Source organism: Arthrobacter russicus (genome assembly GCF_031454135.1).
In the GTDB taxonomy this organism is placed as follows: Bacteria; Actinomycetota; Actinomycetes; order Actinomycetales; family Micrococcaceae; genus Renibacterium; species Renibacterium russicum.
Window position 1 is genome coordinate 1,364,935 of the sequence record NZ_JAVDQF010000001.1, and the last position, 112,276, is coordinate 1,477,210.

A 112,276-nucleotide genomic window follows, 5' to 3' on the forward strand; every position below is an offset into this window, starting at 1 on the left:
AGATCGCGGTGCGTCCGACTTCGGTGCTCGCGCCGACCAGCCAGACATCGTTCGACGGGCTCTGGCAGGAAGCGGCGGCTAGCCCGCGCAGGTCGCCGTCGGTCGCCGAGTAGCTCTGCACCGCTGCGGCGTTGGTATGCTGCCCGGCCACCGGATCGGCGCGCAGCACCGATGCACCGCCGACCGCCTGGCCGGCCAGCACCCCGGATTTGCCCGGACTCGGCGGCGCACCGGGCGCCGGCGTCGGGACGGAGTCGGGTTGTTGCGAAATCCGGGCCAACGGTGCGGCCCCCGGATCGGCGCTCAATGGCGCCAAAAAGCTGGTAGGCAGAACTGCCTGCTGGTTCCCGGTGGCGATGCCGGTGACCTGGGTCCTCGCGCTCGTCGACGCCGGGGAGAACTGCGGATCGGTCCCCGCGGCTGCGCTCTGCAGCAATTGCGCCGGGCCAGGGCAATTCGCCACGGTCTGCCCGGCCGGCAGCTTCGCGTTCTGCGGTTCGATCCGGGCGGTGGCCGGCTGGCCCGGGAAAACCGTGCCCGCCGCGACCACGGCTGCGGCCAGCACCGCGATGCCCAGTCCCGAGGCGATGCCCGCCGCGACGCGCAGCGCCGATCTCGGTGCTGCGGCCCGCTCGGCCCGTCGGCTCGACGCCGGCTTGCCGGCGGCCGGACGCTTCGGTTTGGCTGGCTTGGCCGTCTTGGCTGGCTTGGCTGACGTCACCGGGGTTTCGGCCGCCGCCGTTGCCTCGGGCTGCTCCGCCGCAATTTTCGCTGCCGCCCCGGGTTCGGCCGGCAGTTCTGCAGCGGCCGGCGGCGGTGCCGCAGCGGCGTCGGGCTCCGGGCCGGTAGCCGGGGTTCCCGGCTCGCCCTCAGGAACCTCGGCCCCGGATTTCGACTGCTCAGGCTCGTTCATCATGATCCCCCTGGAAGGTGCGCTCGGCACCGGGCTTTGCCGCTACGGCCGCGTCCGCAATCTGCGATTCAGACGTCTCGGCGTTTCGGATTCCGGCAGTACTGGTCGGCGCAGCCCCGGGCGGGCCGGCAACCGGCAGACCGGCTCCGCTGCGGCGCGCGTTGGCCGCGGCCAACGCCGTGGAACGGGAGAGCCGCGAGCGTCCTCCGGGCAGCGGAATCGCCAGCAAGGCGGTCAGCGCGAGCAAGACGATCTGCACCGTGGCCCACCAAGCCGCCCAAGGTTGCACATAACGGATTTCCAAGCGGCCGCCTTCCGGCGGCAGGGCGAACGCCTGGGCCCAGCTTCCGGATCCTTGCGGAGCCGGCGCGGTCTGCAGCTTCCGGCCGTCCAACCAGGCGCTCCAACCCGCATCGGCGCGCTCCGCCATGATCAGCAGACGGCCCTGCGGCCCGGCTCCGATGCTGGTATCCGTCCCGGCTGGTTCCGAGGCCACGAAGCCCAGCGTGGTGCCCTTGCCGTCGTCGATCCGGATTCGGGCGATGGTCTCCGTCGCGGCAGCGGCACCGGAAACCTGCGGGGTGACCCGCCACAACCAACCCTGCTCAGTCGGACCCACTGCGGCCAGCCCCGGAACGGCGTCGATCTGGCTCGCCAACAACTCGGCCTGGGTGTCGCTTTTGTGCAACACGATGAAGCCGACGCCGAGGTTGGTCAGCATGCTCCCGGGGTCGACTCCGGTACCGGCCACGATCGCGGCTACCGCATTGCGCACCGTGGCGTTGATCGGATCGTCGTCCGCGATTTTCTCCGCGCCGGGCAGCCCGCTGATCCCCTGCGCCGCGGCAATCGCGGACAACGAGTCGAGCGAGGTCCCGGCACCACGCACCAGCGCCGCATCGACGGAGCCGTCCGGCTTGGTGTCGATGACCAGCGTCCGGCTGCGGTCCGAACCCAGACCGCGGTCCGTGGCAGTAGCCGGCAAGGTCCGGACCGTGCTGCTCCTGACGTCGGTGCCGGTGGTCAAATTCTGCGAGGTCCACAGGCCCAGCGAGACGATCGGCGCGATCGCCAGGAGCAGGCTGAGCACGCTGGCGGCAACCTGCGGCAGGCTCCGGCCTTGCACTGCGCTGCCGTCTTCTTTGCCGTGCCAGCGCTGCACCGCGTCCAAAGCGATCACTGCCGAACCCAGCAGCGCGAAAACGAAGACCGAGACCGCAGGTCCGCTGAACGGGGTGACCAGGGCGGCAGCACTGGTGGCGGTCCCGATCTGGCCGACCAGGTAGCCGAGCAACAAGGCGAGCACGCCGACCATCCAGAACACCCGCACCGTGCGGCTGCGCCGATTCGGCCAGAGCAAACCGGCGAGTGCGAGGAGCAGCAGCGGAGCCCCGACGAGCAGCGCCACCAGCCAGGCCCAGGGCAGCCCGGTGCCGAGCCAAGCGGCACCCGGAACCGCGGTCTCCGAGCCGATCAGGATCGGTTGGCCCAAAGCCTGCTGCCAGCTGGGCGCATTGTTGAAGGCCAGTGGCACCCCGGGGTCGGCCAGGATCGCTCGCGGCCGGTCCAAGGTGGAAATGATGAATGGCACGAAAAGCGCGGCGGTAGGCAGCAGGGTCCACCAGAGCGTACGCGCCCGGCGTCCGCCGAAGACCATCAGCGCAAGCACCAGCAGCAGCGCCAGCGGCAGCAGACTGGGTGCGCTGGCAGTCAAGATCGCCAAGCCCAGGCCCGAGGCGGCAGCCGCAGTCCAGGAAATCCGCCCGGCGCTGCCCGGCTTGCCGGTCGGCAATGCCGCGGTGAGTGCCGGGTCGCTGCCCCGGCGCGACTGGGCCGCACCCATCGAACGGATGAAACCCAGGAACACCCAGGGAATGAGCAGGTGCGCGATCATCGCGCCGAGCCGGCCCTGGCCCAAGCTCAGCAGGAAAACCGGTGCCGCGGCCCAAACCAGTGCGGCCAGCAACCGCGGCCACCGGCTCCGGACCAGCGCCCCGGTGCAGAACCAGGCGCCCAAGCCGGCCAGCGGCAGGGCCAGCAGCACCAGCCACACCACGGCCGCCGAGCCATTGCCCAAGCCCAGCACGGCGAGCAGCCAGAGCACCAGGTCGAAGGGATCGCCGTGCCCCGGCCAGCCGCCGCCCAGACCGATCCACCAGCTGACCGCATTGTGCCAAATGTCCTGGATCGTGGTCGACAGCGGCAGCAGCCCGCCGCCGCTGAGCGCCTCGGCGCCGATCAATCGGGACATCGAAACCAGCGAAACCGCGCCGAGCAGCACCACCGCCACCACGGCTCCGGTGCCGATCCACAACCGGCGCGAGGTGCTGATCGCGGCGAAATCGTCGTCGGCGTCCCCGCTGGGCACATATTCGCCGCCCGCGTCGACCAAGTCGTCATCCGGGATTTCACCGGCACCGGTCAAGGCTTCGAGCAGCGCGCGCCGGTAACTGCGCACGTCCCGCCCGTCGACCTGCAGTTTCTGGATCACCGATCGGGATACCCGACGGGTCCGGTTTGCGGAACGCCGCGAGCGGATGATCGCTCCGGGCCGGGCGAGCGCGCCCAGGCTGGCTACGAATTGCCGACCGCCGTGCCCCGGGTCCTTGAACAGCAATCCCGCGAAAAGGCGGTAGAACCCGCCGAGCAAGGCCCCGATCCAGAGCAGCGGGACCTTCCACCAGACGGCGTGCTTGAGCCGCAGGTGGATTTCGGCCTTTCGCGCCGCGCTGTCCGTGCCCAGGCCGTCCGGACGGTCCCGGACGTGCCCGACCACAGCGCTGGGCACCACCACGACCCGGTGCCCGGCAAGCCGGTTGCGCCAGCAGAGATCCACATCGTCGCCGGTGCCGGGGAACGCCGGGTCGAAACCGCCGAGCGCATTCCAGACGTCGCGCCGAACCAGCATTCCTGCGGAATTGACCGCGAAGACATCGCTTTTGGCGTCGTATTGGCCCTGGTCCTGCTCGTCCAAGTCGATCATGGTGAGCCGTTCGCCCCACCGGCTGGTGCTCAATCCGACGTCGACCAGGCTCCGGCGGTCGTTCCAATCGACCTGTTTGCAGCCGGCGATGGTCACCGACGGTGCGCGCTCGACGGCGTGCAGCAACTCGGCGAGTGCTGTCGGTTCCGGAGCCGAATCGTCATGCAGGAACCAGAGGAATTCGGTTTCGGTGCTGGTGTCCTCGGTGCTGTCCCGCGCAGTGGCTCCGGCGAGTGCCGCCCGGACCGCGGCGCCGAAGCCGCCCCGGGCTTCGATCCGCAGCACATTCTGCGCGCCGAGCGAGCCGCTCAGCAGCGCCAGGGAATTGTCCCCGGAATCGGTGTCGACGCCGATGACCCGGTCAGGCATCCTGGTCTGCGCCTGGATTGCGGCAAGAGTCCTGGGTAAATACGTCGAGCCGTCGTGGCTGACCACGACGGCTGTGACGCGCATAGCTTCAGAAATCAGACTGCTCGCTTCCGTAACCGGCGCCGCTCGCGTTCCGAGAGGCCGCCCCAGATGCCGAACCGCTCATCATTGGAAAGAGCGTACTCGAGGCATTGCGAGCGGACGTTGCAGGAGCCGCAAACTTTTTTCGCGTCGCGGGTGGAGCCGCCTTTTTCCGGGAAGAAAGCCTCCGGATCGGTTTGTGCGCACAAAGCATCGGCTTGCCAGCCCAATTCGCCTTCATCGGACGGATCTGCCAAAGGCATGCCGGGCAATCCGATCCAGACGGCTTGGTCGGCATGGCCGGTGAGCTCGACGCTGCCCGGCTTCTCCGGGGCACCGATTCGCAACTCGGTGCCGTCTTCCAATGCCTCATGCGCGGCGAGGAATGCGGTGGCTTGGTCTTCGATGGACTCCGCTTCGGCGCTGCGATACCGCTCAGCAGCTTGCGGATCCGCCGGATCCACGTACCAGTCTCCGGGGACTCCACGGGAGCGGTAAAGCGATGCCGCTTGCGCCTGCAGCGCCGATTCGTCCTCGAAGGCTCCGGATCGCCCATTCGGAGTTGTATTGCTACGCTCCGCTTGCCCCATGATGGTCCTCCTGGTTTCGCCACGGCTGTGTTGCTTTGGTGTTGCTTTTGGTATTTGCTTCTGTGCTGACTGCTGAAGTTCTCCACCGTGGCTTTCGTAGTCTAATTACAACCGTGTAATACGCTGCCCGTCAAGCGGAACCGGGAATTTTATCCATACCCAGCGCATTTTCCCAGCCACGCCACGCCCGGGATTTTCTCGAACTGGCGGCGTGTTGGCCGATGTGCGTGAATTGGTCCGGGTGCATGGGCCGCGGACCGAGCGGCAAAGGCCCGAACGCTTGCGAAAGGCACTGCGATGACCGCGATCGATTCCCTGCTCCACTCCCTGCGCACGGTTGATCCGGGAGCGCCCCGCCTGACCTGGTACGGCCCCGACGGCGAAAGGATCGAACTCTCCGGAAAAGTTCTGGACAATTGGGTCGCCAAATCGGCGAATTTCCTGACCGAGGAATTCGACGTCGTAGCAGGCGCTTTGATCGCCCTGCAATTGCCGGCGCATTGGAAATCCCTGTGCATTTGCTTGGCGGGGTTGGCCTGCGCCGCGACGGTGCGGTTCGTTGCCGAACCCGATTCCGGCTTGGCCGATTCCGCATCAGTCTGGTTCGCAGCCGAAACATCCGGGCTGGCCGCAGCCGCCCGGCGGACCGATGCCGTCGCGGTCGCCCTTCCGGCGCTGGCCATGGCCTGGCCGGGCGCACTGCCGGATGATGCCGAAGTGCACGACTACGCGGCCGAAGTCCGGATGTTCGCCGACGCCTTCGTTCGGTTCGACGACCCGGAGCCCGACGGCATCGCCATGGCGGGTCTGGATCGGAGCGTCGATTACGCCCGGATCGCCGGGCTCGCCGAGGGCTGGGACGCGGCTTCCCGGGTGGCGCTCGATGCGGGCGAGGGACTGTCCCGGGTGGCTTTCGCGGCTTTGGGGATTTGGCAGGCCGGCGGCTCCGTGGTGCTCTTCTCGGATGCCGCGCTGGCCAGCGAAAAACTGCTGCAGGCCGAGGGGGTCACTCGGCGCGGTTAGTCCGTTCCGGGGTCTGCGCAACCGGGCTGTCCGCGGCCGGCGCCGCAGTGTGGGCTTCGATCAGTTCCCGGTCGTTGGCGAACTCGGGATCGGCGTCCAGTTCCGCGGTGAACACCCAGAACCGGTAGGCGAAGAACCGGAAAATGGTGCCCAGGATCAGGCCGACCACGCTTCCGGCGATGAACAGGCCGACTTTGCTCTCGACGCCCAGCCAATACTTCGCCACGAAAACGCAGCCCGCGGCGATCAACAGTCCGATGCCGTTCATGATCGCGAACAGCACGGCCTCCCGGACTACGTTGGCTTGTTTGCGATGCCGGAAGGTCCAATACCGGTTGGCCACCCAGGAGAAGATGCTCGCCACGATCGTGGCGATGGCCTTGGCCCATACCTCGCTGCCGTGCATCGGGCCGGCCATCAGCCAGATGTAGATGACGGTGTCGATCACGAATGCGACTCCGCCGACGACGCCGAACTTGGCGACCTCACGCCAGAAGAGGCCCACCAGGCCACGCAGGCGATGCATAATCGATGGAAACATGACCCTCCACGGTCTTGAAAACCGGCCCGATTTCTGGGCCAACCGTCTATTTTACTCCTTCCCCGGGCCCTCCCCGCCCAGCCACCAGGAAACTTCCCAGGATGGTCCGCGGCTTCGCGCCGCAGCAAGGCGGGCCGCACCGGGAATCGGCTGTGAACCGGCTGCGCATATCCCGCCCCGACGCGCCGGGGGACGCTCTGCACACGCACACTCGCTACTCTTGACCTTGTGACTTTTCCAGTGATTGGTGTGGTGGGCGGTGGCCAGTTGGCCCGCATGATGGTGCCGGCGGCGCTCGAATTGGGGCTCGGGCTGCGGGTCCTGGCCGAAGCCGCCGACGTTTCCACGGCGGACGCCGCCCGGCATTCGACGGTGGGCGACTACCGCGATCTGGCCATGCTCCGGGATTTCGCGCGCAGTGTGGACGTCCTCACCTTCGACCACGAGCACGTGCCGGCGGCGCACCTGGAAACCCTGATGGCCGAGGGCGTGAACGTGCAGCCGACGCCGTCCGCCCTGCGGCACGCCCAGGACAAATTGGTCATGCGGGCTGCGATCGACCGGCTGGGACTGCCGAACCCCGCCTGGGCGGCCGTGCGGTCCGTGCCGGAGATCGTCGAATTCGGCGAAACGGTCGGTTGGCCGGTGGTTTTGAAAACCCCGCGTGGCGGTTATGACGGCAAAGGGGTCCGGATCCTTTCCGGACCCGAGGAAGCCACCGCGGCCGCCGCTTGGTTCGCCGCGATGAACCCCTTGCTGGTAGAAGCCAAGGTCGATTTCAGCCGGGAGCTTTCCGCCATGGTGGCCCGTCGGCCCAGCGGTGAGGCAGTGGCCTGGCCGGTCGTCGAATCGATCCAAATCGACGGGGTGTGCGACGAAGTGATCGCACCGGCGCCGCAGTTGGCTGCCGACGTCGCGGCGGCCGCGCGGGACGCTGCCTTGCGGATCGCCGACGAGCTCGGCGTGACCGGGGCGATGGCTGTGGAGATCTTCGAGACTCCCGGCATCGGGGCCGGATTTTTGATCAACGAGCTCGCCATGCGTCCGCACAATTCCGGGCACTGGAGCATGGACGGTGCGCTGACCGGCCAGTTCGAACAGCATTTGCGCGCAGTAGCCGATCTTCCGCTGGGCGATCCCCGTCCGCTTGCGCCGTTCACGGTGATGAAGAACATCCTCGGCGGGCCGAACCAGGAGCTTTACCGGGCCTACCCGGCAGCTTTGGCCGCACAACCCGGGATCAAGGTGCACAACTACGGCAAATCGGTCCGGCCGGGTCGCAAGATCGCACATGTCAACGGCTTGGCCCGGGACGGGGAGTCCTTGGCCGCGCTGCGCGCCAGAGTGGCCGAGGCCGCTTCGATCATCCGGAACGGGGCCCCGGGCCCGGCGGCAGAGCAACCGACCACGAACGAGGCGGCAACACGATGACTCAGATTCCTTCCGACGACAACGCCGCACTGGTCGGCCTGGTCATGGGTTCGGACTCGGACTGGCCGGTGATGCAGGCCGCAGCCGAGATCCTCGACGAGTTCGGCATCCCGTTCGAGGCGGACGTCGTCTCAGCGCACCGGATGCCGCTGGAAATGGTCGAATACGGCCGGACCGCTGCGCAACGCGGGCTGCGTGCGGTGATCGCCGGGGCCGGCGGCGCCGCGCATCTGCCCGGCATGCTCGCCTCGGTGACCACCCTGCCGGTGATCGGCGTGCCGGTGCCGCTGAAGACCTTGGACGGCATGGATTCGCTGCTGTCGATCGTGCAGATGCCTGCCGGAGTCCCGGTGGCGACGGTTTCGATCGGCGGCGCCCGCAACGCCGGTTTGCTCGCCGTGCGGATCCTCGCGAGCGGCTCCGATGCACTCGCCGAGCGGTTGCGCCGGGCCCTGGCCGACTTCGCGGCCGGGCTCAATGAAGCGGCCGGCGCCAAAGGCGCGGCACTCCGGGAACAGGCCAGGCTCGACTACCCCGGAACCGCCGCCGGAGCGTTGCAGGGCCCGGTATGAGTTTCTCCTCGCGCGCTACCGACAAGACCTCGAAACGGCCCCCGGTCCTGACGAATCCGCTCCGTTACCCGCAATCGGCGAATGCGCCGATGCGCGCCAAACGCGCCTTCCTGTTGTTGGTGCTGAGTCTTTTCATCCCGGGCAGCGCCCAACTGGTGGCTGGAAACCGCAATCTCGGCCGGAGTGCGCTCCGGGTCACCTTCACGGTCTGGGCTTTGCTGATCATCGGCGTCGTGCTCTCCTTCGCCAATCGGGAATTGGTCTTGAGCATCCTGACCAATCCGATCGCTTCGCTGCTCCTGATCCTGGTCCTGGTGCTGTTGGCCATCGGCTGGGCCTTTATTTTCGTCAATACGCTGCGGATCATCCGTCCGGTGCTGCTGGCCCCGGGCATGCGGATCATCGTGGCCGCCTCCGTGGTCGTGCTGATGGCGGTCACGTCCGGGACCCTCGGCTACTCGGCCTGGTTGGTCAACTCCGGCCGCAACGCGCTGGGCAGCATTTTCACGGCATCCGGTCCGGACATGGCCCCGGTGGACGGGCGCTACAACTTCCTGGTGATGGGCGGAGACGCCGGAGCAGACCGTACCGGGCGCCGGCCGGACAGCATCATCGTGCTCAGCATCGATGCGCAGACCGGGAAGACCGTGACCATCTCGATCCCGCGGAATCTGCAGAACGCCCAGTTCAGCCCGAACTCGCCGATGCGCAAGATCTATCCGCAGGGCTACAACTGCGGAGACAACTGCATCATCAATTTCCTCTACAGCGATGTCACGGAAAACTACCAGAATCTCTACCCCGGCGAATCGGACCCCGGGGCCCAAGCGATGATGGACGCCGCCGGCGGCACTCTGGGCTTGACCGTCCAGGGCTACGTGCTCATCGACATGGCCGGATTCTCGCAATTGATCGACGCGCTCGGCGGCGTCAAAGTCAACGCCGGAGGCTGGGTGCCGATCAGCGGCGCGGCCACCGACGAACAAGGCGGGCATCTGCCTCCGGAAGGCTGGATCGCGCCGGGTGAGCAGACCCTCAACGGCGAACAGGCGCTTTGGTACGCCCGCTCCCGGGAGTGGGTCACCGACTATGCCAGGAGCCAGCGCCAGCAATGCATCCAGCAGGCGGTGCTGAAACAGATGAACCCGGCCACGGTGCTGACCAAATTCAACGACATCGCGAATGCCGGTGCGAAAGTCATCGAATCCGACATCCCGCAGCAGCAATTGGGCAGTTTCATCAATCTGGCGTTGAAGGCCAAAGGTTTCCCGCTCGACCGGCTGACCATCGGCCCGCCGGATTTCAGCGAAGACTTCCCGACCTATCCGGATTTCCCGTCGCTGCAGCAAAGGGTCAAGGACCTGATCGCCGGCAAAGCGCCCGAATCCGCGAGTACCGATGTGAATGCGCCGCCGGCGCAGCCCGCGCCGCCGGGGGCTCCGGCGCAACCCAATCCGCCGGCCGCACCGAACACCCCGGCGGCACCGAGCACCCCGGCACCGACGCTGACTCAGGACTACTTGCAGCGGCTGGCCGAGCGGGGGGCCACCGATACCCTGGTCCAGTTGCTCGCCAACAACGGCAGCTGCACTCCGGGCTAAGGTACCAGCATGTACAAATTGCAGAATGTGCTCCGGCCCTATGCCTGGGGCTCGACGACGGCGATCGCCGAGTTGCTCGGCCGCGCGCCGTCCGGCTCTCCGGAGGCCGAACTGTGGCTGGGCGCCCACCCGGGGGCTCCGTCGCAGGCCCAGACCCCGGACGGCGAGGTGCCGCTGGACCGGCTGATCGCGGCCGACCCGCAGAACACGCTCGGCAGCGCATCCCGCCGCCAATTCGGCGACCGGCTCCCATTCCTGATGAAACTGCTCGCCGCCGGACAGGCGCTGTCCTTGCAGGTGCATCCGAGCCTGGCCCAGGCGAAGGCCGGATTCGCCGCGGAAAACGCAGCCGGCATCCCGCAAGACTCCCCGTACCGCAACTACCGGGACGACAACCACAAGCCCGAAATGATCTTCGCGCTGACCCCGTTCGACGCGCTCTGCGGATTCCGGCCCGCGGCCGAATCCGCGGCGAGCTTCGAGACATTGGCCAACTCGGCGCGGTCGGCCGGCATCGGGAACTCCGCTCCCGACCCGCTGCTGCTGGAGATCGCGGCAACCCTGCGCGACGGCACCGAAACCCAGGCCCTGCACGCCGCATTCGAACGGCTGATTTCCGCGGCGCCGGACGTCCTGGAGTCTCTGGCCCTGGTCCAGCGGCAGCTCGGTGCGCTGGCCCCGGAATCGCTCGGACCCGCGCTGCGTACCGTCCGCCGGCTCGGTGCGGATTATCCAGGCGACCCGGGCGCACTGATTTCGCTCCTGCTGAATCTGGTCCACCTGGAACCGGGCGAGTGTTTCGCGATGCCGGCCGGCAATGTACACGCGTACTTGGACGGGCTGGGCGTCGAAGTGATGGCCGCTTCGGACAATGTGTTGCGCGGCGGGCTGACCCCGAAGCACATCGACATTCCGGAACTGCTGCGCACGGTGGACTTCCGGGCTTTGCCGGTGCCGCGCGTCACGGCGGGCGGCACCGAATGGGGGCAACAGGTCTTCGCCCCGGGCTTCGGTGAATTCCAGCTCCAGCGCATCGAGCTGGCGCCCGGCAGCGAACCGGCGGTTCTGGCCCAGCACGGACCGCTGTTGGTGCTGCTCGTTTCCGGCTCCGCGCTGCTCGATTCGCCGCGCGGCGATCTGGCCCTGCTCCGCGGCGAGAGTGCCTTCGTGCCCGCAGCCGAAGCGCCCGCGGTGCTGCATTCGACCGAAGGGTGCCTGGCCTTCGCGGTCACCACGGGAACCGCCGGCGACGACGTCCCGGGATAGTCTGGACCGGATGGATTTCTTCGTACAGAGCCCGGCATGGGCCGAATTTCAACGTGGCCTGGGGAAAACCGTGCACGAACAGCGCGGCGACGGCTGGCGATTCCTCGCGGTCGAGGAAAGCAATCCGGCCGGCAAGGTCCTGTACCTGCCCTACGGTCCGGTCGCTGCGGATCTCGCCGCTTTGGATTCGGCCCTGGCCGAGATCCGGCCGCTCGCCAAAAGCCGCGGTGCGGTGTTCATCCGCCTCGAACCGGCGAGCTTGGCGCTGAGCGCCGAGGCCGCGCGACGCGCCTTGGCCGAGCGCGGCATGGTGCCGGCACCGGCCAACCAGCAACCGGAGCTCACCCGGATCCTCGACCTGGGTCCGGATCTGGCCCCGACGCTTGCGCAGATGAAACCGACGAACCGCAACCTGTACCGGAACATCGGGAAAAAAGGCGTCGCTTTCCGGGCGACGCAGGACCCGGCCGAGATTTCGGTGCTGCTGGGCTTCCTGCACCGGACCGCGGAACGGAACGGATTCAAACCGCAGAGCGACGACTATCTCCACCGGGTGGCGACGACGCTGATGCCAATGGGCGCGGTGACCCTCTACCTCGCCGAACTCGAAGGCAGGCCGATCGCCGCAGCACTGGTTTACGATTCCGCGGACACCCGGGTCTATGCGCACGCCGCGATGGACGACGAGTACCGGAAGCTCAGCGCAGGAATCCCTTTGGTAGTGACCTTGATCGCGGAGGCCCAGGCCAAGGGCCTGGCCCACGTCGACCTCTCCGGCGTCGCGCCGGAAGGGCAACCCGAACACAAATGGGCCGGATTCACGTCCTTCAAGAACTCGTTCGGCGGTCGGCTCGTGGAGTTTCCGGGCACCTGGGACCTGCCGGTGAACCCGCTGCGCTACGCGGCTTACCAGCTGGCCCGGAAAGCCCGGGGGAAAGTCCGCTCGCTCCGCGGCTGACCGCTCCCCGCGAATCCAGGCCCGTCCGATCGGCCCTTTCAGTGGGCTCAGACGTCTCTGCCCGCTGAATCACCGAATTGGACGGGCCTGGGCGCCTAGCTGCGGGCGTAGGTTTCCCATTTGCTCGCGTGGTGCTCGGCGTCGACGAACCGGACGGTCCCGGACTTCGAGCGCATCACGATCGACTGGGTGACCACGCGGTCCTTGGTGTAACGCACCCCGCGCAGCAAATCGCCGTCCGTGATGCCAGTGGCAGCGAAGTAGCAATTGTCGCTGGTGACCAGATCATTCGTGGAGAGCACCCGGTCCAGATCATGGCCGGCATCGAGCGCTTTCTGCTTTTCGTCGTCGCTGGTCGGCCAGAGCCGGCCCTGGATGACGCCGCCGAGCGCCTTGATCGCGCAGGCCGCCACAATGCCCTCCGGAGTGCCGCCGACGCCCATCAAGGCGTCCACGCCGGTGCCGGAACGGGCCGCCGCGATCGCGCCGGCCACATCGCCGTCCATGATGAACCGGGTCCGCGCTCCGGCATCGCGGATCTCTTCCACCAGGGGCTTGTGCCGGTCCCGGTCCAGAATCATCACGTTGAGCTGGTTGACTTTGACGCCTTTTGCCTTGGCGATCAGGTGCAGGTTCTGCTTGACCGGCAAGCGCAAATCGACCATGTCCGCGGCTTCCGGACCGGTCACCAGTTTCTCCATGTAGAACACCGCGGACGGGTCGAACATGGTGCCGCGTTCGGCGACCGCGAGCACGGCGAGCGCATTGTTGATGCCGAGGGCGGTCAGCCGGGTCCCGTCGATCGGATCGACCGCGACGTCGACCTCCGGGCCGGTGCCGTCTCCGACGCGCTCGCCGTTGAAGAGCATCGGGGCTTCGTCCTTCTCGCCTTCGCCGATCACCACGACGCCGTTGAAATGCACGGTGTGCAGGAAGGAACGCATCGCATCGACGGCTGCGCCGTCGGCCAGGTTCTTGTCGCCGAAGCCGACCCAATGGCCGCCGGCGATGGCTGCGGCTTCGGTCACCCGGACCAGCTCGAGCGCGAGGTTCCGGTCCGGTTCGTCGTCACCCACAGCCAATGAGCGTGAAAGCGTCGAATACTGGGCTTCTTCGGGCAGAACAGTCACAGTTCATCCTCATCATTGAGCGGGTTCGTTGTACCCATCATATTTTGCCGAGACGCCCACGGCTAACTACTGTGACGAGCGATACGTTCGGCTGGCCGGCGCAGCGGCGCTCTGCGGGGAGCCGGTCCGCGGCCGCCCGGTCCCGCCAAGTGGTGTTCCGGGGCACTGATGCGCGACTATAGAGGAATGACTGAAGCAGGCCAGCAGGGCGCCGCCCCGGGAACGCAAGGGGACGCTGCCGGAACCGCCCCCGGCGCAGCCGGCCCGGCCGAGCCGGAGGATTTCAAACCGGTGCTCAAGCCGGCCACCGCCAAACGCGCCAATGCCACCGTGATCGGCATGCTGATGGCGGTCGGCGTGAGTCTGGGCCTGGCCCTGATCCTGCCGCTGATGAGCGCCCACCCCAGCGGCCCGCTGTACCAGACCAATGTCGATGTCCCGGCCGCCGCCGGCCAAGCCCAGGGCGTCGCGGGCTTCAGGCCCGCTGCACCCGCGCTCCCGGACGGTTGGACCGCCAATTACGCCCGATGGACCGCGGCCGGCAGCGACGGGGTCGGCTTCTGGGAAGTCGGCTATGTCACGCCGAGCCAGAAATTCATCACGGTGACCGAAACCGCGCAGGCGAATCCCACCTGGCTCGCCGGGCGGACGGACAATGCCCCGGTCACCGGGGACCGGACGCTCTCCGGGCTGACTTGGCAGCTGCGGGACAAGCCCGGAACCTCAATGTCCTTGATCCTGAACCCCACCGCGACCGCCGGCAGCAGCACCGTGGTGCTGCGCGGCGAACAGACCGGACTGAACGAACTCGACGTCGTCGCCAATGCCGTGGCCGCTGCCCGCAGCGCCGCGGTCCCCGGCGCGTCCCTCCCCGAAGGCGGCAAATGAGCACCGTGATCACCCCCCAGGAAGCCTGGCAGAAACTGCAGGCCGGCAATGAACGCTTCGTCCACGGCGAATCGCAACATCCCAACCAGGATGCCTTGCACCGGGAATCCCTGGTGAACCAGCAGAGCCCGTTCGCGGTGATTTTCGGTTGTTCGGATTCCCGGCTCGCTGCGGAGATCATCTTCGACCTCGGCTTGGGCGACGCCTTCGTGGTGCGTACTGCCGGGCAGGTCATCGACCTTTCCGTCCTCGGTTCGATCGAATACAGCATCTCGGTGCTCGGCGTGCCGCTCATCGTGGTACTCGGCCACGACAACTGCGGGGCGATCACCGCCACCAAAGAAGCCGTGGATTCCGGCGACATGCCGGGCGGCTTCCTGCGGAATCTGGTGGAACGGATCACCCCTTCGGTGCTGGCTTCACGGCGCGATGGCGGGCAGGACGTGAACGACTTCATGGTGGAGCACATCAAACAGACCGCACTGCGTCTGGTGGAGGCCTCCCGGACAGTTTCCTCCGCGGTGGAGCGGCACGAGGTTTCGATCGTGGGGCTGGCCTACCACTTGGACGAAGGCCGGGCCGAGCTGGTGAACAGCATCGGGGCACTCTGAATCCGGTTCCACCGCCCCGATTCCGAGTTCGCCGGACCGACCGATATTCTGGTCTCATGACTGAGACGTCCGCTGCCACCGGCACACCAGAATTCCGCATTGAACATGACACGATGGGTGAGGTCCGGGTTCCGGCCGACGCCCTGTACGGCGCCCAAACCCAGCGTGCCGTGGAGAATTTCCCGATCTCCGGCAACACGCTGGAACGGGCGCACATCGAGGCTCTGGCCCGGATCAAAAAGGCCGCCGCCACGGCGAACGCCGAGTTGGGCGTGCTCGACGGCGAGCTGGCCCAGGCGATCGAAGGCGCTGCCGACGAAGTGATTTCGGGAAAGTACGACGGCGACTTCCCGATCGACGTGTTCCAGACCGGTTCCGGGACTTCTTCGAATATGAACACCAACGAGGTGCTTGCCGCATTGGCGAACCGGGCGCTGGAAGCTGCCGGCAGCGAAAAGCGGGTCCATCCGAACGACCACGTCAACGCTTCGCAGTCATCCAACGACGTTTTCCCGACCTCCGTGCACGTCGCAGCCACCTCGGCTCTGACCAATGACCTGATTCCCGCGTTGGAACACCTGGCCGCATCACTGGGCCGCAAGGCCGAAGAGTTCGCCACCGTGGTGAAGTCCGGCCGCACGCACTTGATGGACGCCACCCCGGTCACCCTGGGCCAGGAATTCGGCGGTTACGCCGCCCAGGTGCGCTACGGCGTCGAGCGCATCCAATCCTCGCTGCCCCGGGTTGCCGAAGTCCCGTTGGGCGGCACCGCCGTCGGTACCGGGATCAACACTCCCGCGGGTTTCCCGCAGCGCGTGATCGCACTGCTCGCTGCCGATTCCGGCTTGCCGTTGACCGAGGCCCGCGACCACTTCGAGGCGCAAGCGAACCGGGACGGCTTGATCGAGGCTTCGGGCCAGTTGCGCAACATCGCCTATTCGCTGATGAAAATCAACAACGACTTGCGCTGGCTGGGTTCGGGCCCGAACACCGGCCTGGGCGAAATCGCGATTCCCGATCTGCAGCCCGGCTCTTCGATCATGCCCGGCAAGGTCAACCCGGTGATCTGCGAGGCCGCGATCATGGTCTGCGCGCAAGTGATCGGCAATGACACCACGATTGCCCTGTCCTCCACCAACGGCGCCTTCGAACTCAACGTCGGCATCCCGGTGATGGCCGCGAATCTGCTGCAATCGATCCGTTTGCTGACCAACACCACCCGGGTCATGGCGGACAAGATGATCGACGGCATCACCGCGAATGTGGAGCGCGCCCGCTTCCTGGCAGAAGCCTCGCCGTCGATCGTGACCCCGTTGAACAAGTTCATCGGCTACGAAAATGCCGCCAAGATCGCAAAGAAGGCGGTCGCCGAAGGCCTCACCGTCCGCGAGGCCGTGGTCGCACTCGGTTATCTGGAGCGCGGCGAGCTGACCGAAGCACAGCTGGACCAGGCGCTCGACGTGCTGTCGATGACCCGTCCGCCGCAGTAATCCGTCAGCAGACTCGACTGGGTCGCAGTTTTTGCGGGTATGCAGCGCATACATCCGCAAAAAACTGCGACCCAGTGGTTTGAGCAACCGAACTCACTCGGGACCAATTTGCACAATGGTTGCCTGAGTGCAATTATTTACTTTGTGAGTAATAGTGCAATAATTCCCGACGACGATGCCCCCGGCCTCCGCGAGCGCAAACGCGCCGCACGCTGGGAGGCCATCGTCAACACCGCCCGGGATCTGACCGAAGCGCACGGCCTGGCCGGTTACACGGTGGAGCAGCTGTGCGAACGGGTCGGCATTTCCCGGCGTACTTTCTTCAACTACTTCGCTTCCAAAGAGGACGCGGTCCTGGGCCGGAACGACGACGGCATCCCGAGCGATCTGCTCGAAGAATTCCTGGCCCGGGGCTCGACGACGCCTGGCCGGATTTCCGCCACGCTCATGGAAGACACCGTCACGCTGTTCGGCGAAATGGCGTCCCGGATGACCTTCAACGCCGCCCAGTACCGCCAACTGGTCGGCATCATCGACCGGGAACCGCATCTGCAGGCCAAGCTGTTCGGCGAGACCGCGCAACGCAAAGGCGTCTTCAAAGGACTGCTGGCGCAGCGGGAAAACTGCGACCCCGACGATCCGCGGATCGTGATGGCCGCGGTGCTGATCGGCGGAGCTGCCCGGCAAACCACCCAGATCTACTTCAACGCGGACAACTCGAGATCCTTCGAGGCCATCCTGCGCGACTTCATCCATGCAGTACCAGAACTCATCGAGACATCCCGTCCCGGAATCGGAGCACAATCATGAGCACCGTTGCCACCGCAACCCCGCAGCCCCTCTTGCTGACCAAGCGGAGAATTTGGATCATCTTCTCGGCCCTGATCGCCGGGATGCTGCTGTCCAGTTTGGACCAGACCATCGTCTCCACCGCGATGCCGACCATCGTCGGCAAACTCGGCGGCGTGGAGAACCAAGCCTGGATCACCACCGCCTATCTGCTGGCCACCACGATCGTCATGCCGATCTACGGCAAATTCGGCGACGTCTTGGGCCGGCGCAACCTGTTCCTGATCGCCATCGCCCTCTTCACCCTGGCCTCCGTGGGCGCCGCCTTCGCCAGCAACTTCTGGATGTTCGTGGTCTTCCGCGCGCTTCAGGGTCTGGGCGGCGGCGGTTTGATGATCCTCTCGCAAGCGATCATCGCGGATATCGTCCCGGCGAAAGAGCGCGGCAAATACATGGGACCGCTCGGCGCGATCTTCGGCTTGGCCGCAGTGGCCGGGCCATTGCTGGGTGGCTTCTTCGTCGACAACCTGACCTGGGAATGGGCCTTCTACATCAACATCCCGATCGGCATCGCGGCGTTCATCGTAGCCTTCTTCACGCTGACCTTGCCGAGCAAAAAGGCCGAGAAGAAGATCGACATCCTGGGCGTGGTGCTGCTTTCCCTGGCCACTACTTCGCTGATCTTCTTCACCGATTTCATCGGCAAACCGGATCAGGGATGGGGCTCGGGCTGGACCTGGCTCTTCGGCACCGCATTGCTCGCCGCCGCCACCGCCTTCGTGTTCACCGAGCTGAAGGCGGAAGACCCGATCATCCCGATGAGCTTGTTCCGGAACCGGATCTTCATCAACTCGACGGCAATCGGCTTCACCCTGGGTTTGGGCATGTTCTCCGCACTGGCCTTCGTCCCGACCTTCCTGCAGATGTCTTCCGGGACCTCGGCCGCCGCCTCCGGCCTGCTGATGCTGCCGATGATGGTGGGCGTGATCGGCACTTCGATCTACTCCGGCATCGCGATCACCAAAACCGGCAAATACAAGATCTTCCCGATCATCGGCACCATTCTGACCATCGGCGCAATGCTCTGGATGACCACCTTGGCCGCCTCGACCCCGATCTGGGTGATCTGCGTGCAGTTGTTCTTCTTCGGCGCCGGCCTCGGCATGATCATGCAGGTGATCGTGCTGGTGGTGCAGAACGCGGTTCCGGCGAACGAGATCGGCACCGCGACCAGCACCAACAACTACTTCCGGGAAGTCGGCGCCTCGTTGGGCGTCGCGGTCTTCGGCACGCTGTTCGCCTCTCGGCTCGCGGAGTCGCTCAAATCGGTGTTCGGCAGCTTCGGCGCCTCGGCGGAACAGGCCTCCTCGGCTTCGGCCAGCATCGATCCGGCGACGCTCAACGCGCTCCCCGGCCCAGTCAAAGAAGCCGTGGTCAACGCCTATGCGGATTCTTTGGCCCCGGTGTTCTGGTACTTGATCCCGTTCCTGGTGATCGCCTTGATCCTGGCGCTGACCCTGAAGCAGATTCCATTGTCCGACACCTCCGGGATGGTGGCCCGCGGCGAAGCCGTCGGCGGCGAAGAAGCGGAACGGTTGGAAGCCGAGCGATTGGCGGCACAACAGCATCCGGAGGCCGGGGCGGACCCGGAACACCGAACCAGCAAGCTCTGACCCGCTGGTTTCCGGACCGAGCCGGTGTGCTGCTCTTTGGGGGCAGCACACCGGCTTTTCCGTGCCGGAAGCGTCAGTTTTTGACGAACCAGGCTGCGCCGTCCGGCGCTTGGGCCAATTGCACCGCCCGCAAATGCGCGGCATTGAGCTCCGGCAAGTCGTCCAGCGCGAACCAGCGCACGTCCGATGACTCGTCATCGTTCACCCGGGCCTCACCGCTGAGGTAACGGCAACGGAAGCTCTGGTTCAAGAACGTGCAGACGTCGCCGTTGGCAAAAACCACCGGTCCGACCACATTGGTGGAGACCAGCCGCTCCACTTCGACCAGCACCCCGGTCTCCTCCAGGACTTCCCGGGCCGCGCCCACCGCGGGTTCCTCACCCGGGTCTAGCATCCCGGTGATGATGGTCCACGCGCCGTTGTCCGCCCGTCGGCCCAGCAGCACCCGGCCGGCGTCGTCGAGCACTACCGCTCCGACGCCGGGCAACCACAAGGGGTCGTGGCCGATCTTCTGACGCAAGGACAGGATGAAATCTGGGATTGGCATGCTGCCAGTCTCTCAGGCCGGCAGCAAGAGCGCGAGCAGCGTTCCGGCCAGCATGAACGGCCCGAACGGAATCGCCGAATCCAAGCTGCCCCGACGGCTCAGCAGCAAGCCGAGCCCGGCCAAACCGCCGAGCAGGAAGGTCAGCACGGTGCCGTAGAAAAGATGCGGCCAGCTCAGATAGGCCAGATAGAACCCCAGCACTACCGCGAGTTTCACATCGCCCAAGCCCATTCCTGCGGGGTGCAGCAAGCGCAGCAGCAAATACCCGGAGCCGAGCAGCAGGCCGCCGAGCAGCGTGCGCAATGCGGTTCCGGGATCACCGCGCAGCAAGCTGGCGGCAGTCAGCAGCAGCAACCCGATCAGCGCGGACGGGTAGACGATCCGGTTGGGCAGCAGATGCGACCGGAGATCGATAATGCTCAGCGGAACCGTGATCGCCAACAAGTATCCGCAGGCCAGCAGCACCAGCGCGAAGCTCAGCGGCCAAGCCGTGAGCGCACCGAGGTTTTGCAGCATCTTCGGATGTTACTGGATTGTTCGGTGCAATGGTTCCGGGGCGGCGTAAGCTGTGGATATGTGGCAGCAGGAAAGTTCGGTCAGTGCAGATGCCTTCCGAGCGCTGTGCCGCTCATCCCCTTGGAAGTGGCAGAGCCTGCGGTTCCAAGTACGCCCGGCGGCCGCCGAAGCCCGCTTCGTGACTGCCTGGTTGCGCCGGCCGCTCGCCCTGCGGGTCGAAGCCGCCGACGGCACGCTGCTGCACAGCACCGCCGCGCTGAACGACTCGAAGGATTCGCTGTTCACCTCGGGTTCGCGCAAGCCTTGGCTGCTCCCGGCGTATCTGGTCACCCCCGGGTACGACGACGACGGCCTGGTCCGGCGGCGTCCGGAAGCCGCATACGGCGAGCCCGGTTTCGGTCCGGATCCGGCCTCCGCCGCCCGGTTCTCGGCTTGGTTGGACCCGGTGGAACTGGCCGGCAAGGCCCCGGTGCCCTTGGATTTCCCGTTTTCCAATGTGACCGAGCCGGAAGCGATCGCGATCGTGGACCATGAAGGCCGCCAGGCCCTCGAAACGGTTCTGCGGCCGAATCCGACCTACACGCCGTTTCATCCCGATGCGCCGATCTTGTTCCCGGGCCGCACCGCGGTGCGGATCGACGCCGGCACCGGCATTTGCGTGGCCAGCCAGTCGTTGGACGGCGAAACGGCCGGCCAGGGCCATTGGCTCAAGATCCTGGCCGTGGACGAGTACATGTTGGATGACCTGTTCACCCAGGAATCCTCGGTTTTGACCGATGTCCGGGAGCATATCGAATGGCAGCTCCCGCAGGCTCAGTAAGCCGACTGCGCACTTTCAGTATCGCCTGGCGCCCGGATGCGGTTTACTGGTCGAATGAGTCCCTGGACAGCTTTCACCGTGGTTTTCACCGCCGTCACTTCGGGCCTGCTCGGTGGCGTGTATTTGGCGTTCTCCTTCATGGTGCTGCCCGCACTGAGCCGGTTGCAGCCGGCGAGGGCGGCCGCGGCGATGAATCAGATCAACGTCGCGGCGGAACGCCGCGGCTTCCTCCTGCCGTTCCTGCTCAATCCGATCGCCGCAGTGGTGGTGCTGGTGGTGTTCTTGCCCCAGTTGCACCTGCTCGCCAACCATTGGCTCAGTCTCGGGGCGGTCTTCGCCTTGATCAGCCTGATCCTGACGCTCGCGCACAACGTGCCGTGGAACCGCCGCCTGGCCACCGATCCGGAGTGCTGGCCGGCCTTCCGCCACGCCTGGTCGGCGTCGAACCTGGCCCGAGGCCTCTTGAACACGGCGAGCGCGATCCTGCTCACCGTCGGGCTCCTCAACTGAGCGCCGAGCGTGCACTTGTGGCGAGTATCGACTGGGCCAACCCGCCACAAGTGCACGCTCGACGAAAGGAATCAGATCTCGGCGCCCTCGAGCAGTTCAGTCACCAGTGCCGCGATCGGTGAACGCTCGGAGCGGGTCAGCGTGATGTGCCCGAAGAGCGGATGCCCCTTCAGGGTCTCCACCACCGCCGCGATGCCGTCGTGCCGGCCCACCCGGAGATTGTCCCGCTGCGCCACGTCGTGGGTCAGCACGATCTTCGAGTTCTGGCCGATCCGGCTCATCACGGTCAGCAGCACGTTCTTCTCCAGCGACTGCGCTTCGTCGACGATCACGAAAGCGTCGTGCAGCGAGCGGCCGCGGATGTGCGTCAACGGCAGCACCTCGAGCATGCCCCGGTCCATCACTTCCTCGACCACTTCTTGGGAGACCAGGGCGCCCAGCGTATCGAAGACCGCTTGGGCCCAGGGACCCATCTTCTCCTGCTCGCTGCCGGGCAGATAGCCGAGTTCCTGGCCGCCGACCGCGAACAACGGGCGGAAGACCACTACTTTGCGGTGCTCCCGGCGCTCCAACACCGCTTCCAGGCCGGCGCAGAGCGCCAGTGCGGACTTGCCGGTGCCGGCCCGGCCGCCCAGCGAAACGATGCCGACCTCAGGATCCATCAACAGGTCGATGGCCAGCCGCTGCTCCGCGGAACGCCCGTGCAGGCCGAAGACGTCGCGGTCGCCCCGGACCAGCCGCACTTGCTTGTCCGCGCCCACCCGGCCCAGCGCCGAACCCCGGTTGGAGAGCAGGATCAGTCCGGTGTTGCTGGGCATCTCGGCCGCCGCCGGCACGAAGACCGGCTCATGCCCGTAGAGCGCGGAGATCTCGTCGTCCAGCACATCCACTTCGGCAACGCCAGTCCAGCCGGAATCCTTGACCAGTTCGTTCCGGTACTCGTCGGCCTGCAGGCCCATCGCCGAGGCCTTCACCCGCATCGGCAGGTCTTTGGACACCACCGTGACGTCGTGGCCCTCATTCGAAAGGTTCTTCGCCACCGCGAGGATCCGGGCGTCGTTGTCGCCGCTGCGGAACCCGGCAGGCAGCACCTCGGTGGAAATGTGGTTCAGCTCGACCCGCAGCGATCCGCCCTCTTCCCCGAGTGGGATCGACTTGTTCAAGCCGCTGTGCTCAACCCGAAGGTCATCGAGCAGACGCAGCGCTTTTCGGGCGAAGTAGCCCAACTCCGGGTCGTGCCGCTTGCCCTCCAGCTCACTGATCACCACGATCGGCAAAATCACTTCGTGCTCGGCGAACCGCATGATCGCGCGCGGATCGGAAAGCAGCACCGAGGTGTCCAGCACATAGGAACGGCCGGCAGCGATGGACTTCGCTCGGCCGGCCGTGGTTTTCCCAGTACTGGTTTCAGTTTTGCGTTTCGTGCCGCCCCGCTTGCTGCGAGGGGTATCTTGCTTTGCTGCGCCTTCAGCTTCCTCCGGCAGGTTCCCGGCCAGCGCATTTTCAGTCAGTGCCACAGGACTCCAGACCCCGGGTACATGCCCGGTTGCTTCTCACGTGGGGCGGTCCGGCCATGAGGCTTGGCACAGGACCAGCCTCCAAGGTGTTCGGAGCGAAGAATCGCGCAGTCACTGGCCCTCCCGACCGGCGCTCTGGGTGAGTGCCGATGAGACAAAATCTACGCCTGCAACGACGCCCACGCGGTACCCGGCAAACGGCGTGTCGGTTAACTCGGTGTGAACAGTTGCGCCGCCACGATCAGTAGCCGTAACGGCGGTGCCGCCCGGCGTAATCGCGCAGGGCACGCAGGAAGTCGACTTTGCGGAACGCCGGCCAGAGCACCTCGCAGAAATACATTTCGCTGTAAGCGCTCTGCCAGATCAGGAATCCGGAGAGCCGTTGCTCACCGGAGGTCCGGATGAACAAATCAGGATCGGGCTGGCCGGAGGTGTACAGGTAGCTGGAGATGTCCTCGGCGTCGAGTTCTTCCGCCAGCACCCCGATGTCTTTGCCCTCGGCGACCGCATCGCGCAGCAAACCGCGGACCGCGTCCACGATCTCCCGGCGGCCGCCGTAGCCTACCGCGAGGTTGATGTGCAGCTTCTCGCTGGCCGGCCGGTGCTGGGTCAACCGGATCAGCCGCTCGGCCAGATAATCCGGCAACAGCTCCGGAGCGCCCATCGCGCTGACGCTGATCGACTCGTCCGAATCCAGATGGTCCATCAGCCTGGCGATGATGCCGAGCAATTCGTCGAGTTCCGCCTTGGAGCGATTGACGTTTTCAGTGGAAAGCATGTAGATCGTGACGGTTTTGACGCCGAAGTCCCGGCACCAGCCCAGGAACTCGTGGATCTTTTCCACCCCGGCCTGATGGCCGTGGCCGGAGGAAGCATTGAATTGCTTCGCCCAACGGCGATTGCCGTCGACCACGATCGCCACGTGCGCGGGAATCTTCTGCCCTTTGAGGGATTTGACCAGCCTGCGCTCGTAGTAGTCGTAGAGCAACTGCGGCAGTTTCACCGGCATCGTCGACGCCCCGCCTTCCTCTACTTGTCCGCGTTTTACCCCGACGCGCCCCCGCACGCTCCGGTACCGGCCGAACCCTTCGTCCTCATGCGCCCACTCTAGGGTACCCGGCACGAGGCAAGACTCAGCGAATCCTCATGTTACCCAGCAGTAACTTACTTCGCCGTAGGTTAGAATTCGAGTATGGAAAGCACAGCCTCCGCAACTCTGGGCGGCACCGGCCGGCACCCCGCACCAGCACCGCCCGAGGTGAAGCCCAGCTGGCGCGGCTGGATCCATCTGGCCGCGACCCCGCTGGCCCTCGCCGCCGGGATCGTGCTGATCTGCGTGGCTCCGACCACTACCGGCAAGGTCACCTCAGCTGTATATGCCTTCACCGGAATACTCCTCTTCGGCACCAGCGCGGTGTACCACCGCGGCAATTGGTCGCCCAAGGTCAAGGCCGTGCTGAAGCGCCTGGACCACACCAACATCATGCTGGTGATCGCCGGTACCTACACGCCGCTTTCGGCGCTGCTGCTGCCCCCGGAAAAAGCCGCCCTGCTGCTTTGGCTGATCTGGTGCGGAGCGCTGGCCGGGGTGGCTTTCCGGGTGCTCTGGGTGCACGCGCCGCGTTGGCTCTACGTACCGATCTATGTCGCCCTGGGCCTCGCTTCGCTGTTCTTCATCCCGGACTTCTTCGCAGCAAGCATTCCGGCTGCGATCCTGATCTGCGTCGGCGGCGCTTTCTACATTGCCGGAGCGGTATTCTACGGAATCAAGCGGCCGAATTTCAGCAAGGCGCATTTCGGCTTCCACGAGTTCTTCCACGCATTCACCGTGGCCGGCTTCGCCTGCCATTTCATTGCGATCATGTTCGCGGTCTATACCCGCTGAGCTGTGCCTCGAGCTGCCGCAGATCCGCGGTCGGGCGCTGGCAGACCATCTTCCGGCAGACGAACGCCAAAGCTCCGGCATCCGCACGCCGGCCCTGCAACAACGGGACGGGACTGTCCAGAGCAGTGCTGGCCCTGCCGTCCGAGGCGGCGATCACCAGGCCGGGCAGCGGGCTCCGCCTGGCCACCGCGAGCATGGACTCACGCTCCGGGCCGACGACGGCGACTTCCAACGGGCCGGAAAGCACCGACTCAATCGCGGCCAAGGCAGCTCCGGCCGCTCTCGGGTACCGCACCGCCACCGGCGCCAAGCCGGCCAGAATCGATTCCGCCAGCCCCCGGTGCAAGGTTGAGCCGCTCAAGGCGGCGTAGCGGAGCAGGCTCTCGGCAAAGGCGGCAACTCCGCTGGGGGTGGCATTGTCCAGCGGATCGGCGCCTTGCCGGCCGCCCTGGGCGCGAAGCAGTTCCACGGAATCCGGCACCGCGTCGACCACTCCGTCGGCACTGACGAAGGCCTCGCAAGCGGCCAGCAGCAGGGCTTCTCCGTGGCGGTACCAGGCGGCATCGGCCGTCGCCGAAAACAGCAGGAAAAACGCTTCCGCGCACCAGGCGTGGTCTTCGAGCAGGCCGATCGCGCCGTTGCCCGGGACCCGGGACAACCGGCCGTCGCGCCAATGCGAAGCCAGCAACGCGCGTCCGCAGCGTTCTGCCGCTTCGAGGCAGCGCGGGTCGTCCAGCACCGACCAGGCTTCGAGCAGGCCGCTGATCGCGAGTCCGTTCCAACCGGCCACCGCCTTGTCGTCCAGCTCCGGCTGGCTGCGCCGGTTCCGGGATTCCAGCAGTGCGGTCCGGACCGAATCGACGAAGCCCTGGTCGGCGGCGCCGAACGCCCGGGCCGGGTGCAGCGGCACGGGTTCGTCGGCGACGTTCATCAACCCGGCGTACCGCGCACCGTCGGCTTCGCCCAGCACCGCACCGAGCTCCGCCGCGGTCCAGGTGTAAGCGGCGCCCTCGGTGAGCACGCCGTCGAGCATCGAATCAGCGTCCAGCGAGGAGGCGAAGCAGCCCGCCGGCAACGCCAATGAATCCAGCAGGAAATCGACGACGCCGCGCAGCACCCGGCGCGCCCGCTGCGGCTCGAAGTCGGCGCCCTCCGGCAACTTCAGCCAAGCGGCATAGTGCCGCAGCAGTTGCGCATTGTCGTAAAGCATTTTCTCGTAGTGCGGCAGCGACCAGTCTGCGGTCACCGAATACCTGGCGAAGCCGCCGGCCAACTGATCGAAGAGCGCCGAATCGGCCATTCCGGCCAAGCTCGCCGCGGCCATCGAACGGGCGGTCCCGGCCGCGTCCCGGTCGGTTGCGGCGTGCCGGATCAGAAAACCCAGAACCGGCGACGGCGGGAACTTCGGCGCCTTGCCGAAGCCGCCGTGCACCGGATCCAGTTGGCCCGCCAGCCCGGCCAGCGCGGCATCGAGCAGCTCCGGGCGGGAATCCGGCGCGCCGGGCAGCGAAACCACCGGGCGCACGGCCAAAGGCGTGCCCTGCAGGGTCTGCGCCAAGCTGTCCGCAGATTCGTAGACTTCCGCCCGGCGGTCCTGCCAGGCTTCGAGCACCGCGGCCAATACTTGGCGCAGCGAGGGCCGGCCCTCGCTCGGCTGCGGCGGGAAATACGTCCCGGCATGGAACGCCTGCCCTTGCGGAGTCAGGAACACCGTCATCGGCCAGCCGCCCTGACCGCTGATCGCCTGGGTTGCCGACAGGTAGACCGCGTCGACGTCGGGGCGCTCCTCGCGGTCGACCTTGACCGGGATGAAATTGGCGTTCAAATACTCCGCCAGCTCCGGGTCGTCGAAAGATTCGTGCGCCATCACATGGCACCAATGGCAGGCCGCATAGCCGATAGAGAGGAAAACCGGCTGCTCCCGGCGCACTGCCGCGGCGAAAGCGGCCTCGCCGAACGGCTGCCAATGCACCGGCTGCGCCGCATGCTGGCGGAGGTAGGCCGAAGTCTGCCCGGCGAGGGCGTTAGTGCCGGCGGGGTCCATGATCGCCGGAATCTGGGTCATTCGGCGCCCCGGCTGCCCCGGCCACCGGTTCGGCCCCGGAATCAGCCTCGCCGAAGCCGGGCTCGACCAGCTCTCCGGCCACTTGCGCCCGGTAGCGCACCCGGCGGATCCGGCGGACCATGTCCACGATCAAGAACGCCGTCAAGGCGACGACGAAAAAAGTCAACAGGAAGCCCAGGAAGCCCGGACTCACCTGGTCCTCGCTCAGTCCGGCTTTGAGCGACGGCGATTCACTCGAGCTGGAGACCGCCTCGAGCAGCTTGATCATTGGAAGCATTCGTCCATTATCCCGTGCCGGAACGCGCTATTGGAAATCCATCCGGCCGATGTCGGCAAACTTTTCGACAAGCCGTAGAAGAAATCCCCGGCCCGCTCAGCGCAATCCGGCGAACAGATCCCGCTCCGGCAGCTCCGTGGCGACCCTGGACTCGATCAAAGAATAGTCTTCCCAAGGCCACACCTTCCGCTGCAAATCGGTGGATACCCGGAAGAAGAAGCCTTCCGGATCCACCTGGGTGGCATGGGCCTTGAGCGCGCGGTCGCGGATCTCGAAATAGTCTCCGCAATCGACCTGGGAAGTGGTCGGATGCAGCTCCGGCGGCATCCCGCTGCCGTCCGGATCGGCTTCCTGGCTGGCCGCGATGAACTCCGCGTAGGGCGATTGCAGCCCGGCTTCGACCAGGGCGAAGTGCAGTGCCCGGAAGCGCTGTTGGTTGAACGCCAGATCGTAGTACAGCTTGGCTGGTTGCCAAGCGGTTCCGGTCCCGGGATAACGCTCCGGATCCCCGGCGGCCTGGAACGCTTCCACGGCAACCCGGTGCGCCATGATGTGGTCCGGGTGCCCGTAGCCGCCGTGCTCGTCGTAGGCGATGATCACCTGCGGGCGGAACTCCCGGACCAGCCGGACCAACGGCGCCGCCGCCTGCTCCAACGGCACCGTCGCGAAGGCGCCGAACGGCAACGCCGGCAACGGGTCGCCCTCCGGCAAGCCGGAATCTTCGAATCCGAGCCACCGGTGCTCGATGCCCAGGATCGCGGCCGCCCGGGCCATTTCCAGCCTGCGTGCTCCGGCCATGTCCCGCAGCGAATGCGCGTCGCCTGCCATCGCCGGATTCTGGATTCCGCCGCGCTCTCCCCCGGTGCAGGTCGCCACCATCACCTGGACGCCGTCGGCCAGGTAACTGGCCATGGTGGCCGCACCCTTGCTCGATTCGTCGTCGGGATGGGCGTGCACTGCCAGCAAACGCAGCCCGGAATCTGGTGTGGTTTCTGCTCCCTGAGCCATTCGCATTCCTTTTGCAATCCCATTTCGCCTCCGGAGCCCCGCTCCCGGAGGCTTTGCCCTCACCCGGTGCACCCAGTACCGCTCGGGCGAACTAGACTGGACATTACCGCGTGCTTCCACAGGAACCAACTGCATCGACCACAGAACGGGACCGGCGTACCTTCCATGTCCACACCGACTGCCCCCTCGGCCACCACCCTTGCCCAGCGCTACGGCTCGAAGCGGCGCAAACTCAGCCGCAAACGGAAGCTCTGGCTGATTGCCGTGGCCGCGGTCCTGGTGCTTTTGTTCATCAGCTGGCTCACCTTCGGGAAGGGCCCCACGGCCGAGAACAAACTGCTGGGCTACCAAGTGACCGATGCCACCCAGACGGTGATCGAGTTCCAGGTCAACAAGCCGGCGACGGCGACCGCGCAATGCGCAGTGCAAGCGCTCGACAACGGTTATGCGGTGGTCGGCTGGAAGGTCGTCACGATTCCGCCGAATGCGGACCAGACGGCCAATACCAGCCAACGGGTCGAACTGCGCACTGATGCTTTGGCGGTCACCGCGACCGTGGACAGCTGCTGGATCGCGAAAACCGACTGAGCCGGCTGCCCGATCCGGGGATCCCGGCGGTTGCAATTCGGCCACGAAGACACGCTGTCGGCGAACAACTCTTGGGTAATCCAGGCGTTTTGCCTACACTTGTTCAATATCTTCTCCCCGCTTGGCGAGCAGTCGGAACGAATCGACGGCGAACCTGGGCGGGGTCTTTGCTTGTAAAGCAAGCACCCAGCAACCACGAGGAGGACATCCGTGTCTACCCCTAGCGCACCAACCGCCTGGCTCACCCAGGAAGCTTTCGACCGCCTGCAGGGCGAGCTGGAGGAACTCTCCGGCCCCGGTCGCGTCGAGGTGGTCAAGAAGATTGAACAGGCACGTTCCGAGGGCGACCTCAAGGAGAACGGCGGCTACCACGCAGCCAAAGAAGAGCAGGGCAAAATCGAAGCCCGCATCCGGCAATTGACCGAACTGCTGCGCGACGCGCACGTCGGTGAATCCCCGGAGGACAACGGGATCGTCGAACCCGGAATGCTCGTGGTGGCCAAAATCGCCGGCGAGAAGACCACCTTCCTGCTCGGCAGCCGCGAAGTCGCCGGCGATACCGATCTCGACGTGTTCAGCGAAAAGTCGCCGCTCGGTGCCGCGATCCAAGGCCACAAGGCCGGCGACAAACTCAGCTACACCGCGCCGAACGGCAAGGACATCAAGGTGGAGATCATCTCCGCCAAGCCCTTCGTGGGCTGAACCTGGATCCGGCCGGGCGGCGCCCGGCCGGACTCAATGCACCACGATCGGCTGGAAGCCCTCCGCCCGCAGATTCATCAGCACCTGTTCGCAATGTTCATGGCCTTTGGTTTCCATGTTCACCGTGATCGAGACGTCACCCATGCTGATCGAACCGCCCACTCTGGTGTGGTCGACGCCGGTCACGTTGGCATCCGATTCCGCGATGATCCGCGAGATCGTGGCCAATGAGCCCGGTCGGTCATCGAGCAGCATCCGCACGGTCATGAACCGGCCGGCGGCGGAAAGACCGCGTTGGATGACTTTCAGCATCAGCATCGGATCGATGTTCCCGCCGGAGAGGATCACCGCGGTAGTACCGGGTTTGGCGCCGTCCAAGTTCAAAGTGCCGTCCAAAAGTGCCGCGACGCCCACCGCACCGGCCGGCTCGACCACCATTTTGGACCGCTCGAGCAGGAAGATCAGCGCCCGGGCCAGGGAGTCTTCGCTGACCGTGACCACATCGTCGACGAGTTCCCGGATGATCGAGAACGGGATCTGCCCGGGCCGGCCCACTGCGATGCCGTCGGCCATCGTGGAGACCTTGGTCAGCGGAACCAGCGCGTCCGCGGCCAACGACGGCGGATAGGCGGCGGCATTCTCCGCCTGCACGCCGATGATCCGGATCGGCCGGCCCAACTCGCGGGCCCGGCTCTTGATCGCCACCGCGACGCCGGCCAGCAATCCGCCGCCGCCGACGCCCATCACCACGGTTTCGACGTCGGGGATCTGTTCCAAGATCTCCAATCCGATGGTGCCCTGGCCGGAGACCACGTCGACATTGTCGAACGGGTGGACGAAGACCGCGCCGCTCTGCTCCGCATAGCGTTGCGCCTCGGCCAGCGCCTCATCGACGTTGTGCCCGTGCAGCACCACTTCCGCCCCGTGCCCCTGGGTCGCCGCCAGTTTCGGCAGCGCAACGCCGAGCGGCATGTAGATCCGCGCTTTGATGCCCAACGCTTTGGCCGCCACCGCGACGCCCTGGGCGTGGTTCCCCGCCGAGGCGGCGACCACGCCGCGGTCCCGGTCCTGCGGACTCAGCCGAGCCATTCGGACATAAGCACCGCGCACCTTGAACGAACCGGCGCGCTGCAGGTTCTCGCATTTGAAGAACACGTCCGAGCCGATCTGCCGGCCCAAGGCACGCGAGCTCTCCACTGGTGTCTTCTCCGCGATTCCGGCGAGCAATTCCTGGGCTTGGTAAATATCGTCCAGGCGCACCGGGAGCTGCGAAAGCATCTTGTCCATCTCCCCGGCATCCGCTGCCGGGCTCAGTGTCGGTTTCACGCGAGCCGTTCTTTCCCAGCTGTGCCACAGCCGTCATCCAGACCGGGAGGCCGGACTCCCGCGGGGTACCGCAGCGAGCCGGCTTCCGATAGTGGGTCAATCATTCCGCAGTCGGCATCAATTGCGAAATTCATGTTCACCAGGTGGTCATCCGCCCGGTTCAGAGCACCGATTCAATGCCCCACTCGATGCTGAAGGATTCCCCGGGCTGCAGCCAGCGCAGCCCCTCGGCACTGTTGAAAGCATTGGCCGGAGCGCTCATCGGCTCGATGGCCACGGCTTTATTCCGGCCAGGGTATCCGGACGTCGCAAATATATGCACATACAGGCATGTATCGTCCTGACGCAGGCTCACGCTCCGCCCGTCCGCAGCGCTGAGCGTGCTGCGGACCCAGCCGTCGCGGTCGGCGGCCAGGCCGGTATATGCGCGGTCCATCTCGAGCGCGGCCAGTGGCCGCCCAGCACGCAGATCCTGTTCCGCACCGACCGCGTGTTCGCCTTGCGGAATCAAGGCTTCGTCGGCACTCAAGAAACGCGTCGCCGGAACCGTCAAGGTCAAAGCGTCGGCTGGGAGATCGCCCAGCCGCAGATACGGATGTGCGCCCAGCGCCGCCGGTGCCGCGGCCGCGGACTCGTTGCGCAGGGTTTGCCGCACCTGGAGCGAGCCGTCGTCGGCAATCCGGTAGTCGACCACATGCAGCAGTTGGAACGGGTAACCGTGCTGCGGATAGATCCGCGCAGCCAGCTGCACGGCGACGTCGGATTCCGCCAGCACCGCGTACTCGGCATTCCGGAGCAATCCGTGAATCGCGTGCCCGCGGGCCACCTCGGTGATGTCCAGCTGCTGTTCCACACCGCCCAACAGCCAACGCCCGCCGGCCACCCGGTTCGGCCACGGTGCCAACGTCAAGCCGGATCCGCCCGGGGCCACCGGTTCGTGGAGCGCCGGCTCGGTGAGTTGCACTCCCGACCGGGCATAGCTGCGCAGGCAGGCAGCCAACCGGGAGATCACCGCTTCGGCACCCGCGGCGCGGATGCGGAGCATGGAGCCGGGAAGCTCAGGGGCAGCTGCTGGGGCCGGGAAGTCCTTCATATTCCCCACGCTATAACGCCGGACCCGTGCGGATATGCGAGAATCTCGAGCAATGTTATATTTTGTTTGAATAACTTATATTTTGATCGAAAGAAGGAGCGAGCATGCTGCCACCGGAACGCCACAGCCGGATCCTGCAAGCCCTCCGCGATGCACCCGCGGTGCGCGTCGCAGGCTTGGCCGCAGCACTCGACGTGAGCGAGATGACCATCCGCCGGGACATCGAAATCCTCGACGAACAGCAGCTGCTGAAGAAGATCCATGGTGGCGCGAGTCGGCTCAATGCCCTGAGTTCGATCGAGCCCGGCTTCGCCTCGAAAGCGGACCGGCAGCTGGCGGCCAAACGTTCGATCGCCCGCGAAGCCCTCGGCCTGATCGAGCCCGGCATGACGATCGCGCTCGGCGCCGGGACCACGACCTATCATCTGGCCGCCAGCCTGGGCCAGGTCGAAGCCTTGACCATCATCACAAATTCGATCAAGGCTGCCGAGGCGTTGCACCAATTGCCCAGCCAACCCGCCGTGATCGTCACCGGCGGCGAGCGGACGCCGTCGGAAGCTTTGGTCGGCCCGCTCAGCATCGCGGCGATCAGCACGCTGAATGCGGATATGTGTTTCCTGGGTGTGCACGGGGTGCACTTGCGCGGATTGAGCAGTCCGAATCTGGCCGAGGCGCAGACCAACGCGGCCTTCATCGATTCGGCGAACCGGCTCGTGGTCCTGGCCGACCACAGCAAATTCGGTCTGCGGGCCTTGTCGAGCTTCGCCCAGATCGATGAAATCGATGTGCTGATCACCGACGACGGCATCTCGCCTCCGGTCCGGGAAACCTACCAGCCACTGGTCGCCGAGATGCGGATCGCCAATGCAGTTCCCGAAACGAAGGCGGCCCGATGAATCCCGCAATGAGCAGCATCCGGCTGGCCGACGGGCGGGAATTGATCTATTTCGACGAGACGGCCCGCCCGCATCCGGAGCCGGACCAACGTCCGCTCGAGCCGCGCGCAGCAGATGCGGCCGGCGAAGTCCGCTACGACGCACTGACCGGCGACTGGGTCGCGATTGCGGCCCACCGCGGCAACCGGACCTATCTGCCGCCGGCCGACCAATGCCCGTTGTGCCCGAGCAAACCGGGGGCCGCCTCGGAAATCCCCGCTGCAGACTACGACGTGGCGGTCTTCGAGAATCGCTTCCCCTCGCTCGGTCCGGCTCTCGGGTCACTCGCCGAACATACTCCGGTCCCGCCGGTCTGGGGTACCAAGAGCACTGGTTTCGGCCGCTGCGAAGTGGTGGCATTCACCTCGGACCACCAGGGCTCTTTCGGCACCTTGGGGCCCCGGCGGGCACGCACCGTATTGGCGGCGCTGGCGCAACGCACCGCCTGGCTGAGTGCGCTGCCCGGGATCAAACAGGTTTTCCCCTTCGAAAACCGGGGCAAAGACGTCGGCGTGACCCTGCACCACCCGCATGGCCAGATCTACGCCTACCCCTACCTGACGCCGCGCGCGACGGTCATGGCGGAAGCCGCCGCGAAGCACCACGAGCGGTCCGGGCAGGTGCTGCTGGAGCACATCCTGCACGCGGAGCAGGAAGCCGGCGACCGGATGGTGCTGCAAGGCGATCACTTCAGCGCTTTCGTCCCGTTTGCCGCGCATTGGCCGCTCGAAGTGCATCTGGTGCCGCACCGGCAGGTCGCCGACCTGGCCGGGCTGTCCGGCCCGGAACTCGATGAGCTCGCGGTGCTGTACCTGGACCTGCTGCACCGTTTGGACTCGGTCTACGATTCGCCGACGCCTTACATTGCAGCGTGGCACCAGGCTCCGGTCGACCCCGGCCTGCGTGCCGTGAGCCGGCTGCATCTGCAGATCACCTCGCCGCGCCGGTCCGCCGACAAACTCAAATTCCTGGCCGGCAGCGAGGCGGCGATGGGTGCATTCATCAACGACAGCACGCCGGAGCGGATCGCCGGACAACTCCGCGAAGCCGGGCGGCTCCAGCAAGGGAGTGGGTCATGAGCCGCGTAGAGTCGGTGCAGCAGGCTTTCCGGGAGACCTTCGGGATGGCTCCGGAAGGCTGCTGGCAAGCCCCGGGCCGGGTCAACCTGATCGGCGAACACACGGACTACAACCAGGGCTTCGTATTGCCCTTCGCCATCGACCGGCAGGCCGTGGTGGCCCTGCGCCGGCGTGCGGACGGCCGGGTCCGGTTGGCCTCCGCGCATCCGGCCAGCAAACCGGTGGCCGGCCGGGTCGCCGACGCCGGAGCCGCCCGGGGCTGGTCCGCTTATCTGCTCGGGGTGGTCTGGGCGCTGCAGCAACGCGGCGTCGAGGTACCGGGCTTCGACCTGTTCGTCGACTCGACAGTGCCCACCGGAGCCGGCCTCTCATCGTCGGCCGCGCTCGAATCCGCCACCGCTCTGGCTCTGAACGAGCTGCTGCAGGCGGGACTGAGCCGGGAAGAGCTGGTGCTGGTCGGCCAGCATGCGGAAAACGATGTGGTCGGCGCGCCGACCGGGATCCTGGACCAATCCGCGTCGCTGCTTTCCGAAGCGGGCCATGCGGTTTTCCTGGATTGCCGCAGCCGGGAATCCGAGCCGGTTCCGCTGGATCTGCCCGGGGCCGGCCTGGTCATCCTGGTAGTGGACACCAAGGTCTCGCATGCGCACGCCGACGGCGGTTACGCGGACCGGCGGGCCTCCTGCGAACGCGCTGCGGCGGCCCTGGGCATCGCTGCACTGCGCGACCTGGAGCCGGCAGATCTGCCCCGGGCGGAAAGACTCCTGGACCAGGAGACCTTCCGCCGGGCCCGGCACATCGTGACCGAGAACGCCCGGGTGCTGGAAACCGTTTCGGTGTTGCGCTCCGCTGGCCCCGGCGAAATCGGCGGGATCTTGGACCGCAGCCACCGCTCGATGCGCGACGACTTCGAGATTTCCAGCCCGGAACTGGATCTGGCCGTGGCCACGGCCCAGGCCAACGGCGCGTTGGGGGCCAGGATGACCGGCGGCGGCTTCGGCGGCTCCGCGATCGCCCTGGTCCGGGAGCCCGACGCCGGCAAGGTTGGTGCGGCGGTGGAAGCCGTCTTCCGCACCGCCGGCCTCGCCGCGCCCGATGTCTTCGAGGTGCTGCCCGGGCCCGGTGCGCAACGGCTGGTCTGAGCCGAAGTCTGCCGCGCAGGTCCCGCGCCGCTGTTTTTGGACAATGCCGGGGAAATTTCGGCGGCATTGTCCAAAAACGGCGGCGCCAGCCGAATCGCCGGTTGGAACCAGCTACGCGAAGAGGGGCCCCGCCGTCAGCGGGGCCCCTCTTCGGATGCGGTTCGGTTAGCTAGTTATTCCCTCTGAGCAGAGCCAGGATCCGCAGGATCTCGACGTACAGCCAGATCAAGGTCACGGTCAGGCCGAAGGCCGCAGACCAGGAGTACTTGGCCGGCAGGCCGTTTTTGACACCCTGCTCGATCGAGGTGAAGTCCAGGATCAGCGAGTAGGTGGCCAGGCCGACCGCGAAGATCCCGATGATCACGCCGAGCGGAATGCCGAACACCATGATGCCCCGGGCCCCCCAGGGGCTCGCCATGCCAGCGAACATCACCAAACCGATGTTCACCAGCGAGAAGATCGCGTAACCGCCCAGGGCGATCATGAAGAACCGGGTCATCTTCGGCGTGGCGCGGAACTTGCCGCTCTTGTAGAGCGCCAGGGTCAGGCCGAACACGATCAGCGTGCCCAGCACGGCTTGGAACACGATGCCGCTGAAGCGAGCTTCCAAAACTCCGGAGAGCGCCCCCAGGAAGAAGCCTTGGAACAGGGCGTAGGCCAGGATCAAAGCCTTGGACGGTTCCTTCTTGAACGCGTTGACCAGGCCCAACACCAAGCCGACGATCATTCCGGGCAGCAACAGGATCGGGAACACCCAACCGACCGCGGCGCCGACGACGACCAGGCCCAATGTGCCCAGGGTCTTCATCAGCACATCGTCATACGTCATCCGGCCCATCTGGGCGTTCGACGCCGGCGGCTGGTTGTACATCCCCTGCAACTGCTCCGGCGTGTACACCGGCGGCGGAGTTGCGTATCCCGTCTGGCCATAGCCTTGTGCAGCGTAGCCTTGCGGCGCCTGCGGCACCGGGGGCTTGTCGCTGAAGTTCTTGTTGTTGGCAAAGACCGGGTTTCCACCGAATGCCATATTCGTCCTCCATTTCGGGCGAGTGATCTTTCAACCCTAACAAGTCCAACGGCGCCGACGCACCCGAAGTTCCTCACAATATGGCTAATATTCCGGGTTTCCGGGCTGGTAGGGTGCAGAATCTGAGGTAGCAATCGCCGTCGTCGTGGCAATGTCTTGGCAAAGGAGCCGAACTGTGAGCGCTTTAGCCGTCTTGGACCGAGTTCCGTGGCTGGAACGGTCCCGAACCATCGCGCCGCCCGGCTTCAACCGCTGGTTGATTCCGCCCGCCGCGCTGGCCGTGCATTTGTGCATCGGACAGGCCTACGCCACAAGCGTCTACAAGACCGCGTTGGTCAAGCATTTCGGCGTGGGGCAGACCGAAATCGGCATCATCTTCTCGATCGCGATCGTGATGCTCGGGGTCTCTGCAGCGGTCTTCGGCACCTGGGTGGACCGGGGCGGTCCGCGCAAAGCCATGGCGACCGCGGCCTTGTGCTGGACCGTGGGGTTCCTGGTCGGCGCGCTGGGCATCTTCACCGGCCAGCTCTGGCTGGTCTACCTCGGTTACGGCGTGATCGGCGGAATCGGCCTCGGCATCGGCTACATCTCGCCGGTCTCCACCTTGATCAAATGGTTCCCGGACCGGCCGGGCCTGGCCACCGGGATGGCGATCATGGGCTTCGGCGGGGGCGCGCTGATTGCGAGCCCGCTCTCCAGCTTCCTGCTCCAGGCCTATGATCCGGGGTACAACTCTTCCGCGTCGTGGATCCCCTCCGGCAACGCCGTCGGGCTGCTTTTCCTCACCCTGGCCGGAATCTATTTCGTCTACATGATGCTCGGCGCCACGTTCATCCGGGTGCCGGCGGAAGGCTGGCTGCCGAAAGGCTTCGATCCCGGCAAGGTGAAGCAGAAGGCGCTCGTGAGCAATGCCAATGTCTCCGCCAAAAATGCGATCAAGACGCCGCAATTCTGGCTGCTGTGGGTGGTGTTGTTCTGCAATGTCACCGCGGGCATCGGGATCCTGGAACAGGCATCACCGATGATCCAGGACTTCTTCCGGAACGCTTCGGGCAATTCGGCGGTTTCCGCCTCAGTGGCCGGCGGATTCGTCGGGCTGCTTTCGCTCGGCAATATGCTCGGCCGGTTCGTCTGGTCTTCCACCTCGGATCTGGTCGGGCGCAAGGGCATCTACATGGTCTACCTGGGCTTGGGCGCGGTGCTGTATTTGCTGCTGACCACTGTGGGCTCGTCCGCGACCTTGGTCTTCGTGCTGCTCGCCCTGGTGATCCTGAGCTTCTACGGCGGCGGCTTCGCCACGATCCCGGCCTATTTGCGGGATCTGTTCGGCACCTACCAGGTCGGCGCGATTCACGGCCGGCTGCTGACCGCCTGGTCTGCCGCCGGCGTCGCCGGGCCGCTCATCGTGAATGGGATCCTGGATTCGCAGGGCAAACCCGGAACCTTGATGGCCAGCGACTACCAGCCGGCGCTGATCACCATGGTGGTCCTGCTGGTGGTCGGCTTCGTGGCGAACCTGCTAGTCCGCCCGGTGGCCACAAAATTCCACGAACCCCCGGCAGTCAAGGAGTCAGCATGAAATCCTCATCACCCGTGGTCTTGGCCCTGGCCTGGCTATTGGTCGGCGCACCGTTGATCTACGGCGTCGTGCAGACGCTGAGCAAGGTCGCCGCGCTGTTCCAGTGAATCGCGGACCGGCCCTTTTGCGGTACCCCAGGTGGGACTCGAACCCACACTGAACAGATTTTAAGTCTGCTGCCTCTGCCGATTGGGCTACTGGGGCGCAGCGTCAATCGTAGCTGATCGCTGCACGGCCCGCAGAACCGCGAGCGCATCCTGCGCCCTGGCCACCGGCACCAGCAAATGGTCGTGGTAGAAGCCGGCCAGCACATTGCAACTGATCCCGGCGTCGGCGAGCGCGTTGCTGACCGCCGCGGTCAACCCGACGGCCGCCAACGCCGAATGCACCCGCAAGGTGATCCAAGCGGCGACGAAATCGTAGCCCAGGCCCTGCGCGTCGGCGTCCTCGCGGCGCAGCACCGCAGTCAGGCCCTCCGCCTCCCGGATGGTCGCCTCGGCCCGGTTCGGCTGCCCGGACCCTGCCTCGGCTCCGGTGCAATAGACGAACTCCCCCGGCCGTTGCTCCGCCTGCATACCGGCCAGCAAAACCTGCAGATCCTTTTCCGCCGCCATGAGAACCACCTTTCGACTCAACCGTAGCCCCAGATCCGGCACCCAATCTTGAGCAGAAACACTTCTGCCCCGCATTGGCCAGGCAATGCGGGGCAGAAATCGGTTACTTGGCCGGTTCGGGAACCTTGGCTGGTTCGGGCACCGGCGCGGCAGCAGCCTTGGGTGCCGGAGCAGCAGCTGCCCGGAACGCGGCACGCGGCTGGTCCAAGTCCATCAACTCGGCGATGTCGCGGCCCATCAGGACGCTCAGGATCCAGTTCCAGATCACCCGGACCTTGCGTTCGAAGGTCGGCATGGCCAGACCGTGGTAGCCGCGGTGCATCAGCCAGGCGATCGGTCCGCGGAAGCCGACCTTGCCGACTTTGGCGACGCCCTTCCACAAGCCGAGACCGGCTACCGCACCCAGTGTGGTGTGCTTGTAGTCCACCAGCGGCTTGTCCCAGCGCGAAGCCCAGAGGTTCTTCGCCAGCCGCTTGGCCTGGCGCAGCGCGTGCTGCGCATTCGGCACGCAGAATCCGCCCACTCCGCCACCGGTGAGATCCGGCACGGCAGCGACGTCGCCGGCCGTCCAGGCGTTTTCCAGCGGTCCGAACTCGCCGGTGATCCGCAGGTCGGCGCCGGCTTTGATCCGGCCGCGCTCGTCGATCGGGAAATCGGTGCTCTTCGCGACCGGGTTCGCCTGCACTCCTGCGGTCCAGATCAGGGTGTCGGTCTCGAATTCGTCCGCAGCGGACTTGTCCGGCATATTGATCAGCTTCAGGCGGCCGTCGCTGGCATCGGCGAGCGAGGTGTTCAAGAGCACCTCGATATTCCGCGAACGCAGGTGCTCGACGACCCATTCGGCTTGCTTCTCGGTGACCTCGGGCATGATCCGGCCCATCGCCTCGACCAGCACGAAACGCAGCTCTTTGACGTCGATCCGGGAATTCTTGCCGGCCAGGTTGCGCGCCAGATCTTCGAGCTCACCGATGGTCTCGACGCCGGCGAAACCGCCGCCGACGACGACGAAGGTCAAGGCCCGCTTGCGCTTGGCCGGATCGGTCATGGTCGAGGCCAATTCGATCCGTTCGATCACCTGGTTGCGCAGCGCAACGGCTTCTTCGATGGTCTTCAGACCGATTCCCTCTTCGGCCAAGCCGTTGATCGGGAAGGTCCGGGTGATCGCACCGGCGGCCATCACGATGTCGAAGTACGGGATCTCAAAAGCCGGGCCACCATCAGCGGGCTGCACCGTGGCCTTGCGGTTCGCGTGATCGACCTGGGTCACTTTGCCCTGGATGAACTCGGTCTCCGGCAAGTGTTTCCGGAACGAGACGACGGCGTGCCGGGGCTCGATGCTGCCAGCCGCCACCTCGGGCAGGAACGGCTGATAAGTCATGTACGGCAGCGGGTCGACCAGGGTGACGATGCCACCGGAATTGGCGATCTTCTTCTGCAGCTTGAAAGCGACGTACAGACCAACGTATCCGCCGCCGGCGATCAGGACGCGCGGGCGGTCTTGGAGCTGTGGTTTGGTTGCCATAGGACAAGTCTAACCCACTTTGTGAAAAGATTCACGAAGTATTACCGGATGCCTCTTCCGCCTTGAACCTGCGCCGCAGGAGCAGCAAATGCAGGGTTCCGCCCAACACCACCAGAAGCAGCAAAGCGCCGAACCCGAGCACCAGGGCCGCGGGCAGTCCGGAATCCAGCTCCGAGGGCGGCAGCGCCACCGGAGTGGTCGGCGGTGGCACCGTAGGGGTGGGCGTCGCCGGGGCGCTCGGTTCCGGCGCCTGCGTCGGCGGCGGGGCGTCCGCCCGGCGGTGCACCGTGATCCAGTCCTGCAAACTTCCGGTCAGTTTGAACAGCGGATTGACCGTGGCCAGTGGCACCACGGCGTTCAACGCGGCATCGGCGTCCACCACGCCCCAGCCATAGAGGTTGTTCGGGACCGGGTCGCCTTTCGGTTTGGCGGTCAGGATGATCCGGTTGATCACTTGGACCGCGGTCATGCTCGGATACTTCGACCGGATCAGGGCCGCGACCCCGGCGACGATCGGCGCCGCACCGCTGCTGCCATCCCAGTCGGCATATGCGTTTCCGGGCAATGCGCCGACCAGCTTCTCCGCGGCGGCGGACACCGCGATCGTGATCCCCGGGGTCGACGACGACTGGCTGACTTCGCCGGCCCGGTTCAACCCCGCGACGGCTACGACCCCCGGGATGGTTGCCGGAGCGCCCACCTGGCCCTGCCCGGAACCGCTGTTCCCGGCCGCAGCGATGATCACCACGTCACGCTGCTCGGCATAGAGGAAAGCATCGTCCCAGCTTTGCGGCCAGATCGTCGAGCTGCTGCTGAGCGACATGTTGATCACTTTGGCGCCGTTGTCCACCGCCCAACGGACCGCAGCCGGGATCTGTTCGTCGATGCTCTTCCCGGCCGGGTTCGGGCTGCCCAACCAGGTCGACACCGTGAGCAGCTCGGCTTCCGGCGCGACGCCGACCACGCCGTCGGGCTTCGGGCTGTCTCCGGGCGCGCCGCCGTTTCCGCGGCCGGCCAGGAGCGAAGCGACCAAGGTGCCGTGCGCCGGCTCCTTGCCGACGCCCTTGGTCCCGTCCGGGCTGCCGGCACCGGAAACATCGGTGCCGCCGACTACCGCGCCGGCCAGATCCGGATGCGAAGCGTCGACTCCGCTATCGATCACCGCGACCTTGACTCCGGCGCCTTTGCTGCTCTGCCAGGCTTTGGTGATCCCGTAATCCTCGAGCCAGTATTCCCGGTTCCGGAGCTCATCCGCCTGTGCCGGAGCCGCGGTCAGCATTGCGCCGAACAGCGCCAGTACCAAAAGGGGCGCGGCGGTAAAGCGCATCGTCGCCGTGCGGACAGTACTGGCCATGGGGTGGAGCGCCCTTCCCATTGGGGATAGTGGATGCTGCTGGAGAACCCTCGGTAGTGCCGGTCAGCGGATTCCCAACGCGATTCCGTCTAGAATATCGTGCTCGCTCGTCGTCGCCTGGGTGATCCGCCCCCCGGAGAGTCTGTTCAACTCGACCAGGATGGTCCGCCACAACAACGACCCGGCACCGATCACGTCGACTCGGCCGGGGTGCATGTAGGGCAATTCCGCCCGGCTCTGCCGGTCCATCGCGAGCAATGAATCGGCCGCTGCCTCGAGCCGCTCCAAGCTCACTACTGCGCCATGGATCGCATCCGGCAAATATCGCGGCAGTTCCAACGCATGCGCGGCCACCGTGGTGACCGTCCCGGCGACCCCGATCACCCGGCTCACCGAGGCCAAAGGGACCTCGACTGCCACCGAGGCGATGATCCGTTCCGCCTCGTCCCGGGCGGCAGAAACTTCGGCGGCCGTGGGCGGATCGCTGCGCAGATAGCGCTCGGTGAACCGTACACAACCCATGTCGACGCTTTTCGCAGCGCTCACCCCGTGCCGGTTTCCGACCACGAACTCGGTACTGCCGCCGCCCAGGTCGACCACCAGGACCGGGTCTTCAGCCAGATCGGCCAGCACGCTCGCGGCACCGGCAAAGGAGAGCGCCGCCTCTTCGGTGCCCGGCACCACATCCGGCAGCACCCCGAGGCGGGCCTGGATTCCGTCGATGAAGAGCTGCCGATTGCCGGCATCCCGGGTGGCCGACGTGGCCACGAACCTGACCCGCTGCACGTTGTGCTGCTGGATCAACGCGGCGTACTCGTCGACCGCGGCGAAGGTGCGTGCCAGGGCTTCCGGGGCGAATTCACCCCGGGCATCCACCCCTTGGCCCAACCGCACGATCCGCATCTGCCGCTCCAGGTCCCGCAAGCCGTCGCCGTCGGGTTCGGCGATCAGCAGACGGATCGAATTGGTGCCGCAATCGATCGCGGCCACGGCACTCATGCGCCGTCCCTGCCCGGTTCGGAATCCCGGTTCAGCACCGAATAACCCTGGTTCTGCCTGCGGACATGCCGGCTCAAATCACGGCTCGGTACTTCCGCAGCGATGTCCCAAGCACCCGCGCAGGAGCAGCGCTCGGCAGTCCACCATGGCGCGATCAACTGCAGCGTTTCGTCGCCCAGCGGGTTGCTGCCCGGTCCGGCAGCCAAGGCGTGCCCGACCAGGACATGCAGGCATTTGACCCGTTCGGGCATCCCGCCGGCGGAAATCCCGTCGATCTCCGGCACCGGGCCGGTGCCGGCCCGCGCACCGATTTCCGCCCGGGCCGCGAGATAGGCTTCATGGGCCCGCCGGTGTGCTGCGGCCAGCTCCGGATCCGCGGCCAGGCGGTCGTTCATCCGGTTCATTTCGCCATCGGCCTCGATCCGGGACACCGCCGCGGTGACCACCGGGTGGGTGAGGTAGAACGTGGTCGGGAATGGAATGCCGTTGCTCAGCCGCGGCGCAGTCGCGGCGACCAGCGGATTGCCGCAGACGCAGCGAGCCGAAATCGCCACCACATCGCGGACCGGGCGGCCCAACTGCAAACTCAACGTATCCAAGTCCGCAGCAGTAGGCGTCTGGGCACTGCTCACGCGGTATTACTCCTCAAATCTCATTCGTTGGCTGATCGGGTGATCGACTGCCATAAACCGTCCACCCAGGGCAGGCCTTCGGGGTTGACGCTGGTGCCGGGTTGTTCCGGCGTCGCCGGCGCGGCGTCGCCGCCATAAACCCAATAGCCGGTTTCACCGGGCATCATCATGCTAACCCGATCCCGCGCCTGCTGTTTGATGTAGGCCGGATCGGACCACTTCGAGAGGTTGTCCTTGAGGTCCTGCTGCTGTTGCTGCTTTGCCGCGATATCGGCTCGCAGCGCGGCGATCTCGGAGCGCTGCTGCAAAAAGGTGTTCACCGACGGGGTGAGCATCACGGTCACGGCGAGCAGGACCACGATCAGCGCCACCAAACGACCGGAGAAAGACTTTGCCGCGACCGGCTCGGCGGCGGCTTTCAAACCTGCCGGTTTGGAACCGCGTGACGCCCCGGCCGGCTTCGATCGGGGCGCTGCGCCGCGGCCCGTGCCGGCGGCCGCCGCCGCAGCGGTTTCCGCGGGCTTGGCCCGAGCGGTTTCCGTCTGCCCCGCCGATGCCTTGGGCACCGCTGCTTTGGGCACTGACCCCTTGGGCACTGGGGGGCGTCGGCTGGGCATGTGAGACCTTCCTGGAAAACACCGGCCGGAAAACACCGGGCCTGGTTAAGCTGTCTCCAGCTTAACCAGGCCCGGTCGGATCTCAGCGGCTATTTGGCCGTGAAACGCGGAAAAGCCCGCGTCCCCGCGTAACGCGCGGCGTCTCCGAGGTCTTCTTCGATCCGCAGCAGCTGGTTGTATTTGGCCACCCGGTCGGATCGGGCCGGTGCGCCGGTCTTGATCTGCCCGGCATTGGTCGCCACCGCGATGTCCGCGATCGTGGTGTCCTCGGTTTCGCCGGAACGGTGCGAGGTGATCGTGGTGTAGCCGTTGCGCTGGGCGAGCGAAACCGCGTCCAGGGTCTCGGTCAGCGATCCGATCTGGTTCACCTTGACCAGGAGCGAGTTGGCGGTGCGGCTGTCGATGCCGCGCTGCAGCCGCTCCGGGTTGGTCACGAACAAGTCGTCGCCGACGATCTGGACCTGATCGCCGATTTCGTCGGTCAGCGTCTTCCAGCCTTCCCAGTCGTCCTCGTCCAACGGATCTTCGATGGAAACCAACGGGTAGTCCCGGACCAGTTCGGCGTAGTACGCGCTCATTTCGGCCGCGCTCTTGCTCTGCCCTTCGAACTGGTAGGCGCCGTCCTTGAAGAATTCGCTCGAAGCGACGTCCAGGGCCAGCGCGATGTCGGTTCCGGGGGTGTAGCCGGCGCGCTTGATCGCTTCCAGGATCAGGTCCAGCGCTGCCCGGTTGGACGGCAGGTTCGGCGCGAACCCGCCCTCATCGCCCAAGCCGGTGGAGAGGCCCTTTTCGTTGAGCACCTTCTTGAGCTCGTGGTAGACCTCGGCACCCCAACGCAGGGCTTCGCCGAAGCTGGGCGCGCCCAGCGGGACCACCATGAATTCCTGGATGTCGACGTCGGAATCCGCGTGCGAACCGCCGTTCAGGATGTTCATCAAGGGGACCGGCAGCACGTGGGCGTTCGGCCCGCCCAGGTAGCGGTACAGCGGCAGGTCGGCGGAGTCGGCAGCTGCGCTGGCCACGGCGAGCGAGACGCCGAGGATCGCGTTGGCGCCCAACTTGCCCTTGTTCGCGGTGCCGTCCAGATCGATCATGGTCTGGTCGATCAAACGCTGGTCCGTGGCGTCGAACCCTAGCAACGCCGGGGCGATGGTGTCGATTACCGCGTCCACCGCGTCCAATACGCCCTTGCCCTGGTAGCGCTCTTTGTCGCCGTCGCGCTTTTCGACCGCTTCGAACGCCCCGGTGGAAGCACCGGAGGGAACTGCGGCGCGGCCCACCGAACCGTCGTCGAGCCCTACCTCGACCTCGACCGTGGGGTTGCCACGGGAATCCAGAATTTCACGGGCATGGATGGCGTCAATGATGGCCATATGAGGGCTCCTCGAGCGTTCAAGTCGACTGCTGAATAAGGACGACGACGGCGTCTGACTAAGCCTAACGCCTTAAGTTCGCGAACTACTTGACGTTACGAACATAGCGATATATCGTTGACGTATCGCGACATTGCGATTTACAGAAAGATAGATCAATGAGAAACCATGAAGACCAACATCGCAGCCATCATGATCCACGTCGGATGGGTCCGGAGGGCCATCGAGAAGACCGTCGCAACCGGCGGGACGAAGGCTTCGGCCCGGACTTCCCCGGCGGCCGTCGCGGCCCGCACCGCGGACGCGGCCGAGGCGCCGGATTCGGCCCCGGCTTCGGTCCCGGATTCGGCGGTGGACGGGCCCAGAAAGGGGACGTCCGGAACGCGATCCTTTCCCGGCTGAGCGATTCCAGCTACAACGGCTACGGCCTGATGAAAGCCATCGCCCTACATTCGGACGGCGCCTGGCGGCCCAGCCCGGGCTCGGTCTACCCCGCCTTGTCCGGCTTGCAGGCCGAAGGCCTGATCGTTTCGGTCGGTGAAGGCCGGCGCAGCGAATTCGAACTCAGCGAGGCCGGCCGCGCCTATGTGGCCGAGCACCAGGAAGAGCTCGCCGCAGTCTGGGAAGAAGTCCGCGAAGAAGCCGGCGCAGCGCAGGATCTGCGCCTGAGCATCGGCAAACTGATGGGTGCCGTGCAGCAGATCAGCGCCGACGGCACCGAAGACCAACTGCGCACCGTGACCGCTTCCTTGGACGAAGCCCGGCGCACCATCTACAAACTGCTTTCCGAGTAATGCCCGGCGACTCGCCCAGACTCAGAGCCCGAGCTTCATGCCCTCGTGGCTGGCCACGAAACCCAGCCGTTCGTAGAAATGATGGGCCTCGACCCGGGATTTATCAGTAGTCAGCTGCACCAGGGCACAACCCCGGCGCCGGGCCTCCTCGATGGCCCACTCGATCATTGCCGAACCCAAACCGGTTCCGCGCGCTGATTCGGCCACCCGGACGGCTTCGATCTGGGCCCGCAACGCCCCGCCGCGGGCAAGTCCGGGGATGAAGCTCAATTGAAATGTGGCAACTACCCGGCCGGCCGATTCGCCGACCAGCAGCAATTGGCCCGGGTCGGCATCAATAGCTTCGAACGCCGCAAAATAGGGCGCCAGTTCCAAGCTCTCCCGGCTCCTGCCCAACGGGTCATCCGCCAAAAGCACCACTACGCCGGCGACGTCGGCCGATTCCGCTCGCCGGAAGGACACCCCGGCTGCCGAGAACAGTTCAGCCGGCATGCTCGGCCTGGAACCTGCGGACCGCACCGCGCAGCGCCCGTTCCGCGTCCAGCTCGGGATTGGCCCGGAGCAACTCGAACAGCGCATCGCCCAACTCGGTCTCGGTAACCTCGCCGGCGGCCGCAACTCCCCCGGCCCGGCGCAGCGTCTTCTGCGCCAGGGCAAGCGCCGGCAAGGACGCCGGGATCCCCTCGAAGCGTCCCCGCTCCGGATTCTCGGCGGCCTTGACCTGTTGCCACTTCGCCACAATCTCGGCGACCGAGGCGGGGAACTCATCCTGCAGGCTGCCATCGGCGCGGAACACATGCGGATTGCGCCGGATCATCTTCCGGGTGAGTCCCTCGACCACGTCGGCGATGCCGAACTGCCCCTGCTCCTCGGCGAGCCGGGCGTGCAGTACCACTTGCAGCAGGACGTCGCCGAGTTCGCCGCGGAGCTCGTCCGGCGGCAAACCGGTTTCCACGGCTTCGACCACCTCGTAGGTCTCCTCGATCAAGTACTCGATCAGGGACTCATGGCTCAATGCCGCCATCCACGGGCAGTGTTCGCGCAACGCGGCGATCACAGCCACCAAGCGGTCGAAACCGTCCGGCATGGGTCCCTGCGGCATCAGCGCAGCGCCGTGTAAGCCTCGGTGATGTAGTCGACCAGCGCTTCGCGCTCTTCCAAGGGCAGGAACGCGGCCTCGGCGGCGTTGAGCGTCAGGGCGAGCAAATCGTCGAGGTCGTATTCGAAGGCCTCCACCAACAGCTCGAATTCGCTGCTCAGCGTCACTCCGCTCATCAACCGGTTGTCGGTGTTCACGGTGACCCGGAACCCGGTTTGGAACAGCAAGTCGATGGGGTGCTGCTCGACCGAATCGCCCCAAGCCGCGATCGCTCCGGTCTGCAGGTTCGACGACGGGCAGAGCTCGAGCGCAATCCCCCGGTCCCGCACCCAGGACGAGAGATGGCCCAGAGTCACCATGCCGAGATCGGCTTCGTTCGCTTCATCGGGGCTGAACTCGACCTCGATGTCTTCGGCGATCCGCACGCCGTGGCCCAAGCGCAGCGCACGGCCGTCGACCAGCGCGGATTGGATGCTTTCCAACCCGGCGGCCTCGCCGGCGTGGATCGTGGTCGGGAAGTTCTGTTCCGCAAGATAGGTGAAAGCCCCGGCGAACCGCGACGGCAGGAAACCGTCCTCGGCCCCGGCGATATCGAAGCCGACTGCACCGCGGTCCCGGAACCGGACGGCGAGCTCGGCGATCTCCTGGCCCCGGTCGGCATGGCGCATCGCGGTGATCAGCTGGCCCACCTGGATGTGCCGGCCGCTCTCCTCGACCGCGGCGATCGCTTCTTCGATCCCGGCCTGCACGGCTTCGACCGTCTCGTCGAGGCTCAGCCCCTTGGCCAGGTGCTGCTCTGGAGCCCAGCGCACCTCGCCGTAGACCACGCCGTCGTCGGCCAGGTCTTCGACGAACTCGCGGGCCACCCGCTGCAGGCCAGCACGGGTCTGCATCACGGCGACCGTGTGGTCGAAGGTCTCCAAGTAACGCACCAGCGACCCGGAATCCGCCGAGTCCCGGAACCAGGCGCCCAGCGCCACCGGATCGGTCGAGGGCAGCTGGTGGCCGATCTCTTCGGCCAGCTCGATGATCGTGGCCGGGCGGAGGCCGCCGTCCAAGTGGTCGTGCAGCGAGACCTTCGGCAAGCTGCGGATGTCGAACGGCACATCGGCGGAAACTGGGTTTGCAAACGCTTCGGTAGTCACGGGCACAACCTTACTGGATTCGGGGATCGGCTTAGGGGGTCCGGGGGCTGGGTTCGCTGCCCGGGAGCGGAACCACCGGGGCATCCGGGGCCTCCGCCGGTTCGGCGGGCAGGCTTGCGGCCTTTTCCGCCGCAGCCTTCTGCGAGCGCTTGTCCAGCCACTTGTGCAGCAGTTTCATCAGGTGGTCCACGATGAATCCGATGACGATCGCGAAGACGATGGCGATGCCGACGCCGAGCAGGTGGTTGTCCTTGATCCAGCTTCCGGCGAAAGTCCCGATGCCGACGCCGTAGGCGGCCCAGGTGACGCAGGCAATCGCGTCCACCACCGCGAATTTGCGCCACGGGTACTGGGTGGCGCCGGCGGTGAAATTCACCGCCACCCGGCCCACCGGAATGTAACGGGCGGTCAGGATGAGCACCGCGCCGCGCTTGTCCAGTTCCATCCTGGCCCATTCGAAAGCCTTGGCCACCTTGGGCCGGCGCATCCACTTGAATCCGGCGGTGCCGATCCCCCGGCCCATCCGGTACGCGATGTTGTCGCCGATGATTGCACCGATCGCGCCGCCGGCCATGAGCAGCCAGACGTTCGGCTCCCCCGTGCTCAAGGACACTGCGGCCAAGGCCACGATCGCGGTTTCGCTGGGCAGGAAAAGGAAGAATCCGTCGATCAAGCAGAACAGCGTCACCAACGGGATGACCCACCATTGGCTGGCCGAATGGGCGATCATCTCATTGAGACCGCGAAACAGTTCTATGAAGTCCACAGGGGACCGCTCCTTGCGCTAGTGCGGGGTTGTTCCCATCGTGCCACGCAGCCAGGGTGCCCGCCATCGCTCTTGAGGCTGAACCTGCCGCCGCGCACCGTCACTCCACAGTATGAGGTCAGGCGATCCGGTCCATGATCAGTTGATTGGCCGGCCGGGCACCCTCGGGCGCGATCAGCACGGCGTCGGCCAGGGCTTCTTTGGCCCTTTCGAAGCGTTCCGGAGTGTCCGTCAGCAAGGTCATCAACGGTTCCCCGGCTTTGACCGTGGCACCGGGTTTGGCATGCAATCGGACCCCGGCACCGGCCTGCACCAGGTCTTCCTTGCGCGCCCGTCCGGCACCCAGCCGCCACGCCGCCACGCCCACGCTGAGCGCGTCCAAACCCACCAGCACCCCGTCGGCCGGGGCATAGACCACTTCGGATTCCTTGGCCACCGGGAGCGCTGCGTCAGGGTCGCCGCCTTGCGCCCGGATCATCCGGCGCCAGACGTCCATGGCGCGCCCGTCGCGCAATGCAGCGGCCGGATCCGCCCCGGACACTCCGGCCGCGGCGAGCATCTCCTCGGCCAACCGGACGGTCAGTTCGACCACGTCCTGCGGCCCGCCGCCGGCCAGCACCTCGACCGACTCCTCGACCTCGATCGCATTGCCTGCGGTCAAGCCGAGCGGTGTGGACATGTCGGTCAGCAGGGCCACGGTCTTCACCCCGGCATCGGTGCCCAGCGCCACCATGGTCCGGGCGAGTTCCCGGGCCTGTTCCAGATCCTTCATGAAGGCGCCGGAGCCGACCTTGACGTCGAGCACCAGGGAACCGGTGCCTTCGGCGATCTTCTTGCTCATGATCGAAGAAGCGATCAGCGGGATCGCTTCCACGGTCCCGGTCACGTCGCGCAACGCGTAGATTTTCTTGTCCGCCGGGGCCAAGCCGGATCCGGCGGCGCAGATCACCGCGCCGACGTCCTGCAATTGCGCCATCATGTCCGCATTGGACAATGCCGCCCGCCAACCCGGAATTGCTTCGAGTTTGTCCAGGGTGCCCCCGGTGTGGCCCAGCCCGCGACCGGAGAGCTGCGGTACGGCAACCCCGAAGACTGCCACCAGCGGGGCCAGCGGCAGGGTGATTTTGTCGCCCACACCACCGGTGGAGTGCTTGTCCGACGTCGGCTTGTTGCCGTTCGCGTCGGTCGGCCCACCCGGTGCCGGCCGCAACGCGGAGAAGTCCATCCGCTCGCCCGAGGCGATCATCGCCGCGGTCCATTGCGCGATCTCTTCCCGGTTCATGCCGTTGAGCAGAATCGCCATGTTCAGCGCGGCCATCTGTTCTTCGGCGATGAATCCGCGGGTGTAGGCGTCGATGGTCCAGGCGATCTGTTCCGGGCTCAGCACCCCCCGGTCCCGCTTGGTCCGGATGATGTCCACCGTGTCGAAGGGCTCGCTCATGGCTTTCCTCTCAGTTGTTCAGTCGCTCAGGTGTTCCGGGCCGAAGGCATCCGGCAGCACTTCGTCCATGGTCTTCACACCGGATGCCGTCATCAATTCCAGACGGCTGCCCCGGTGTTCGTAGAGCAGCTGGCGGCACCGGCCGCAGGGCATCAGCACCTGGCCGGCCCCGTCGACGCAGAAAAACGCCCGGAGCTTGCCGCCTCCGCTCATCTGCAATGCGCCGACCATGGTGCATTCAGCACACAGCGTCAACCCGTACGAAGCGTTTTCCACATTGCAGCCGGAGACGATCCGGCCGTCCTCGGTGAGCGCCGCAGCGCCCACCGGGAACGAGGAATACGGGGCATACGCGCGCTGCATCGCGGCGGTCGCCGCACTCCGCAGCGCAGCCCAATCGACCGCTCCGCCGGTCCCGGCCGACATCCCGGTCAACCTTTCACATACGGTTCGCCGCTGGCCGCGGGCGGTCTGGACCGGCCCACCAGTCCGGCCACCGCGATGATCGTCAGGACGTACGGCAGCATCGCCATGAACTGGCCCGGAACCGGGGATCCGATGATGCTGATGATCTGCTGCAGATTGTCCGCGAAGCCGAAGAGCAGTGCGGCCAGGAAAGCGCCGATCGGGTTCCAACGGCCGAAGATCAGCGCGGCCAAAGCGATGTAACCGCGGCCTCCGGACATGTCCTTGCTGAACGAATCCACCGCGACCAAGGTGAAGAACGAGCCGCCGATGCCGGCCACTGCGCCGCCCAGGAGCACATTCCAGAACCGGGTCCGGTTCACATTGATGCCCACGGTGTCCGCTGCCTGCGGATGCTCGCCGACCGCCCGCACGCGCAGCCCCCACTTGGTGTGGTACAGGCCGACGTAGACCACGATCACCGCGAGGTACATCAGGTATCCGACGATCGACTGGCGGAACAGGATCGGTCCGATGACCGGGATGTCGGAAAGGAACGGGATCGCGATCGGGCCGAGCCGCGGCGGTTTGTTGAACCTTTCCGGGTTGGCCGTGAGCACCGTGGAGAACAGGAAGCTGGTGAGGCCGGAGACCAGGACGTTGAGCACCACGCCGACGATGATCTGGTTCACCAGGTACTTGATGCTCACCAGGGCCAGGACCAGGGAAACCAAGGCACCGGCGAAGGCGGCCGCGATCAAGCCCACGAAGGGGTTCCCGGTGATCGTCCCCACCACGGCGGCGCTGAAGGCGCCGAAGAGCAACTGCCCCTCGATCGCGATGTTGACCACGCCGACGCGTTCGCTCAGCACGCCGGAGAGCGAACCGAACACCAGGGGCACGGCCAGGGTCACGGCGCCGCCGAGCAGGCCGGAAAGCGAGATCGACGGCAGGTCGTCCCGTCCGCCGCCGACGATCCAGACCATGAAGCCAAGCACGAAGACCACCGCGAAAGTACCGCCCAGCCAGGCCGGCGTCCGTTGCTTCTGCGTGGTCAACCAGATCGCATACAGGGCGAGCAGGCAGAGCAGCAATGCGGCAGTCCAGCCGAAGATGCCGCTGGGCACGCTGATCACGTCGACCTTAGCCATGCCGAGCAAGCCGACGACGGCGAGCAGCAGCAGGGCCGCGGCGAGCGGCCAGAACCAGCGCGGCGTCGCCTGGCCGGCCCGTTTCCGGTTGTAGACCAGCGCGCTCAGGGCCAAGCTGGCCACCACGGCGACGAAGAACGTCACCGTGGCCACCGCCGAGGCCGCGCCGTCGGTTGACTCGCTGATCCGGAAGCCCGCGGTCTTCTCGCTGGACGCGAAGCCGAACAGCAGCAACGCCAGCAGAGCGAGCAAGCCGAGGCCGATGCCGGCCTTCCAGCTCACCAACTCCGGGTCCATGGCTTTGCCGGTTCTGCCCAGGCTCGGCCCGGCCTGCGGCGTGCCGGGCGTCTCGGTCACCGCGCTCATACGCTTGCTCCGCTCGTCAGAGAAGTTTCAGCGGGATTGCTCCCCGCTTTGTTGCGGTTCTTTTTCCGGTTCATGCCGAAGACCGCGCGGACCAGCGGCGGGGCCGCGATGAAGAGCACGATCAAGGACTGGATCACCAGGACGATGTCGATCGGGGTGCCGGTTTGTGCCTGCATCACCACACCGCCGGCACGGAAGGCGCCGAACAGCAGGCCTGCGAAGAACGTCCCCCACGGCGTCGAACGGCCCAGCAGGGCCACCGTGATCGCATCGAAGCCGATCGAGGCGGCGACTCCGCCGGAAATGTATTTCTCGGTGCCGGAAACCTGCGCTACCCCGGCCAGACCGGCCAGGGCCCCGGCAATCGCCATCACCAGGATGACGCTGCGCGAGACGCTGATCCCGGCGGTCCGGGCGGCTTTCGGATTTGCCCCGACCGCGCGGAACTCGAAGCCCACGGTCGAACGGTTGAGCAGCCACCAGACGAAAACCGTGGCCACAATGGCCAGCAGGAAGCCGGCATGCAACCGGAACTGCGGCCCCAGGAGCAGCGGGAACAACGCGGTCTCGTCCAGGAACGGCGAAATCGGGTTGGTCGAGCCGGGCCGCTGGAAGGCCGGCAGGGTGAGCAGGTACATCAACAGGAAATTCGCGACGTAGTTGAGCATGATCGTCACGATCACTTCATGCGCGCCGGTCCGCGCCTTCAATAGGCCGACCACACCGCCCCAGACTGCGCCGCCGACCAGGCCCGCGACGATCACCAGCAGCAGGTGCAGCCCCCAGGGCAGGTGCCAGGTGAAGCCGACATAGGCCCCGAACAGCGCACCCAGGATGATCTGGCCTTGCGCGCCGATGTTGAACAGTCCGGCCCGGAAGGCCAGCGCCACGCCCAGGCCGGCACAGATCAATGGGGTGGCGACGGTGAGCGTTTCGGTGATCGGGTAGATCTTGGCCGCGAAATCGGCGCCCGCCCAGTTGAAGATGCTGCCTTGGACCAATGCGGTGTACGGCTTGAGCACTTCGGAGATCAGGTCGGAGGGCCGGGAGAAGAAATATCCGGCGGCGACACCGACCTTGGGGTTGGTCACCGCCATCAGGATTCCGCCGATCACCACGGCAAGCACGATCGCGAGCACGGACACCAAGGCGTTCCCGCTGAAAATCTGCTTCAGTACGGAGTCTTTGGGCTCGGGTTTGGGTTCGGGTTTGGGCTCAGACATGCTTTCCTCCAGGCGCTTCGTTTCCACCAGGGACCCTGTTTTCGCCGGAGACGCCGTGCAGCGCCGCTTGTTCTCCGGCTTCCTCGGCCGGAACGCCGGCCATCATCAGGCCGAGCACATCGCGCGAGGTGTCGGCCGGCACGATGCCGATCAGTTTGCCGCGGTAGAGCACCGCGATCCGATCGGCCAATTCCACGACTTCGTCGAGTTCGGTCGAAACGATCATCACCGGAGTGCCGTGATCGCGTTCTGCGATCACCCGCTTGTGCACGAACTCGATCGAGCCCACGTCCAAGCCCCGGGTCGGCTGCGAAGCGATGAACAGCCGCAACGGCCGGGACAGTTCCCGGGCCAGCACGACTTTCTGCTGGTTGCCGCCGGACAGGGTGCCAACCGGTGTGCTGATCGAGGGGGTGCGGACATCGAACTCTTCGACTTTGGCTTCAGCGTTCCGGGCGATTTCCGCCGGGTTCATCCCGAGGCCCTTGGCGAACGGCGGTTTGTTGTAAAGATCCAGAATCAGGTTCTCGGCAATGCTGAAGCTGCCGACCAGTCCGTCCACCTTGCGGTCTTCGGGCACGAAGCCGACGCCGGCAGCCAATACGTCCTTGACCGATTTGCCGAGCAGTTCGACGCCGTCCAGCTTGATCGAGCCGCTGGCGTGCTCTTGCAACCCGAGCACCGCTTCGGTCAACTCGGTCTGCCCGTTGCCCTGGACACCCGCGATGGCCAAAACCTCGCCCTTGGCGATCTCGAAGGAGAGGTCGTCCACGACGTGCTGGCCGTTGGCATCGACCACGGTCAGGTTCGCCACCTGGAAGGTGGCCTCTCCGGGCTGCGCGGCGGCTTTGTCCAGGCTCAGGCTGACCGCGCGCCCGACCATCGCCGTCGCCAATTCGGTCGGCGAAGCGCTCGGGTCGGCGGAACCGACCACCTTGCCGCGACGGATCACCGTGATCGTGTCGGAGATCTCTTTGACCTCGCGCAATTTGTGCGAGATGAAGACGATCGATTTGCCGTCCCGTTTGAGCTGCCGGATGATTTCCAGCAATTCATCGGTTTCCTGCGGCGTGAGCACCGCAGTGGGCTCGTCCAGGATCAGGATTTCGGCATCCCGCACCAATGCTTTGATGATCTCCACGCGTTGTTGCACGCCGACCGGCAGATCTTCGACCAGCGCGTCCGGATCCACTTGGAACCCGTACTGGTCCGAGATGTCCCGGATTTTCTTGCGCGTGGCATCCAAGTCCAAGAATCCGGCCGTTTTGGTGGCTTCATTGCCCAAAGCGACATTCTCGACCACGGTGAACACCGGGATCAGCATGAAATGCTGATGCACCATGCCGATGCCCGCGGCCATCGCATCGCCCGGGCCCTTGAAGACGACCGGCCGGCCGTCGATCAGGATTTCGCCCTCGGTGGGGTCGTACAGCCCGTAGAGGACGTTCATCAGGGTGGATTTTCCGGCGCCGTTCTCGCCGAGCAAGCAATGCACCTGCCCGGGCTCGACGACCAGGTCGATATGGTCGTTGGCGACCAGGGATCCGAAGGTTTTGGTGATGCCTCTGAGTTCGAGTTTCACAGCCCCCAACCGTTCTGTCTGTGGGTGAAAAGGCTACTATCTGTAGCCAACAGCATAGCTATCCGATCGTTGCCGGACGCAAACACGCTGCCCTCCGGCTTGGCCGGGGCCAAGGGCCGGAGGGCAGCGTTCCCGCAGGATGCGGCGATGTGCCGCAGTTTTCAGTTACTTCTTCGGGCTGGCCTTGGATTCGACCTTGACCGCGCCGGAGATGATGTCCTTCTTCAGCTGGTCCAGCTCGCTCTTGGTGTCCGCGGAAACTGCGGAGTCGAGGTCGTGGAACGGCGCCAACGCGACGCCGCCGTTGTCCAGCGTGCCGATGTAGGGCGTCGGATCGAATTTGCCGTCTTTATCGTCTTTGATTACGGTTTCCACCGCGGTGGACATGGTCTTCATCACCGAGGTGAGCAGCACGGACTTGTAATCCGGAGCGGTCAAGTAGCCGTCCGAGTCGACCCAGACCAGCTTGGCATCGGATCCCTTGGCCTTGGCCTCGTTGATCGCCGCACCGGCTCCGGAACCGACCGGTCCGGCCACCGGCATCACGATGTCCGCGCCCTGGTCCAGGAAGCCCTGGGTCAGCACCTTGCCTTTGTCGACCTGCTTGAAGTCGCCCACGAAGCTGCCGTCCTGCTTGTCCTTGTCCCAACCGAGGACCTGAACCGACTTGCCCTTCTTCTCGTTGAAGTACTTCACGCCGTCGGCGAAGCCATCCATGAAGATGGTCACGGTCGGGATGTTCACGCCGCCGAAGGTGGCGACTTTGCCGGTCTTCGAGGTCGCTGCAGAAAGGTATCCGGCCAGGAACGCGGCTTGTGCCGTGTCGTAGATGATCGGCTTGACGTTGCTCGGGAAGGTCGGGTCCTGGTAATCGACGATCGCGAACTTGCTGTTCGGGTTCGCGGTGGCGATCGCCTTCGTGGCATCGCCCAGCAGGAAGCCGACGGTGACGGTTATCTTGCAGCCGCCGGAAACCATGGAACGCAGATTGGGGTCGTAGTCGGTGTCCGCCTTGGACTGGACCGCGTTGATCTTGATGCCCAGGTCCTTCTGCGCAGCGAGCAGCCCCTCGTGGCTGGACTGGTTGAACGACTTGTCGTCGAAGCCGCCCGAATCGGAGACCATGCAGGCGGTGTAGTCACTGCTGGTCGCGCCGCCGGACGCCGAACCGCCGGCTTCCGGCGCGGCACCGCAACCGGTGAGCAACAACGCGGTTGCGCTCAGCCCGACAGTTCCCACCGTGGCACCGCGCATCAGCGTGCGCTGCAGAGTTTTCTTCAATGTTCCTCCAGACAATCCTGATTTTCACAGGCCAGATTAAAGATGCGGCCCCACAAGATGTTCAATGAGTGTCTGTCCGCCAAGGCGAATCCCCCGCCCGGGCCCAACGCTGTTTTCACTGATGATTCGTGGTGCAGCGCCGCGGGTTCTTGACAAGCAAGGTCTCGCTGGCGCAATGATCACCCCATAGTAGTGCGACCTAGGTCACGGTGGAAATCCTAGCGGATCGATTCCCGGCATCGTTGGAAAGTTGTTATCAACACCCGGTCGCAAACTGCTGCCCCCAGCAATCCACTCCACACCCCGCCCATCCCGCGAAGATGCATCTTTGACATACAGATGGTGTTTGGGCGGTCAATTGGCTATCTCAATGCTAAAGATGCATCTTCGAGGGTGGGGTTACCAGTTCGTGGCGAGGGCTTCCAGAGTGTTGATCCGATCATTGACGTCGTAGGTGTATCCGGTGACCATGAGTTCGTCGGCCCCGGTGGCCTCGACCAAGGCGCGCAGTTCCGAGAGCACGGTTTCCACGGTGCCCACGGTCTTGATCGCGGGCAGATTCTTCATCGCGGCCAGCTCGGCTTCGCTGAACACCCGTTCGGCGGCCTGCTCCGGCGTCACGATCGGGCCGAGCATCCCGGTGCGCAGCGCGAGTGCCTGCACCCGGCTGGGGCCGGCCAGGAATTCCGCCCGTTCAACCGACTCAGCGATCAGCGCCGAGGTCGCGATCATTACGTGCGGTTTGTCCAGCGCCGGAGAGGGCTGGAAAGCACTTCGGTAAAGTTCGACGGCGGCGAGCGCGTCCGGCGCGAAATGGTGCGCATAGCTGTAGCGCAAGCCCAACATCCCGGCCATTTGGGCGCTGTATCCCGAAGAGCCGAGCAACCACACTTCCGGATAGGACTGGGCATTCGGCGTCGCTGCCAACGGCTTGCGCGGGCCGAGTGCCTCGATCAGCTCCGGCCGCACATCGCCGAGCATCGCCATGGTCTCCAAGACGTGCAGCGGGAAGTCCTCGATCGACATCGCATCGGTATGCCGGCGCAGCGCCTGCGCCGTCGCACCATCGGTACCCGGCGCCCGGCCGATGCCCAAATCGATGCGGCCCGGGTGCAACGCCTCGAGCAGCGCAAACTGCTCGGCCACCACCAACGGGGCGTGGTTCGGCAGCATGACGCCACCGGAGCCCAGCTTGATCCGCTCGCTGGCCGCGGCCAGATGGGCCATCAGCACCGGCGGATTGGTCGAGGCCACCGCGGGCATATTGTGGTGCTCGGCCACCCAGTACCGGGCATAGCCCAAGCGATCGGCGGCTTGCACCAGCGTCGTGGAGTCGGTCAGCGCCTGGGCAGAGCTGCGCCCCACCCCCACGCTGGCCAAGTCCAAAACCGACAGCGGAATCTTCCGCTGCGTCGGCTGGTCTGCATGGGAGTGGGGCGCAACTGCTTCAGTCAAGGGTGATGACCATCTTTCCGGTATTGGCGCCGGCCAGCATGTCGATGAAAGCCTGCGCAGAATTCTCTATGCCGGTAACAACGGTTTCCTTGTACTGGATCTTCCCGTCGGCCAGCAAAGGGCCCACCAGCTGCGCGTATTCCTCGGCGAACTGGTAGTAGGAAAACACCAGGAATCCACGGAGCGTCAATTGTTTGCCCACGGCAAGGGCGAGGTTGCGCGGACCCACCGGCGCTTCGGTGGCGTTGTACTGGCTGATCGCACCGCACAGCGCAACCCGCCCAAAGGTGTTCAAATGCCAGATCGCGGCTTCGAGGTGTTCACCGCCGACGTTGTCGAAGTACACGTCGATGCCTTCGAAGTCGCCCAAGGCCGCCTTGAGCTGGTCCTTGACCGGACCGTCGTGATAATTGAACGCTGCATCGAAGCCAAGCTCCAGCAGTTGCGCGACCTTTTCCGCCGAGCCGGCGCTGCCGATCACGCGGGAAGCACCCAGTTGTTTCGCGAGTTGGCCCACCATCGAACCGACGGCTCCGGCCGCACCGGACACGAAGACCACATCGCCGGCCTTGAACTCGGCAACTTTGGTCAGGCCCGCATAGGCGGTCAGCCCGGTCATGCCGAGGGCGCCCAGGTAGGCGGTCGCCGGAGCGATCGACAGATCGACCTTCTGGACGCCGTCCGCGGCCAGCACCGCAGCTTCGCGCCAACCCTTTTCGTGCACCACGACGTCGCCGACCGCGACCTCGGCACTGCGACTGGCCAGCACCTCGCCCACGGCACCGCCCAGCATCGGCTCGTCGAGCCGGTAAGGCGGGGTGTAGGACTTCACGTCGTTCATCCGGCCGCGCATGTACGGGTCGACCGAGATCGCCAGGTTTTTGACCAGGATCTGACCGTCCTCGAGTTCCGGCAGCGCGGCTTCAGCAAATCGGAAGTTCTCCAGGGTCGGCACGCCCTTGGGCCGCGAAGCCAGTTCGAACTGGCGGGTCGTCGTCGGCAGGCTCATGCGGCAACTCCGGCAACCGAAAGCTTGACCTCGATATTGCCCCGGGTCGCATTGGAGTACGGGCACACTTGGTGGGCTGCTTCGACGAGCGCCTGCGCGGTCTCGGCGTCCACCGCCGGCAGGCTTACTTCGAGTTCCACAGCCAGGCCGAATCCGCCTTGGCCGTTCGAGCCGATGCCGACCTTCGCGGCCACCGTGGAATCGGTCACATCGGCCTTCTGCCGCCGGGCCACCACGCGCAGCGCGGAGTGGAAACAGGCGGCGTAGCCGACCGCGAAGAGCTGTTCCGGGTTGGTGCCTTCACCGGTACCGCCCATCTCGACCGGAACCGCCAAGGTGACGTCGAGTTTGCCGTCCGAAGTGCGGCCCTGGCCGTCGCGGCCGTCTCCGGTGGCGAGTGCTTCTGCGGTGTAAGCGATGTTCATGATGCTCCTTGGTTGGTTGTGGAAAGTGTTTTGCGAAGGGAGTTGTTGAGTTTGCCCAGGATCGAACAGAGCTGTTCGACTTCCTGGGCGCTGATCCCGGCTTTTTCGGCCAGGTCGTGCGGCACGGAGCTGGCCCGCTGGCGCAGCGCAGCGCCGTCGTCGGTCAATTCGACCTCCACCCGGCGCTCGTCGTCGGCAGCCCGACGGCGGCGAACCAGACCGGCGGTTTCCATCCGCTTGAGCAGCGGTGAGAGGGTTCCCGAGTCCAGCTGCAGGGCCTCGCCGAGTTCGTGCACGCTCGCACCGTCCTGCTCCCAGAGCAGCAGCAGCACCAGGTACTGCGGGTAGGTCAGCCCGACGGCCTCGAGCATCGGCCGGTAGGCCGCGGTGAAGGACCGGGACGTCGAATACAGCGCAAAGCAAATCTGCGTTTTGAGGATCTGCCGTTCGGTCATGAGATCACTGTAGTACGCAATTAGATTGTGCACAATATATTTGACCCGAAGATTCCACGAACACCGCTGACAGACTCGGTGGGGGGCCTGGTACGGAATTCGGCAGATCAAAGGACCGAGTCCGTCGCACCAGCCCGCCGCTGGGCCGAACCGGCTAAGCCAGATCCCGGATGGTACGCAGCGCAGCGGCCGCCAAGACCCGGATACCGTTCGCCAGCGCGGCTTCGTCGAGCACGTAGTCGCCGCGATGCAGGTCGTAGACCTCGCCGCCGGGAGTGTGCGTGCCCAGGCGCATCATGGCGCCCGGAATGTCCTGCAGGAACCAGGCGAAATCCTCGCCACCCATCGATTGCGGCGTGAGCACTACCGCGTCTTCGCCCAATTCCGCCCGCGCCGCAGCTTCGATGATCGCCGTTTCGTGCTCCGAATTGACCACCGGCGGCACCCCCCGGGTGTGCTCCAAGTGCACATCCACCCCGTAAGGCGCGGCCACTTGCTGCACCACGTCGTCGAGCAGCTCCCCCGCCGAATGCCAGGCATCCCGATCGAGGCAGCGCATCGTGCCGGACATGAATCCGGTGGCCGGAATCGCGTTCGGCGCGGCCCCGGCGTGCAGCTGGCCCCAGACCACCGAAACGCCGCTGCGGACATCTACCCGGCGGGAGAGGATCGCGGGCACCTGAACCGCGATCTGGGCCAAGGCGAACACCAGGTCTTCGGTCAGATGCGGCCGCGAGGTATGCCCGCCACGACCGGTGAGTTCGATCTTGATGGTGTCCGAGGCGGAGGTGATCGCGCCGATCCGGGTGCCGATCTTGCCGACTTCGATCCGTGGATCGCAATGCAAAGCCATGATCCGCGGGACCCCGAGCAGCACCTCTTGCGCAATGCAGTCCAAGGCGCCGCCGGGCATGGTCTCCTCAGCCGGCTGGAAAATGATCCGGACGGTTCCGCCCAACGGATTCCGTCGATGCATCGCCTGCAGCACCAGGGCGATCCCCAGCATGGTCGTGGTGTGCACGTCGTGACCGCAGGCGTGCGTGACGCCGTGGTTCGTGGAGGCGAAGGCCAATCCGGTCTCTTCGATCACCGGCAGCGCGTCGATGTCCCCGCGCAGCGCGGTGGCGATCGGCCCCTCGCCGACGTCGACCACCACCCCGGTGCCTGCCAACCGTCGCGGATCCAGGCCGGCCGCGCTGAGCCGTTCCACGAGTTTGTCGGTGGTCCGGAACTCTTGCCGGGACAGCTCCGGGTGTTGGTGCAGATCCCGACGGAAATCCAGCAGTCCGGCCAGCAACGGTTCCAGCCACGGCCCGATGGGCTCGGCCGGCTCGGCTTCCTGAGTGTAATTGCGCACAACGAAACTCTAGCCAATCCGCTTGGTTTCGCCGCTAATCTGCGTCACACGGGAAGATCCCGGCTCAATCTTCGAGCAGTTCCCGGGCGTAGTTGGTCATTGAACGCTGGTATCTCGGCAAGTAGGGCACCAAGGCCAGCAGCGCGGTCGAGACCGCCTCCCGCTCCCGACCCTGCGAGACCAGGACCAGCGCCAGGACGCTCTTCAGCGCCGGGCTGTACTCGTCGTCCGGCGCTTCGAGTTCGCCGCGCAAGAGCGCTTCAGCCGCATCCAGCTCGCCCAGATTGCGCAGCGAGCTGGCCAACTGCACGGCGACCTGCCGGCGTTCCGAACCCGCCAGCCCTTCGGCGAGGGCTTGCCGGTACCACGGGACCGCCTGCTCCGGGCAACCGGTGGAGTCGAAAAATCCGCCCCGTTCAAACGCGATGCGTGGATCCCCTGTCGGCAGTTGCGCCAGCAAGGCCTCGAGTTCAGCCCGGAATTCCGTCGCGGACAGTTCATCGAATCGCGCCCAGAGCGCCTCGGTCTCGGACAGCATCTCAGAGCACGTCGACATCTCCGGAGGCCTTGAGGCTCTCCACCGCCGCCTTGACCCGCTGCGCATGCGCGGTGGTGGTGACCAGCAAGGCGTCCGGCGTGTCCACGATCACCACGTCGTCGATGCCGATCAACGCGATCACCCGTTTGGTGTCGGTCACCACGACGCCGGAGGCGTCTTCGGTGAACACCCGGCGGGCGCCTTCGCCGAGCACCGTGACGTTGTCGGTATCTTTGGCGCTGTTCAACCTGCCGATCGCGGCGAAATCCCCGACGTCGTCCCAACGGAATTCGCCCGGGATCACCGCGACGTCGCCGGCGGCCGCGGCCGGTTCAGCGACCGCGTAGTCGATCGCGATCTTGGGCAGGTTCGGCCAGATCCGTCCGGTGACCTCGGCCCGCTGCGGGGTGTCCCAGGCCTGCGCGATCTCGGTCAGCCCGGCGTGCAGCTCCGGCTCGTTCGCGGCGAGGTGTTTGAGCATCAGGGAGACCGGAGCCACGAACATGCCGGCGTTCCAACTGTAACCGCCTTCGGCCAGATACCGGTCCGCGGTCTGCTGATCCGGCTTCTCCACGAATTCCGCCACGGCATAGGCGTGCGGGGCTCCGGCCACGGCCAGCGGGTCTCCGGTGCGGATGTAGCCGAAGCCGGTGGAGGCATGCGTCGGGGCAATGCCGATGGTGACGATCTTGCCGTCGGAGCCTTCGCCGGGCGCCGCGGTCAGGATCGCTTCCCGGACTGCGGCCTGGAACACCCCGTCCGGGCTGATCACATGGTCTGCCGCGAAGGAGCCCATGATGATCGAGGGGTCCCGCTCGAACAGGATCGCGGCAGCCAGACCGATCGCGGCCGCGGAGTCCTTGGGTTCGCTTTCCAGAACCAGCTCGGAATCCGGGATCTCGGGAAGCTGCCCGCAGACCGCTTCCTTGTGCGCGACGCCGGTCACCACCATCATCCGATCGTGGGCCAGCGGCTCCAGGCGGTCATAGGTGGCACGCAGCAGGGTGCTGCCGGAACCGGTCAAATCATGCAGGAATTTCGGCGCACCGGCGCGGGAAAGCGGCCATAGCCTGGTACCCACCCCGCCCGCCGGAATCACCGCATGAAAGGATGCCAAAGCTGCACGCTGCGGGGCAGCAAGGCCCGCGCCGTCGTCGTTCGAAGCGAAAGAAGTCATTGCCGACCACTTTAGCCGACCTGCGGCCCAGACCCTTCGCGACAGGCGGGGCTTGCCCGAGATTCGTCCGAAGACTGGCTTTAAGGGAGCACTTGCTGAGAGCTGGGTCTCATCCGGGTTCCCGCCTCAGCACTGGGATGTGACCTGCCGCACTGAGATAGGGAAGCCTAAGTTGAGTAAGCTGTGAGCGAAGTTTAGATTTAGGCTTGAGCTAGCTGAACTAGCACAGCTTTGGCAACCAGCGTCGCCGAGGGTGCAAACGCGCTCAACGAAGTTGCATGCAGTTGCATTACCGGGAGGTTTAATCAGTGCCGACGAAACCAGCTGGCACCCTGTACCGCGGCCATGAAGGCATGTGGTCCTGGGTAGCGCACCGAGTCACCGGTGTCGCGATATTTTTCTTCTTACTGGTTCACGTCCTCGACACCTCTTTGGTCCGGGTTTCGCCGGAAGCCTACGACGCGGTGATCAGCACTTACAAGAACCCCGTGATGGGCCTGCTGGAAGCCGGCCTGGTCGCCGCCATCGTATTCCACGCTTTCAACGGCCTGCGGATCATCGTGGTCGACTTCTGGAAGAAGGGCCCCAAGTACCAGCGTCAGCTGCTCTGGGGTGTGCTGGGCCTCTGGGTGATCGTGATGATCCCGTTCCTGATCCGCCAACTGAGCATCGTCCTCGCACCGCTCTGGGGAGGTCACTGAAATGACTGCAATCGAAGCCCCACGCAGTGGGAAAGTGAATTACAACCGCAACAAGAGCTCGGGCTCCAAGTTCGAAATGTTCGCCTGGCTGTTCATGCGGCTCTCCGGTGTGATCCTGATCGTGCTGATCTTCGGCCACCTCTTCGTCAACCTGATGCTCGGCGAAGGCGTGCACCAGATCGACTTCGGCTTCGTCGCCGGCAAGTGGGCCAGTCCGTTCTGGCAGATCTGGGATCTGCTGATGCTCTGGCTCGCGATGCTGCACGGCACCAACGGCGTGCGCACGATCATCAACGATTACGCGGAAAAAGACGGCACCCGGATGGTGCTCAAGACCGTGCTCTACCTCGCCACTGCGGTGATCATCGTGCTGGGCACCCTGGTGATCTTCACTTTTGACCCCTGCGTGGTCGGCTCGGACGGCGTCCCGCTGCCGGGCAGCTTCTGCCCAGCGCCCTGAGTCCGCCCAGCGGCTCGAGTTTTTCAGCAGCTTAGTTTTCGATTCCGAAATTTTCGATTGACCTCAGTTCCAGATCGGAAATCCGGGCATGGTTCCACAGAGGAGTTTCACGGTATGCAGGTTCACAAATACGACGTGGTGATCGTCGGTGCAGGCGGGGCCGGCATGCGTGCTGCCATCGAGTCCGGGCAACGCGCACGCACTGCTGTGCTGACCAAGCTCTATCCCACGCGTTCGCACACCGGCGCAGCCCAAGGCGGCATGTGCGCCGCGCTGGCGAACGTGGAAGAAGACAATTGGGAATGGCACACCTTCGACACGGTCAAGGGCGGTGACTACCTGGTCGACCAGGACGCCGCCGAAGTGATGGCGAAAGAAGCCATCGACGCGGTCCTCGATCTGGAAAAAATGGGCCTGCCGTTCAACCGCACACCCGAAGGCCGGATCGATCAGCGCCGTTTCGGCGGACACACCCGGGACCATGGCAAGGCCCCGGTGCGCCGCGCCTGTTACGCTGCCGACCGCACCGGCCACATGATCCTGCAGACCTTGTACCAAAACTGCGTCAAGCACAATGTCGAGTTCTACAACGAGTACTACGTGCTGGACCTGCTCACCGTGGTCGACGAGGAAACCGGGCAGAAGCGGGTCTCCGGTGTGGTCAGCTACGACCTGGCCAGCGGCGAGCTGCACGTCTTCCAAGCCAAATCCGTGGTCTTCGCTTCCGGCGGCGCCGGCAAGGTGTTCAAAACCACCTCGAACGCGCACACCCTGACCGGTGACGGCATGGCGATCGCCTTCCGCCGCGGCATTCCGCTGGAAGACATGGAATTCTTCCAGTTCCACCCGACCGGCTTGGCCGGTTTGGGGATTCTGCTCTCCGAAGCGGCCCGCGGCGAAGGCGCGATCCTGCGCAACTCCGAAGGCGAGCGCTTCATGGAGCGTTATGCGCCGACGATCAAGGACTTGGCGCCGCGCGACATCGTGGCCCGCTCGATGGCCAACGAGGTCCGCGAAGGCCGCGGTTGCGGCCCGAACAAGGACTACGTGCTCCTGGACCTGACCCACTTGGAACCGGCGCACATCGAAGCGAAGTTGCCGGACATCACCGAGTTCGCCCGCACCTACCTGGGCGTCGAGCCGTTCACCGAACCGGTCCCGGTCTTCCCGACCGCGCACTACGCCATGGGCGGCATCCCGACCAACATCAAAGCCGAGGTCCTGCAGGACAACGACACCGTGGTCCCCGGCCTGTTCGCCGCCGGCGAGGTCGCCTGCGTCTCGGTGCACGGCTCGAACCGTTTGGGCACCAACTCGCTGCTGGACATCAACGTATTCGGCAAACGCGCCGGCATCGCCGCAGCGGAATACGCCTTGGGTGCCGACTACGTCGACCTCCCGGAAGACCCGGAAGCGTACACGCTGGGCCTGTTGGACCACGTGCGCAGCTCGGAGGGCACCGAGAAGGTGGCCGCGATCCGCAAGGATCTGCAGGACACCATGGATGCCAATATGCAGGTGTTCCGTTCCGCGGAAACCCTGCACCTGGCCTTGAGCGACATCGCGAAGCTCGAAGAGCGCTACCAGCGGATCACCGTGCAGGACAAGGGCAAACGATTCAACCTGGATCTGCTCGAAGCCGTGGAATTGGGCTTCCTCCTGGAATTGGCCAAGGTGATGACCGTGGCGGCCCTGCACCGCGAAGAATCCCGTGGCGGACACTTCCGGGAGGACTTCCCGGACCGCGACGACGAGAAGTTCATGAAACACTCGATGGCCTATTTGGACAACGAATCCGAAGCCGAGCACATCGCTGGCATCCGGCTGGACACCAAGCCGGTTATTTTCACCCGCTATGAGCCGATGGTGAGGAAGTACTGATGACAACCACAATCGAGACCGCGGAAACCGCTCCGGAGCCGGCGTCGAAAATCGAACTCCCGGCGAGCGTGGGCGGCGGCGGGGAAATCCCCACCTTCGACATCACGCTCAAAGTCCGCCGCTACAACCCGGAAGACGAGACCGAAGCGCATTGGGACGAGTGGAAACTCACCATGTACGGCACCGACCGGGTGCTCGACGCTTTGCACAAGGTCAAGTGGGAGCACGACGGCACGCTGTCCTTCCGCCGTTCCTGCGCGCACGGCGTCTGCGGTTCGGATGCGATGCGGATCAACGGCCGAAACCGCTTGGCGTGCAAGACCTTGTTGAAGGATCTGGACACCAAGAAGCCGATCACGGTGGAGCCGATCAAGGGCCTGCCGGTGGAAAAAGATCTCATTGTGGACATGGAGCCGTTCTTCCAGTCCTACCGGGAGATCATGCCGTTCCTGATCAACAAGGGCCATGAGCCGACCAAGGAACGCCTGCAGTCCGCAGAAGACCGCGAGCGCTTCGACGACACCACCAAATGCATCTTGTGCGCTGCTTGCACCTCGAGCTGCCCGGTGTTCTGGACCGACGGCCAGTACTTCGGCCCGGCCGCGATCGTCAATGCGCACCGCTTCATCTTCGACTCGCGTGACGATGCCGGCGATATGCGCTTGGAGATCCTCAACGACAAGGAAGGCGTCTGGCGTTGCCGGACCACCTTCAACTGCTCGGAAGCCTGCCCGCGCGGCATCCAGGTGACCAAGGCGATCTCCGAGGTCAAACAAGCGATTCTGGCCCGCCAGATCTAGTTTCTCCCGGCGTTCTGCCACGAGTATGTCCCACTGAGTCGATGAACTCAGTGGGACATACTCGTTTTGGCCCACTGACCAGGCAGACTCGGTGGGACCCGCTGATCTGCGGCCGGCGCTCAATCCGCGGATCGGACCATCCGGATCTCCGGCAGCCCGAGCCACTCCGGGGAGAGGAACTTGCGCCCGCCGTCGGCGATGAAGCCGTGCTTGGCGTATAACGCCTGCGCCCGGTGGTTTTCCGCCAGCGTCCAGAGGTAGGCCGGCCCGGCGCCCACAGCAGCCTGCAGCAGCGCCGGGCCCAGGCCGCTGCCGTGGGTCCGCTGCAGGGTGTAAAGCGAGTACAACTCGAGCCGGTGCTGCCAACCCGGTTGCCGGCCGGGCCCGGCATCGGCCAACCCGACCAGTTCGCCGTCGGCGTCGAAGGCCAGCAGCCGCGGATCCGGGCTGGCCAGATAGGGCCGGCGCTGTTCGGTCCGTTCCGGCATAGATCGGCGCCGGCCGGCGAAGAACTCTGCCGGCAGCAATCCGGCGTAGCTCTCCTGGTGCGCCTGGGTGTGCATCCGGACCACCGCTTCGGCGTCGTCCGGGGTGGCTTGGCGCAGCTGGAAATCCATGGCACCAGAATAAGGTCGAAATCACTCCGAAACCGGACGACACCAGCACTGTCCGTTCAGCGGGACTCGTCGGGCAAACCCATGGTGCGGCAAAACGCTTCGAAGCCGCTGAACTGTTCTGCTGGGGAGCCGAAGCGAACAGCAGGTGCCGGTATCCCGGTGAACCGCTGCTGCGCGGCTTGGCCGAAGTCCAAACCCGTTTCGCAACAGGCTCCGCAGATGTCGAAACCCACCAGGTGTTCAGCCGGGTCCGGTTCCTATGCTAGGAATGAATGGATGCCTCTCTACCGAAACCCCACCATCATCGACGTGGCCCAAGCGGCCGGCGTTTCCAAGTCGGTGGTCTCCCGGGTTTTGACCGGGAATGGCCAAGTCAGTGCGCAATCCAGGCGAAAGGTCCAGCAGGCCATCGCGAAGCTAGGCTACTCCTCCAACGCCGCAGCCCAGGCCTTGGCTTTGGGGCGGACCCGCAACATCGGCTTGCTGGTCCGACGCTCCACAGCACCCTTTTATGGCCGGTTGATGTTCAACCTGCAGGAACATGCCGCCCGGGCCGGTTACCGGATGATCGCGGTCACCGGGAACTTGGACAACGCCAGCGAATCCCGGGCCTTGCAAACCCTGCTCGAGCTTCGGGTGGACGGGCTGGTCATCGGCAGTGGCAATCTGCCCACTGAAGAGTTCCGCGTGATCGCAGCGAACCTGCCCACCGTGGTGGTCGGCCGGCCCGCGGAGGGAAGCAATGCCGATGTGGTCCGGATCGATGCGGTCCGCCAAGCGCACGAGGCCGCCCGTGTGCTCCGGGCCAACGGTCACCACCGGATCGGCTTCATCCAGGTGCCGGACAGCCTCTCCGCGGCGCCCCGGAATCGAGCTCTGCGCTCGATATTGCCGGAGGCCGGCTTCGATCTCACCGTGGCCGAAGGCGGGTACGATCTGCACGAAGCCGTTCTCGCCGTACGGGCATTGCTGGCCGAGGCGCCAAGACCGACGGCGATCATCAGCCTCAGCGCCGACGGTGCCTGGGCGGCCCTGCGAGAGGCCGAAGTCCGGGGCATCGCGGTCGCCGCGGAACTCTCGGTGTTGTCGTTGGACCAGCCAGACGACGGTTACGCCGTGACCCGGGAGATCACCAGCATTCCGCAGAGTTCCGGGGAGCTTGCGGCACAAGCCTGGGCACTGCTCTCGGCACGATTGGAAAACCCGGCGCGCGAACCACGGGAAGTGCTGGTCTTCAGCCCGGTGCATCATGGATCCACCGTGGGCCCGGCCCAATCGTGATGCAACCACCGTCAGCCCTCGTCAGGTTTCGCGTTCAACCTGATCTTTAATACCCCTGGAATACGGTTCAAGGCCACCACGGCGGCGTCCGTGGCGTTCGGCGATCCGTCGATCTGCAAAATGATCTCCTGGGTTGCTGGGTCAATGCTCGAATCCCGGACCTGGAGATTGCTGACCTTCATACCGTGCTCGGCGATCACCGCAATGATGGTCCGGAGCAATCCGCGCCCATCCTGGTAGCGGATCATCAGGGTGTGCCGGGTGCTGCGGGCGTGTGGCATCCGACGGGTCAGGGGTTTGATCACCAGTGTGACCAGCAAATAGCCTGCTGTGATCGCCGGTGCCAGGGTGAACAACCCTGCACCGGCTGCCATGCCGATCGCGGCCACCAGCCAGACGCTGGCTGCCGTGGTCAGCCCCCGGACCATATCCCGGCGGACGAAAATCAACCCGGCACCGAGGAATCCTACTCCGGAGACGATTTGCGCCGCAATCCGCGAATCGCCGAACTGGATGATCGAGACCACCATGAAGACCGCAGCGCCCAGGCCGACCAGCACATGGGTCCGGATTCCGGCTTGTTTCTGCCGGAACTCGCGCTCCATCCCGACGACGAGGGATAGCAATACCGCCAGGCCCAATTGCGGCAGGAAACTCAGTTCAGCCAAGTTTCCAGCTTTTCATTACCGCCCACTGCATGGTTTCCCAGTACCGTCCGGCCCAGTCCTGGGAGTGGAATCGGTACAACGAGACTGTGTCGCCGGGGTCGGTAGCAGGGCCGTCCAAGCCCAGCGTCCGCAAATACTCCAGGCACTCCCAGGTAAGGGCCAAATTATCCACGCCGTCATGGCCAACCACGGTCAAATGCCCCTCAAAACCACTGCCGTCCTCCAGTTTCCGCTTGGCGATCCCCCGATCGGTCGGCGGGTGGGTCCGCAATGGCTCGACTGCGGTGAACAGGTCGGTGACCAATTCGCGCAGCCGGCGATTCGGGCCGCCCGCACCGTCTTCGTTCACGTTGTAACCGATGCTGTCACCGAACTGAGAATCCAGGCCCTTGTTCCACATCCGGACAGCGGCCCGACTCGCCAGCAGCTTGTCCAGCACGTCCAGCAATTTGCGTTCCGGAACGGCCAAGGCCAGACTGCCGACCAGAGTAGTGTGCGGCGGGTAGGAAATAGCAGCCCGGAAACCGAACTGCCGGTGCGCGATTTCCATGGCACGCAAGGCGGTTTCGCCGAAGGCCGGTCCCGGCCGCATGAAGATCCCGTAACGGAACGGCGATGGATGGTCGAGCACTGCTGAACTGTATGGTCGCACCTGCACCGTCTCTGGACTCACTTCCCGGCCCGCTGCTGGTACCTGCTGATGATGTCTTTGGCTTTGCTTTCCTGCTCGGCGAAAATCGCTCGCACATCGCCACCGCCCAGCATCGATTCCAACACCGGCTGCAATGCTTGCCGCGCCTCACCCAAGGCTCCGGAATGGCAGCCGGCGGTAGCTGTCGTCGGCTTGCTGTTGGCCAGCTGATCCAGCAATGCTTGCTGCTGCGGCGTCGGCGAGGCCACTGCCTTCGCGGCACTCAAAGTGGTCGGCAAATACCCGGAATCGACGAAGTTCTTGGTTTGCACCTCAGTGCTGCCCAAATACCGGGAGAGTTCCCACGCCGCCTTCTGTTCGGCGCTGGAGCGGTCTTTGCCAATCACCCAGAGCGAATTGCCGCCGGGCACCACCCCGCCGTCCGCAGCGGAAACCGGGAACGGCTTGACCGCAAAATTAACTCCGGTCTTGACGATGTTGCCGATCGCGCCGGAGGAGACCAGTGACATCGCTGCGGCACCGGAAGTGAAGGCACCTACCGAGGCCGTGGCATCCGAGCCGGTATTGACCATGGTGCCTTCCCGGACCAGGTCTTGCAGCGTGGTCCAGGTTTCCACTTGTTTGGGATCGGTGTACTTGAAGGCGGTGGCGTCCTGGCCCTGCACACCATTGTCCGGTGTGCAATAGTTCAGCCCATAAGATGCGGTGAATTGTTCGTTCCACCAGGTATTGACGAAGAAGGACATGCCGGCGATGCCGGAATCTCGTTTGATTTTGCTCGCGGTGCTCAACAACCCGGAGAGGTCGGTGGGGACGTCTTCCGGAGTCAGCCCGGCCTTGGCCAGAACATCGAGGTTCAGCACCAGCACCGGCTGCGAAATCTGATACGGCATCGAGCGGACTTGGCCATCGACCGTATAGTAATTTTTGACTGCCGGTGCCAAATCCTCGAAGTCGTAGCTTCCTTCCTTGGCCGCCAGGTCCTGGGCGGGTACCGTGAGCTTCGAGTCGATCATGTAGCCCGTGAAAATGTCCGATGCCTGCATCAAAGCCGGGGTGGCGCCGGATTGCACCGCATTGGCCAGTTTGGCCATCGACGATTCGTAAGTTCCCTGGTAGATCGCTTCCACCTGGATCTTCCCGCTCTGAGCTTCGTTGAACGCGGCGATCTGCTGATTGAGTGAATCCCCGGCCGCGCCGGAAGCCGAGTGCCAGAAGGAAATCTTGACCGGTCCGCCATCGGCACCCGGCCCGGCACCGCCGCCGCCGCAAGCAGTCAAGCCCAGCGCGGCAATGCTCAGGCCAGCGATCAAGCTCAGGCGCGAACGTCTAAACATGGTTTTTCTCATTTGACTGCTCCTTGGGTAAGTCCTTTAGTGAGGAATTTTTGGCCGAAGATGACCAGGATGAGCATCGGCAGACTGACGAAGGCCAAGCCCGCCAGCACTGAGCCGACGTCCACCGACAGCGAGTCGCTGAGCGCTGCCACACCCACCTGCACGGTGCGGCTGGACGGCGATTCGGTGATCAGCAGCGGCCAGAGGTAGCCGTTCCAGGCGGCGATCGCGCTGACCAGGCTAATTGTCATCACAATCGGCTTGTTCAATGGCAACAGGAAGCGGAACAAGAAGGCCACGGGACCAACCCCGTCCAAGACCGCCGCCTCATGGATTTCCTTGGGGAAGCTTTTGAACGCCTGGCGGAACAAGAAGACCGCATAGGCGCTGGTCGCGAAGGGGATGAATACCGCGATCAGGGTGTCGAAGAGCCCGATCGAACGGATGGTCAGGTAATTCGCGATGATCGTGGTTTCGCTCGGGATCATCATGGTGACCAAGAAGAAGGCCAGCACCAGATTGGGCCGTTTCAAGTTCCCGAAGACCAGGGCATAGGCCGCCATCAGTGAGGTAACCAACTGCAATGAGGCCTGGGCCAGGGTCACCAGCACCGAGTTGCCGAACTGGGCCAGTAATGGAGAGTTCCGGAACGCGGTGCTGAAGTTCTCCAAAGTCCACGCGGTGAACCAGGGCGCGCCGCCGCCAATGATAGTGCCGGTGGGTGTGAAAGCCCCGACGAAGGCGAACAGCACCGGTCCGGCCACCAGCAGCGCGACCACGGTGAGGTAGACATACGTGGGCGTACTACGCCAATTGATCCGTTGCGCGCTGGATCTTTCCGTGGTTTTGGATGTTCCCATGGTTTTGGGCGTCTTTGTGGTGTTGGACATCAGTAATGCACCCGCCTCTCCAGGACCCGCATCTGTATGAAGGTCAGCGTCACGATGATGAGCAATAGCACAATTCCACGGGCCGCCGCGGCGCCGTAATCGCTGGTACCTGAGCCGAATGCAGTTTTGTAGATGTCGATCACCAACGTGTTGGTCGCCGTTCCCGGACCGCCGCCGGTGAGCAGGTTGATCACGGTGAACTCCCGCATTCCGGCGATGGACTGGGTGATCAAGATGAAAAACAAGGTTGGCGTGATCAACGGCAGCTTCACGTGCCAGAGCCGCTGCAAAGTGCCGGTGCCATCAATCTGCGCAGCCTCCATGACTTCTTCCGGCACGCCGTCCAAGGCCGCGAGCAACAGCAGCACCGAAATGCCCAGCCCGCACCAGACGTCGACGATCACCACGGCCAGCAGGGCCATCTGCGGCTGGGTCAGCCATCCGGCCGGGCCGGCACCGAAAAGCCCGGAGATCTGGTCGAACAAACCAGTCCCCGGCTGGAACATCATCTTGAAGACGAGGGCCGCGACGGCAACCGAAACCGCCATCGGGATCAGCACGATCGAGCGCAGCAAAGGTGTGCCTTTGAGTCGGCTGGAAAGCGGGATTGCGATGGCCAGACCGATAAGTACTTTCCCAACAACCGAGGCCCCAGTGTAGATAAAGGTGACCAGAATCGTATTCCAGAACCTGGGATCCGTCAGCATCAGTTCAAAATTGTCGGTGCCGACAAAACCGCTCGGTGCGCCGAATAAGTCCGTGCCCTGGGTAGCTAAGAAAAAAGTGCGGAGCAATGGCCAGTAGTCGAAGGTCAATAACACCAGGAAAGCAGGGGCAAGAAAAAACCACGCCCACGGATGCGCCCGTCGGGGCCGTTGCTCTGGTGGCTTGACCCGTTGGTCTGCCGTCGCTGTCTTCATCGGTAACCCCCCTGTGCCAGACAAACGATCGTGGGACGTTCCGACCATGCAGCGAGTCAACCGATGCAGCAGATCAACCTGTGTAGCAGCATGCCGGGAACGTTCCCAGTGATCTTACACACGTCTCACCCAACCTGGCTATAACTTTCCGCAAACGCTACGTGAACAGCTGACCGCGGGCAGACTCCGACGGCTTGACTCCAGGGCGCAGATCGTGGTCACGATGAGTTTCTGGGCAGCGAAAATAATTAATTAAAATGGCTCCCGACTCTTGATTTAACGCAAAGCCTGAATATACCTTTTAAAAAGGAATCAAACAGCTTTCGTGCGTGAGTAGCTGATCATTTCTTCGACCTCTCCGAGCCTCGGGGTAGGTCAATCGAATATTGCCGAAAGCAACGTTTTTCCAAAATGATTCGCCCAGTGAATCATTTAGTATGCTGCAGCAGTCGAAATTGCTGCCGATTCATCGCGGAAGTTAACTTCCGCAGAAACTGCTGATTGGGGTAATCAATATGAAGAAAAAGCCAGATCGAAGAAGCATACGCTTCGCCACGTTCACCGTGCTCGCGCTTGCGGTGAGCGGAATCGCCGTCGTCGCGCCCGCCACGGCGACGCCTCCCGTCGAATCCGCCCCGCCACCGGCCGCTGAGCCTGCGGCAGCACCCCGAACAGAGGAAGTTGCTGCCGGGACCGACTTGGGCAAAAACTGCAGCAAAACGTCGCTGGAAATTCTGGAAGGACTACTTGAGATGGGTGGCACCGATAAGGTGACCACGGTCCGGCACCGCGGCGATTTCGACGCCGACACTCCGGAGAACAGTCTGGCCGCGTTCCGTAACTCTTACCAGGCCTGCCGGCCAGGGATCGAAACCGATATCCGCAAAACCAAAGACGGTCAATTCGTGCTGTTCCACGACACCAAAATCGGTAAAATGCTCGAACCAGGCTACAACCCGCAAACCGATACTGGCCCGAATGCGACTCTGGATTCGTTGACTTACAGCCAACTGCGGGAGAAGAACCTGGTCAAAATCGACCGGTCGGTCTCCGATCAGAAGATCATCAACCTGGATACTTTTCTGACCGACTACGTCAACACCAAAGGCCGATCGATCATCAATCTGGAAATCAAGAGTGACGGGGACGTGCTAGACGTAGTCAAGGCCTTTGACCGGATAAGCAAAAGACTCGGTGCTGATCTATACAGCAGCACCATCTTCAAATTCCGGATGACCGCTTACCCCACCATCGAAAAATTCCAGGACGATCTGGTCAAGGCCAATATCCCACCGGGCAATGTCATGGCCATGCCGGTGATGAGCGCTCAGATCGCGGAAAGCATCAATGCGCTACCACCCATCAAACCCGGCGAATCCAATGCCTACGCAGCCGTCGATTCCTGGAGTGACGCGCCGAATGTAGCGGTACCCTCAGTCGAGGTCGTGATGAAAGATGCTCAAGGATATAAGGAGTATCAATATGAATTCCCGTATTACAGCCAGACTGATTCATACCTGGATATGGTCCCGATGACCGTGCCTAGCTCAACCGAACTCCGCAACGTCCGGGAAGGGACCATGGCGGAGATGTCCGAATTGGTGAAATCCCGGAACAAACCCTTGGCGCAATTCGTCCCAATCCCGGACTGGGCGATGTGGCGGAAAGACTTCAGTTGGGACACATCATTGCCCAACACCGTGCCGAACACGCCGAAGATCTCACCCCGGGAAGCCTACTTTAACAACGACTCGAAGTGCTGTTATGCGCTCAGCGACCGGCTAGCTGGCGACAAGCTCGACCAAGAGAAGGCCGATCAGCGGATCCTGCTTCCTTTCCAGGAGAGGATCAAGGCCACGGTACTCACCGCTGACGACACAGACAGCATCGACTCCTACTTCAAGGGGAAGGGCAAATACCTGGATCTCGGAGACAACAAAGTAAAACCGAATGCGCCCAACCCGGCGATGAACTCACTCATTTTTCCAGGCAATCGAATACCCCGGGCAACCGTGGCACAGACTACGAACATCAGCTACGGCCAGAACCAGCTGATCAATGCCCAATTCCGGCTCTGCGCCAACAACAAGAGTGGGGCCATGCAACCGGCGAACGAAGTGATCGTTTGGGAATGCAATCCCGGCGATCCGATGAACCATTGGCAGTTCCGCCAACGCGATGCGGAAGGCTATGGCGTGATCGGCTTGGGCCGCAGCGAATACTGTCTCAACAGCCAAGGGCGAGTCGGAACGACGGTGATCTGGCCGTGCGACAAGGCGACCAACGCAATGTGGAGGTACCGCAGCGATGGGTCAATCGTCGACAGGGCGACCAACGCCTGTCTCTCATTGACCGGTGACAAATCCGGGTCCAACCTGGAAACTGAAGCGTGCAACGGTAGCGGTAGGCAGCAGTGGCTCACCGACTATGCGGAGAACTCCTTCGGATCCGTTGATCGGGACTCCGGTTTGTTACTCGCATCGAGAGGCACCGGGCAATGCCTCAACCTCTACGGCAACTCCGGAACGGAACAACTGTATATGGGTCAATGCGTGGTTTCTACGGAACGCACCTGGGGAACCTGGACCGGCATGGTCAGCGGCCAGGGCGGATACAAGCCGGTACTTGAATCCGGAATGAAGGACAGTAGCGGCGACTACTACATGTGCGCCAGAGCACCAAGCCCCACAAGCGTAGTGGCCAATTCCTGCGAAAACCGTTCCGCTAAAGAATATTGGTGGTATTTCACACCGGATGAAAGGATTGTCAGTGTCAATACCGGGGGCTGCCTCATCCCCAGACCGGGCAGCAGCACTCTCCTCGTAGAAAAATGCGAGTCCGCCAAGGATCGGCAAAGAGCCTACCAGTGGGGCTAACCGCAGTGGGCTCGGAGCATAGCTGGTAATCGATCCTCGGGAGAGGCGAGTGGAGTCTGCCCCCCGCCTCTCCCGAGGTACGCCCGTGAATCAGATCGCGCACATCCACGACGTCAACGCATCCGGATTCGGTCAGTTCGTCGGGCTGCGCACCGGCTCCGCATCCGCTTTGCCCACGGCACCCCAACCGGCGGCAATGAGATACACCTGGGACAACAAATAGAACCAGACGAACAAACCCAGGATCACCGAGAACGGTGCCAACAATGGATTCCGTCCGGCGACATTCGCCAGCAGTACACTGGACAATGCGCGCAGCACGGTCGAGCCGACCGCGGCGATCAAAGCGGTCTGCCAAAGCACCCCGCGTGGCATCTGGATTGCGGACACGGAACGGAACAAGACCAGGCACACCGCCAGGTCGAGGATCAGCAGGACCACGAGCGAGCCGATGTAGGTGATCGGCCGTACCACCTCGGCGTCCAAGGACAGCGCGCCCATCACCCCGTCCAGAGCGGTCACCACGCCGACGCTGATCACCGAGGTCACCACCAGGACCACGCCGAGCAGCAGCAGCGTGGCCGCGTCCTTGAGTTTGAGCAGGACCGGATTGGCTTCCAAGGGGCCCGCATCGAATACGCCGCGCACGCCTTCGCGCAGGCCGCCGATCCAGCCCAGCGAGGTCAACAGCAATGCGGCCAAGGAAATCAGCAGCGCCCAGCCGAAGCCGTCGCCGGAGTTGAACAGTTGATCCGGCTCCGCCAAGCCACCGTTGCCGGTATTGATCAGCCCCGGGGTGGATTGCGCGACCGCGTTGACCACGGCATCCTGCAGGCCCTTGTTTCCGGCCGCCAGCAAACCGAGGACCGAGAATCCAGCAACCAGCATCGCGGCCACGGAGAAGAACATGTTGTACGCGGAGCCGGCCGCCAGCAACGGTCCGTGGCGCAGCGAATAGGTCTGGAAAGCCCGCATGGGACGGACCAGGTTGAGCTTGGCCAGCAGGTATTCGATCCGGGCTTGCAGCAGGCCGGGCGCACCGGGCGATGCCGGTTTGGCCTGTTGCTCGCGTTTCGCCCGGCTGAGCTCGATCCGCTTCAGGATCAGCCGCCGTTCCAGCTCTTTGCGATCGGTTGGTGCGGGCACCACTGGCACCGGCTGTTTAGGTCTCGGACTTTTCCGGGCCGCCAAAGCTGAGCTCCTCCTGAAGTTGCCACACGCCGTCGGCGTCGTGTTCGTACAGTCCCATGCTATCCACAGTGAATTCCGCTTGATAGGAACTGAGCCGGCGCTGCGCCTCATCCATGCCGAGTTCGGAAATGTCGTGCGCCACCGTGACGTGCGGATGGAACGGGAAAGGCAAGTCCCTGGCCAAGGGGCCACGTTGTAGCAGACCGTGCAATCGGACGCATTCGTCGAAGCCCACCACCACGTTCAGGTAGACCACCGGGGAAACCGGTCGGAACCCTCCGGTGCCGCGCAGCTCCACCCGGAAACTGCGCTGCTCCGCGGCCACCGCCCGGACGTGCTGCAGCACCGCCGGCCAGTCTTCGGCCGGGGTGGTGGTCACCAAAGTGATGTGCGCCGGGACCACTTCGGCCAGCGGGTCGCCGAAGGACGCCCGCCAACCGCGCAGTTCGCTGGCGTAAGGCTCCGGCAACGCCACCACGACGCCGACTGACCGGACCGGTCCGGTCGAGCCGCCTTCCGCTCCGGATTCCACCATTTGCGCTACTTCGCCGCCGAGGTTCCCAGGGGCCCAGTGGCCACCGGTGCCAGGAATCCGACCTTGCGGTAAACCTCTTCGAGAGTCACTGCGGCTACTTCACGCGCTTTCTGGGCGCCCACGGCGAGCAGCCGGTCGAGTTCCGCCGGGTCCGCGAGCAATTCCTGCGCCCGTGCCCGGATCGGGGCCAGCTCGGAAACCACCAGATCGGCCAGATCGACTTTGAGATGCCCGTACATCTTGCCTTGGTACTCGGCTTCGATCGCCGCGATGGGCTTGCCGCTGAGCGCCGAATAGATCGCCAGGAGGTTCGAAACGCCCGGCTTTTCTGCCTTGTCGTAACGGATCTCGGTTCCGTCGTCGGTGACCGCCGATTTGATCCGCTTCGCGGTGACCTTCGGATCATCGAGCAGGTTGATCAAGCCGTTCGGGGATTCGGCGGACTTGGACATCTTCGCCGCCGGGTTCTGCAAATCCTGAATCTTCGCAGATTCCTTCTGGATGAAAGCCTGCGGAACCACGAAGGTCTCACCGAACCGATGGTTGAACCGCTGGGCCAAGTCCCGGCTGAGCTCCACGTGCTGCCGCTGGTCCTCGCCGACCGGAACCCCCTCCGGCTGGTAGAGCAGGATATCGGCGGCCTGCAGGATCGGGTAGGTGAAGAGCCCGACGCTGGCGGTGTCGGAGCCCTGCTTCAGGCTCTTGTCCTTGAACTGGGTCATCCGCGAAGCTTCGCCGAAACCGGTGAGGCAATTGAGCACCCAAGCCAACTGGGTGTGCTCCGGAACGTGCGACTGCACGAAGAGCGTGCACTTGTCCACGTCGATGCCGCCGGCCAGGTACTGCGCCGCGGTCACCCGGGTGCGCTGCGCCAGGACTCCCGGATCCTGCGGGACTGTGATCGCATGCAGGTCCACGATCATGTAGACCGCATCGTATTCCTCCTGCATCGCACGCCATTGCACGAGGGCTCCGAGGTAGTTTCCCAAATGCAGGGAATCGGCTGAGGGTTGCATGCCGGAGAGGATCCGGGCACGTGGATTTGCAGGCATTTCAGACTTTCCGGGCTTCAATGACTCGACGGATCGGGGTCAGCGGATGGTGTAATCGACGACGAGCGGCGCATGGTCGGACCATCGGGTGTCATAACTGGCGGCCCGGTCAACCACGACATTGCCGGCCTGTTCGAACAAACCCGGGGTGGCCATCTGGTAGTCGATCCGCCATCCGGTGTTGTTGTCGAAGGCCTGGCCGCGCTGCGACCACCAGGTGTACGGGCCTTCCACCTCGCCGGCGACCTCGCGCTGCACGTCTTTCCAGCCCAGGCCGCCGTCCACGCCCAATTCGCCGAAGAACTTGTCGAAATAGGCCCGCTCTTCCGGCAGGAAGCCGGCGTTCTTGACGTTGCCTTTCCAATTCTTGATGTCCAAGGTCTTGTGGCCGACGTTCAGGTCGCCCACCACCAGCGCATAGTCGCTGTGCTCGGCCAGCTCCGGCAGCCGGGTGAGCATCACCTCGAGGAACCGGTACTTGTCCAGCTGCTTGGGGGTGTCGACTTCGCCGGAATGCACGTAAGCGCTCACCACCGTCAGTTGCTTGCCGTCGGAGAGCCGGTAATCGGCCTCGACCCAGCGACCGGTCGTGGCGAAGTACTCGTCGCCGATGCCGATCCGGGTGGCAATCGGCTGCAGTGAGTCTTTGCGTGAAGCGATCAGCACTCCGGCGCGGCCCTTGTCCGCGGCCTCGGCGTGCAGCACGTGCCAATCCGCGGCGAGGAAGCCGTCCACCACCTCGTCCGGCGCACGGACTTCTTGCAGGCACAGGATGTCGACGTCTCGGCTGGCCAGCCAATCGGCCATGCCCTTCCGGTACGACGCACGGATTCCGTTCACGTTGACCGAAGCCACACGAACGGCATTGACAGCCTTTTTCGAAGTCGAGGTGCTCACCCGATCCACTTTACCCGGCAATCAGGCCGAGTCTATTCCCGGCCTATTCTTCGACGACAGTGCCGGCGAGCGGCTCGTCGGGGCCGGCGCCGGCGCCGGATTTGCCGGGTTTCCGGGATTCGCCACCGATCATGTCCCGGCCGTTGTGCGCGGTGATCTGAATCGTTTCCAGCGCTCGCTCGATGTAGTCCCAATTGGCGCCAGCCCCACTGGAGCCGTGCAGTGTCGTCAAGGCCTTGCTGATTTCGCCGGCCTGCACCTGGATGATTTTGAAACTGTGGTCGAGTTTCATGTCCCGGGCTCCGTCCGCCGGCGCGCTTTCGGCGACCAGCCTGGTGCCGGCGTCGTCGGCTTGCTGGTTCTGCTCCAAACCGGAGGTGGCCCGGCGCACTTGTTCGGCACCGAAGCGTGCTGCTTTGTAGACCCCTATGTACACCAGAGTCGCCAAAATCAGCCAGGCCAACGCGATCACTGCGATGAACCAGCCCAATACCGTGTTGTTGTTCGCGGCCAGCACCAGGGCGATCAGGAAGACCACCGCGAGGATGAGGGGCCCGACGGCGGCCAATCGGCCCGGACGTTTGCCAGAAGTCTGAGAGGATCCCAAGGAGAACATGCTTCCATTGTCGCAAACCGGCCACGGCCGGCGGCCCGCTTCCGCGCCGGGCGAAACCCGGGTTCTGCCGCAACCGCCCGCTGCGGTCAGCGCTACCGCCGGACCGGAACCGTCGGGCTTGCCGATTCCGGCTTCGGCTTGACCATCGGGCCGAAGACGAACCAGAGCCCCACGATGAACCAAGCGCGGCCGATCGACCACCAGAGCATTTCCTGGGCCCGAGGATCGGCGAAAAAGACGATCAGCGCCAAGGACACCGCGGAGGCGATCGCCGCGGCAGCCACCACCCGGTACCACTCCTGCCACAAGGCGCGGTGTTTCGCCGCTCCGTAACGAGGCTTGGGCTGCGGCGGCGGACCGCCCGCGAAGCGGTGCGCGAAACGGACGTCGACGTACCTGACCAGGGCCGGGCCGAAGGCCACGCTCACGCCCAAATAGTATGCAGCCGCGATATGCACCCAACCCAGTTCCGCACCCCGGGACATGTCGATCGCCACCGCGACCAGCAGCACCACGTCGATGAGCGGGATCAGGGCCAGGATCACGCTGCTGGTGCGTCTGAGCCGAAGCAAGTAGCGGACGGCCAGGCCCAGGAAGAGGACCACCCAGAGTGCGATTTCGCAGCCCACAATCACCGCGACGATCGGATTTTCGGCGACGAACTCCGCGATTTTCATTCCGGATCCGCAGTCTGCTTGGGCGCGCGCCGGCCGAGCAGCGAAATCCCGGTGTCCGCCAGCCAGACGATGCTCCAGATCCGCGACGTGTTGGCGACCCACAACTGGTCGTCAATCGAGGCGAAGATCGAATTGACCGGCAGCCGGCCATTGAGCACCTCCCAGGGCCAGGAAAAGCCGATGATCGCGAAAACGATCTGGGCGGCGAAGAAGACCACGGTGTGGATGAGCCAATGTTTCATGCTTCCAGCCTCTGCCTCGGGGCGCAGGAGCGCATCGGCCAGCAGCAGGAGCTCCGGGTCCTACCTTTGCAGGACCACGGCCCGGAACTGCTTGTCCCGGGCCCCGGGGCGCGGCACAATCAAAAGATGATCCGACGGCTGCGCGAAGTGCTGAGCGAGATCCCCGGCCAGGATTTCGGCACTGCGCTGTTTTATCTGCTGCTCGCGGCTGCACTGCAGTCCGCCGGTTTGCGTTGGTTCGGCGGCTTCGAAATCGATCTGTTCCCCGGACTTGAGCTGTGGCCGGCGGCGCTGCTCCTGGGCAGTTGCGGCATCGCCCTGCGCAGCACCAGGCCCGCGGCGATGATCGCCACGGCCTCCGTTGCGGCGGTGCTGCTCACCCTGGACGACGCCGGAATCGCCGCACTGCTGCTGCTCTTCGAAGTGATCTTCACCGGCACCCGTTATGCCGGGCCGCGGCTGAGCCGGGCCATCCGGGTCTTCGCGGTCGCGATCAGTGCGTTGTCGGTGCTCGCTGCGGCATTCGCCGGGAACGGCTGGCAACCGGCCCTGATCGTCGGGTTGCAGGCCGTGGTGGCGTTTTTGACCCCGATGTGGTGGGCTGCCAACGTCCGCCAGCAGGAACAGATCGCCGAGGTCGAACAGCAGCGGGCCAGGCAAGCCGAGCTGATGGTCCGCCAGGAACGGGAGCTCTCCCGGCTCGATCTGCAACTTTCGGTGGCCCGGGAACGCGGGAAAATGGCCCGTGATCTGCACGACGTGATCGCCGGACGGCTTTCCGCGATCGCCTTGCAGAGCGAAGCAGCATTGCGCTCCGCGGATCCCGCACTGCGCGGCGAAGTACTCAGGGCTTCCCGGGAAACCTCGTTGAAAGGCTTGGCCGATATGCGCCAGATGATCGATGTGCTGCATACCGGCGAAGACCGCCGGGACGCGCCAGGGAGCGCCGGAGGGTTGGATTTGGGCGCCGAACTGCGGGCCCTGGCCGAAGCCAGCCGGGCCGCGGGAAACCCGGTGGAATTGCTCGTCCGGATCCCGGAAGACCTCGGCTCGGCAGCCTCGAGCACGTTGTACCGGATCAGCCAGGAAGCGCTGACCAACGCGAACAAACACGCACCCGGACAGCCGGTCACGGTACGGTTGGATGCCGATCCCGGAGCTGCACTGCTCACCGTGGAGAATCCGCTGGTCCAAGCCGCGGAATCCGGGAACCGGCAAGGCTACGGCTTGGCGAACATGGCCGTCCGGGCCGCCGAACTGGGTGGCAGCTTTTCCGCAGACGCCGCCGGCGACCGCTGGCGGGTCGCCGTGCGGTTGCCCAGGTGAACCCGGTGATTTCGGTCTTGCTGGCCGACGACCACGCGGCGATCCGGCAGGGCCTGCGGATGATCCTGTCCCAGGACCCCGGAATCGAGGTGGTCGGCGAGGCCGGCGACGGGGCCACCGCGGTGGCGATGAGTCGCAGTCTGCGCCCGGAGGTGGTGTTGATGGACATCCGGATGCCCGGCATGGACGGCATCGAAGCCACCCGGCAGATCAGCGCGGCCGGAACCGCCCGGGTGCTGATCCTGACCACCTTCGACCTGGACGACTATGTGCTGGGCGGCTTGCGGGCCGGGGCTGCGGGGTTCTTGCTGAAATCCGCTTCCGCCGAAGCGATCATCCAGGGCATCGGCAATGTCGCAGCCGGCGACGCGGTGCTCGCTCCCGAAGTCACCCGGACGGTCATCGAGAAGCTGGTCTCTGCTGCCGCGGCGGAACCCCGGCCCGAAGCCCGGACGCCGCAAGGACTAGCTGAACTGACCGCCCGGGAACTGGACGTGCTGCGGGCGGTCGGCGCGGGCTGGACGAATCAGCAGATCGCGCGCCGGCTCGGCATCGCGGAAACCACGGTGAAAACCCATCTGTCCCGGATCTTCGGGAAACTGAATCTGGTCTCCAGGGTGCAGGCGGCGCTTTTCTGCGTGGAACACGGACTCGGTTAGGCCTCGGATTCCGCGGAACCGCGGGCCCGGACGAAGCCCCAGCCCACCAGAGCCGCTGCCAACCCGGTCAGCGAGAGCCCGGCAATCGTGATCGCGGCACGGAACTCGCCGTATTGCTGCGGGTTCCAGTCCGGGCTGACAATGCTCCCGTTGAAGATCACGGCGAGCAGAGTACCGGTCAGCGCGATGCCGACTCCGGTGGCGACCTCGCTGGAGGTGTCGACCAGCGCCACGCCGATCGTGGTCCGGTTCTCCGGCAGGCCTTTGAGCACATTGGTCGCAGCGACCACACCGTTCACCCGCAGCCCGGCCGCGACGAGCGCCAATGCGACGGCGATCCAGAAATAGCCGAAACCACCGAACAGGCCGTAGACGGCAAGCCCGACGACGACTGCCGCGGCACTCAGCCAGGCGGCGCGGCCCAGACCGACCCAGCGCACGAACGGGCTGACGAAGACGCCGCCGGCGATCAGCACGACGACCTGCGGCAGCAGACCGAGCGCGGCCAGGGCCGGCGGCCAACCCCACTCCAGCTGGAGTTGCAAGGTCACCAGATAGCCCAGGCCGGCGGTGGCTAGTCCGGTCGCGGCCTTGAACGCCAAGCCGCTCGATACCAGAGGCCGGGCCACCAGGGTCAGGTCGAGCATGGGGTAACGTGCGGAACGCTCGCGCAGCACGAAGAGCACCGCAGCGACCAGCGCGGCAACAACCGCGATCCACGGCAGTGCCGATCCGGAACCTTCGTTGACGAACAGGGTCGGCGCGACGAGCGCCAGCACGATGGTCACGGTGCCGAGGATCGCACCGCCGACGTCCACCGGATCGCGGTGCAGCTCAGCCGGATCGTCAGTCGCGATGCCGCTGCGCACACCGATGATCGCGAGCAGCGCGATCGGCACGTTCACCAGCAGCAGGACTTGCCAGGGCGCGACCGCCAGGACCAGCCCGCCGGCGGTCGGGCCGATCGCGAGTCCGATCAAGCCCACGGTGGAGATCAGCGTCAAGGCGCGCACCCGCAGGCCGTCGTCCTGGAACAACCGGAAAGCCAGCGCCATCGAGCCCGGCGTGGTCATCGCTGCGGCCACGCCCATCGCGACCCGGACTGCGATCAGCTGCTCCGCAGTGCTGACGAACGCCGTCGCCAGGCTGGCCGCGGCCAACAGCACCAGTCCGATCAGCATGATCCGGCGTCGGCCGAACTTGTCGGCGATCACACCGAAGACCAGCATCAGACCGCCGAAAACCACCGCATAGGCACCGGTCACCCATTGCAGGCCGGTGGTCGAGGCCTGCAACTCACGGCCGATCGTGGGCAGCGCCACGTTGAGGATCGAGTTGTCCAGCATCTCGAACAGGAACACCGCGGCAAGACCGGCAAGCGCAACCCAGACCTCGCGCAACGATTGCGGCGGGCCGGCCACGGGCTTCGATTGGATTTCAGACTGGCTGCTCATCGGCATTCCTTCCAAGAGCGGTGGTGCGGAGTGGTACCGGCATCATCGACGAACATTGTTCTAGAATTACGAACACTGTTCTATCAATGGAACATTGTTCGTGTCAAGCTACACTGGAAGGCATGAGTGTGGATCCCAAGCAGCGCCGGGCCGCCCGGCACGCGCAACCGGCCGCGGCAACCGCCCGGCAGCCCCGGCGGAACACGCCAATCACCGTTGAACGGATCACCGATGCCGCTCTGGAGATCGTCGCCGGCAAAGGCTACGAGGCGATGACCATGCGCAGCGTGGCCGGTCTGCTCAATACCGGCCCCGCCTCGCTCTACGCCCACGTGGTCAACAAAGCCGATATCGATGAGCTGATCATCGGCCGACTGTGCAGCCAACTGGTGCTGCCCGAGCCCGACCCGGCAGCTTGGCGGGAACAGATCGTGGACGTCTGCACCCAGCTGAGGGACCAGTACCTGAACTACCCGGGCATCTCCCGGGCCGCACTCTCCATGGTGGTCACCGATCTCGACGTCTTGCGGATCAACGAAGGCATGTTGGCGATCCTGCTCGCCGGCGGCATCGATCCGCAGACCGCAGCCTGGGCGATCGATGCGCTCTTCCTCTACGTGGGCGCTTACGCATTGGAGATCGCGCTCTCGGCGCACCGGCGGAGCGAACTGAACGAGGGCTGGGTGTTGAGCAACGACGAGCGCGCCGAGTTGGTGCAGCGCTTCAGCGCCCTGCCCGCAGCACGTTTCCCGAACACCAGCCGCTATGCAGCAGAGCTGACCTCGGGCGACGGGCACCAGCGGTTCGATTTCACGCTGGGCTTGATCGTGGACAACCTCGACCGGCCCCGTCCCGGTCAGTCCGGCGAGTCCGGCGAGTCCGGCGAGTCCGCCCAGCGGTAACCGAAGTCGCCGCGGTATTCGTAGAGCAGCCCCAACTGCGGTTGGCTCAAGCGCATCGAAACCTGCTGCCGGCCGGTCTCGGCATCGAAGCGCTCAGTGATCTGCACGCCGGGCGACACCGCAGCGGGAATCCTCAACCAGCCCCAGGGAACCCGGAGCCGGACCCGCGAGCCGGTCAGCCGCATCGCCCCGTCGCGGGCCTCGACGGTCAGCGACACGGCCAGCCAGCCGTGTTTGCCCAGGCAGTCGGTCAGCGATCCATCCGCTTCCACGGCGATCGAATCCGGCATCACCTTGCTGCCGTTCCGGAAGTGGAAAGTCCGGGTCGCGGAGAGCGTCGCGCGTCCCCGGCGGTCGTGACCCGGTCGGTTGCATACCTCGAAGGGGACCCGCTGCTGCCATACCGGGAACACGATCCCTTCCCGCGCCAGCAGCCACAGCACCGGCCAGAGCCAGCGCCGCGGCGTGCCGACCTGCTGGAAACTGCCCCGGCCCAGACCGACTTTCCCGTCCGGCAGCGCACCGAAATAGCCCGCCAACCCGGCATCCAGCTGTGGCAGCACGTCCGCTGCCGCGAGTTCCCAGACCGACGCCATGGTCCGAGCTTAGGCCGGCCGGTAGGGAATTTTTGAACCATTGCCGGGCTATTGCGGACTGCCCGATTATTTGAGGAAGAGCTTGCGCAATCTGGACGTGGTCAGGATCAATCCGAGCACGGTCATCACCACGTAATACAGCAGGTGCCCCGCGGTGCCCCAACCGATCACCCCGGCACCGAGCTCGCGCAGCAGCTCGACCCCATGCCACAGCGGCAGAGCCTGGATGATCCACTGGACTGCTTCCGGGTAGACCGAGAGCGGGTAGAAGGTCGCGGAGAACAAGAACATCGGCAACATCACGAAGTTGATCCAGTCCATGCCTTGGAAACTCTTGATGAAACTCGTGATGCCCATCCCGAAGCTGGCAAAGCCGAAGGCGATGAACACCGAGGCCGGCACCATCAACAAGGCCAAGGGCGAGGTCACCAGGCCCATCGCGGCCATCACGATGGTGAATCCGGTCGCATAGACGAAACCGCGCAGCAGAGCCAGGAAGATCTCGCCCAGGGCAACGTCCAACGGCCCCAGCGAGGTGTAGAGCATGCCTTGGTAGAGCTTTGCGAAATTCATCTTGAAGAACACGTTCCAGGTGGAATCGTAGACCGCGCCGTTCATCGCCGAGGTGGCCAGCAGCGCCGGGGCGATATAGGCGGCGTAACTGATCTGCTGCCCGCCCGGACCGGTCACCGCGCCGACCAGCGAACCGAGCCCCACGCCCATCGACAACAGATACAGCACCGGTTCCACGAAACCGGAAAGCATCACCAACCAATTGGTGCTGCGCGTGGCCAAGAGTCCGCGGGCGATCACCGACCTGGCATTGCCGGAATACAGCGCACCGAAGCTGCCCCTGCGGTTCGCCACCCGGGCGGCCGCGGAATCCGCTGCGGATTCCGTGCCGGACAATGCCGCGCTCATTCTGCCAACCTCTTCGCGTAGATCCGCTGCGACAGGCGCCAACCGAACCCGGCCAGCGCCAACAGGTACACCAGGTGGACCACGGTGAGCCAGGCTGCTTCCGGATAGCCGAAACTCAGCACCCGGCCCAATTCGGTGGCATGCCACAAGGGTGAAATCCAACCGATCCACTGCAGGAAGACCGGCAACTGGCTCAGTGGGAAGAACGTTCCGGAAAACAGGAACAATGGGGTCACGATGAACCGCTGCACCATCGCGAACTGGCCGGCGTCGGTTTTCAGCGTGGCCACCCACGCCATCAGCGGCAAGCCGAAGCTCATTGCGGCCAGACTCGCGGTCAGCACCGAAAGCCATCCCCAGGGCGACGGCGCCGCCTGGAACAAGACCACGATCAGGTAATAGACCGCGGTGGGCAGCAGGATCCGGATGAAGGTCGAGATGATGTGCCCCTTGGCGATCTGCTCCGGGACCAACGGCGAAGCATGCGGCCCGTAGTAGATCCTGCGCCAGCGGAACCCGGCCATCACCGGGAACATGAAATCCCCGGCGGCCGACATCAGCGCGGTCGAAGCCACGAGCGCCGGAGCGATGAAAGTCTGGTAACTGACCCCGGAAAATTGGTTGCTGGTGCTCGAATTCACCAGCGAGGCCAGACCGATCCCCATCGCGAACAGGTACGCCAGCGGGGAACCGATCGAATAGGCGGCAATCGAAACCAGCCAGTTCCGCATTTGGCGGAACATGTGCTCTGCGAAATACCAGGAGCCGAAGCGCACAGCCTTGACGGCGGACTGCTCCGGAGTCAACGGAACCGGTATTTTGGTCCGTTCCGGGATCGGGTGCGGCTCAGTCAATGAGGCTCCTCCCGGTCAACCGGAGGAACACGTCTTCCAGCGAAGAACGCCGGATCAGCGAGGTCAAGGGGTGCAATCCCCGACCGGCGATCGCTTCCATCACCTTTTCGCCGTCGTCGGCATAGATCAGCACCCGGTCCGGCAAAGTCTCGATCCGCTCGCCGATCCCCTGCAGCTCCGTGCCGACCGAGCTGTTGCGTTCCGAACCGAAGCGCAGTTCCACCACCTCGCGCGTCGAATACTCCCGGATCAATGACGCCGGTGATCCTTCGGCCATGATGCTGCCTTTGTCCACCACGATCAGCCGGTCGCACAGTTGCTCGGCCTCGTCCATGTAATGCGTGGTCAGAATCAAGGTGGTACCGGCTTCTTTGAGCCGGAAGAGCCGGTCCCAGAGGATGTGCCGGGCCTGCGGGTCCAGCCCGGTGGTCGGTTCGTCGAGGAGCAGGATTTTCGGATCGTTGACCAGAGAGCGGGCGATCGTCAAACGCCGTTTCATGCCGCCGGACAGGTCGTCGACCTTGGCGGAGGCCTTTTCGGTCAACTGCGCGAACTCCAAAAGCTCATCGGCCTTCGGCCTGAGGTAGCTCAGCGGCAGCCCGAAATAACGCCCGTAGACGATCAGGTTGTCCCGGACTTTCAATTCTTCGTCCAGATTGTCCTGCTGCGGAACCACGCCCAGATGGGCGCGCACCTGCGGGCCGTGTTTTTCCGGATCCAGGCCCATGATCGTCAAGTCGCCCGAGGTCCGTTGCGAAACCCCGCCGATCATCCGCATGGTGGTCGATTTGCCGGCTCCATTCGGGCCGAGCAGGCCGAAGGACTCCCCCGGCGCGACGTCGAAGGAAATGCCGTCGACCGCGGTGAAATCGCCGTAGCTTTTGGTCAGCGCACGCGCGGAAACCACCGCATCCGCGGTGGTCGGGTGGGGTGATGCCGGAGCGATTTCTTCGTTGAGCACCAGAACAGACTAGTACAGGTATTCGATCCTGGTAAGCCCCGTCCCGGCCGGAGCGCGAAGGGCCGAACGCATCCAGCGTCCGGCCCTTCGCCACCGATCAGGCTTTGGCCGCGACTAGATCTTCATCTTTGTCGTCGTCCTGGGGATCAGCGCTGCGCGCTTCGTGCAGGGCCACCACTTTGGCGCCCTCGACGTCGACGTCGGGCAGGATCTTGTCCAACCAGCGCGGCAGCCACCAGGCGGTTTTGCCCAGCAGGTGCATCGCAGCCGGCACGATCGTCATCCGCACCACGAAGGCGTCGATCAGCACACCGAAAGCCAGCGCGAATCCGAGCGGGCGGACCATGGTCAGATGCGAGAAAATGAAGCCCGCGAAAACACTGGTCATGATGATCGCCGCGGCCACCACCACCTTGGCCGCATGGCTGAATCCGGTGCGCACCGCTTGTTTCGCGTTCTCGCCGTGCGCAAAAGCCTCTCGCATCCCGGAGGTGATGAAGACCTGGTAGTCCATGGCCAGACCGAAGAGCACCCCAATCAGGATGATCGGCAGGAAGGACAGCACCGCGGCGGGATTGGGCACATCGAACACCGCGCCGAGCCAGCCCCATTGGTAGACGGCCACCACTGCGCCGAAGCTGGCCGCGAGCGAAAGCAGGAACCCGCCGGTGGCTAGCAACGGCACCACGATGGAGCGGAAGACCAGCAACAGCAGGAGCAACGACAGCCCGACGACGACGGCCAAGTACAGCGGCAACGCCTCGCCGAGTTTCGCGGAGACATCGACGTTGGCCGCGGTTTGCCCGGTCAAACCGATCTGCACCCCGGTGTCCGACTTGATCTTGGTTCCGGCTTCGCGAAGGTCGTGCACCACAGTCACGGTGCTGGCGCTTGCCGGCCCGTCCTTCGGGATCACTTGGAACACCGCGGTGCGCTTGTCGTCGCTCAAGGCAACCGGAACCGCGGCCGTGACGTTTTGCACCGCGCGCAGTTCGTTCGCGACATTGAACCGCGCCTGCTGCACATCGGCGTCGCTCAGCCCGGCGGGCAACTCGCCGACCACCATGATCGGACCGTTCATGCCGGCGCCGAAATTGTTTTCGATCGACTGGTAGGACTTGAAGGCGCTCGAATCGACGGGCTCGGAGCCGCCGTCCGGCAACGCCAGCCGCAGGCTCGCCGCTGGCAGCGCGACGACCACGAGCGCCAGCACACTCGCCACCAGGGTCATGATCGGGTGTCGGGTGACGAATCCGCCCCATCCGGAGCCTTTAGCGCTATGCGACTTCGCTTCGGATTTGGCCTCAGCCTCGCCCGGGTGCAGCTCCGCCTTGCGCCAGGCCCGGCGGGAAATCACCCGTTTGCCGATCAAGCCGAGCACCGCCGGGGTGAGCGTCAGCGCGATCAGCACCGCGAAGGCGACGGTCGCCGCGGCGGCCAAGCCCAGCACGGAAAGAAACGGCAATCCGGAAATGGTCAACGCAGCCAGCGCGATCACCACGGTCAGGCCCGCGAAGAGCACTGCATTGCCACTGGTGCCGGTGGCCTTGGCAATCGATTCGCGCAGGTCCATCCCGCCCAGCAACTGCTGCCGGTGCCGGTTGACGATGAACAGCGAGTAGTCGATGCCGACTGCCAAACCGAGCATCAAGGCCAGCATCGGCGAAATGGAGCTCATCTCGATCACGCCGGTGAGCGCGAACGTGCCGCCCACTCCGATTCCGACGCCGATCACCGCCATCAACAACGGCAGTCCGGCCGCGATCAAGGTGCCGAGCATCACGATCAGGACGATCGCGGCAATCACCACGCCGATGATTTCGGCCGGGCCGAACAGCTGGGAGACGTCTTCGGTGATCTCCTTGCTGAAATAGACCTCGACGCCGGCGGATTTCGCCTCGTTGACGATGCTCTGGACATCCTGGCGATCACTGGGCTGCAAGCTGTAGAGCGAGACTTTGAACTGGACCTGGGCCACTGCGGCTTTTCCGTTTTCGGACACGAAGCGCAAGCCTTGCGACGCCGCGACTTGCTGTTTCGCGGCAGCAAGTTGCGCTTCGCCGGCGGCGGCTTCCGCTTCAGCCGCGGCGAGCTGGGCCTTGAGCGCCTGGTACTGGGCTTCGACCGCGGCCGGCCGTTGCGGAATGGCTTCCAATTGCGCCAGTTGCGCCTGCCCCGCGGCGAGTTGCGCTGCACCGGCGTCGAGCTTTTGCTGGCCGGCTTGGATTTGCGCGGCGGTCCCGTCGATCTGGGCCTGGGTTTCGAACGGGCTCACCGCCGATTGCACGTAGCTCTTGGTTCCGAGGTTCTGCAAAGCATCGTCGATCGCGCTTTTCTGCGCGTCGCTGAACCCGTTGCCGGATTCGAAGACGATGCCGGCGCTGCCGCCGGCGGAGGATGGCAAATCGGTTTTGAGCTTGTCCAGCATCCGCTGGGTTTCCGTGCCGGGAATCTGGAAATTGTTGGACATTTGGCCGTGGAAGGCCGCCGCAGCGCCGCCGGCGCCGAGCAGGATCACCAACCAGAGCGCCACCACCGCCCAACGATGGGTGGCGGAAAATTTTCCGAGTCGATAGAGCAGCAAAGCCATGGGTTTCCCGTTTCTCAGTCGTTGACGGTGGGTAGCAGATTCAAGGGTTGTTACTGCTCGGGCCGGACGAACCCGGCACCGAGGTGGGCGATCGACCGGATCATCAGCGCCCGCAGGTCGCGTAGTGACGTTTCATCGATCGCGGCGCCGTTGCGGGCGAACCAGACCTCCATCGCGGCCTTGCCGCAGGCGATCACCGAGCCGACCAGGGCCCGCACGTACAGCTCGTCGGTGCTCGCACTGAACCGCGGTTTGGCGGCGGCGATGATCTTGTCGGTGCAGTCGTTCCAGATCTCCAGTTGGAATCGGCCGACCGCGTCATGCTGGCCGGCCAAGCTGTAGACCTCGGCGATGGTCGCCAAATGCATCGGATCGGCCAGTGCGATGAGCGCGTTTTGCGCTGCTTCCAGGATCGGTTCGTCCAAGGGCCGTTCCCGGAACTGCTCGATGGCCAGGTCCAGGAAGGACTCGGTGCTGGAGGCGATGGCCGCCTCCGCGGAAGGGAAGTAGTTGAAGAAGGTGCGTCGGGAGATTCCGGCCGCGTCAGCCACATTCTCGACCGTGAATCCGCCCATGCCCTTCGTCCGGAGCAAGTCCAAAGCGGCCTCGGCAATGGCTCCCCGGGTTGCGGTCTTGTTCTTCTCACGGCGGTTTTGGTCCTGCATCAAATCAGTCACGTAAATACACTAAGTGCATTTTTGCACTAAGTGCAAACTCGTGAGAAGTGATCTCCGGCACAATTTCGCCGGAACCCAGATCGCGGTCTGGAGTTGTCCGCAATGCCCTGGTGCCGGAGGACCCGGTCTGGCTGAATGAGGGCATCACAAAAGACCTCACGGAGTCCTTCACCGCCCTGCACCAGGACCTGCTCGTCCTGCCCAACGCCTGGGACGCGGCGTCCGCCCGGTTGATGGTGCGCGCCGGCGCCGCGGCTGTCGCCACCAGCAGCTCCGCGGTGTCCTGGTCGCATGGCTACCCGGACGGAAACCGGCTGCCCTTCGAACTCGCCTTGGCGACCATCGCCCGGATCAGCCGATCCGTCGGAGTACCGGTGAGCGCGGACATCGAGTCCGGTTATGCGGACGACGATGCCGGGCTTTCGGCCAATGCCCGGGCGGTCATCGACGCCGGCGCCGCCGGAGTGAACCTCGAAGACTCCGGTACCGCCGGGCTGCTCGGCGTCGATCACGCCGCACACCGGATCGGCGTGGTCCGGGCGGCCGCCCAGGCAGCCGGCCTCGGGCTCTTCATCAACGCCCGCACCGACGTCTTCCTGGCCGGGAATCCGCCGCAGGACGGCGTGCGGCAAGTCATCGAACGGAGCCGCGCCTATCTGGAGGCCGGGGCCAGCGGCGTCTTCGTGCCGGGGCTGCTGGATCTGGACAAGCTGGCCGAGATTACCGCGGCCGTCGATGCCCCGGTGAACGTGCTCGCCGGCCCCAGCGCGCCGAGCGTCGCGGAACTCAAAGCGGCCGGAGTGCGCCGCATTTCGGTGGGCAACGACCTCGCCGGACTCGCCTATGCCACCGCGGAACGTGCTGCGCAGCAGATCCTGGAAACCGGCGAGTTCACGGCATTGCGAGGCGCCGCCGACTACGGGGCCATGCAGCAACTGTTCCAGTAACCCGCCGAGCGTTGACTTATGGCGGGTTGGCAAGCCGCAGACCCGCCATAAGTCAACGCTCGAAGCCGGGTCTAGCGCTGTGCGGCCTCCGCCGCCTGCACCACATTGGACATCAGCAGCGCCCGGGTCATCGGTCCGACACCGCCGGGGTTCGGCGAGATCCAAGCTGCGATCTCGGCCACGTCCGGGGCGATGTCGCCCAGCAGTTTCGACTTGCCGGTGGTTTCGTCGCGTTCGCGGGACACCCCGACGTCGAGCACCACCGCTCCGGGCTTGAGGTCCGCCGCTTTGATCAGGTGTGCGACGCCGACTGCGGAAATCACCACATCCGCTTGGCGCAAGTGCGCGGCCAGGTCCGCGGTCCCGGTGTGCGTCAAAGTCACCGTGGCATTGATCGCGCGCCGGGTGAGCAACAGCCCCAGCGCCCGGCCCACGGTGATCCCGCGGCCGACGACGACCACGTGCTTGCCGGCCAGTTCGATGCCGTTGCGCTGCATCAACTCGATCGTGCCGACCGGGGTGCAGGGCAGCGGCGAGTCGATTTCACCGTTGACATTGAGCACCAAGCGACCCAGATTCACCGGGTGCAGCCCATCCGCGTCCTTGGCCGGGTCGATCCGCTCCAACACGGCCTGCTCGTCCAGATGCTTGGGCAGCGGGATCTGCACCAGGATGCCGTGCACCTCCGGATTGGCGTTGAGTTCGTCGATCACCGCGTCGAGCTCTTCCTGGGTGGTTTCCGCGGCGAGCTGACGCTCGAACGACGCCAGACCGAGCCCTTGGGCGTCTTGGTGTTTCATCTTGACGTAGGAGTGGCTCGGCGCATCGTCGCCGACCAGCACGGTGGCCAAGCCGGGAGTGACCCCCTGCGCCTTGAGCGCCGCGATCCGCTCGACCAGCTCGGATTTGACCGCGGCGGCCGCCAGCTTGCCGTCCAGAATCTTCGCCGCCATGCTCAGCTTTCGATTCCGGGGTACAGCGGGAAAGCTTCGGCGAGTGTGGCCACCCGGGCCCGCAAAGCCTCGGCATCTGCGGCACTTCCCGCCTTGAGCGCCTCGGCGATGATCTCAGCCACCTCGCTGAACTCGGCTGCGCCGAACCCCCGGGTCGCCAACGCCGGGGTGCCGATCCGCAGCCCGGAGGTGACCATTGGCGGGCGCGGATCGAAGGGCACCGCATTGCGGTTCACCGTGATGCCGACGCTGTGCAGCAGGTCCTCGGCCTGCTGGCCGTCCAACGCGGAATTGCGCAGGTCGACGAGCACCAGGTGCACATCGGTGCCGCCGGTGAGCACCGAGACGCCGGCTGCCGCGAGATCAGGCTGGTTGAGCCGCTCGGCCAAGATTTTGGCGCCTTCGATCACACGGCCCTGGCGTTCCTTGAACTCCGCACCGGCGGCGACCTTGAACGCCACCGCTTTGGCCGCGATGACGTGCATCAGCGGGCCGCCCTGCTGGCCCGGGAACACCGCCGAGTTGAGCTTTTTGGCCCACTCCTGCTTGGCCAGGATCACACCGGAGCGCGGCCCGGCGAGCGTCTTGTGCACGGTCGAGGTGACGACGTCGGAGTACGGCACCGGGGACGGGTGCAGGCCGGCCGCGACCAACCCGGCGAAATGCGCCATGTCGGTCCAGAGCAAAGCACCGACTTCATCGGCAATCGAGCGGAACGCGGCGAAATCGAGGTGGCGCGGGTACGCGGACCATCCGGCAATGATCACCTGCGGCTTTTCGGCTTTCGCCTGTTCCCGGAGCTTGTCCATATCGATCCGGAAGCTGTCTGCTTCGACTTGGTAAGCCGCGACTTCATAGAGTTTGCCGGAGAAATTCAGTTTCATGCCGTGAGTGAGGTGGCCACCGTGGGCCAGCGAAAGCCCCAGGATCTTGTCTCCGGGGTTGATCATCGCGGCGAGCGCCGCCGCATTGGCCTGGGCGCCGGAGTGCGGCTGGACATTGGCGTACTCGGCGCCGAAGAGGTCTTTGACCCGTTCGATGGCGAGATTCTCGGCGACGTCGACGAATTCGCAGCCGCCGTAATAGCGGCGCCCCGGATAGCCTTCGGCGTATTTGTTGGTCAGCACCGAACCCTGGGCTTCCAGGACCGCACGCGGCGCGAAGTTCTCCGAGGCGATCATTTCCAGGGTATTGCGCTGACGGCCCAATTCGTCCTGCAGGACTTGGGCGATTTCCGGATCGAGTTCTGCGAGCGGGGTGTTTGACAAAGCATCTGTGGACATCGACAACTCCTGGGCGTGAGGTGGTGTTCTATGGTCAGGCTACCGGCTGGTGCGGTCCAAACATCAATGTTTATTGCGGCACCACCGTGAACATGACCCCGGTCCCAGGCGTACGATCCATGGTCTGCATGCGTGCCGCTCCCCGGTGGTAGGCCACCTTACGCCAGTCGCGACCTGCCCAGCTTAGCCCACCGGGCTCCCCCGTTCCACGCCCGTCCAATTCGGGGCTCCAGTGGGCAGGGACGTCTGAGCCCACTCGATCTGCCGATTGGACGGGCGTGGGATGCACGGTTCAGTCCGCCCAATCGAAGCTGCTGACCGTGCCGGTTTCGAAGTCTCCGCGCAGTAGTCCGTAGGCTACCGAGGCCAGGTAGCCGCCGTCGCCAGTCGGCCAGGCTTGCCGGTAGTGGGCTTCTTTCAGGAAGCCCGCTTTCCGGAAGGCCTTGCGCATTGCCAAGTTGTCTTCCCTGGTTTGCCCTTCCAGTCTGCGCACCGACGGGAATCGTTCGAAGACCTGTCCCGCCAAGGCACGAAGTATCGGTACCGCCAGGCCTCGGCCCCGATACTGCTCGGCCAGGCGCAGATCGAAAACCGGGTTGCCGCCGTCGGCCAGGTCGGCGAGGTCCTCCAGCGCGAGGTAGCCGATACGCTCCGGCGCTTCGATCCAGAAGGCTTCGCGATCCGAGTTCCAGTAGTGGCCGGCCGCGATGCGGTGCCGCACCGCAACTTCGTCCAGTCTCGCGCTGCCGTGGAACGGCCACTCGTTCCGGCAGAGGAAGGCCACCAGCTCAGCTGCCTCGGCAGCCGGATCGATCGGGTTGAATCGGATCTGCATGCTGCCAGATTAGCCCGGGAATTCCGGCCGTGACCGGATCGTTGGAGCAGGCATGTATGAAACCGTGGTGATCGGGGCCGGTCAGGCCGGGCTCTCCGCCGCCTACCACCTCCAACGGAAGGGACTCCGGGCGGGAAGCGACTTCCTAGTGCTCGATGCGAACCCCGGTCCGGGCGGCGCCTGGCAGCACCGGTGGCCCTCCTTGACCTTGGGGGCGGCGCACGGGATCCACGACTTGCCCGGATTTCCGCTCGGCGCTCCGGAATCGTCCCGGCCGGCTTCCGAAGTGGTCGCCGAATACTACGGCGCGTTCGAGGCCGAGAACCAGTTGCGGGTGCAGCGCCCGGCCAAGGTCCTGGCAGTCAGCGCGCTGCCGGGGGCAACCGGCCTGAGCCTGCGGACCAGCACCGGGGAGTTCAACGCCCGTACGGTGATCAGCGGAACTGGCACCTGGGACAAACCCTATTGGCCCTACTACCCCGGCGCCGCCGAGTTCGGCGGACGGCAACTGCACACGCACGATTTCCAACAGGCTTCGGATTTCACCGGGCAGCGGGTCCTGGTGGTCGGCGGCGGCACCTCGGCGGCGCAATTCCTGCTGCAACTGCACGACGCCGGTGCGCAGACTTTCTGGTCCACGCGCCGGCCGCCGGAGTTCCGCTGCCTGGACGACAACCCGGACTGGGGCCGGGAGGTGGAACGCGCTGTCGACGGACGGACGCGGGCCGGGCTGCCGCCGATCAGCGTGGTCGGCGTCACCGGGTTGCCGATGACCCGGATGTACCGGGACGGAATAGCCTCCGGAGTGCTGGCCTCCCGCGGCCCGCTGCAACGGCTGGAGGCCGGGAGCGCCATTTTCGAAGACGGTTCAGCAGAACCCCTCGACGCGGTGCTCTGGGCCACCGGGTTCCGGGCATCGCTGGACCACTTGGCGCCGCTGAAGCTGCGCGAACCCGGCGGCGGGATCCTGATGGACGGGGTCCTGGTGGTCAAGGAACCGCGGCTGTTCCTGGTCGGCTACGGGGCATCCGCCTCGACTCTGGGGGCGACCCGGGCCGGACGGTCCGCCGCCTTGGCCGCACTGCGGTATCTGGACGACGTCAAAATTCAACCGGAACCCGAAGAATCGGCAGCACTGCCAGTAGCCTGATTCGGTGACTGATGCTCAGACTCCCCGATACGCGCTGACCCTGTCCTGCCCCGACCGGCCCGGCATCGTGCATGCGGTCAGCGGTGCGCTGCTCGCCGCCGGCGGCAACATCACCGAATCCCAGCAGTACGGCAGCACCGGTTCTCCGGATGCACTGGATGCGTCGGATGGCACCTTCTTCATGCGAGTGGAAGTGAGCACTCCGGAACCACTCGATGGACTGCGCTCGGCAGTACAGCCGATTGCCGAAGAGTTCGCCTTGGATTGGACCCTGCACCGGGTCGGCACCCCGGTGCGCACTCTGCTGATGGTGTCCAAAGAAGCGCACTGCCTCAATGAACTGCTGTTCCAACAGCGGTCGGGCCAGCTGCCGATCGAAGTCCCGGCGATCGTCTCCAACCATCCCGACTTGGCCGAAATGGCCGCGTTCTACGGGATTCCGTTCCATCACGTCCCAGTGGACCCGCGGAACAAAGCAGCAGCGGAGCAGGTGCTGCGGGAACTCGCCGCTGCGCACGATGTGGAACTCGTGGTCTTGGCCCGCTACATGCAGATCCTTTCCGATGAGTTGTGCCGCGAGCTCTCCGGCCGGGCGATCAACATCCACCATTCCTTCCTGCCCTCGTTCAAAGGCGCGCGCCCCTATGCCCAGGCCCATGCCCGCGGAGTCAAGCTGATCGGCGCCACCGCGCACTACGTGACCGGGGAACTCGACGAGGGGCCGATCATCGAGCAGGAAGTGATCCGGGTGGACCATGCCCACACCTCGGAGCGACTGGCCCAGATGGGCCGGGCCGTGGAAGCGCGGACGTTGGCCCAGGCGGTTCGCTGGCATGCCGAGCATCGGGTGCTGCTGGACGGGAAGCGCACCGTCGTTTTCGCCTGAGGCCGGGCGATGCCGATATTCGGTAAAAGAACAAAACCTCGATCTTCGACGTGTTCGTGAAAGTTACTTTCAGCTTTTCAATCGACTGAATAAACAGCTTATAAAATCGCCCGAAAGAATCAATTTAATTTGTTGCCCTAAATAATTTTTCACACTCGTTCGGAGCGCCTCCAACTTCCCCTGAACGCTGAAAAATACTGATATTACGGGCTTTCTGGTCAGCTTTGACAAGAATTCCGACGACCTCGCCTCGCCTCACAATGGAAGACGCCCAACCTTTTAATCATCTCCCGAACGGCGAACCTCCGGCAACATTCCTATGCATAGTCATAGTTTCAACAAAAGCACTATTGCTCCCGGATAAAATCAATGCATGAGCCCCTTATATGATTTTTCAGGAGAAATTCCCGTGATCGGGGAGAACGTATTCATCGCACCCTCGGCAACCGTGATCGGCAGCGTCTCACTGGCCGACAATGCCAGCGCTTTCTACGGAGCCGTGCTGCGCGGCGACGCCGAAACGATCAGCATCGGCCCCGGCAGCAACGTCCAGGACAACGTCGTGGTGCACGCCACCCCGGGCTACCCGACGCAACTGGGCGCCGGAGTGAGCATTGGCCACAATGCGACCGTCCACGGCTGCACCGTCGAAGACGATTGCCTGATCGGCATGGGCGCCACGGTGCTCAATGGGGCGCACATCGGCGAAGGTTCCCTGATCGCCGCGGGTTCCGTGGTCTTGGAGGGCATGCAGATCCCGGCCCGCTCACTGGTCGCCGGCGTCCCGGCCAAAATCCGGCGGGAAACCACCGAAACCGAGCTGGAGAACATCTGGCACAACGCCACCAGGTACCTGGAACTGGCCAGCCTGCACCGAGCCCGGCACGCCGTGCGCGCAGCAGTCAGCGCCTGAGCCGGCCGCCAGACCGCATCGCCAACCGCCGCCGGAGACTGCCGGGACGATACCCTTGGCATTATGAGTCCCATCTATGAATTTTCCGGCACCGCCCCGATGGTCGCCGAGGACGCCTTCGTGGCGCCCAATGCCTCGCTCATCGGCGACGTGCGTTTGGGCCGCGGCTCCAGCGCCTTCTACGGCGCAGTGCTGCGTGGCGATACCGCGAGCATCTCGGTAGGCGAAGGCTCGAATCTGCAGGACAACGTGGTGCTGCATGCCGATCCCGGGTTCCCGGCCACCGTGGGCGACCGGGTCAGCGTGGGCCACGGTGCGGTGGTGCACGGCTGCACCGTCGAAGACGATTGCCTGATCGGCATGGGCGCCACGATCATGAACGGCGCCCGGATCGGCGCGGGTTCCCTGATCGCCGGCGGCGCGGTGGTCCTGGAAGGCACCGTGATCCCGCCGCGCTCCCTGGTCGCCGGAGTGCCCGGCAAAGTCCGGCGCGAAATCGGCGAGGACGAGCTCGCCGGGATTCGCGCCAACGCGGACCATTACCAGCAATTGGCCCAAGCCCACCGGCAACTGCACGCCTGAATCCGCGGAAGAAAAAACCCAAAATTGACCGGTTGCGGCATTTGTCCGAGCTTTGTGTTCAATTCTTGACTGCAATCAGAAAGTAATGCACTCTACCTATATGTCCGCCGATGCACGCTCGACAACGCGCCTTCCCCGCAACCCCGGTTCCCAAACCGCCCTGCGGCAACGCAACCAGCAGCGGATCGTCGAAACCCTCTTGAACGCAGGGCCGCTCACCCAGGCCGAGCTTTCCCGGCATACCGGGCTCTCCACCGCCACGGTCTCGAATCTGGTCAAGATCATGTCCGACGGCGGTCTGGTCTCGACCGCGCCGACCACGAGTTCCGGACGTCGGGCCACCTCGGTGCGGTTGAATTCCAAGGGCGCGGTGGCGGTCGGCATCGACGTCGGCCGCACCCACGTGCGGGTGGTGATCGCGAGCCTGGGCTACCGGATCATCGCGGAGCGCTCGATCCGGCTGCCGCTGGGGCATCTGGCCGTGGACGGCGTCCGCGCGGCAGCCGAACTGCTCCGTGGGCTGCTGGCCGATTCCGGGCTCCCGGAAAGCGCCGTGGTCGGCGCCGGCGTCGGCATCCCCGGCCCGATCGACAGCCGCACCGGCACGGTGATCCAAGGGGCGATCCTGCCCGAGTGGGTCGGCATCAACATCCTGGAAATGCTGGAAGAGGCGCTCGGCGTTCCGGTCTATGTGGACAATGACGCCAATCTCGGCGCGCTCGCCCAAGTCACCTGGGGCGCCCACAACGCCGTCGAGGATCTGATCTTCGTCAAGATCGGCAGCGGCATCGGTGCCGGACTGGTGCTCGGCGGTTCGCCGTACTACGGCAATATCGGGATCACCGGGGAAATCGGCCACGCCACGATTTCCGAGCAGGGGCTGATCTGCCGCTGCGGCAATCGGGGCTGCCTGGAAACCGTCGCCTCGACCGCGATCATGATCGAATTGCTCTCCCGCGGAGCGCCGGCGCCGATCACTACCGAAGACATCATCCGGCAGGCCAGAGCCAAGGATTCGGCGACCCTCCGGGTGATCGACGACGCCGGCCAGGCGGTCGGCCGGGCGGTGGCCAATGTGGCCAATCTGCTCAATCCGGAAGTGATCGTGGTGGGCGGCCCACTGGCCGAACTGGGCGAGATCCTGCTGGAACCGATCCGTCGCGGGCTGATCCGCCACGCGGTGCCGGCGATCGGCGAAACCACGCACCTGGTGATGTCGTCGATGGGCAATCGGGCCGAGGCGCTCGGCGGTGCGGCGCTGGTCTTCCAGCACCAGGGAATCAGCTCGGCATTGAGCACTGAGGCCAGCGCCTGACACCGAGTGTTATCCAGTCGTTGTGTTCAATACTTGACGACAAGCCGTACAAGCGAGTTTACTTTCTTCAGACGTAAACACCGGGGCGACAATGACGTCCCACTGGGAGGGAATGTTTCATGTCAAGCAGCACTGTCGCCGCTCCGGTGATCTTGGAAATGCGCGCCATCACCAAAGAGTTCCCTGGGGTCAAGGCGCTCTCGAACGTCTCGTTGACCGTACGGGCCGGCGAGATCCATGCGATTTGCGGCGAAAACGGCGCGGGTAAGAGCACCTTGATGAAAGTGCTCTCCGGCGTGTACCCCTATGGCAGCTACGACGGCGACATCGTCTACCAGGGCGAAGTCTGCAAGTTCAAGGACATCCGGGCCTCGGAGTCGGCGGGAATCGTGATCATCCACCAAGAGTTGGCTTTGATCCCCGAACTGTCGATCACCGAAAACATCTTCCTGGGCAATGAACCGACGAAATTCGGCGTGATCAACTGGACCGAAGCACGGCGCCGCGCCATCGACCTGCTCGCCCGGGTCGGACTCAGCGATGATCCGGACACCCCGGTCAAAGAAATCGGTGTCGGCAAGCAGCAGCTGGTGGAAATCGCCAAGGCGCTCAACAAATCGGTGAAACTGCTCATTCTGGACGAACCGACCGCCGCGCTGAACGAATCCGATTCGCAGCACTTGCTGGATCTGATCCGGGGCCTGAAGGGCAGAGGAATCGCTTCGATCATGATCTCGCACAAGCTCAACGAGATCGAAGCGGTCGCCGATGAAATCACCATCATCCGGGACGGCCAGTCGATCGAAACCCTCAATGTCGCCGAAGACGGCGCCGATGAGGACCGGATCATCCGCGGCATGGTGGGCCGTACCCTGGAATCCCGCTTTCCGGACCATGAGCCGAAAATCGGCGACGTGTTCTTCGAGGTCAAGAACTGGAACGTGGCGCATCCGCAGATCGCCGACCGGCTGGTCTGCAAAAACGAGTCGTTCACGGTCCGCCGCGGCGAGATCGTCGGCTTCGCCGGGCTGATGGGGGCCGGGCGCACCGAACTGGCGCGCAGCATCTTCGGCCGTTCCTACGGCCGGTTCCTCTCCGGGGAAATCATCAAGGACGGCAAAACCCTCAAGTTGCACAACGTCGCCGATGCCATCGACGCCGGGCTGGGCTACGTCACCGAGGACCGGAAGTCCCTCGGTTTGAATCTGCTCGACGACATCAAAACCACCACGGTAGCCGCAGCGCTGCAGAAGATCACCCGCGGTCTGGTCGTGGACGAGGACCAGGAATACCGGGTCGCCGAAGACTACCGGAAGCAGTTGCGCACCAAAGCACCGAGTGTGGACGAAGGCGTCGCGAAGCTCTCCGGCGGCAATCAGCAAAAGGTGGTGCTGGCGAAATGGATGTTCACCGACCCGGATCTGCTGATTCTCGATGAGCCCACCCGCGGCATCGACGTCGGGGCGAAATACGAAATTTACGGAATCATCCAGAAGCTCGCGGACCAAGGCAAGGGCGTGATCGTGATTTCCTCCGAGCTGCCGGAGTTGTTGGGGCTCTCCGACCGGATCTACACCATCTTCGAAGGCTCGATCACCGGCGTGCTGAACAAAGGCGACGCCGATCAGGAGAGCCTGATGAAACTCATGACCGCCGCCAAGAAATCGGCCTAGCCGCAATCACCGGGGAACCAAAGGGGACCGAGGAAACACACCGATGAACAACATCAAACAGATATTCGGCGGAAACGTCCGCCAGTTCGGCATGATCTTCGCGTTGATTGCGTTGATGGTCTTCTTCCAGATTTTCTCTGGCGGCAAGGTCTTCACCCCGTTCAACATGCAGAACCTGATCAACGGCAACTCCTACGTCTTGATCCTGGCCATCGGCATGGTCTTGGTGATCATCGCCGGGCACATCGACCTCTCCGTGGGTTCCGTTGCGGCCTTCGTCGGCATCGTAGTGGCGATCACGATGCGGGACTGGGGCTTGCCCTGGTACCTCGGCGTACTGCTGGGCCTGCTGGTCGGCGCATTGGTCGGCGCCTGGCAGGGCTTCTGGGTGGCGATCGTCGGCATTCCGGCATTCATCGTCACGCTTGCCGGCATGTTGCTGTTCCGCGGCCTGAACCAGCTGGTCGGCAACTCGCAGAGCATCCCGGTGCCGGAACAGATCCAGTATTTGGGCGGCGGCTACTTGCCGGAGATCGGCCCGGACACCGGGTTCAACAACCTCACCTTGCTGCTTGGTCTGATCTGCATCGCCGCGCTGGTCTGGAGCGAGCTCAAATCGCGACGGGACTCGATCAAACTCGGCGCCAGCGTTCCGGCAGTCTGGGTTCCCGTGGTGAAAATCGCGGCGGTTTCCACAGTGATCATCTACGCGACGTACCTCTTCGCCTCCGGACGGACCGGCACCTCGTTTCCGATCGCCGGGGTCATTCTGGCGGTGCTGGTGCTGATCTACGGCTTCATTTCTTCCAAGACCATCATTGGCCGGCATGTCTACGCGGTCGGCGGCAACAAAAACGCCGCCGAGCTCTCCGGCGTGAAGAGCCGCAAGGTCAACTTCCTGGTCATGATGAACATGTCGATTCTGGCCGCAGTGGCCGCGATCATCTTCATCGGCCGCTCCACCTCGTCCGGGCCGGCCGATGGCACCGGATGGGAACTCGACGCGATCGCCGCGGTGTTCATCGGCGGTGCTGCGGTCAGCGGCGGCGTCGGCACCGTAATGGGCTCGATGATCGGCGGCCTGGTCATGGCCATGCTCAACAACGGCTTGCAATTGATGAGCGTGGGTGCAAGCTGGACCTCGGTGATCAAGGGCCTGGTGCTGCTGATCGCGGTGGCGATCGACGTCTACAACAAGAGCCAAGGCCGCAAGTCCATCATCGGCCTGATGATGAAGAACTTCAACCGGAACGAAAAGTCTGGGCTGCAGACGAACACCTGATACTTCTCCCCATCAATCACTCAAAGAAGAAAGCGACAACCATGGTGAAATTCACTAAGACGCTGACGTCGGTTGCGGCCATCGCGGCCATCTCGGCACTCGCCCTGACCGGCTGCGGGCGCGGCGACTCCTCCAGCGGCAGCAACGGCTCGGCTGCAGCCGGCTTTGCCAAGGACGCCACCATCGGCGTGGCCCTCCCGCAAAAGACCTCGGAGAACTGGGTGCTCGCCGAGAATCTGTTCAACTCGGATCTGAAGAGCGCCGGCTTCAAGGCGGACGTGCAGTTCGCCAACAACGGCGCCACCGAACAGCAGAACCAGATCAACTCGATGATCTCCAATGGCGCCAAGGTGATCATCGTCGGCGCCGTCGACGGTTCGCAACTGGGCACCCAGCTCAAGCAGGCCAAGGATGCCGGCGTCACCATCATCGCCTACGACCGGGCACTGACCAATACCAGCAATGTCGACTACTACCTGGCCTACGACAACTTCAAGGTCGGCGAGTTGCAAGGCCAGGCGCTGTTGGAGGGCATGAAGACCAAGAAGCCGAGTGGACCATACAACATCGAGTTGTTCGCCGGTGACCCAGCCGACGCCAACTCGAAGCCGTTCTTCGACGGCGCGATGAGCGTGCTCAAGCCGAAGATCGACGACGGCACGCTCAAGGTGGTCTCCGGCCAGGTCAGCCAGAATGACGCCGCCACCCAGGGTTGGCTCGCCGCCAACGCTCAGAAGCGGATGGACACCCTGCTCGCCGCGAACTACACCACCGCTCCGTTGGACGGGGTGCTCTCCCCGAACGACACCCTGGCCCGCGCGATCATCACCTCGGTGAAAGCCGCCGGCAAGCCGATCCCGGTGGTCACCGGTCAGGATTCCGAAGTCGAGTCGGTGAAGTCGATCATGGCCGGCGAGCAGTACTCTACGATCAACAAGGACACCAGCAATCTGGTCAAGGCCGCTGTCGCGATGGTGACCGACCTGCAGCAGGGCAAGACCCCGGCCACCACGACAACCTCGAACAACGGGACCAAGGACGTACCAACCAAGTTCCTGGAGCCGGTCATCGTGACCAAGGCGAACGCCGCCCAGGCCTACGCCAACGATCCGACGCTCGGACCGCTGACCAAGTAGCCAGCAGCAAGCGGACAACGCCCGACGGCGGCCTTCCTGAGCAGGAAGGCCGCCGTCGTTTTTTGTGCCAACAATTGCCCCTAGTCAGACTTGGGAATCAAGCCTAAGATCAAGGCATTAGGTCCTTTGCCCCCGGGGACGGCCAGATCGTGGAGCTCTTCCCGAGGCCCTAAACCAGGAGCAACAATGTCAAGCAAGAAAAAGATCCGCAACACGCTTTTGATCGTGCTTCTATCCCTCTTCGCGCTGACCAGCCTGGCCACCCCCGCCCAGGCCAACTCTGCCGATCCGGTCAAACCCTACAATTACGTTTGCACCGACAATTCCGGTCAGGACCAAGATTGGAACGGGAAAGACCCCTACACCTGTGTGGGTGCGATGAAGGTCTTCGACGCGAACAACTGGGAATTGATCAACGTCAAGAACGGCGCGAAATCGGACGAGTACGTGGATTGCTCGGGTCAAGACGAGAACGGCATGCTGACCGTGTTCACGAAATCAGAAGTGCTCGGCAACGCGGTCGCGAAATTCGTCTGGAACGACGGTTGGATCGAAACCTTCAACTGCCTCTCCACCTGAGCCAAGCGGAAACTGCCGGGACTAAGCCCCTGCAGCCTCTGCAGTACCGGGTGACTCGTCCGCGGGTTCATCCGGTGCTGCGGAGGCCGGCGGCGGGTTGACCGCTGGGTCCGATTCCCAGCCGCGGGACGCGATGTAGCGGACCGCGGCATTGGTCACGGCCAACAACGGAACCGCGAACAGGGCCCCCGGGATGCCGGCCAGGAACGAACCGGCAGCCACGGCGAGGATCACCGCGACCGGGTGCAGCGAGACCGCTTTGCCCATGACCAACGGTTGCAGGATGTGGCTCTCCGCCTGCTGCACCACCAAGACGATGATCAACATGATCAGCGCATTGATCGGGCCGTTGGCAACCAGCGCCAGCAGCACCGCCACGCCGCCGGTCACCAAGGCGCCCAGAATCGGGATGAACGAGCCGAGGAAAACCAGGACGCCGAGCGGCAAGGCCAGGGGTACTTGGATGATCGCCGCGCCGACCCCGATGCCCACGGCGTCCACGAAGGCCACGAAAACCTGGACCCGGACGTAGCTGACCATGGAGCGCCAGCCCCGGCGCCCGGCGCCATTTCCAGCAGCACGCGCCCGGCGCGGCAACAGTCCGACCAAAAACATCCAGATCCGTTCGCCCTCGAGCAGGAAGAAGATCAGGATGAACAGAGCCAGGATCAGACCGGCGCCGAAGTGCCCGGCCGTGCTGCCGAACGACAACGCTCCGTTGAGAATGCTGCTGCTGTTGTTCTCCAGCGATTGCCCGGCCTGTTTGAGGTATCCGTCAATCTGATCGGTGGTCAGGTGCAGCGGTCCGTCGGAAAGCCATTGTTGGATTTTCTGCACGCCTTGCAGCGCTTCGCTCCACAAGTCTTGGAAACCGGTGTAAATCTGCCGGCCCACCAAGGCGAGTGCGGCGACCACGACGACGATCAAGCCCAGTTCCGCGATCGCCACGGCCAGACCACGGGGCACCTTGTGCGCGGTGAGCCAACGCACCACCGGCAGCAACAACCCGGCTAGCAGCGCCGCGACCATGATCGGGATGACCAGGAAGCTGACGAAGCTCAGCAGCCAGATCAGCCCACCGGCAACGATCACGACCAGCCCGAGCCGCCAGGCCCAGTCCGCCGCGATCCGCAATGCGTACGGGATGTCCTGTGGACCGTCCGGTTGTTGCCCGGCATCGCCGGTGAGTTGATCCGCCATAGCTCAATGCTGGCCTACCGGGCCGGGAATGCGAAACGCACCGCCGTCCGCGGCTCAGAATCGGATCGCGTCGATCACCTTGACCCGGACCGCGATCAGCGCCGGCACCGCACCGGCGATCGCTCCGGCCAGGATCGCCGCACCGAGGCCGATCAGCGCGGCGCTGATCGGGAACGGCGGGAACTCGGTCATTCCTTGGCCGATCGCCGATTCCAGCCACGGGTTTTTCACCAGGATGATGGCGCCCATCACCCCCACGATTCCGGCAATCGTGGTCGCCACGATCGATTCCATCAGCACGCCGAAGAACACCCGGCTGCCGGTGGCGCCGAAGCTGCGCCGGATGCCGATTTCGCGGACCCGGTAGCGGATGGTCACCAAGGTGATGTTCAGCAGGCTGAGGATGCCCAGGAACATCACCAAACCGGCGATGCCGGATATCCCCCATTGAATCGGGGCGAACGGGTCGCCCCGGGCCCCGAAATCCGCTCGGCGTGCGTCGACGCTCGCCTTCGGAAATACCGCGGACAAGTCTGATTGCAACGCTTGCATCACCGTGTCGGCTTGATCCGGTTGCACCCAGACCTCGAAGTTCAGTCTGCCACCGTAGGGGCTCGGTTCGAGCGCGACGTCGGACACCACGAAAGCCTGGGGCTGTGCCGGCTGGAATTCATCCGGCACCACCCCGATCAGCACTGTGGTCTTTTCAGTCGTGCCGAGGAGCTTGATCTCCGGCTGGGTGTTCAGATCCGGCCGGCCCATCGCTTTGTAGAACGCCTCGTTGACCACGAGCGCCGGGGTCAGCCGCTGCGCGTCGTCGGCTGCGAACCACGATCCTTTGACCAGTTTGGTCCGATGGATCACCCCGTAGGCCGGATCGATCCGGGTCATCATGGTCCGCCGCACGCCGTCGGGGAATTGGAATTCGCCGGCGCCCTCCTCTTTCGAACTGGTGTACTGCAGACCGTAGCGGGTGGCCAACTCGCGGAAGGCTTCGCGCGCTCCGGGCATCGGCGTGCCGGCCCCGGAGGAGAGATATGCGCTGATCGTGGCAGTGCGGCCGCCGTAGACCTCTTGCTTCTGTTCCATGGAGGTCCGCACCAAATCTCCGACGCCGACCACCGAGGCCAACGCGGCCACCGATATGGCGACGCCGATCAGGGAAAGCAGCACCCGCATTTTCTGTACTTTGAACTCACCCCAGGCTTCGACCAGTGCCGCTATGAAGCCGGTCATACCAGCGCCTCCTGGATCGAGTCGGCGAGCGATGGGTCTTCGGTCAATACTCCGCTGTCCAAGCGGTAGTGGTTCCGGGCCAACCGCGCGACGTTCAGATCATGGGTGATCGTGACCAGGGCCGCACCGGTCTCCGCAGCCACCGCGTCCAAGAGCCGCATCACGCTCTGCCCGGTCTCCACGTCCAAGGCCCCGGTGGGCTCATCCGCCAGGATCAGCTGCGGACGGCGCACCAAGGCCCGGGCGATCGCCACCCGCTGCTGCTCACCGCCGGAGAGCAGGTTCGGCACCGTGTCCATCCGGTCGGCCAAACCGACTTGGTCCAGCATCTCCGCAGCAAGCCTGCGCCGTCGCCAGAACTTTTCCGGGTTCGCATACAGCAGCGGCATCATGACGTTGTCCAAGGCACTCCGTCCGGGCAGCAGGTTGAACTGCTGGAAAACGAAACCCACCGAAGCTCCGCGCTGTTTCGCCCTGGCGCGGTCATTGAGCCTGCGGGCGTCCCGGCCCAGGAACCGGACCGTGCCTCCGGTGGGCAGATCGAGTAGTCCGAGCAGATTCAGCAGCGTGGATTTCCCCGAACCGGAGCGGCCGACGATTGCCGTGTGATCACCCTTGCGCAAGGTCAAGTCGATGCCGCGCAGGATGTGCAGCGGTTCGTCATTGGGCAGCAACACGGTGCGCGTGACGTCTTCGAGTTCGATCAGCACCTGCTGTTGCTCCATCGCGCTAGCCACCGACGTTCTCCGAAGCCGCAGAGCCAGGACCGCCGGAACACACCGCCCCGGGCGGACAGCCCGCATTCCGATCCGCTGCCGCCCCGGGGACGTAGCGCAGAATGCCGTCGCCTACCGCGAGGCCGGCCGTCACCTCGACCATTTTCCCGTCGTTGAGCCCCAGCGTGACTTTTCGCTCCTGCGGGCCCTGCTCGCCCTGCAACCACACGAGACCGCTTTGAAAAGTCCCTTTGACCGCGGTCAGCGGAACCACGACCACGTCCTTGGCACTGCCGGCCACGAGGGAGAGCTTGGCGCCCAAGCCGGCGAAAACCGGAGTCCCGGCCGGCACCTTGCAGGTCACTTTGCCGGAGAGTGCGGCGTCGTCGCCGGTCCCGCTGCCGGCTCCGCCCTGGCCGGAGCCCGGTCCGGCGCCAGAGGCCGCCGGCACCGCCATGCCGCCATTCCCGGCACCGCCGCTGGAACCGGTGCCCGGCTTCGAGCCGAGATCAGCCGCGGAAATGACCACATTGGGGCACTCGAACGGGGCCGGGCCATTATTGACCGTGGCGGTCGAGGTAGTCGGCTTGTTGAGCAGCCGGAACTGCTGCGCGCTGTCCAGCGATCCCTCGATCGAGAGCGACTGCTGCCCGATGCTGCCGACATTCTGGCCGATCGACACCTGTTGTTCGAGCAGTACCTGGAAGTTCTCCAGCGTCCCTCCTGCCGGAGCCAGCACATTGCTGTATTTGTAGACCGGCTTGCTCGGCGGAGCCTGCGGATCGGAGTTCGGCGCTTGCTTGACCTCGGTTTTGACCTGGAACAACGGATCGCCTTCGGCCAACGTGGCTTTGGCATCGACGAAGATTTTCACCACCTCGCCGATCGCGTTGGAAAGCACCGGTATCGCCGGATCGGAGCGGACCATGCCCTTGATTTCGACCACATTGTCGATGTTTCCCTTCGCCACCGAGTAGCTCACCGGCTCGATGTTCGCGGCCGGAGCGCCCACCACCGTACCCGGTTTGAGCCCGTCCAAAAACGCGATCTTCACCAAAGCCACCGCGATCACGGCGAAAACTGCGATCCAAACCACTGGAAAGACGATCCTGCGCATTATCCTCATCGGAATCCTCTGCTTTCGGAGTTGTATGCTGCCAGCAACCATTGCATACTGAGTACGCAAGTAGCAAGAGTTAATCCACGGCTGTTACAGAACCGACAATGAAACAATGTGTCCATGGCGAAACAACAAACCCACATCCTCCGGCCCGACTGGTACGCGGACGGAACCCCCGACCCGCTGACCGCGACCGGCAAGGCCCTGCGATGGGGCGTGGTCTCCACCGGGAGCATCGCCCACTCGGTCACCGGCGACTTGGCGTTGCTCGCCGATGCGGAACTGCAAGCGGTTTCCTCGCGGGATGCCGGCAAGGCCGCGGCCTTCGCGGAAGAATTCGGCTTCCGGACCAGCTATCCCGACCAGGACGGCGTGCCCGGCTACCAACGGATGTGCCAAGACCCCGAGGTCGACGTGGTGTACATCGGGACGCCGCACGGGCAACATTTCGAGGTCGCCGAAGCAGCCCTGCGCGCAGGCAAACATGTGCTCTGCGAGAAAGCCCTGACCATCAACGCCCGGGAGGCCGAAGCGCTGGTCCGGCTCGCCGGAACCCAGGGCGTGTTCTTCATGGAAGCGCTGTGGTCCAGGTTCGTGCCGGGCGTGCAGCGCGCCCTGGAAATCGTCGCCGCAGGCGAACTGGGCAGCATCCGATGGGTCCGTGCGGACTTGGGCTTTCCGGCGCCCCGGGATCTCAGTTCGCGGATCTGGGCCCCGGAGGCCGGTGGCGGAGCGTTGCTGGATCTGACCGTCTACCCCTTGCTCTGGGCCTGGGGGATGCTCGGCGCACCGGAGCGGGTCCAGGCCACCGGGTCAATCACCGAATGGGGCGTGGACGAACAGAATGCCATCACCTTGGGCTACCCGGACGGCGCGCTCGCGCAATTGATGAGTTCCTTCGTGGCCCAAGGGCCGCGCACCGCCAGCATTGCCGGCACCGAGGGCTTCATGGAAACCGAGGGCTCCATGAACAATCCCTCGGCCCTGAAGATCCGGGCCGGCTGGAACGGGTCCGGCTGGGACGTCGAACGCACTGAGGAGTTCACCTGGCCGGGGCGCGGTTATGTTTACGAACTCCGCGAAGTGACCCGCTGCATCCAAGCCGGAAAACAGCAGAGCCCCACCATGCCGTGGCAGGACTCGCTGGACATCATGCGGTTCTTGGACCAGGTCCGTGAGCAGTTAGGCGTCCGGTATCCGAACGACCTAGACTGAGCGGACTCAATTCTAGGGGGAAGAAATGACTGGTATCGCACTGACCTTGATCGGCGGGCCGACCGCACTGATCGACTACCGGGGGACGGTTTTCCTGACCGATCCGACCTTCGATCCGCCCGGGGAATACCCGATCGGTCCGAACGAGGTGCTGCGCAAGCTTTCCGGCCCGGCGTTGCCGCTGCCCGGCCTTCCGGAACTGGATGCGATCCTGCTTTCGCATGATGAGCACCCGGACAATCTGGACGAGTTCGGACGTTTGGCCTTGGCCCGGGCCGGCCAAGTGCTGAGTACTCCGGGAGCGGCATCCCGGATCAGCGGGGTGCTCGGGCTGCACCCCTGGGAATCAGCCGAGGTCAACGGAACCCTGGTCACCGCGGTACCGGCGTTGCACGGGCCGGAAGAGATCGACAACGCCACCGTGGAAGCCGAAGTCGGCGAAGTGGTCGGCTTCGTGCTGGAGGCGGCAGGTGCGCCCACCGTCTATGTATCCGGCGACAACGCCTCATTGAAGATCGTCGAAGCCGTGGCGGCGGGTTTCCCGGATATCGCCGTGGCGGTGTTGTTCACCGGGGCAGCCCGCACCGAACTGTTCGACGGCGCGCCGCTCACCTTGACCGCGGAACAAGCCGCCGAAGCCGCACGGTTGATGCCCGACGCCGTCGTGGTTCCGGTGCACAGCGAAGGCTGGGCGCATTTCAGCGAAGGACATGCCGAACTTGAGGCGAGCTTCGAGTCCGCCGGCATTGCGGCACGCTTGGTCCTGCCGATGCCCGGCGTCGCGCTCGAACTCTGAGCACGGCACCGGGCCCACGGCGAAGACTCAGGTCAACCGGTAGGTGAAGTACCAGCGTTGCGAAACCGGCATGCTTTCGCCGGCCCAACCGCATTTGCGCACGATGATCGCCAGGTTTTCCCGGAAATACGCCTCCTTGGCGCGGCACTCTTCCACCGAGCCGAAAAAGGCGATCTGTTCCTGCCCCTGCACCGCGACCGCCGGTCGGATTGCCGCTCCGGCCGGCGGCGCGGCAAACAGCAGTGTTGAGATCAGCGCTGCGGACCCGCCGGCCAGCATCAGTCGCCGTGGCTTCCGGGTGCGCACTGCGCCGCGAGCGGTCGCACCGTCTTCGTCCCGCCGTGCTGTGTGTTCCGGCACTCAGGCCACCCCCAAATAGGCTTCTTTGATGGCCGGATTCGCCAGCAGTTCCTTGCCGGTGCCGCGCTGGGTGATCGCCCCGGTTTCCAGGACGAAGGCCCGGTCCGCCCGGGCCAGCGCCTGATTCGCGTTCTGCTCCACCAAAAGCACCGTGGTGCCCTGCTTGTTGATTTCGCTGATGATCGAAAAGATCTGCCGGATGAACTGCGGGGCCAGGCCCATTGACGGTTCGTCCAAGAGCAGCAGCTTCGGGTTCGACATCAGCGCCCGGCCGATCGCGAGCATTTGCTGCTCGCCACCGGACATCGTGCCGCCGAGTTGCTTTTGCCGTTCCTTGAGCCGCGGGAACAGGTCGAAAACCCGATCCAGATCAGCATCCATCCCAGTTTTGTCGGCGCGTCCGAAGGCGCCCATGTCCAGATTCTCGGCCACCGTCATGCCGGGGAAAATCCCCCGGCCTTCCGGTGCCTGCGAAATGCCCTGGACCACTCGGATGTGCGCCTTCATCTTGGTGATGTCCGCACCCTCGAAGGTGATCGAACCGGAACTCGGATTGAGCAA

The 112,276-nt window shown here is 64.7% G+C and carries 111 protein-coding genes, 1 tRNA gene and 1 riboswitch (2 of these 113 running past the window's edge); of the genes, 43 read left to right on the forward strand and 69 right to left on the reverse strand.

The annotated features are described in order from the left end of the window. The 3 genes in view from JOE69_RS06405 to JOE69_RS06415 are tightly spaced (at most 11 nt apart) and all read right to left on the reverse strand, a layout consistent with a single transcriptional unit that may run on beyond the window. Positions 1-913, reverse strand: the beginning of a protein-coding gene (locus tag JOE69_RS06405; protein ID WP_309797064.1) for a DUF5719 family protein. It extends 971 nt beyond the left edge of the window; the window shows 913 of its 1,884 coding nt (coding positions 1-913); it begins with the start codon at positions 911-913; the stop codon falls past the left edge of the window. Continuing rightward, positions 900-4,349, reverse strand: a complete 3,450-nt coding sequence (locus tag JOE69_RS06410) for a glycosyltransferase family 2 protein (protein WP_309797066.1) — start codon at positions 4,347-4,349, stop codon at positions 900-902. Before JOE69_RS06410 ends, JOE69_RS06405 begins: the two co-directional genes overlap by 14 nt. A gap of 11 nt (positions 4,350-4,360) precedes the next feature. Next, on the reverse strand, positions 4,361-4,936 hold the full coding sequence (locus JOE69_RS06415; RefSeq protein ID WP_309797067.1) for a WhiB family transcriptional regulator: 576 nt from the start codon (positions 4,934-4,936) through the stop codon (positions 4,361-4,363). A gap of 297 nt (positions 4,937-5,233) precedes the next feature. On the opposite strand from JOE69_RS06415, the gene JOE69_RS06420 reads away from it, so the two are divergent. Continuing rightward, on the forward strand, positions 5,234-5,959 hold the full coding sequence (locus JOE69_RS06420) for a TIGR03089 family protein (protein WP_309797070.1): 726 nt from the start codon (positions 5,234-5,236) through the stop codon (positions 5,957-5,959). Here JOE69_RS06420 and JOE69_RS06425 read toward each other — a convergent pair. Then, on the reverse strand, positions 5,943-6,500 hold the full coding sequence (locus JOE69_RS06425) for a GtrA family protein (RefSeq protein WP_309797072.1): 558 nt from the start codon (positions 6,498-6,500) through the stop codon (positions 5,943-5,945). The genes JOE69_RS06420 and JOE69_RS06425 overlap by 17 nt on opposite strands. A gap of 228 nt (positions 6,501-6,728) precedes the next feature. Here JOE69_RS06425 and JOE69_RS06430 point away from each other — a divergent pair, with 228 nt between their 5' ends. The 5 genes from JOE69_RS06430 to JOE69_RS06450 are packed head-to-tail and all read left to right on the forward strand — an operon-like array spanning position 6,729 to position 12,328. Next, positions 6,729-7,931, forward strand: a complete 1,203-nt coding sequence (locus tag JOE69_RS06430; RefSeq protein ID WP_309797074.1) for a 5-(carboxyamino)imidazole ribonucleotide synthase — start codon at positions 6,729-6,731, stop codon at positions 7,929-7,931. After that, positions 7,928-8,503 carry a 5-(carboxyamino)imidazole ribonucleotide mutase gene (gene purE, locus JOE69_RS06435; protein ID WP_296363905.1) on the forward strand — a complete coding sequence of 192 codons (576 nt, stop codon included), beginning with the start codon at positions 7,928-7,930 and terminating at the stop codon, positions 8,501-8,503. Before JOE69_RS06430 ends, purE begins: the two co-directional genes overlap by 4 nt. Next, positions 8,500-10,104 (forward strand): LCP family protein, encoded by a 1,605-nt coding sequence (locus tag JOE69_RS06440; protein WP_309797077.1) that lies wholly within the window; start codon positions 8,500-8,502, stop codon positions 10,102-10,104. Before purE ends, JOE69_RS06440 begins: the two co-directional genes overlap by 4 nt. A 9-nt stretch (positions 10,105-10,113) precedes the next feature. Continuing rightward, the gene (manA, locus tag JOE69_RS06445; RefSeq protein ID WP_309797079.1) at positions 10,114-11,370 is read left to right on the forward strand and encodes a mannose-6-phosphate isomerase, class I; all 1,257 of its coding nucleotides are present in this window, start codon (positions 10,114-10,116) and stop codon (positions 11,368-11,370) included. A gap of 10 nt (positions 11,371-11,380) precedes the next feature. After that, positions 11,381-12,328, forward strand: coding sequence for a lipid II:glycine glycyltransferase FemX (locus tag JOE69_RS06450; RefSeq protein ID WP_309797081.1), 948 nt, complete (start codon positions 11,381-11,383; stop codon positions 12,326-12,328). A 95-nt stretch (positions 12,329-12,423) separates the two neighbouring features. Here JOE69_RS06450 and glpX read toward each other — a convergent pair whose 3' ends face one another. Beyond that, positions 12,424-13,458, reverse strand: a complete 1,035-nt coding sequence (glpX, locus tag JOE69_RS06455) for a class II fructose-bisphosphatase (protein WP_296363901.1) — start codon at positions 13,456-13,458, stop codon at positions 12,424-12,426. A 186-nt stretch (positions 13,459-13,644) separates the two neighbouring features. Between glpX and JOE69_RS06460 the strand changes: the two genes are divergently transcribed. From JOE69_RS06460 to JOE69_RS06480, 5 genes are all read left to right on the forward strand, one after another. Next, the gene (locus tag JOE69_RS06460; RefSeq protein WP_309797082.1) at positions 13,645-14,346 is read left to right on the forward strand and encodes a DUF4245 domain-containing protein; all 702 of its coding nucleotides are present in this window, start codon (positions 13,645-13,647) and stop codon (positions 14,344-14,346) included. Further along, the gene (locus JOE69_RS06465; RefSeq protein WP_309797085.1) at positions 14,343-14,957 is read left to right on the forward strand and encodes a carbonic anhydrase; all 615 of its coding nucleotides are present in this window, start codon (positions 14,343-14,345) and stop codon (positions 14,955-14,957) included. Before JOE69_RS06460 ends, JOE69_RS06465 begins: the two co-directional genes overlap by 4 nt. Before the next feature lie 56 nt (positions 14,958-15,013). Then, complete coding sequence (locus JOE69_RS06470; protein WP_296363898.1) at positions 15,014-16,447, forward strand: class II fumarate hydratase; 1,434 nt, start codon at positions 15,014-15,016, stop codon at positions 16,445-16,447. 144 nt (positions 16,448-16,591) lie between these two features. Next, entirely contained in the window at positions 16,592-17,257 is a 666-nt protein-coding gene (locus JOE69_RS06475) for a TetR/AcrR family transcriptional regulator (protein ID WP_309797088.1), read from the forward strand. Continuing rightward, positions 17,254-18,909 carry an MDR family MFS transporter gene (locus tag JOE69_RS06480; RefSeq protein WP_309797090.1) on the forward strand — a complete coding sequence of 552 codons (1,656 nt, stop codon included), beginning with the start codon at positions 17,254-17,256 and terminating at the stop codon, positions 18,907-18,909. Before JOE69_RS06475 ends, JOE69_RS06480 begins: the two co-directional genes overlap by 4 nt. Before the next feature lie 73 nt (positions 18,910-18,982). Here JOE69_RS06480 and JOE69_RS06485 read toward each other — a convergent pair whose 3' ends face one another. Further along, a complete protein-coding gene (locus tag JOE69_RS06485; RefSeq protein ID WP_309797093.1) occupies positions 18,983-19,456 on the reverse strand; it encodes an NUDIX hydrolase in 474 nt (157 codons plus the stop codon). Positions 19,457-19,468: 12 nt separating this feature from the next. After that, positions 19,469-19,972, reverse strand: a complete 504-nt coding sequence (locus tag JOE69_RS06490) for a prepilin peptidase (protein ID WP_309797095.1) — start codon at positions 19,970-19,972, stop codon at positions 19,469-19,471. Between the two features lie 58 nt (positions 19,973-20,030). On the opposite strand from JOE69_RS06490, the gene JOE69_RS06495 reads away from it, so the two are divergent. Both JOE69_RS06495 and JOE69_RS06500 read left to right on the forward strand, forming a co-directional pair. Further along, positions 20,031-20,792, forward strand: a complete 762-nt coding sequence (locus JOE69_RS06495) for a hypothetical protein (RefSeq protein WP_309797097.1) — start codon at positions 20,031-20,033, stop codon at positions 20,790-20,792. A gap of 54 nt (positions 20,793-20,846) precedes the next feature. Then, positions 20,847-21,302, forward strand: a complete 456-nt coding sequence (locus JOE69_RS06500) for an anthrone oxygenase family protein (protein ID WP_309797099.1) — start codon at positions 20,847-20,849, stop codon at positions 21,300-21,302. Positions 21,303-21,373: 71 nt separating this feature from the next. Here JOE69_RS06500 and phoH2 read toward each other — a convergent pair whose 3' ends face one another. Both phoH2 and uppS read right to left on the reverse strand, forming a co-directional pair. Further along, on the reverse strand, positions 21,374-22,669 hold the full coding sequence (gene phoH2, locus JOE69_RS06505; protein ID WP_296364200.1) for an RNA 5'-3' helicase PhoH2: 1,296 nt from the start codon (positions 22,667-22,669) through the stop codon (positions 21,374-21,376). A gap of 391 nt (positions 22,670-23,060) precedes the next feature. Beyond that, complete coding sequence (uppS, locus tag JOE69_RS06510; protein ID WP_296364199.1) at positions 23,061-23,822, reverse strand: polyprenyl diphosphate synthase; 762 nt, start codon at positions 23,820-23,822, stop codon at positions 23,061-23,063. A gap of 189 nt (positions 23,823-24,011) precedes the next feature. Here uppS and trhA point away from each other — a divergent pair, with 189 nt between their 5' ends. Next, on the forward strand, positions 24,012-24,704 hold the full coding sequence (gene trhA, locus JOE69_RS06515; RefSeq protein WP_309797101.1) for a PAQR family membrane homeostasis protein TrhA: 693 nt from the start codon (positions 24,012-24,014) through the stop codon (positions 24,702-24,704). Here the strand turns inward: trhA and JOE69_RS06520 are convergent. The 3 genes from JOE69_RS06520 to mca all read right to left on the reverse strand — a co-directional run bounded on the left by JOE69_RS06520 (position 24,679) and on the right by mca (position 28,054). Continuing rightward, positions 24,679-26,769, reverse strand: coding sequence for a thioredoxin domain-containing protein (locus tag JOE69_RS06520; protein WP_309797103.1), 2,091 nt, complete (start codon positions 26,767-26,769; stop codon positions 24,679-24,681). The two genes, trhA and JOE69_RS06520, sit on opposite strands and share 26 nt — an antisense overlap. Beyond that, positions 26,729-27,046 (reverse strand): hypothetical protein, encoded by a 318-nt coding sequence (locus JOE69_RS06525; protein ID WP_374709681.1) that lies wholly within the window; start codon positions 27,044-27,046, stop codon positions 26,729-26,731. The genes JOE69_RS06520 and JOE69_RS06525 overlap by 41 nt, the downstream gene beginning before the upstream one ends. Before the next feature lie 96 nt (positions 27,047-27,142). Further along, positions 27,143-28,054 carry a mycothiol conjugate amidase Mca gene (gene mca / locus JOE69_RS06530; RefSeq protein ID WP_309797105.1) on the reverse strand — a complete coding sequence of 304 codons (912 nt, stop codon included), beginning with the start codon at positions 28,052-28,054 and terminating at the stop codon, positions 27,143-27,145. Positions 28,055-28,219: 165 nt separating this feature from the next. Here mca and JOE69_RS06535 point away from each other — a divergent pair, with 165 nt between their 5' ends. Further along, positions 28,220-28,642, forward strand: coding sequence for a DUF4307 domain-containing protein (locus tag JOE69_RS06535; protein WP_309797107.1), 423 nt, complete (start codon positions 28,220-28,222; stop codon positions 28,640-28,642). Positions 28,643-28,852: 210 nt separating this feature from the next. Then, positions 28,853-29,344: a transcription elongation factor GreA gene (gene greA, locus JOE69_RS06540; protein ID WP_296363884.1), complete on the forward strand. Its 492-nt coding sequence runs from the start codon at positions 28,853-28,855 to the stop codon at positions 29,342-29,344. Positions 29,345-29,377: 33 nt separating this feature from the next. On the opposite strand, the gene ilvA is transcribed toward greA, so the two are convergent. Both ilvA and JOE69_RS06550 read right to left on the reverse strand, forming a co-directional pair. Beyond that, positions 29,378-30,631 (reverse strand): threonine ammonia-lyase, encoded by a 1,254-nt coding sequence (gene ilvA / locus JOE69_RS06545; protein WP_309801198.1) that lies wholly within the window; start codon positions 30,629-30,631, stop codon positions 29,378-29,380. Positions 30,632-30,830: 199 nt separating this feature from the next. Further along, positions 30,831-31,763 carry an aldose 1-epimerase family protein gene (locus JOE69_RS06550; protein ID WP_309797109.1) on the reverse strand — a complete coding sequence of 311 codons (933 nt, stop codon included), beginning with the start codon at positions 31,761-31,763 and terminating at the stop codon, positions 30,831-30,833. Positions 31,764-31,867: 104 nt separating this feature from the next. Here JOE69_RS06550 and JOE69_RS06555 point away from each other — a divergent pair, with 104 nt between their 5' ends. Genes JOE69_RS06555 through galK form a run of 3 tightly spaced genes read left to right on the forward strand, consistent with a single transcriptional unit; the run spans position 31,868 to position 34,919 of the window. Next, positions 31,868-32,659, forward strand: coding sequence for a DeoR/GlpR family DNA-binding transcription regulator (locus JOE69_RS06555; RefSeq protein ID WP_309797111.1), 792 nt, complete (start codon positions 31,868-31,870; stop codon positions 32,657-32,659). 8 nt (positions 32,660-32,667) lie between these two features. Beyond that, a complete protein-coding gene (gene galT, locus JOE69_RS06560; protein WP_309797113.1) occupies positions 32,668-33,777 on the forward strand; it encodes a galactose-1-phosphate uridylyltransferase in 1,110 nt (369 codons plus the stop codon). After that, positions 33,774-34,919, forward strand: a complete 1,146-nt coding sequence (gene galK / locus JOE69_RS06565; RefSeq protein WP_309797115.1) for a galactokinase — start codon at positions 33,774-33,776, stop codon at positions 34,917-34,919. Before galT ends, galK begins: the two co-directional genes overlap by 4 nt. A 169-nt stretch (positions 34,920-35,088) precedes the next feature. Here the strand turns inward: galK and JOE69_RS06570 are convergent, their stop codons facing one another. Further along, a complete protein-coding gene (locus JOE69_RS06570; RefSeq protein WP_309797117.1) occupies positions 35,089-35,946 on the reverse strand; it encodes a Bax inhibitor-1/YccA family protein in 858 nt (285 codons plus the stop codon). Positions 35,947-36,121: 175 nt separating this feature from the next. On the opposite strand from JOE69_RS06570, the gene JOE69_RS06575 reads away from it, so the two are divergent. Continuing rightward, positions 36,122-37,525, forward strand: coding sequence for an OFA family MFS transporter (locus JOE69_RS06575; protein WP_309797119.1), 1,404 nt, complete (start codon positions 36,122-36,124; stop codon positions 37,523-37,525). Then, positions 37,522-37,632 carry an MFS transporter small subunit gene (locus JOE69_RS17895; RefSeq protein WP_425545971.1) on the forward strand — a complete coding sequence of 37 codons (111 nt, stop codon included), beginning with the start codon at positions 37,522-37,524 and terminating at the stop codon, positions 37,630-37,632. Before JOE69_RS06575 ends, JOE69_RS17895 begins: the two co-directional genes overlap by 4 nt. Positions 37,633-37,655: 23 nt before the next feature. Here the strand turns inward: JOE69_RS17895 and JOE69_RS06580 are convergent. The 8 genes from JOE69_RS06580 to eno form a co-directional block, all read right to left on the reverse strand. Then, positions 37,656-37,729 (reverse strand) — tRNA-Leu (locus JOE69_RS06580). Beyond that, positions 37,720-38,139 (reverse strand): ACT domain-containing protein, encoded by a 420-nt coding sequence (locus tag JOE69_RS06585; protein WP_309797122.1) that lies wholly within the window; start codon positions 38,137-38,139, stop codon positions 37,720-37,722. Before JOE69_RS06585 ends, JOE69_RS06580 begins: the two co-directional genes overlap by 10 nt. Positions 38,140-38,242: 103 nt before the next feature. After that, positions 38,243-39,661 (reverse strand): NAD(P)/FAD-dependent oxidoreductase, encoded by a 1,419-nt coding sequence (locus JOE69_RS06590; protein ID WP_296363869.1) that lies wholly within the window; start codon positions 39,659-39,661, stop codon positions 38,243-38,245. Between the two features lie 31 nt (positions 39,662-39,692). Continuing rightward, positions 39,693-41,015, reverse strand: a complete 1,323-nt coding sequence (locus tag JOE69_RS06595) for a S8 family serine peptidase (RefSeq protein ID WP_374709682.1) — start codon at positions 41,013-41,015, stop codon at positions 39,693-39,695. Between the two features lie 63 nt (positions 41,016-41,078). Next, complete coding sequence (locus JOE69_RS06600) at positions 41,079-42,014, reverse strand: Ppx/GppA phosphatase family protein (RefSeq protein WP_309797125.1); 936 nt, start codon at positions 42,012-42,014, stop codon at positions 41,079-41,081. After that, entirely contained in the window at positions 42,011-42,646 is a 636-nt protein-coding gene (locus JOE69_RS06605) for a DUF501 domain-containing protein (protein WP_296363867.1), read from the reverse strand. The genes JOE69_RS06600 and JOE69_RS06605 overlap by 4 nt, the downstream gene beginning before the upstream one ends. A gap of 20 nt (positions 42,647-42,666) precedes the next feature. Next, entirely contained in the window at positions 42,667-43,263 is a 597-nt protein-coding gene (locus JOE69_RS06610; RefSeq protein ID WP_309797129.1) for an FtsB family cell division protein, read from the reverse strand. Positions 43,264-43,352: 89 nt separating this feature from the next. Then, positions 43,353-44,636 (reverse strand): phosphopyruvate hydratase, encoded by a 1,284-nt coding sequence (gene eno, locus JOE69_RS06615; protein WP_296363865.1) that lies wholly within the window; start codon positions 44,634-44,636, stop codon positions 43,353-43,355. Between the two features lie 158 nt (positions 44,637-44,794). Here eno and JOE69_RS06620 point away from each other — a divergent pair, with 158 nt between their 5' ends. Continuing rightward, a complete protein-coding gene (locus JOE69_RS06620; RefSeq protein ID WP_296363864.1) occupies positions 44,795-45,430 on the forward strand; it encodes a PadR family transcriptional regulator in 636 nt (211 codons plus the stop codon). A gap of 21 nt (positions 45,431-45,451) precedes the next feature. On the opposite strand, the gene JOE69_RS06625 is transcribed toward JOE69_RS06620, so the two are convergent. The 17 genes from JOE69_RS06625 to JOE69_RS06705 all read right to left on the reverse strand — a co-directional run bounded on the left by JOE69_RS06625 (position 45,452) and on the right by JOE69_RS06705 (position 62,305). Beyond that, on the reverse strand, positions 45,452-45,922 hold the full coding sequence (locus tag JOE69_RS06625; RefSeq protein ID WP_309797132.1) for a GNAT family N-acetyltransferase: 471 nt from the start codon (positions 45,920-45,922) through the stop codon (positions 45,452-45,454). Continuing rightward, positions 45,912-46,532 carry a MazG nucleotide pyrophosphohydrolase domain-containing protein gene (locus tag JOE69_RS06630; RefSeq protein ID WP_309797134.1) on the reverse strand — a complete coding sequence of 207 codons (621 nt, stop codon included), beginning with the start codon at positions 46,530-46,532 and terminating at the stop codon, positions 45,912-45,914. Before JOE69_RS06630 ends, JOE69_RS06625 begins: the two co-directional genes overlap by 11 nt. Further along, positions 46,532-47,674 carry an adenosine deaminase gene (locus JOE69_RS06635; RefSeq protein ID WP_309797136.1) on the reverse strand — a complete coding sequence of 381 codons (1,143 nt, stop codon included), beginning with the start codon at positions 47,672-47,674 and terminating at the stop codon, positions 46,532-46,534. The genes JOE69_RS06630 and JOE69_RS06635 overlap by 1 nt, the downstream gene beginning before the upstream one ends. Positions 47,675-47,705: 31 nt before the next feature. Beyond that, the gene (locus JOE69_RS06640; protein WP_296363860.1) at positions 47,706-48,440 is read right to left on the reverse strand and encodes a DedA family protein; all 735 of its coding nucleotides are present in this window, start codon (positions 48,438-48,440) and stop codon (positions 47,706-47,708) included. A 118-nt stretch (positions 48,441-48,558) separates the two neighbouring features. After that, positions 48,559-49,881 (reverse strand): thymidine phosphorylase, encoded by a 1,323-nt coding sequence (locus tag JOE69_RS06645; RefSeq protein WP_296363859.1) that lies wholly within the window; start codon positions 49,879-49,881, stop codon positions 48,559-48,561. An 18-nt stretch (positions 49,882-49,899) separates the two neighbouring features. Next, positions 49,900-50,307, reverse strand: a complete 408-nt coding sequence (locus JOE69_RS06650; RefSeq protein ID WP_296363858.1) for a cytidine deaminase — start codon at positions 50,305-50,307, stop codon at positions 49,900-49,902. A 5-nt stretch (positions 50,308-50,312) separates the two neighbouring features. Further along, the gene (locus JOE69_RS06655; protein WP_309797139.1) at positions 50,313-51,803 is read right to left on the reverse strand and encodes an ABC transporter permease; all 1,491 of its coding nucleotides are present in this window, start codon (positions 51,801-51,803) and stop codon (positions 50,313-50,315) included. After that, positions 51,800-53,026, reverse strand: a complete 1,227-nt coding sequence (locus tag JOE69_RS06660; protein WP_309797140.1) for an ABC transporter permease — start codon at positions 53,024-53,026, stop codon at positions 51,800-51,802. Before JOE69_RS06660 ends, JOE69_RS06655 begins: the two co-directional genes overlap by 4 nt. Beyond that, positions 53,019-54,608 carry an ABC transporter ATP-binding protein gene (locus JOE69_RS06665; RefSeq protein ID WP_309797143.1) on the reverse strand — a complete coding sequence of 530 codons (1,590 nt, stop codon included), beginning with the start codon at positions 54,606-54,608 and terminating at the stop codon, positions 53,019-53,021. The genes JOE69_RS06660 and JOE69_RS06665 overlap by 8 nt, the downstream gene beginning before the upstream one ends. Positions 54,609-54,773: 165 nt before the next feature. Continuing rightward, on the reverse strand, positions 54,774-55,862 hold the full coding sequence (locus JOE69_RS06670; protein WP_374709740.1) for a BMP family lipoprotein: 1,089 nt from the start codon (positions 55,860-55,862) through the stop codon (positions 54,774-54,776). 426 nt (positions 55,863-56,288) lie between these two features. Continuing rightward, on the reverse strand, positions 56,289-57,344 hold the full coding sequence (locus tag JOE69_RS06675; RefSeq protein ID WP_309797146.1) for an LLM class flavin-dependent oxidoreductase: 1,056 nt from the start codon (positions 57,342-57,344) through the stop codon (positions 56,289-56,291). Then, the gene (locus JOE69_RS06680; protein WP_309797149.1) at positions 57,337-58,353 is read right to left on the reverse strand and encodes an NADP-dependent oxidoreductase; all 1,017 of its coding nucleotides are present in this window, start codon (positions 58,351-58,353) and stop codon (positions 57,337-57,339) included. The genes JOE69_RS06675 and JOE69_RS06680 overlap by 8 nt, the downstream gene beginning before the upstream one ends. Beyond that, entirely contained in the window at positions 58,350-58,778 is a 429-nt protein-coding gene (locus JOE69_RS06685) for an organic hydroperoxide resistance protein (protein WP_309797151.1), read from the reverse strand. Before JOE69_RS06685 ends, JOE69_RS06680 begins: the two co-directional genes overlap by 4 nt. Continuing rightward, positions 58,775-59,233 (reverse strand): MarR family winged helix-turn-helix transcriptional regulator, encoded by a 459-nt coding sequence (locus JOE69_RS06690; protein ID WP_309797154.1) that lies wholly within the window; start codon positions 59,231-59,233, stop codon positions 58,775-58,777. The genes JOE69_RS06685 and JOE69_RS06690 overlap by 4 nt, the downstream gene beginning before the upstream one ends. Before the next feature lie 154 nt (positions 59,234-59,387). Beyond that, the gene (locus tag JOE69_RS06695) at positions 59,388-60,590 is read right to left on the reverse strand and encodes an amidohydrolase (protein ID WP_309797156.1); all 1,203 of its coding nucleotides are present in this window, start codon (positions 60,588-60,590) and stop codon (positions 59,388-59,390) included. A gap of 64 nt (positions 60,591-60,654) precedes the next feature. Continuing rightward, positions 60,655-61,146, reverse strand: coding sequence for a tetratricopeptide repeat protein (locus tag JOE69_RS06700; protein WP_309797158.1), 492 nt, complete (start codon positions 61,144-61,146; stop codon positions 60,655-60,657). After that, a complete protein-coding gene (locus tag JOE69_RS06705) occupies positions 61,130-62,305 on the reverse strand; it encodes a mannose-1-phosphate guanylyltransferase (RefSeq protein ID WP_296363847.1) in 1,176 nt (391 codons plus the stop codon). Before JOE69_RS06705 ends, JOE69_RS06700 begins: the two co-directional genes overlap by 17 nt. 308 nt (positions 62,306-62,613) lie before the next feature. Here JOE69_RS06705 and sdhC point away from each other — a divergent pair, with 308 nt between their 5' ends. The 4 genes from sdhC (at position 62,614) to JOE69_RS06725 (ending at position 66,147) form a co-directional block, all read left to right on the forward strand. Beyond that, positions 62,614-63,006: a succinate dehydrogenase, cytochrome b556 subunit gene (gene sdhC / locus JOE69_RS06710; RefSeq protein ID WP_296363846.1), complete on the forward strand. Its 393-nt coding sequence runs from the start codon at positions 62,614-62,616 to the stop codon at positions 63,004-63,006. A gap of 1 nt (position 63,007) precedes the next feature. Next, complete coding sequence (locus JOE69_RS06715; protein ID WP_296363845.1) at positions 63,008-63,466, forward strand: succinate dehydrogenase hydrophobic membrane anchor subunit; 459 nt, start codon at positions 63,008-63,010, stop codon at positions 63,464-63,466. A 114-nt stretch (positions 63,467-63,580) separates the two neighbouring features. Next, positions 63,581-65,347 (forward strand): succinate dehydrogenase flavoprotein subunit, encoded by a 1,767-nt coding sequence (gene sdhA, locus JOE69_RS06720; RefSeq protein ID WP_296363844.1) that lies wholly within the window; start codon positions 63,581-63,583, stop codon positions 65,345-65,347. Beyond that, positions 65,347-66,147: a succinate dehydrogenase iron-sulfur subunit gene (locus JOE69_RS06725; protein WP_296363843.1), complete on the forward strand. Its 801-nt coding sequence runs from the start codon at positions 65,347-65,349 to the stop codon at positions 66,145-66,147. Before sdhA ends, JOE69_RS06725 begins: the two co-directional genes overlap by 1 nt. 119 nt (positions 66,148-66,266) lie before the next feature. On the opposite strand, the gene JOE69_RS06730 is transcribed toward JOE69_RS06725, so the two are convergent. Then, a complete protein-coding gene (locus JOE69_RS06730) occupies positions 66,267-66,764 on the reverse strand; it encodes a GNAT family N-acetyltransferase (protein ID WP_309797163.1) in 498 nt (165 codons plus the stop codon). Between the two features lie 276 nt (positions 66,765-67,040). Between JOE69_RS06730 and JOE69_RS06735 the strand changes: the two genes are divergently transcribed. Further along, complete coding sequence (locus JOE69_RS06735) at positions 67,041-68,045, forward strand: LacI family DNA-binding transcriptional regulator (RefSeq protein WP_309797165.1); 1,005 nt, start codon at positions 67,041-67,043, stop codon at positions 68,043-68,045. Between the two features lie 11 nt (positions 68,046-68,056). Here JOE69_RS06735 and JOE69_RS06740 read toward each other — a convergent pair whose 3' ends face one another. Genes JOE69_RS06740 through JOE69_RS06760 form a run of 5 tightly spaced genes read right to left on the reverse strand, consistent with a single transcriptional unit; the run spans position 68,057 to position 72,560 of the window. Then, on the reverse strand, positions 68,057-68,713 hold the full coding sequence (locus JOE69_RS06740; RefSeq protein ID WP_309797168.1) for an MgtC/SapB family protein: 657 nt from the start codon (positions 68,711-68,713) through the stop codon (positions 68,057-68,059). Further along, on the reverse strand, positions 68,706-69,344 hold the full coding sequence (locus JOE69_RS06745; RefSeq protein ID WP_309797170.1) for a hypothetical protein: 639 nt from the start codon (positions 69,342-69,344) through the stop codon (positions 68,706-68,708). Before JOE69_RS06745 ends, JOE69_RS06740 begins: the two co-directional genes overlap by 8 nt. A 38-nt stretch (positions 69,345-69,382) precedes the next feature. After that, entirely contained in the window at positions 69,383-70,702 is a 1,320-nt protein-coding gene (locus JOE69_RS06750; RefSeq protein WP_309797172.1) for an ABC transporter substrate-binding protein, read from the reverse strand. 8 nt (positions 70,703-70,710) lie between these two features. Beyond that, positions 70,711-71,592 carry a carbohydrate ABC transporter permease gene (locus JOE69_RS06755; protein WP_309797174.1) on the reverse strand — a complete coding sequence of 294 codons (882 nt, stop codon included), beginning with the start codon at positions 71,590-71,592 and terminating at the stop codon, positions 70,711-70,713. Next, entirely contained in the window at positions 71,592-72,560 is a 969-nt protein-coding gene (locus tag JOE69_RS06760; protein ID WP_309797177.1) for a carbohydrate ABC transporter permease, read from the reverse strand. Before JOE69_RS06760 ends, JOE69_RS06755 begins: the two co-directional genes overlap by 1 nt. A gap of 467 nt (positions 72,561-73,027) precedes the next feature. Between JOE69_RS06760 and JOE69_RS06765 the strand changes: the two genes are divergently transcribed. Further along, on the forward strand, positions 73,028-75,388 hold the full coding sequence (locus tag JOE69_RS06765) for a ricin-type beta-trefoil lectin domain protein (protein ID WP_309797180.1): 2,361 nt from the start codon (positions 73,028-73,030) through the stop codon (positions 75,386-75,388). Between the two features lie 132 nt (positions 75,389-75,520). Here JOE69_RS06765 and JOE69_RS06770 read toward each other — a convergent pair whose 3' ends face one another. From JOE69_RS06770 to JOE69_RS06800, 7 genes are all read right to left on the reverse strand, one after another. Next, positions 75,521-76,537 carry a YihY/virulence factor BrkB family protein gene (locus JOE69_RS06770; RefSeq protein ID WP_309797182.1) on the reverse strand — a complete coding sequence of 339 codons (1,017 nt, stop codon included), beginning with the start codon at positions 76,535-76,537 and terminating at the stop codon, positions 75,521-75,523. A 13-nt stretch (positions 76,538-76,550) separates the two neighbouring features. Beyond that, on the reverse strand, positions 76,551-77,114 hold the full coding sequence (locus JOE69_RS06775; protein ID WP_309797184.1) for a 2'-5' RNA ligase family protein: 564 nt from the start codon (positions 77,112-77,114) through the stop codon (positions 76,551-76,553). Positions 77,115-77,119: 5 nt separating this feature from the next. Further along, positions 77,120-78,166, reverse strand: coding sequence for a tryptophan--tRNA ligase (gene trpS / locus JOE69_RS06780; protein ID WP_309797186.1), 1,047 nt, complete (start codon positions 78,164-78,166; stop codon positions 77,120-77,122). Positions 78,167-78,205: 39 nt separating this feature from the next. After that, positions 78,206-79,072 carry an exodeoxyribonuclease III gene (locus tag JOE69_RS06785; protein ID WP_309801202.1) on the reverse strand — a complete coding sequence of 289 codons (867 nt, stop codon included), beginning with the start codon at positions 79,070-79,072 and terminating at the stop codon, positions 78,206-78,208. 34 nt (positions 79,073-79,106) lie between these two features. Next, the gene (locus tag JOE69_RS06790; protein ID WP_309797188.1) at positions 79,107-79,679 is read right to left on the reverse strand and encodes a hypothetical protein; all 573 of its coding nucleotides are present in this window, start codon (positions 79,677-79,679) and stop codon (positions 79,107-79,109) included. A gap of 92 nt (positions 79,680-79,771) precedes the next feature. Beyond that, positions 79,772-80,356 (reverse strand): hypothetical protein, encoded by a 585-nt coding sequence (locus tag JOE69_RS06795; protein ID WP_309797191.1) that lies wholly within the window; start codon positions 80,354-80,356, stop codon positions 79,772-79,774. Next, on the reverse strand, positions 80,353-80,598 hold the full coding sequence (locus JOE69_RS06800) for a hypothetical protein (RefSeq protein WP_309797192.1): 246 nt from the start codon (positions 80,596-80,598) through the stop codon (positions 80,353-80,355). The genes JOE69_RS06795 and JOE69_RS06800 overlap by 4 nt, the downstream gene beginning before the upstream one ends. On the opposite strand from JOE69_RS06800, the gene JOE69_RS06805 reads away from it, so the two are divergent. Next, positions 80,590-81,924 (forward strand): sensor histidine kinase, encoded by a 1,335-nt coding sequence (locus JOE69_RS06805; RefSeq protein WP_309797194.1) that lies wholly within the window; start codon positions 80,590-80,592, stop codon positions 81,922-81,924. The genes JOE69_RS06800 and JOE69_RS06805 overlap by 9 nt on opposite strands. 5 nt (positions 81,925-81,929) lie before the next feature. Next, entirely contained in the window at positions 81,930-82,583 is a 654-nt protein-coding gene (locus JOE69_RS06810; RefSeq protein WP_309797196.1) for a response regulator, read from the forward strand. Here the strand turns inward: JOE69_RS06810 and JOE69_RS06815 are convergent. Then, positions 82,580-84,037: an MFS transporter gene (locus JOE69_RS06815; protein ID WP_309797198.1), complete on the reverse strand. Its 1,458-nt coding sequence runs from the start codon at positions 84,035-84,037 to the stop codon at positions 82,580-82,582. The two genes, JOE69_RS06810 and JOE69_RS06815, sit on opposite strands and share 4 nt — an antisense overlap. A gap of 122 nt (positions 84,038-84,159) precedes the next feature. On the opposite strand from JOE69_RS06815, the gene JOE69_RS06820 reads away from it, so the two are divergent. Then, the gene (locus JOE69_RS06820; protein WP_309797200.1) at positions 84,160-84,939 is read left to right on the forward strand and encodes a TetR/AcrR family transcriptional regulator; all 780 of its coding nucleotides are present in this window, start codon (positions 84,160-84,162) and stop codon (positions 84,937-84,939) included. On the opposite strand, the gene JOE69_RS06825 is transcribed toward JOE69_RS06820, so the two are convergent. The 6 genes from JOE69_RS06825 to JOE69_RS06850 all read right to left on the reverse strand — a co-directional run bounded on the left by JOE69_RS06825 (position 84,894) and on the right by JOE69_RS06850 (position 91,538). Continuing rightward, positions 84,894-85,535, reverse strand: coding sequence for a DUF4166 domain-containing protein (locus JOE69_RS06825; protein ID WP_309797202.1), 642 nt, complete (start codon positions 85,533-85,535; stop codon positions 84,894-84,896). The two genes, JOE69_RS06820 and JOE69_RS06825, sit on opposite strands and share 46 nt — an antisense overlap. Positions 85,536-85,601: 66 nt before the next feature. Next, positions 85,602-86,456 carry an ABC transporter permease gene (locus tag JOE69_RS06830; protein ID WP_309797207.1) on the reverse strand — a complete coding sequence of 285 codons (855 nt, stop codon included), beginning with the start codon at positions 86,454-86,456 and terminating at the stop codon, positions 85,602-85,604. Continuing rightward, entirely contained in the window at positions 86,453-87,310 is an 858-nt protein-coding gene (locus JOE69_RS06835) for an ABC transporter permease (RefSeq protein ID WP_309797209.1), read from the reverse strand. The genes JOE69_RS06830 and JOE69_RS06835 overlap by 4 nt, the downstream gene beginning before the upstream one ends. Further along, on the reverse strand, positions 87,303-88,271 hold the full coding sequence (locus tag JOE69_RS06840) for an ABC transporter ATP-binding protein (protein WP_309797212.1): 969 nt from the start codon (positions 88,269-88,271) through the stop codon (positions 87,303-87,305). The genes JOE69_RS06835 and JOE69_RS06840 overlap by 8 nt, the downstream gene beginning before the upstream one ends. 97 nt (positions 88,272-88,368) lie before the next feature. Next, positions 88,369-90,861 carry an MMPL family transporter gene (locus JOE69_RS06845; protein ID WP_309797214.1) on the reverse strand — a complete coding sequence of 831 codons (2,493 nt, stop codon included), beginning with the start codon at positions 90,859-90,861 and terminating at the stop codon, positions 88,369-88,371. A gap of 50 nt (positions 90,862-90,911) precedes the next feature. Next, entirely contained in the window at positions 90,912-91,538 is a 627-nt protein-coding gene (locus JOE69_RS06850) for a TetR family transcriptional regulator (RefSeq protein WP_309797216.1), read from the reverse strand. 47 nt (positions 91,539-91,585) lie between these two features. On the opposite strand from JOE69_RS06850, the gene JOE69_RS06855 reads away from it, so the two are divergent. Then, a complete protein-coding gene (locus tag JOE69_RS06855) occupies positions 91,586-92,485 on the forward strand; it encodes an isocitrate lyase/PEP mutase family protein (protein WP_309797218.1) in 900 nt (299 codons plus the stop codon). A 71-nt stretch (positions 92,486-92,556) separates the two neighbouring features. Here JOE69_RS06855 and JOE69_RS06860 read toward each other — a convergent pair whose 3' ends face one another. The 3 genes from JOE69_RS06860 to JOE69_RS06870 all read right to left on the reverse strand — a co-directional run bounded on the left by JOE69_RS06860 (position 92,557) and on the right by JOE69_RS06870 (position 95,556). After that, on the reverse strand, positions 92,557-93,438 hold the full coding sequence (locus JOE69_RS06860; protein ID WP_309797220.1) for a bifunctional methylenetetrahydrofolate dehydrogenase/methenyltetrahydrofolate cyclohydrolase: 882 nt from the start codon (positions 93,436-93,438) through the stop codon (positions 92,557-92,559). A 2-nt stretch (positions 93,439-93,440) separates the two neighbouring features. Next, entirely contained in the window at positions 93,441-94,721 is a 1,281-nt protein-coding gene (gene glyA / locus JOE69_RS06865; protein ID WP_309797222.1) for a serine hydroxymethyltransferase, read from the reverse strand. Between the two features lie 95 nt (positions 94,722-94,816). Next, positions 94,817-94,902, reverse strand: a riboswitch (ZMP/ZTP riboswitch). Positions 94,903-95,013: 111 nt separating this feature from the next. Beyond that, positions 95,014-95,556: a GNAT family N-acetyltransferase gene (locus tag JOE69_RS06870; RefSeq protein WP_309797224.1), complete on the reverse strand. Its 543-nt coding sequence runs from the start codon at positions 95,554-95,556 to the stop codon at positions 95,014-95,016. Between the two features lie 52 nt (positions 95,557-95,608). Here JOE69_RS06870 and JOE69_RS06875 point away from each other — a divergent pair, with 52 nt between their 5' ends. The 9 genes from JOE69_RS06875 (at position 95,609) to JOE69_RS06915 (ending at position 105,072) form a co-directional block, all read left to right on the forward strand. Continuing rightward, the gene (locus JOE69_RS06875) at positions 95,609-96,706 is read left to right on the forward strand and encodes an NAD(P)-binding domain-containing protein (RefSeq protein WP_309797225.1); all 1,098 of its coding nucleotides are present in this window, start codon (positions 95,609-95,611) and stop codon (positions 96,704-96,706) included. Between the two features lie 4 nt (positions 96,707-96,710). Then, a complete protein-coding gene (gene purU / locus JOE69_RS06880) occupies positions 96,711-97,592 on the forward strand; it encodes a formyltetrahydrofolate deformylase (protein WP_309797228.1) in 882 nt (293 codons plus the stop codon). 373 nt (positions 97,593-97,965) lie between these two features. After that, entirely contained in the window at positions 97,966-98,505 is a 540-nt protein-coding gene (locus JOE69_RS06885; protein WP_309797231.1) for a gamma carbonic anhydrase family protein, read from the forward strand. A 63-nt stretch (positions 98,506-98,568) separates the two neighbouring features. Continuing rightward, the gene (locus tag JOE69_RS06890) at positions 98,569-99,087 is read left to right on the forward strand and encodes a gamma carbonic anhydrase family protein (RefSeq protein WP_296363813.1); all 519 of its coding nucleotides are present in this window, start codon (positions 98,569-98,571) and stop codon (positions 99,085-99,087) included. Positions 99,088-99,187: 100 nt separating this feature from the next. Next, the gene (locus JOE69_RS06895) at positions 99,188-100,402 is read left to right on the forward strand and encodes an ROK family transcriptional regulator (RefSeq protein ID WP_296363812.1); all 1,215 of its coding nucleotides are present in this window, start codon (positions 99,188-99,190) and stop codon (positions 100,400-100,402) included. Positions 100,403-100,521: 119 nt separating this feature from the next. Beyond that, entirely contained in the window at positions 100,522-102,075 is a 1,554-nt protein-coding gene (gene mmsA / locus JOE69_RS06900) for a multiple monosaccharide ABC transporter ATP-binding protein (RefSeq protein ID WP_309797234.1), read from the forward strand. A 43-nt stretch (positions 102,076-102,118) separates the two neighbouring features. After that, positions 102,119-103,357, forward strand: coding sequence for a multiple monosaccharide ABC transporter permease (gene mmsB / locus JOE69_RS06905; RefSeq protein ID WP_309797235.1), 1,239 nt, complete (start codon positions 102,119-102,121; stop codon positions 103,355-103,357). A gap of 41 nt (positions 103,358-103,398) precedes the next feature. After that, on the forward strand, positions 103,399-104,493 hold the full coding sequence (locus tag JOE69_RS06910) for a substrate-binding domain-containing protein (RefSeq protein WP_309797237.1): 1,095 nt from the start codon (positions 103,399-103,401) through the stop codon (positions 104,491-104,493). A gap of 186 nt (positions 104,494-104,679) precedes the next feature. Then, positions 104,680-105,072 (forward strand): hypothetical protein, encoded by a 393-nt coding sequence (locus tag JOE69_RS06915; protein ID WP_296363808.1) that lies wholly within the window; start codon positions 104,680-104,682, stop codon positions 105,070-105,072. Between the two features lie 21 nt (positions 105,073-105,093). On the opposite strand, the gene JOE69_RS06920 is transcribed toward JOE69_RS06915, so the two are convergent. From JOE69_RS06920 to JOE69_RS06935, 4 genes are read right to left on the reverse strand one after another with little or no spacing between them, the layout of a single operon-like run. Next, on the reverse strand, positions 105,094-106,272 hold the full coding sequence (locus JOE69_RS06920; protein WP_296363807.1) for an AI-2E family transporter: 1,179 nt from the start codon (positions 106,270-106,272) through the stop codon (positions 105,094-105,096). A gap of 54 nt (positions 106,273-106,326) precedes the next feature. Next, on the reverse strand, positions 106,327-107,508 hold the full coding sequence (locus JOE69_RS06925; protein ID WP_309797241.1) for an ABC transporter permease: 1,182 nt from the start codon (positions 107,506-107,508) through the stop codon (positions 106,327-106,329). After that, the gene (locus JOE69_RS06930; protein WP_309797243.1) at positions 107,505-108,233 is read right to left on the reverse strand and encodes an ABC transporter ATP-binding protein; all 729 of its coding nucleotides are present in this window, start codon (positions 108,231-108,233) and stop codon (positions 107,505-107,507) included. Before JOE69_RS06930 ends, JOE69_RS06925 begins: the two co-directional genes overlap by 4 nt. A gap of 4 nt (positions 108,234-108,237) precedes the next feature. Further along, the gene (locus JOE69_RS06935; protein ID WP_309797245.1) at positions 108,238-109,320 is read right to left on the reverse strand and encodes a permuted SH3 domain-containing protein; all 1,083 of its coding nucleotides are present in this window, start codon (positions 109,318-109,320) and stop codon (positions 108,238-108,240) included. A 144-nt stretch (positions 109,321-109,464) separates the two neighbouring features. On the opposite strand from JOE69_RS06935, the gene JOE69_RS06940 reads away from it, so the two are divergent. Beyond that, positions 109,465-110,559 (forward strand): Gfo/Idh/MocA family protein, encoded by a 1,095-nt coding sequence (locus tag JOE69_RS06940; RefSeq protein WP_309797247.1) that lies wholly within the window; start codon positions 109,465-109,467, stop codon positions 110,557-110,559. A 25-nt stretch (positions 110,560-110,584) separates the two neighbouring features. Further along, positions 110,585-111,355, forward strand: coding sequence for an MBL fold metallo-hydrolase (locus JOE69_RS06945; RefSeq protein ID WP_309797249.1), 771 nt, complete (start codon positions 110,585-110,587; stop codon positions 111,353-111,355). A 27-nt stretch (positions 111,356-111,382) separates the two neighbouring features. Here the strand turns inward: JOE69_RS06945 and JOE69_RS06950 are convergent, their stop codons facing one another. Continuing rightward, positions 111,383-111,715, reverse strand: a complete 333-nt coding sequence (locus JOE69_RS06950; RefSeq protein ID WP_309797252.1) for a hypothetical protein — start codon at positions 111,713-111,715, stop codon at positions 111,383-111,385. After that, positions 111,716-112,276, reverse strand: partial view of an ABC transporter ATP-binding protein gene (locus JOE69_RS06955; RefSeq protein ID WP_296363800.1) — the 3' portion only. The gene runs 153 nt beyond the window's last position; 561 of the gene's 714 nt are visible here — the last part of the coding sequence; its start codon lies off the right edge, out of view; it ends in the stop codon at positions 111,716-111,718.

What these genes read in the sequence shown, in the direction of transcription:
- JOE69_RS06410 (WP_309797066.1), bottom strand. Translation starts at nt 4,349, where the DNA reads ATGCGCGTCACAGCCGTCGTGGTCAGCCACGACGGCTCGACGTATTTA.
- JOE69_RS06415 (WP_309797067.1), bottom strand. Translation starts at nt 4,936, where the DNA reads ATGGGGCAAGCGGAGCGTAGCAATACAACTCCGAATGGGCGATCCGGA.
- JOE69_RS06420 (WP_309797070.1), top strand. Translation starts at nt 5,234, where the DNA reads ATGACCGCGATCGATTCCCTGCTCCACTCCCTGCGCACGGTTGATCCG.
- JOE69_RS06425 (WP_309797072.1), bottom strand. Translation starts at nt 6,500, where the DNA reads ATGTTTCCATCGATTATGCATCGCCTGCGTGGCCTGGTGGGCCTCTTC.
- purE (WP_296363905.1), top strand. Translation starts at nt 7,928, where the DNA reads ATGACTCAGATTCCTTCCGACGACAACGCCGCACTGGTCGGCCTGGTC.
- JOE69_RS06440 (WP_309797077.1), top strand. Translation starts at nt 8,500, where the DNA reads ATGAGTTTCTCCTCGCGCGCTACCGACAAGACCTCGAAACGGCCCCCG.
- manA (WP_309797079.1), top strand. Translation starts at nt 10,114, where the DNA reads ATGTACAAATTGCAGAATGTGCTCCGGCCCTATGCCTGGGGCTCGACG.
- JOE69_RS06450 (WP_309797081.1), top strand. Translation starts at nt 11,381, where the DNA reads ATGGATTTCTTCGTACAGAGCCCGGCATGGGCCGAATTTCAACGTGGC.
- JOE69_RS06460 (WP_309797082.1), top strand. Translation starts at nt 13,645, where the DNA reads ATGACTGAAGCAGGCCAGCAGGGCGCCGCCCCGGGAACGCAAGGGGAC.
- JOE69_RS06465 (WP_309797085.1), top strand. Translation starts at nt 14,343, where the DNA reads ATGAGCACCGTGATCACCCCCCAGGAAGCCTGGCAGAAACTGCAGGCC.
- JOE69_RS06470 (WP_296363898.1), top strand. Translation starts at nt 15,014, where the DNA reads ATGACTGAGACGTCCGCTGCCACCGGCACACCAGAATTCCGCATTGAA.
- JOE69_RS06480 (WP_309797090.1), top strand. Translation starts at nt 17,254, where the DNA reads ATGAGCACCGTTGCCACCGCAACCCCGCAGCCCCTCTTGCTGACCAAG.
- JOE69_RS06485 (WP_309797093.1), bottom strand. Translation starts at nt 19,456, where the DNA reads ATGCCAATCCCAGATTTCATCCTGTCCTTGCGTCAGAAGATCGGCCAC.
- JOE69_RS06490 (WP_309797095.1), bottom strand. Translation starts at nt 19,972, where the DNA reads ATGCTGCAAAACCTCGGTGCGCTCACGGCTTGGCCGCTGAGCTTCGCG.
- JOE69_RS06495 (WP_309797097.1), top strand. Translation starts at nt 20,031, where the DNA reads ATGTGGCAGCAGGAAAGTTCGGTCAGTGCAGATGCCTTCCGAGCGCTG.
- JOE69_RS06500 (WP_309797099.1), top strand. Translation starts at nt 20,847, where the DNA reads ATGAGTCCCTGGACAGCTTTCACCGTGGTTTTCACCGCCGTCACTTCG.
- trhA (WP_309797101.1), top strand. Translation starts at nt 24,012, where the DNA reads ATGGAAAGCACAGCCTCCGCAACTCTGGGCGGCACCGGCCGGCACCCC.
- JOE69_RS06520 (WP_309797103.1), bottom strand. Translation starts at nt 26,769, where the DNA reads ATGACCCAGATTCCGGCGATCATGGACCCCGCCGGCACTAACGCCCTC.
- JOE69_RS06525 (WP_374709681.1), bottom strand. Translation starts at nt 27,046, where the DNA reads ATGCTTCCAATGATCAAGCTGCTCGAGGCGGTCTCCAGCTCGAGTGAA.
- mca (WP_309797105.1), bottom strand. Translation starts at nt 28,054, where the DNA reads ATGGCTCAGGGAGCAGAAACCACACCAGATTCCGGGCTGCGTTTGCTG.
- JOE69_RS06535 (WP_309797107.1), top strand. Translation starts at nt 28,220, where the DNA reads ATGTCCACACCGACTGCCCCCTCGGCCACCACCCTTGCCCAGCGCTAC.
- ilvA (WP_309801198.1), bottom strand. Translation starts at nt 30,631, where the DNA reads ATGGACAAGATGCTTTCGCAGCTCCCGGTGCGCCTGGACGATATTTAC.
- JOE69_RS06550 (WP_309797109.1), bottom strand. Translation starts at nt 31,763, where the DNA reads ATGAAGGACTTCCCGGCCCCAGCAGCTGCCCCTGAGCTTCCCGGCTCC.
- JOE69_RS06555 (WP_309797111.1), top strand. Translation starts at nt 31,868, where the DNA reads ATGCTGCCACCGGAACGCCACAGCCGGATCCTGCAAGCCCTCCGCGAT.
- galT (WP_309797113.1), top strand. Translation starts at nt 32,668, where the DNA reads ATGAGCAGCATCCGGCTGGCCGACGGGCGGGAATTGATCTATTTCGAC.
- galK (WP_309797115.1), top strand. Translation starts at nt 33,774, where the DNA reads ATGAGCCGCGTAGAGTCGGTGCAGCAGGCTTTCCGGGAGACCTTCGGG.
- JOE69_RS06570 (WP_309797117.1), bottom strand. Translation starts at nt 35,946, where the DNA reads ATGGCATTCGGTGGAAACCCGGTCTTTGCCAACAACAAGAACTTCAGC.
- JOE69_RS17895 (WP_425545971.1), top strand. Translation starts at nt 37,522, where the DNA reads ATGAAATCCTCATCACCCGTGGTCTTGGCCCTGGCCTGGCTATTGGTC.
- JOE69_RS06585 (WP_309797122.1), bottom strand. Translation starts at nt 38,139, where the DNA reads ATGGCGGCGGAAAAGGATCTGCAGGTTTTGCTGGCCGGTATGCAGGCG.
- JOE69_RS06590 (WP_296363869.1), bottom strand. Translation starts at nt 39,661, where the DNA reads ATGGCAACCAAACCACAGCTCCAAGACCGCCCGCGCGTCCTGATCGCC.
- JOE69_RS06595 (WP_374709682.1), bottom strand. Translation starts at nt 41,015, where the DNA reads ATGGCCAGTACTGTCCGCACGGCGACGATGCGCTTTACCGCCGCGCCC.
- JOE69_RS06600 (WP_309797125.1), bottom strand. Translation starts at nt 42,014, where the DNA reads ATGAGTGCCGTGGCCGCGATCGATTGCGGCACCAATTCGATCCGTCTG.
- JOE69_RS06610 (WP_309797129.1), bottom strand. Translation starts at nt 43,263, where the DNA reads ATGCCCAGCCGACGCCCCCCAGTGCCCAAGGGGTCAGTGCCCAAAGCA.
- eno (WP_296363865.1), bottom strand. Translation starts at nt 44,636, where the DNA reads ATGGCCATCATTGACGCCATCCATGCCCGTGAAATTCTGGATTCCCGT.
- JOE69_RS06620 (WP_296363864.1), top strand. Translation starts at nt 44,795, where the DNA reads ATGAGAAACCATGAAGACCAACATCGCAGCCATCATGATCCACGTCGG.
- JOE69_RS06625 (WP_309797132.1), bottom strand. Translation starts at nt 45,922, where the DNA reads ATGCCGGCTGAACTGTTCTCGGCAGCCGGGGTGTCCTTCCGGCGAGCG.
- JOE69_RS06630 (WP_309797134.1), bottom strand. Translation starts at nt 46,532, where the DNA reads ATGCCGCAGGGACCCATGCCGGACGGTTTCGACCGCTTGGTGGCTGTG.
- JOE69_RS06645 (WP_296363859.1), bottom strand. Translation starts at nt 49,881, where the DNA reads ATGAGCGAGCCCTTCGACACGGTGGACATCATCCGGACCAAGCGGGAC.
- JOE69_RS06650 (WP_296363858.1), bottom strand. Translation starts at nt 50,307, where the DNA reads ATGTCGGCCGGGACCGGCGGAGCGGTCGATTGGGCTGCGCTGCGGAGT.
- JOE69_RS06655 (WP_309797139.1), bottom strand. Translation starts at nt 51,803, where the DNA reads ATGAGCGCGGTGACCGAGACGCCCGGCACGCCGCAGGCCGGGCCGAGC.
- JOE69_RS06660 (WP_309797140.1), bottom strand. Translation starts at nt 53,026, where the DNA reads ATGTCTGAGCCCAAACCCGAACCCAAACCCGAGCCCAAAGACTCCGTA.
- JOE69_RS06670 (WP_374709740.1), bottom strand. Translation starts at nt 55,862, where the DNA reads ATGCGCGGTGCCACGGTGGGAACTGTCGGGCTGAGCGCAACCGCGTTG.
- JOE69_RS06680 (WP_309797149.1), bottom strand. Translation starts at nt 58,353, where the DNA reads ATGAGCCTGCCGACGACGACCCGCCAGTTCGAACTGGCTTCGCGGCCC.
- JOE69_RS06685 (WP_309797151.1), bottom strand. Translation starts at nt 58,778, where the DNA reads ATGAACATCGCTTACACCGCAGAAGCACTCGCCACCGGAGACGGCCGC.
- JOE69_RS06690 (WP_309797154.1), bottom strand. Translation starts at nt 59,233, where the DNA reads ATGACCGAACGGCAGATCCTCAAAACGCAGATTTGCTTTGCGCTGTAT.
- JOE69_RS06700 (WP_309797158.1), bottom strand. Translation starts at nt 61,146, where the DNA reads ATGTCGACGTGCTCTGAGATGCTGTCCGAGACCGAGGCGCTCTGGGCG.
- JOE69_RS06705 (WP_296363847.1), bottom strand. Translation starts at nt 62,305, where the DNA reads ATGACTTCTTTCGCTTCGAACGACGACGGCGCGGGCCTTGCTGCCCCG.
- JOE69_RS06715 (WP_296363845.1), top strand. Translation starts at nt 63,008, where the DNA reads ATGACTGCAATCGAAGCCCCACGCAGTGGGAAAGTGAATTACAACCGC.
- sdhA (WP_296363844.1), top strand. Translation starts at nt 63,581, where the DNA reads ATGCAGGTTCACAAATACGACGTGGTGATCGTCGGTGCAGGCGGGGCC.
- JOE69_RS06725 (WP_296363843.1), top strand. Translation starts at nt 65,347, where the DNA reads ATGACAACCACAATCGAGACCGCGGAAACCGCTCCGGAGCCGGCGTCG.
- JOE69_RS06730 (WP_309797163.1), bottom strand. Translation starts at nt 66,764, where the DNA reads ATGGATTTCCAGCTGCGCCAAGCCACCCCGGACGACGCCGAAGCGGTG.
- JOE69_RS06735 (WP_309797165.1), top strand. Translation starts at nt 67,041, where the DNA reads ATGCCTCTCTACCGAAACCCCACCATCATCGACGTGGCCCAAGCGGCC.
- JOE69_RS06750 (WP_309797172.1), bottom strand. Translation starts at nt 70,702, where the DNA reads ATGTTTAGACGTTCGCGCCTGAGCTTGATCGCTGGCCTGAGCATTGCC.
- JOE69_RS06755 (WP_309797174.1), bottom strand. Translation starts at nt 71,592, where the DNA reads ATGTCCAACACCACAAAGACGCCCAAAACCATGGGAACATCCAAAACC.
- JOE69_RS06760 (WP_309797177.1), bottom strand. Translation starts at nt 72,560, where the DNA reads ATGGTCGGAACGTCCCACGATCGTTTGTCTGGCACAGGGGGGTTACCG.
- JOE69_RS06765 (WP_309797180.1), top strand. Translation starts at nt 73,028, where the DNA reads ATGAAGAAAAAGCCAGATCGAAGAAGCATACGCTTCGCCACGTTCACC.
- JOE69_RS06775 (WP_309797184.1), bottom strand. Translation starts at nt 77,114, where the DNA reads ATGGTGGAATCCGGAGCGGAAGGCGGCTCGACCGGACCGGTCCGGTCA.
- trpS (WP_309797186.1), bottom strand. Translation starts at nt 78,166, where the DNA reads ATGCCTGCAAATCCACGTGCCCGGATCCTCTCCGGCATGCAACCCTCA.
- JOE69_RS06790 (WP_309797188.1), bottom strand. Translation starts at nt 79,679, where the DNA reads ATGTTCTCCTTGGGATCCTCTCAGACTTCTGGCAAACGTCCGGGCCGA.
- JOE69_RS06795 (WP_309797191.1), bottom strand. Translation starts at nt 80,356, where the DNA reads ATGAAAATCGCGGAGTTCGTCGCCGAAAATCCGATCGTCGCGGTGATT.
- JOE69_RS06805 (WP_309797194.1), top strand. Translation starts at nt 80,590, where the DNA reads ATGTTTCATGCTTCCAGCCTCTGCCTCGGGGCGCAGGAGCGCATCGGC.
- JOE69_RS06800 (WP_309797192.1), bottom strand. Translation starts at nt 80,598, where the DNA reads ATGAAACATTGGCTCATCCACACCGTGGTCTTCTTCGCCGCCCAGATC.
- JOE69_RS06815 (WP_309797198.1), bottom strand. Translation starts at nt 84,037, where the DNA reads ATGAGCAGCCAGTCTGAAATCCAATCGAAGCCCGTGGCCGGCCCGCCG.
- JOE69_RS06820 (WP_309797200.1), top strand. Translation starts at nt 84,160, where the DNA reads ATGAGTGTGGATCCCAAGCAGCGCCGGGCCGCCCGGCACGCGCAACCG.
- JOE69_RS06825 (WP_309797202.1), bottom strand. Translation starts at nt 85,535, where the DNA reads ATGGCGTCGGTCTGGGAACTCGCGGCAGCGGACGTGCTGCCACAGCTG.
- JOE69_RS06830 (WP_309797207.1), bottom strand. Translation starts at nt 86,456, where the DNA reads ATGAGCGCGGCATTGTCCGGCACGGAATCCGCAGCGGATTCCGCGGCC.
- JOE69_RS06845 (WP_309797214.1), bottom strand. Translation starts at nt 90,861, where the DNA reads ATGGCTTTGCTGCTCTATCGACTCGGAAAATTTTCCGCCACCCATCGT.
- JOE69_RS06860 (WP_309797220.1), bottom strand. Translation starts at nt 93,438, where the DNA reads ATGGCGGCGAAGATTCTGGACGGCAAGCTGGCGGCCGCCGCGGTCAAA.
- glyA (WP_309797222.1), bottom strand. Translation starts at nt 94,721, where the DNA reads ATGTCCACAGATGCTTTGTCAAACACCCCGCTCGCAGAACTCGATCCG.
- JOE69_RS06870 (WP_309797224.1), bottom strand. Translation starts at nt 95,556, where the DNA reads ATGCAGATCCGATTCAACCCGATCGATCCGGCTGCCGAGGCAGCTGAG.
- JOE69_RS06875 (WP_309797225.1), top strand. Translation starts at nt 95,609, where the DNA reads ATGTATGAAACCGTGGTGATCGGGGCCGGTCAGGCCGGGCTCTCCGCC.
- JOE69_RS06885 (WP_309797231.1), top strand. Translation starts at nt 97,966, where the DNA reads ATGAGCCCCTTATATGATTTTTCAGGAGAAATTCCCGTGATCGGGGAG.
- JOE69_RS06890 (WP_296363813.1), top strand. Translation starts at nt 98,569, where the DNA reads ATGAGTCCCATCTATGAATTTTCCGGCACCGCCCCGATGGTCGCCGAG.
- JOE69_RS06895 (WP_296363812.1), top strand. Translation starts at nt 99,188, where the DNA reads ATGTCCGCCGATGCACGCTCGACAACGCGCCTTCCCCGCAACCCCGGT.
- mmsA (WP_309797234.1), top strand. Translation starts at nt 100,522, where the DNA reads ATGTCAAGCAGCACTGTCGCCGCTCCGGTGATCTTGGAAATGCGCGCC.
- mmsB (WP_309797235.1), top strand. Translation starts at nt 102,119, where the DNA reads ATGAACAACATCAAACAGATATTCGGCGGAAACGTCCGCCAGTTCGGC.
- JOE69_RS06910 (WP_309797237.1), top strand. Translation starts at nt 103,399, where the DNA reads ATGGTGAAATTCACTAAGACGCTGACGTCGGTTGCGGCCATCGCGGCC.
- JOE69_RS06915 (WP_296363808.1), top strand. Translation starts at nt 104,680, where the DNA reads ATGTCAAGCAAGAAAAAGATCCGCAACACGCTTTTGATCGTGCTTCTA.
- JOE69_RS06920 (WP_296363807.1), bottom strand. Translation starts at nt 106,272, where the DNA reads ATGGCGGATCAACTCACCGGCGATGCCGGGCAACAACCGGACGGTCCA.
- JOE69_RS06925 (WP_309797241.1), bottom strand. Translation starts at nt 107,508, where the DNA reads ATGACCGGCTTCATAGCGGCACTGGTCGAAGCCTGGGGTGAGTTCAAA.
- JOE69_RS06930 (WP_309797243.1), bottom strand. Translation starts at nt 108,233, where the DNA reads ATGGAGCAACAGCAGGTGCTGATCGAACTCGAAGACGTCACGCGCACC.
- JOE69_RS06940 (WP_309797247.1), top strand. Translation starts at nt 109,465, where the DNA reads ATGGCGAAACAACAAACCCACATCCTCCGGCCCGACTGGTACGCGGAC.
- JOE69_RS06945 (WP_309797249.1), top strand. Translation starts at nt 110,585, where the DNA reads ATGACTGGTATCGCACTGACCTTGATCGGCGGGCCGACCGCACTGATC.